This is a genomic window from Rhizobium leguminosarum bv. viciae USDA 2370 (genome assembly GCF_002008365.1).
GTDB classification, from domain to species: domain Bacteria; phylum Pseudomonadota; class Alphaproteobacteria; order Rhizobiales; family Rhizobiaceae; genus Rhizobium; species Rhizobium leguminosarum.
In genome coordinates this window covers 230687-346029 of the sequence record NZ_MRDL01000046.1, presented here as the reverse complement: position 1 = coordinate 346029, position 115343 = coordinate 230687, and the positions used below count along the sequence as shown (strand labels likewise).

Below are 115343 nucleotides of genomic sequence, written 5' to 3'. Positions count from 1 at the left end.
CGACGGCGGTTGATGCGAGCGCCCGACACGCGCTCCCGGTTCGCCGGGCGCAACGATCGGCGCAAACAGCGCCATCAGCCACAGAGCCACAATGATGATGAGGCCGGCCAGCGCTTTCTTTTGCCTGAGGATGGGCCGCAGCGTAAAGCTCATCATACGGCCTCCCGCAATCTGGGATCGACGAGCCCGTAGATGATGTCGACGAGGAAGTTGGCACCCAGCGTCGCGAGCGTCATCAGCAGCAACTGTCCCTGGATGACAGGATAATCGCGGGCGATGCTCGCAGTATAAAGTGTCAGTCCCAACCCCGGATAGTTGAAGACGATCTCGGTGACGATCGAGCCGCCGAAGACGGCGCCGAGCATCAGCGCCAGGTTGGTCAAAACGGGAAGCATGGCATTGCGTGCGCCGTAGCCGAACATGACGGTGAGGTGGCTGAGCCCCTTGGCGCGCGCCATGGTTACATAGTCCTCGCCGAGTACCGAGATCATCGACGAGCGCATCGTCGTCTGGAATTCGCCGATCAGGAACGGCGAAAGCGTCAGGACCGGCAGGATCGCATGGGCGAACACGCTGCCAATGAAGGTGAAATCGAAGGCGGGATCGAGGTTGGGATCATAGGCATATCCCACCGGAAACCAGCGCAGTGAGACCGCGAAGACGAAAAGTGTCGTCAGTGCCACGATGACAGGCGGCACCGAAATCATGATCACGGAGAGCGGCGAGACGATCGTGTCGAAGCGTCCGCCGCGACGCCAGGCCGAGATCGCGCCGAGCACGACACCGACGCAGAGCGAAAAGATGATCGCGGTGGTGACAAGGAAGACTGTCCAGAGCGTCGAACGGCCAAGAACCTGGACGACGGTCTGGGGGTAATATTTGACCGAGACGCCGAGATCGAGGGTCGCCAACCCCTTCACGTAATCGACGAACTGCCAGAGCATCGGCTGGTCGACCGCGCCGAAGCGCGCCTTGATCGCCTCGACGGCGGCAGGTGTTGCCCGCGGGCCGAGCTGGGCGACCATGGCATCGACAGGACTCCCCGGCATGAGCCGGGGAAGAATGAAGTTCATGACGATGGCGAACGCCAGGGCGACCGCATAGACGCCGAGGCGCCGGCTCGAAACGCGCATTTCCGCTCCCTCGCGAGGCTTATTGGACCGGCTTGAGGCGCAGCAGATGCATCAGGCGCATGCGGTTGTTGTCATGGTCCTCCGGATTCATGACGGGATCCTTGTCGGTGACCCAGCCGGTGAAGCGCTTGCTGGAGAACTGATACCAGGTCGGCCCGTTGAATACCGGCACGACAGGGAAGTCGTCGGCAATCAGCAGCTGGATGTCGTTGAAGATCTTCTTGTGATCGTCCTCCGACGTCGCCTTCAGATACTGATCGAAAAGCGCGTCCAGCTTCGGGTTCGAATAGCGCGAGGGCGCGCCGGTGATGCGCCCGCCGTAAGCGGTCGACAGGCTCTGGTAATAGCCGCGGAATGGCGTTGCCCCGTCGGCGCGGGAGTTCATGACGACCTCGAAGCTGCCATCGATGATCTGCTTGCGCCATTGTTCATATTCCGGCGTGGCAACGGACGCGTTGATGCCGGCTGCACGCAGGCCTTCGACCGCAATCTGGACCGCATCGATCCAGTCCGTCCAGCCGTTCGGAACGATGATCGGGAAGGCAATCGGCTTACCGCTCGGCGTGGTGCGGAAGCCGTCGGCACCCTTCTTGTAGCCGGCATCGTCGAGGATCTTGTTGGCCTCCTCGGTATCGAAGCCCATGAAGGCGTCCTTGTCGCCTTCGGCGCCCTTGTTGCGCCAGGTCTCAAAACGCGGCGGCAGGCCGGTCGCATGCACGTTGACGACAGGATAGCCGAAGCCGGCAATATCGACCATCGACGCGCGGTCCATGGCGAGGCTGAAGGCATGGCGGAAGTTCAGATCCTTGTAGGCCTCGAGGTTGCCTTCATTGCCGCTCTTGAAGTTCATCTGGAAGGCGACGGTTTCGGCCGGCGGCTGCCAATAGCCGTTATGGTCGGGATCGAGCGGGACGAAGGTCTTGTCGATCTGCGGAATGAAGGATCCGATCCAGTCCATGTTGCCTTCCGGCAGGATGGCAAGCATCTGGTCGTTGCCTGAGATCTGCGGCAGCCTGAGGCAATCGACATGCAGCGAGGCGGCATCCCAGTAGTTCGGGTTGCGGCACTGCTCGTAGACCTGCGGCGTGAAACGGCGCAGCTCCGTCATCGGGCCGGAACCGACCGGCTTCTCGTTCTTGAAGGCGACCGGATCGGAAACGTCCTTCCAGATATGCTCGGGAACGACGGCGAGATCGGCAAGCGTTTCCGGGAAATCGGAGTTCACCGCCTTGAGATCGATCCTGACCTCGGTCGCCGACGGCGCCTCGACGGAGGCAATGGTTTCGCCGACGCCGACAGTGTCGAGCGCGGGGTTCTTCAGCATGAGATCGATCGTGTACTTCACGTCAGCCGACGTCAGCGGCTGGCCGTCGGACCACTTCAGACCAGGCCGCAGCGTATAGGTGACTGATTTCATATCCTCGGAGAACTTATAGTCGGTCGCCAGGCGAAACACCGGCTTGCCGCCATCCTCGGCATTGAAGATGACCAGGGGCTCGTAGATGAAATCCATCGTGCTCTGCCGGCGGCCGGCAAGGTCGAACGGATTGAAGTTCTGAACCCAGCTGCTCTGCTCCTCGATATGCATCGTCAGCACTGACTCTGCGGATGCACCCCCCGCCCCAAAAACGACGAGCGCCGTCAGAGCGGTTGCCGCCGCAAAGCCAGCGCGCACGGAATTGTTGCGGATTGCACTCTTGCTCAATCTCATTCAATCGTTCCCCTTGTTGCTTATTTTTGAAGTCAATCAAATTGATTTAATATTGATAGTCAGTTTCCTGCCGACACGTCAATTGCCGATTTCAAACTTTTTGCAACGGCCTCCGAGCCGCTTACCTGCGTTGTTTTGTAAGGATAATTCCGGCGTTAATAATTAATGTACCTTTAAGTACCATAATTGTTTCAACGATGGCGAATCGACCGGCTCGAACATTGGTCGATAAGCATGAGGCTGCTCGCCACGGCCGGGATGTTCCCCGGGATGCAACACATTCAACTTCTAAGAGCGGGTCGAATTTCCCATGACGAGCATCAATACGAACAATTCAGCGATGTCTGCCCTTCAGACGCTGCGCAACATCAACTCCAGTCTCGAAACGACACAGAACAGTGTTTCTACCGGCTATCGGGTCGACACCGCATCCGACAATGCCGCCTACTGGTCGATCGCAACCACGATGCGGTCCGACAACAAGGCGCTCTCCGCCGTGTCCGACGCGCTGGGCCTTGGCGCAGCAAAGGTCGATACTGCCTATACGGCCATGGACAATGCGATCGACGTTGTCGACGAGATCAAATCCAAGCTTGTCGCAGCGACCGAGGACGGTGTCGACAAGTCCAAGGTCCAGGAAGAAATCAGCCAGCTTCAGGAACAACTGCTGAGCATTGCCCAGTCGGCGTCGTTCTCGGGTGAAAACTGGGTCGCGGGCGCGGATGGCACGAAAAGTGTCGTATCGTCCTTCGTTCGCGACGGCTCCGGCGCCGTTTCCGTTAAAATGACGGAATACGCTCTGGATACCAGCTCCACGGGCAATGTGTTGTTCGGCATGAGCAGCGGGACGATCGATACCGCGTCCGGCATCCTCGGAACGGCTGATGCAAACGGCGATTCCGTCTATTCGCTTGATATCACCGACTTCACCACCGGTCAGATCCAGTCGGCGCTGTCGACCATCGAATCCGCACTGTCGGCAATGACCTCTGCCGGTGCGCAACTAGGTTCGATCTCGACGCGCATCGATCTGCAGGAAGACTTCGTCAGTGCGCTTTCCGATTCGATCGACTCGGGTGTGGGCCGGCTGGTCGACGCCGACATGGAGGAGGAGTCGAGCAAACTCTCTACCTTGCAAACACAACAGCAGCTTGCGATCCAGTCGCTATCGATCGCGAATTCGTCGTCGCAGAATATCCTGTCGCTCTTCCGCAGCTAAGCGCCGGACATATAGGGCGCTCGGAGCAAATCCGTTGGTGACACGATCGAGCCTGGCCCACCCGGTCAGGCTCGATCGCGTTCAACTCACTCGTGCAAATTTGTGTCGGCGGGTCCCTATCCCTCCTGTCCTCATCCGAACTATGGTGTCGCGATCGGCGAAATCGCGGTTCACTTCCGAGCCATGCTGTCCGTCGTCTCGATCGCAACCACGATCGGCCTTAGTCTTCGCACCCCAGGGCGGAGAACGCAGCGCGCGGGATCATCGCATGTCGGAACGACTTGAATCTGCCCGTCCTGATGAAACGCCCGCCATCGTCTGGCTCGGCTTCCTGGCGATGTGCGTCGGCATGTTCATGGCGATCCTCGACGTCCAGGTGGTGGCGACATCTCTGCCGACCATCCAGTCAGCGCTGGGCATCGATCCGGATCAGATGAGCTGGATACAGACGGCCTATCTCATCGCCGAGGTGGTGGCGATCCCGCTCACCGGCTTCTTGACCCGGCTGTTGACGATGCGATGGCTGTTCGTCATTGCCATCAGCCTGTTCGTCGCAGCCTCCGCCGGCTGTGCGGCGAGCGGCAGCTTCGGCGAGTTGGTGGCCTGGCGGGTGCTTCAGGGTTTTTCCGGCGGAACGCTGATCCCATCGGTATTTTCAGCCGTGTTCATCCTGTTCCCGAACGAGCGGCAGGCGCTTGCGACGACGATCGCCGGCGTGCTTGCGGTGCTTGCTCCAACCGTCGGACCGATCGTCGGCGGATGGCTGACGCAGACCTATTCCTGGCACTGGCTGTTCCTGATCAACATCATCCCCGGTATCGTCTCGGCAATCCTGGCCGCACGGTCCCTGCCGCGGCAGGCGACCGATCCGTCCGAACTGAGGCATCTCGATGGTCTGTCGCTCCTGCTGATGGCGACCGCGCTGACGACTTTGGAACTCAGCCTGAAGGAGGCGCCGACGAGCGGCTGGATCTCGGCCTATGTGCTCAGCCTGCTCACCGTCTGCCTTGCTTCGGGAGGCGTCTTCGTCTGGCGAACGCTGCGCCGAGGCAGGCCGATCGTCGATCTCGGCAATTTCGGCGATCGGAACTTTCTCGTCGGATCGGTTCTGAGCTTCGTGCTCGGCATCGGCCTCTTTGGCTCGGTCTATCTCATGCCGGTCTTCCTCGCTTTCATCAGGGGGCATGACGCGCTTGAGATCGGCATGACGATGCTGGTCACCGGCATCGCGCAGTTGGTGACGGCGCCGATCGCGGTCGCGCTGGAGAAGCGCATGGATGCGCGGCTGCTGTCGGCGGCCGGTTTCGCGCTCTTTGCGATCGGCGTCGGGATGAGCGCGTTTCAGGATCCTCGCACGGATTATGACGCGATGTTCTGGCCGCAGGTCGTGCGCGGCGTCGCCATCATGTTCTGCCTGCTGCCGCCGACGCGGCTGGCGCTCGGCACACTTCCGCCAGATCGCATTCCCGATGCCAGTGGACTTTTCAACCTGATGCGCAATCTCGGCGGGGCGATCGGCATCGCGCTGATCGACACCATCATCTACACGCGCTCGGAACCGCTGGGACAGGCCCTGTGGACCCGTCTTCAAGCCGGCGACATCGAGGCTGGGACATTCGTCGGCGCGCCTCCGCAGACCATATCGGCACATAGCGGCAGCTTCGATGCAGATACCATGGCGCTGCTCGATCCGCTGGTCCAGACCGCGGCTAGCGTCCAGGCGATCAACGAAGCCTGGATGATCGTCGCTATCCTGACCGGCTGCGCCCTGCTCTCAGTGCCCTTCGCCAGGCGACCGGCCTCAACGTGAAAACCATGGTGAGAAGTTGCCGATCTTCCGATCTCCGGTAAGATTTCTCTCAATCATTTTGCGTCATCTTCCAGTTCCCTTCTGAAGCCAATCGACGAGATCTCAATGGCCACGGACCTTACGCGCAGTTTTCAAATGCCCCGACGCGAAGAGCTTGGCCTCTTCACGATCAGCAACGGATCCGGCCTGTCGATAGCGGCCCTGCCGAACGGCACGCTGTTTGCCATCGAATATGCCGACGACAAGGGATCGGTGCAGATCAACCAGATCCAGGGCTCGCCGCTCACCGGCGGCATCGGACGGCTGTATCTGCGCATCGGCGGTGCGGCACCTGATGTCGTCGAGATTGTCGGGCCTCGCGCTAATGGCAGCTTCGGGCACGATACGACGAGCTTCTCCTGGAGCGGCAAGAGAGGCGATATCGGCTACACCGTCCGCCTCGAGCTTCATCCCTCCGAAACGGCCTGGTTCTGGCGTGTCTCCATCCGCCATCTGAAGGATGGAGCGCTGCCGGTGGATCTGGTACTGATCCAGGACGTCGGTCTCGGCGACCGCGGCTTCCTGATGAACAGCGAAGCCTATGCATCGCAATATGTCGATCACCATATCACCGATCATGAGACATTCGGCCCGGTCGTGATGAACCGGCAAAATCTCAAGCAGTCGGGTGCCCGCAACCCCTGGCTCGTGCAAGGCTGCCGCGATGGGGCGGCTGCCTATGCCACGGATGCCATTCAGCTGGTGCAGGCGAAGGACCGCCTCGACGATCGGCTGGTCGGCCCTTTCGGCACCAGCCTGCCGAGCAAACGGCGGCAGCAAGAGACGGCGTGTCCCGCCATCCAGTCGAAATCGCTCTCCGTGCCGGCAAGCGGTGTGACCGCGACCTTCTTTGCCGTCTTCGCCGCCGATCATCCCGAAGCGTCGAGCGATGCCGACCTTTCACGACTTGACGCGCTTGCGGCGACCAACAGTGCGGCTGCCGATATCGAGGAGGTCACGCCGGTCTGCAGTCTGCTTCAGGATGCTGCCTTGCTGAAGGCCGAGGCGCTGGACAAAAAGGCGATCAGCCAGCTCTATCCGGAGCGGAGCCTGGAAGAGCGCGTCGACGGAAAGCTTCTTTCGTTTTTCGTGTCGGACGGCGTTTTGAACCGTCATGTGGTCCTGCGCGACAAGGAGCTCATGGTGGCGCGCCGTCACGGCGCGATCGTCAGAAGCGGTGAGAATATGCTGCTCGACGATGCGACGCTTGCCGCGACCTGCTGGATGCAGGGCATTTTTGCGGCGCAGCTGACGATCGGCAATACGTCTTTTCACAAGCTCTTTTCCGTCTCCCGTGACCCCTACAATCTGACGCGCGCCGGCGGGCTGCGCATCATGGCGGATGTCGGCGCCGGCTGGCAGCTTCTGGCGGTGCCGTCGGCTTTCGAAATGGGACTCAGCGATTGCCGTTGGATCTATCGCCTCTCCGAACGCACGATCATCGTATCGGCAGTCGCCTCCGGCGAGGATGCGGCGATGCAGTGGACCGTCTCTGTCGAGGGCGAGCCATGCCGCTTCCTGGTGTTTGGTCATGTCGTGCTCGGCGAGCGCGAATATGACGCGGGCGGGCAGATCGCATTCGACACCTTAGCCAAGCGCATTCTTTTCCGGCCGGACCCGGCCTGGCTCTGGGGCGAGCGTTATCCCGATGCCAGCTATTGGCTGGTGAGTTCGACGCCCGATGCCATCGAGGAGATCGGTGGCGACGAATTGCTCTATAGCGACGGGATGGCGCGCAACGGCGCCTTCGTCGCACTGCGATCGCGACCGACGCAGACGCTTTCCTTTGCCGTCGTCGGCTCGATGACCGATGCGGCGGAGGCCGAGCGCCTGGCGCAACGATATGAGGCCGGCGTCACCGGTGATGCCATGCTTGCGCCGGCATCAAAATTCTGGCGGAACGCCGTGCGCGGCGTGACGATCGCCAGCACCTCGCCCGACCTTGCCGCGCAGACGGCCCTGCTTCCCTGGCTCGCGCATGATGCCATTGTGCATCTGAGCGTGCCGCACGGCCTCGAGCAATATACCGGTGCTGCCTGGGGTACGCGCGACGCCTGCCAGGGGCCGATCGAATTCCTGCTCGCCTACGAGCATGACCGCGAAGCCAAAGAGGTGCTGAAGACCGTCTTCAGCGAACAATACCTGGAAAAAGGTGACTGGCCGCAGTGGTTCATGCTGGAGCCCTATGCCAATATCCGGGCAGGCGATAGTCACGGCGACATCGTCGTCTGGCCGCTGAAGGCGCTCTGCGACTATATCGAAGCGACCGGCGATCTCGCCATCCTCGACGAGAAAGTCTCCTGGCGTGATGAAAAGACCATGGCCCGGGCACCGGAGCCCGACACCATCGCAATCCATGTCGAGAAGCTGCTCGATACCGTTGGCGAAGCTTTCATCCCGGGAACGCATCTGATCCGCTATGGCGAGGGAGACTGGAACGATTCCCTGCAGCCGGCCGATCCGCATCTGCGCGACTGGATGGTCAGTAGCTGGACCGTTGCTTTGCTCTACGAGCAGATCGTCCGTTATTCCGCGATCCTGCGCCGCCTCGGCCATGGCGACAAGGCCAAGGGCTTGAGGAAGATCGCAACGGCGATGCGCCGGGATTTCAACCGCCATCTCGTGCGTGACGGTATCGTTGCCGGCTACGGTATCTTCGATCCCAGCCATGATGGTGTCGAATTGCTGCTGCACCCGAGCGACCGGCGCACCGGCCTGCATTACTCGCTGATCTCGATGACGCAGGCGATGCTCGGCGGCCTCTTTACGCCGGTTCAGCGACGCGATCATATGAAGCTGATCGAAGAGCATCTGCTCTTTCCCGACGGCGTGCGGCTGATGGAAAAGCCCGCGACCTATGCCGGCGGCCCCGAGACACTGTTTCGCCGCGCCGAATCCTCCTCTTTCTTCGGGCGCGAGATCGGGCTGATGTATGTACATGCGCATCTGCGCTACTGCGAGACGCTGGCGCTGGAGGCGGACGTGGACGAACTCTGGAAGGCGATCGCTGTCGTCAATCCGATTTCAGTCACATCAGCGCTGCCGCATGCTTCGCTGCGCCAGCGCAATACCTATTTCAGCAGCAGCGACGCGGCTTTCCATGATCGTTATCAGGCGGCGGCCGAGTGGGAGCGGGTCAAGGCGGGAGAGATCGCCGTCGACGGTGGATGGCGCATCTATTCAAGCGGCCCCGGGCTCTACACCAGAAGCGTCGTCGAAAATATCCTCGGCTTCAAACGGCGCTTCGGCCGACGCAAACGCAAACCGCTTCTTCCCGCGATCCACGCCTCGGTCGATCTGCAAACCGACCACGCCGCCTGGCTTCGGCTGATGAGACCGAAGCCTGAGGTGTGAAAAGGATTATGCCGTAGCGTCGCGCAACTCCTCGAAGCGCGCGGCGCTCTTCGACAGGTGGCTTCGGATGGCGCGGCGCGCGGCGGGCTCGTCGCGGTCGCGGATTGCCGCGAATATGGCATGGTGTTCCCTGCGCATGCGCGCCGCATGGCGCTTGCGCTCGGCTGATGTCATCTTGTCCAAGCGCGCCCACTGCCGCGGCACCATGATGTTGCCGAACGTGTCGAAGAGGCGGCCGTAATAGGAGTTCTGTGTCGCGACCAGAATGGACCTGTGGAAGGCGTAATCCTCCTGCGCGCCGTATCCGCCCTCTTCGAGCGCCTTGTCGAGGGCATCGAGACGATCCTGCATGCGGTCGATATCCTCCTGCGTGCGCCGCAGCGCGGCAAGGCCGGCGGCTTCGTATTCGATCCCCATGCGCAGCTCCAGCACGCGCAGAACCTCGTCGATCGACTGCAGGTCGTTCGGAATGATCGAGAAGGATCTCGGTGTCGGATCGTTCGAGACGAAAGCCCCAAGGCCTTGCCGTGTGGTGATCAACCCCTTTGCACGCAGGGCGGCAAGCGCTTCGCGAACGATCGTCCGGCTGACGCCGGTCGCCGTCATGATCGCCTGTTCGGTCGGCAGGCGCTGGCCGGGCTTCAGGTCGCCGGACTCGATTTGCGCCGTCAACATATCGGCAAGGTTGCTGCGCAGGTTCGGCGCCTGCTGAATGGTATTGAAGACCGCGTTGTCCTTATCTGCCATCCTGTTTCGAAATCCTGGTGTCGAGGCGGCTGCGCCGACCCCGTTTCCTGTTCGCATTCCGCATCTACGCCGATACGGTGGGCAGCAGCCCTAGCGCATAACCCCGAAAACCGGAATCAATTTTCGGGGTTATGCGGAGAGTCGAAGCGATAGAGCATCCTTAGCCCGCCTGAAAAGAGGCACGGCGTGAGACCGATCAGCGCGCCAGCCAACCGCCATCGACGGGCAGCACCGTTCCATGCACGTAGTCGGACGCCGACGATGCCAGGAATACGGCCGCACCGCCGAGTTCGGACGGCGTTCCCCAGCGCCCGGCCGGGATGCGGGCAAGGATGGCGGCATTGCGGTCGGCATCCTCGCGCAGCGCCGTGGTGTTGTTGGTCACGAAATAGCCCGGGGCAATGGCGTTGACGTTGACGCCCTTGCCGGCCCATTCGCAGGCCAGCAGCTTGGTCAGGCCGGCGAGGCCACTTTTCGAGGCGGTATAGGACGGGATCCGGATGCCGCCCTGGAAGGAGAGCAGCGAGGCGATGTTGATGATCTTACCCCTGCCCTTGTCGACCATGTGGCGGCCGGCGGCCTGCGACAGGAAGAAGGCAGTCTTCAGGTTGACGTCGATCACCGCGTCCCAGTCTTCCTCGGTGAAGTCGAGCGCATCGGCGCGGCGGATGATGCCGGCATTGTTGACGAGGATGTCGAGGCCGCCGAAGGTCTGGATGGTCTCAGTGACGATCCCCTTCACCGGTTCGATGCTGGCAAGATCGGCCTTGACGACATGAAAGCGGCTTCCCGCTTCCTTCACCAGCGCCTCGGTTTCGTCCATTGAGGAGCGTCCGACGGCGACGATCGACGCACCGGCCGCTGCCAGTGCGGCCGCGATGGCCTGGCCGAGCCCTGTATTGGCGCCGGTGACGACGGCAACCCGGCCGGAAAGGTCGAAGGGATTTGCCACGACGCTCACCTCAGATCCGCAATGGCGATATGGTCCATGTCGGTAAAGCTCTTATTGTCGCCGGCCATCGCCCAGATGAAGCTGTAATTCTTGGTGCCGGCGCCCGAATGGATCGACCAGGGCGGCGAGATGACCGCTTGTTCGTTGGCGACAAGCATATGCCGGGTCTGCTGCGGCTCGCCCATGAAGTGGAACACACGCTGTTCCGCTTCGAGATCGAAATAGAGATAGGCTTCCATGCGGCGGTCATGCGTATGGGCCGGCATGGTGTTCCAGACGCTGCCCGGTTCGATCATGGTGAAGCCCAGGGTGAGTTGGCAGGATTGGCAGACTTCCGGGTGGATGAACTGGTAGATCGACCGCTTGTTGGCTGTGGCGGCTTCGCCCGGCGTCAGGTGACGGGCCTTTTCGCGGGTGAGCAACACGGTTGGATGGGCTTGATGCGCTGGCGTCGAGACCAGATAGAACTTTGCCGGATTGGCAGCATCCGCGCTCTCGAAGCTGACGTCCTTGGCACCCTTGCCGACATACAGGCAATCATATTTGGCAAGATCGTAATTCGTGCCGTCGACGATGATGCGGCCGGCACCACCGATGTTCAGGGCGCCGAGTTCACGTTCGGCAAGGAAGGTTTCCTGTCCGATCGCCGTCGGCGCCGTCAGCGTCAGCCCGGAGCCGAGCGGCGTCGCGCCGCCGATGACCATTCGGTCGTAATGCGAATATGTGAGCCGGATCTCGCCGCTCGCGAAAACGGTTTCCACCAGAAAGTGACGCCGCAGCGTCTCCGTGTCGAAATCACGCACGGCCTCCGGATGGGAGGCGTGCCTCACGTCGATCTGCATGTCAATTTTCCTTCCGCTTCATTGTCGCCAGGGGTCGTCGCTATTGCGGAAGCCGGTCTTGTCCGGCCTGTTCCGCTGCGGCGGTATCCATCCGGTTACATAGTTGTACGACAAGTTTGGTGTCAACAGGTTTGTCGGCGCTCGCTTGAGGAGACGCAAGGCCCGCAAGAGCACGAAAGAAAATCTGGGAATAGACAGGAGAATTTGCGGAGATGATGACGCCATCATCAAGCGATGATCGCAAGCGGCCGCTTCGGCACGGGCCGGTATTTTCTTGGGCCAAAACGAAAAAGCCTGCCGCGGGAGGAGGTGCGGCAGGCTTTCGAAAAAAACCGAACGACAGCTGGGAGGAGGAGTGCTGTCATTCCACAGACGACCCTGGGAGGAGGATGGGGCGCCTGTATATCGAAGGGACGCGGGAGGAGGTGCATCGCTTCGATAGAAATAATCATACTTATTTCTTGCTCAGTTGATAGGCATTTCTTTGCAATGCAGCTATGCGCTATGCGAAAAGCGGGCGGCTTGATCACCCTGCTCCATCCGCCGGACGCACAAAAGCAAAGCGCCCGCTCGGGAGGAAGCAGGCGCTGGCATAGTCTCGAAGATGCTTGGTCTAATTTGCCGTTAGCGGGCGATGGCCGCGCGGGCGACGTTGCGGATTTCGCTGCGGCCGATGCCGAGGTCGTCCAGTTCGCGTGCGGACATACGACCCAGTTCAGCGACCGTCTGACGGTACTTGCGCCAGTTATTGAAAGAGCGTGCTACGTTCATGATGATCCCCTTTCGTGGGCTTTCGAAGCTCAGCTGCCAGTCCTTGGCGCTTCGTTCGCTTCGATGAGTTGTATATAATATGAGACCTCTGACTATTACAGCGCCAATGCATCACTGCACCTATGCAGCAATTGCATGGATCGTCATATCTGGTAGCGATTTCCCGATCAGGATCCGAACCGCTTCGCGGTCAGAGTTTGAAACGATCGAAGGCCGTCAGCCGCACGATCGGCGGCTCCGCTTCTTTCCACCGGTAAATTTCCGAACGCAGATAGGAAAGCTCGTCGCCGAGATCCTCTTCGCCGACTTCTATCCACCAGGACTTCAGACGGCCGTCGCTGCCGTCAGACCAGCGATAACCCCTCGCTTTCAGGTGGTCCTTCATCTCGAACGGGCTGTGTTCGGCAAAGATGCGGATGCGCGAGCGCTGGCTGGCGCGGTAGAGCTCGGTGAACGGGCTTTCACCGTCGCGCTGCTCTCGATCGAGGATTTCCAGGAGCGCGTGGCAGTCGTCCACGGCGCGATGGCCTTCATGGAAATACCCGGCCTGGCCGACGAGATAGCCGAGTTTCGTGCCCTCGAAGCCGCGGGCGCTCCAGTCGATCTCCGAAACCGAGCATGCCCAGGCCTTGCCGGCGAAAATCGTCGAGAAGGCCTCGCAGAACGGCCGGTCGAACCCGGCATTGCGGGCAATAATTAGATCCGCCGGTTCGATCAGCGCTCTCAGAGATTGGATATCGATGAGCTGTCCTTCGACCATCGCATCGGTGATACCCGTCAGCCGGGTGACCTCGGGCGGGATCGGTCGGGACGGCTGTTGCAGGCCGCCATAAATGCTGATGATATCGCCGATTGCCCCGTCATCGTTGAACGTGAAGGCGACGGCGCCGATTTCGATGATCTCGTCGCTGCGGTGGTTGAGACCTGTGGTCTCCGTATCGAGAATGACGCCGAGCTGTGAAAACCCGGGCCGCCTGACTGACGCAACCGGCCGTGCGGCCAGCTTTCTCAAGATGCGATAGTTGCCGCTCTCTTCCAGCGTCCGCGCCATGTCTTCATCAGAGTAGGCGGTCGGTTGGGAAGGTTGCCGGCGCACTGGACCGCGCACCTTGGCAATCGCGGGCGATGCCTTGGCAAACATGTCGAGTTGCGAATCTCTGTGCACGCTCATCGACTCTATATGTCACGGAGACGCGATTTAATCCATCGCACGACAGCGCCGCGCGTCTTTTCGCGAGCCACAAAGGACGCGGTAGCCCTTAGTATTATGCAGTCGCCAGGCGCGGCGGCGTATGAACGCCTGCCGTTTTGTCCGGCGGGAAGCTCAGCCGGCAGACCGCCCCGGGATTGCGGTTGTCGATCGTCACCTCGCCGCCGTGCATGCGCAGGATGTCACGAACGAGATTGAGGCCGAGTCCGGCGCCGCGTCCGTCGTGATGGCGCTTGAAGAAGGGCTCGAATATCCGATCCCGCATATCGGCGGGAATGCCCGGTCCCTCGTCGCTGACCTCGATCCAGTTGCAGCCGGCGGTCAGCGCGATGATGCCTTTCCTGCCGCCGTGGTTGATCGCGTTCTGCAGGATGTTCATCAGGGCGCGTTGCAGGGCCAGAGGATCGCCGTCGATCTGGCCGGCGCCGTCGACATCGAACTGCACCGTATAGCCGGCGGCAAAGGCCAGCGGCGCCATTTCGATGATGACCTTCCTCGCCAGTTGGCCGAGATCGACCTTGGTGAATTGGACCTTGCCCTGCTTCAGTCGCTGAAGATCGAGCATCTGCTCGGTGAGAACGGCGAGCCTTGCGGCATCTTCCAACAGGTCGGTCTTGATCGAACTGTGCGGCAGGGATCCAATTCTCGTATTCAGAATGGCGATCGGCGTGCGCAGCTCATGGGCGGCGTCGGTCAGAAACCGTTCCTGCCGCTCGTAACCCTCGTCGAGACGGCCGAGCGCACGGTTGACGGCGCGCACCAGCGGCGCGATCTCTTCGGGAATATCGTTGGCCGAAAGCCGGCCGCCGCGCTGGTCGATATCGATCGTATCGGCCTCGAGCGCGGCCTGGTCGATCCCAACCAGCGACCTTCGCACGACGAGTGGCGTTGCGATCAGCGCACCCAACGCCATCACGGCGACGACGGGGATGACAAGCTTCGCAAGGATCAGCGAAACGCCGTACAGCATGAAGGTGAGCGAGTTGGGGCCGTCGGTGCCCGTCAGAAACTGCACCTGTCCACCGTCCGTCGCAATCCACTTCATTCGGACAGCCGGACGGTCGCGGTCGCCGAGATTCGAGCCGAACCTCGCCTGGCCGACATGATCGAGCGTATTGCCGATGGTGGCATATTCTTCCGGAATCCGGCCCTCGGTCAAAACATGTCCCTGCATGTCGCGAATGGTGTACCAGAGATCGGGCGCATCTTTCCGCAGCTGTCGCAGATCCTGCGTTTCCCTCAGGCTCAACTCTCCGGTGGGCTGGCGGAAGACGGCCTGGCGCAGGATCTCGATCGTGCCCTCCGTCGACCTGTAGTCGAATATTTTCCCGACCGAAATCAGCACGATCATCACCAGGATGAGCACGACCGACTGTACGGCAAGAAGCCGCCAGAACAGTCGCTTGTGCAGCGAATAGGAGCATCGTTTGCTCATGATGCTTCACGCAGGAGATAACCCACGCCCCGGATAACGTTGATGACCACGCCCGCTTGCGACGCTGCCAGCTTGCGCCGCAGCCGCGATATATGGGAATCGAGCGCGTTCGACTGGATTTCGTCGTCGAATCCGAAGACCGCCTCCATCAAGGCCGGCCGCGGCACCATGCGACCGGCCCGGCGCACCAGGCATTCGAGCACCAGCGCCTCCCGGCGTGGCATTTCCAGACGCTGGCCGCAGACGATGATGTCGCAATAGGTCGGATCGAACGAAAGCCGGCCGATCGAGATAAGCGCCGGGCGCAAGGTTTCTGAGCGGCGCATGACGGCACGCAGCCGCGCCAGAAGTTCGTCGAAGACGAAGGGTTTGGCGAGGTAATCGTCGGCGCCGGTCTCAAGGCCGGTGATCTTGTCTGGAACCTCTCCCTTGGCGGTGATGACGATGATTGGCAGCGTCAGCCCCCTATTTCGGATCTTCGGAATGAGTTCAAGGCCGTCGCCGTCGGGCAGTTGCCGATCCAGGAGGACGGCGTCGTAGGCGCCGTCGCCGATCACCAGCTCGGCGTCGCATAGGGTCGAAACATGATCCATCACCATGTCGTGCCTGGTGAGCGCGCCCCGCAGCGCCACGGCCATTTGAGGTTCGTCCTCGATCAATAATATGCGCATCTCACATTCCTATCGGGGGCCGTCGATCCACAGGAGGTGACCATATCACCTCAGCGAGGCCCGCAGCAGCGGTTGCGCATCGAATTCAAGATCGCCGCCTCGTAGCAAAGGATCCTATCCATCATCATGCACGGTGCTGCTCGATCAGGGCCATTGGCTGGTACCTGCGGCTGATGCGATAGACCGCAGCCGGCGGGATATTGCGCAGGGTCCAACCGATCCTCTTCGAGACGAGACCGAGGGAGTCGAGGATTTCGATGGGCACCGGGCATTTTGGGCCGTAGGTGAATTGATAGAAGGCACCATGCGGCCTGAGGTTGGAAAAGCAGCCCGCGAGCAGCGCCCGCACATCGTCCGGCCGCATGGCAAGAAGCGGAAGCCCGCTGACGACGCCGCCGAAGAAACTTCTGGAAAGCGCCGTCTTCCACATCTCTCGCACGTCCAGCTGCAGCACCCTGGCATCGGGAAAACGGTCTTGAAGCATCGTGGCGATATCCCGTTCGTATTCGATTAGAGTCAGATCGCGCTCTGCAATGCCGCGTTCCAAAAGGGCCGAGCTGAAAACGCCGGTGCCCGGGCCGAGTTCGAGAACCGGCCCGGTTAGCGCAGAAATTTCCTTGGTCATCAGGCCCGCAAGGCGGGGGCCCGATGGCGTGATCGAGGTGATGCGCAGCGGCGCGCGCAGCCAGGCAAGAAGAAAGCGTCGTCGATCGAAACGTGGCATTGGACCTTCACAGTGGCTGATTGATCCCACCCATGAACCGGCTCAACATTGCAACAGTCTGTCATGTCGCATTCACTGTGACGCAGACGCTGATTTTTATGCCTGAGACGCCACCTTCCGCTGTGCTGTTCTGAGCCCATTCCGATCGATCCAGCTTTTGATTTCGGCGGCAATCGCCTCGGGCTGGTCCTCGGGGGCAATGTGGCGCGCTGGCCCGCAGCCCCTGATTTCCAGGCCGGCGATGGTGTCGCGGCACCACGAAATCATCTCGCTACCGATCAACAGCGTTTCGGCAGGCCCGTCGAAGGTCAGCAGCAGCTTGGGAGTTTGAGGACTGGCGGAAAGCCAGCGGTCATAACTCTCGATCCTGGCGACGACATCGGCCGGCTCGCCGTTGATCGGCATGGCGCGCGGCCATTCCAGCAGCGGGCGCCGGCTGTCGCGGTCCGGATAGGGGGCGCGGTAGACGTCCCAATCGGCATCGCTGAGCCCTTTCAGCGTGGTCGCGCGCAAGGCCTGTTCGATGAAGAAATTTTCGTCGAGGACCTTGGCCTCGCCGGTTCCCGTACCCCGCAACAGTTCATAACGCGCTTTTCCGCCGCCTGGCAGATCCTCCCAGCTCATCGGCCGCAGGATGGTTTCCATGAAGGCGATGCCGCGCACCCGTTCGGCGTGGCGTGAAGCCCAGTCGAATGCCAGCGCGCCGCCCCAGTCGTGGCCGACGAGCACGACGTCGTCGAGGTCAAGCGCATCGAACCAGGCGTCGAGATAGGCGATGTGATCGCCATAGCGATAGCCGATATCGGGTTTGCCGGATCGTCCCATGCCGATGAGATCGGGCGCCAGGCAGCGGCCGGGCCCGATAACGGGCATGATGTTCCGCCAGAGATGCGATGAGGTGGGATTGCCGTGCAGGAAGACGATCGGGTCGCCCTCCCCCAGTTCCTCGTAGGAGATGAACGAGGTGAGAATATCGATGGTCGGCATATGGAGCTCCGCGCTTTCGTGCTATATAGGCAGGCGACTGTCCATTTATCATATAGACAGTTACCTGTCTATATTGTTGCGCGGGGTTTCATGTCGTCTTCTTCCCTTGGCCTGTTGTTGCGTCTGGTCCATCAGCATTGGACGCAGGCCGTCGAAGCGGCACTCGATGAGGCAGGCTACGGCGATATCCGCCCACCGCATGCCAACGTTTTCACTTTCGCGCGGCCCGAGGGCATCCAGGTCAGCGAGCTGACCAAGCTCGCCCGTGTGCGTAAGCAGACGATGACGCAGGCTGTCGAAGAACTCGAGCGCCTGGGTTATGTCGAGCGCCGGCCAGATCCGAACGATCGGCGCGGCCGGCTGGTGTTTCTGACGGAAAAAGGCCAGGGGGTCAGGCCGATAGCGATGGCGGCGGGCCGGAGCGTCGATGAAAGCTGGGCTGCCTTGACCAGCCAGCAGCAGATGGACGATTTGCGGACAGCACTCCGGCGGCTGCTGGAGCAGCTGCAATAGCGAAGCGGGGCTGGCTTGAGACGACGACCCTTTCCACTTAACCGTCGCACGACCGAAGGAAAATTCATGCCGGGTGACAACAGCAAGGGCGCCGAAGAGGATGTCGTCATCATCGGCGCCGGTGCCGCCGGCATCGCCGCCGCCCGTCGCCTGCAGGCAATCCGCCCGGATCTTTCCATCCTCCTGCTTGAAGCCGGCGATCGTCTCGGCGGGCGCGCCTGGACGGTCGGACTGCCTGACGCCGATGTCGCGCTCGATCTCGGCTGCGGCTGGCTGCATGGCGCGCGGACCAATGCCTGGACTGCGATCGCCGGCGAGGTCGGACTGACGGTCGACCGTACGCCGGCACCCTGGAACGATGGCGGACGGCGGCTTCAGCGGGATGGCGCGGAGGCGCATGCCGCAAGGAATGCGATCGGCGCCTATTTCGAGCGCCTCGAGAGCCATGAGGGGAATGACGCAGCCATGGCCGAAATGCTCGAGCCCGGCAACCCCTGGAATGGCCAGATCCGGGCGATCGGCACCTATATCACCGGTGCCGAACTGGAGCGGTCGTCGGTCGTCGATTACAACAGATACGATCCCGGCCCCGGCCCTGACTGGCGGGTACGCGAGGGCTATGGAACGCTGGTCTCGCTTTACGGCAAGCCGGTTCGGGCAAAGCTCGGCACCGCGGTGACGCGCATCGACCATCGTCATGCCGGCCGCATCGGCATCGAGACGAGCCAGGGTGTGCTGAGTGCCCGCGCGGTGGTGGTGACCGTTTCAACGAATGTGCTTGCCGCCGGCAAGATCGCCTTCGACCCGCCTTTGCCGGAGAAGATCGAGGCCGCAGCCCGTTTGCCCCTAGGGCTCGCCGACAAGCTCTTCCTGAGGCTCGCAAATCAGCAGGCGCTGCCGGCGGATACGCATATGCTCGGCTCCACCGGTCGCGGCGCAACCGGCACCTATCAGCTCCGGCCGTTCGGCGCGCCCGTCGTCGAGGCCTATTTCGCCGGTGACCTCGCGCATGATCTGGAGGGGCAAGGCAGAGAGGCCGCCTTCTCCTTCGCCGGAGATGAACTGGCGGCACATTTTGGCGCGGATATCCGCAAGGAGCTGTCGGTGGCGGCAATGTCGGCCTGGGCCGCAGCGCCCCATATCGGCGGCTCCTATTCCTATGCCGAACCCGGCGCCTCCGATCTGCGCGGCCGTCTCGCCGCGCCGCATGACGAGCGGATCTTCTTTGCCGGCGAGGCCTGTTCGAAGTCGCGTTATTCGACGGCGCACGGCGCCTACGAGACCGGCGTCGCCGCAGCCGATCTGATCGCCGGCTCGTTTTCGCAAAATCCGTGATCCTCGCCGGCCGCGACGGCAGGAATATTTTTTTCTCACTTGTCGCGCGGGCGGGATTGGTTATGCTCCCCCCGGCCCCTGTGCTCCCAGCCTGGGGCGCTATACGTCATCCGGCGGCAAGCGGCCGCCTCAAGCACAATATTGTCATTGATTGCAGGAGCCCCGGCTTCTACCCCGACCGTTTGCGTGTCGGCTGCGGGTATCCGCATGAGGAGGAAGAAATGGACTATCGCAAGCTCGGTCCCAGCGGGACCGTCGTCACCGCCTATTGCCTCGGCACCATGACCTTCGGCGCGGAGGCCGACGAGGCCGCCTCGCACAAGCTGCTCGACGATTATTTCGCCTGGGGCGGCAATTTCATCGATACCGCCGATGTCTACAGCGCCGGCAAATCGGAAGAGATCATCGGAGGCTGGCTGAAGGCGCGCCCGACCGAGGCCCGCCAGGCGATCGTCGCCACCAAGGGGCGCTTTCCGATGGGCAACGGACCCAACGATATCGGCTTGTCGCGCCGGCATCTCGGCCAGGCGCTCGACGATTCGCTCCGCCGCCTCGGCCTCGAGCAGATCGACCTCTACCAGATGCATGCCTGGGATGCGCTGACGCCGATCGAAGAGACGCTCCGCTTCCTCGACGATGCGGTTTCCTCCGGCAAGATCGGCTATTACGGCTTTTCCAATTATGTCGGCTGGCACATCGCCAAGGCCTCGGAGATCGCCAAGGCGCGGGGTTATACCCGCCCGGTGACGCTGCAGCCGCAATATAACCTGCTGGTGCGCGACATCGAGCTCGAGATCGTCGCAGCCTGCCAGGATGCCGGCATGGGCCTGTTGCCATGGTCGCCGCTCGGCGGCGGCTGGCTGACCGGCAAATACAAGCGCGACGAGATGCCGACGGGCGCCACCCGCCTCGGTGAAAACCCCAATCGCGGCGGTGAATCCTATGCGCCGCGCAATGCGCTGGAGCGAACCTGGGCGATCATCGGCGTCGTCGAGGAAATCGCCAAGGCGCATGGCGGCAGCATGGCGCAGGTAGCGCTCGCCTGGACGGCGGCGCAGCCGGCGATCACCTCAGTCATCCTCGGCGCCCGCACGCCGGAACAGCTCGCCGACAATCTCGGCGCCATGAAACTCAAGCTCTCCGACGACGACATGGCGAGGCTCAATGAGGTGAGCGCGCCTCAGCCACTCGACTACCCCTACGGCAAGGGCGGCATCAACCAGCGCCACCGCAAGATCGAAGGCGGCCGCTGAACCTTCCTTCAGCTCTGATTGAACGAACCCTGTCCGCTTCTCGCCGAAGCGGACAGGATGTCCCAGGTTCAGGATGATCGACCGGCGCCGGCTCGCGTCACGACTGACTGCTGCCTCGGTTTCCTGCAAAAGCGGCCGTCAACCCGAGGCCGATCAGCAAGGCCCCGCTGACATAGCGTTCGGCTGTGAGATAGCGGCGATTGCGCCTCAACCAGTCGCCCGCAGTGCCGGCCGCGAATGCGTAGCTGCCGTCAGTTATGATGCCGAGACAGGTGTAGATCAGACCCAGGAACGCGATCTGCATCGCTGCGTGACCCCGGTCCACCTCGACGAACTGGGGCAGGAAGGCAAGAAAGAAGAGCGCGGTCTTGGGATTGAAGAGATTGACGACGAACCCGTCGCGGAGAAGGCGCGCGTGCCCGAACGCCTTCAAGCCGGTCTCGGTGCCGGGAATCTCGCTTCGGCCGAAAATCTTCTTGAGCCCAAGCCAAATCAGATAGGCAGCGCCTGCATACTTGACCGCGCTGAACGCCAGAGCCGATGAAGCCAGGACTGCCGATAAGCCCAACGCCGCGACGATGACATGTACCAGCGTCGCGGCATGGATGCCGAGAATCGAAACAAAGCCGGCGAGGCGGCCCTGCTCGACCGAGCGGGCAAAGATGTAGAGAACCGCCGGCCCGGGAATCAGAAGCAGGGCCAAGGAAGCGCCGATAAACAACCAGATATTGCCGAGGGTTGGCATGATAATCGCCCCGCTCCTGTTTTCCCGATCGCCTTGCGGGCGCATCGCCGGAGCCAGCCGTCGTCACCGCAAGAGTAGACAGTATTCACATAAGCAAACCCTGCTGTCTTGAACGCTATAAACCTTTCGCATAATCGGCGGGCGTCACGCCCGTCGTCTGTTTGAACAGGCGGGAGAGATGGCTCTGATCGGCGAAGCCGACCATCTCGGCTACTTCGGCCGGCGGCGTGCCCAACCGAAGCAACTGCCGCGCCCGGCTCAGTCGCAATTGCCTCTGATAGGCATGCGGCGGCAGCCCGACAGACGAGCGGAAGGATCGGACGAGATACACGGGATTGAGCCTGACCAGCCGGGCAAGATCGGCAAGGGCGATACGCCTGTCGTAGTTGGCGTCCAGAAATTCGCGAATGGTCGTGACGTGCCGCGGCTCGCTGCCTGCTTCGATCCTTGCGTGCGGCTGCTGCCCGGAGTAAGTGGCCAGCGCCGCGAGCCCGCTCGTCAGCAGCGTCTCGGCTTCAAAAGCGTCATCGTCAGTTTCGAGATATCGATGCGCATTGCCAAGGCTTTGGAAAAGCTCGAGGTCTCCAAGGCATAACAACCGCTCGAACAGCGCTAGGCGCGTCGCCCCCGGGTCGAGCACCGCGTACTGCAAAAACGCAGGCGAAACGAACAGGCAGCGGTAGTTCAACGCCTGTTCTTCGGCCGGCAGGCACATGTGAACGACGCCGGGCGCAAGGACATTGATGTTGCCTGGTTTCAGGGCCACCTGAGGCTGACCATATTGGAACGCCATTGTGCCGCGTTCGTGGAGATGGATTGCGTAAGCGTCGTGGAAGTGCTTCGGAAAGTGATGCTGCGTTCCCGACGCGCGCAGCAATTCAACTCCGGCTAACGCGTCGTTGCGCCAGATTCGAATGCGTCCCGCATCCTGCTTCATCCGCACCATTCGATAGTCTTCCTACAGACCGTTCCCGCCTTCAAGCAATTTCCATGACAATCTTGCCTGCCGCTGGAGTCGTGGACCGAAAAATTTCCGCACCCAGTTCATGGAGGAGGAGCAGGTTAAGCTCACCGTGATGATCAACATCATCAATGGCTGGAATCGCATCGCTGTCGGCTTCGGCCTCTATGTCGACGCGGCCGCCATCAAGGCCGCCAGGGCTTCGGCCGCCTGACGCCACGACCGTCCATGAAAAAGCCGCCATGTTTCCATGGCGGCTTTTCGGCCTTTGTGCTTGGGAGGCGATTCTAGGCCGGAAGCTGGAAGATCACGTTGGCGATCAGGACGATCGCCAGGCCGCCGGCGAGTGCGAGGTAAGGCAGGATGCCGGCTTTCTTGACGCCGAGATCCTGGCCGACGAGGCCGAGATCCTCCATCGCGCCGGCTGGGAATTTGCCGCCGTCGCGCACATAGTGGCGATAGGCGAAGACCGGCAGGATCAGGGCGGCGAAGATGAAGCCGACCCAGAGCGCATTGGAATAACCCCAGACCTTGGCACCGGCGCCGAGAAACAGCGCGTTGACGAAGGCCAGCACGGTGTTGAGGCCGATCAGCCAGGTCGGCGCCTTCCAGGGGCGTTCGATATGACCGGAATCCATCCGGTGGATCCAGCCGGAATTGAGGTTCAGGAAGTTGAAGATGATGTAGCCGACATTGGAGACGGCGAGCACGAAGAAATAGCCACCGACATCCGAGGCGATCGCCAGCAGGAAGAGATTGAAGGCGAAATCGGTCCACATCGCCCGCGTCGGGGCGCCGTGTTCGTTGACGTGGTCGAGATATTTCGGCAGCCAGCCGTCCTTCGAGCCCTGGTAGAGCGTGCGCGAGGAGCCGGCCATCGCCGTCATGATGGCAAGGAAGAGTGCCATGATCATCAATACGACGAGCAACTGGGTGACGACGCGGCCGGCGCCGATGAGGCCGCCGAGCGCTTCGGCAACACCCGTGCCATCGACGATGCCGGGGGCCAGCATGCCTGCATGGCCGAGAACGCCCTGGAAGGCGAACGGCACCAGGAAGAAGAACAGGCAGCAGGCAAGGCCGGAATAGAAGATCGCCTTGAAGGTGTCGGTCTTCGGGTTCTTGAGTTCGCGGGTGTAGCAGACCGCCGTCTCGAAGCCGTAGGTCGACCAGGCGGCGATATAGAGGCCGCCGAGGAAGAGCGTCCAGCCGCCGTTGCTCCAGGTGCCGTCGACAGCGGCATAGGCGGCCGTCGGCGGCACGAGACCGGTGACGTTGGTGGCAAGGATCTGGCCGCTGACGATCGGATAGAGGCCGATGATGAGCAGCGGCACCAACACGATGATTGCCAGCCACTTCTGCACGCTTGCCGTTTCCGAAATGCCGCGATGCTGAATCGCGAAGATGATCAGCATCAGGATGCCGCCGATGAAGAAGGTGGCGTTGATATTGGCGGTGGCAAGGAAGGGAATGCTGAAGCTGAAGAGCGACCAGCTGCGGATCGCTGGCGTCAGGGCAGCGACGCCGTCGGTGCCGAGCAATGCCTTGACGGCGTCATCCGGGGTGGTACCTGCATGGGCTGCAATATATTCGGCGACGCGGGGGCTATCGGCCGTGACGGAAGCGGCATGCGCGGAGATCCAATCGAGGACCATCTGCGAATCCGCCGCTGGAATCGGGTAGAATGCGTTGAGGATGTAACCGGCGGCGATGGCGCAGCCGAGCGACAGCACCGGCGACCAGGCAAACCAGTTGCACCAGACCGACAGTGGCGCGATGAATTTCGAATAGCGCAGCCAGGCGGTGGCGCCATAGACCGAAGCGCCGCCGGACTTATTGGCGAACATGCCGGCGATCTCGGCATAGGTGAAGGATTGCAGGAAACCCATCACCATCGAGATGATCCAGACGACGAAGGCGAGCTTGCCCGTCGTGCCCGCAATGCCGCCGATGGAGAAAAGAACGAGCGGCGGCACGCCCGCAGCCACCCAGAATGCGCCCTTCCAGTCGAGCGCGCGTACAAGCTTACCTTCGGTGCCGGATGCAATCCCGGCCTCCACAATGTCTGTCATCGGTGAAATTCCCCATTCTATTTGTTCCGGACGTATCTTTGTACGTCTCCCTGAACGTGTCTCCCTGACAGTCTCAAGCCCGCCCGGATGATTTTGGCGATCCGCGTTCCCGACGGATTCCCCGAGTCTCAACTCTTTATGCATAGTGAAGATTTTTTCTTTTTAGTCAACTCGACTTTACTTTCGTGGCGCATTTTGTAACCTGTATGGGTGGGTGCCCGAGGGCATGCTGGATCCCCAAGAGGGCGCAATGCGAGAACTTCATCCTGCTATGATTGGCCCGCGACCGGCGGCTCCGAGCCTCGTGCACTATCCCGGCATTCCCACCCTGCCGGAGGGAACCGAGCGCTACAGGGCAAAGGGCGGCGGATCGGTCGTTATGCGCGTCGAGCCGGGCGACCGCGTCAGCGTTATCGACAGCGAGGGCGGACAGGTCTGCGAGATCTCTTTCCTCGATGAAAAAGGGCGCTTCCTGGCGGCCGGCCTCGGAACGGCATTCAGCAATTCGGCCGAAGGTTTGAAGGCCATACTTCAGGCAGAGGATGAGAGTGCTGCCCGCACGCGTGCAGCACTTCAGCGTCGCGGCGCCGATCTGGCCGTGGCCGGCGCGCTCAGCATCTTCGGGGCCGGATCGACGCCTGGCAGCCGGGCGGAATTCACGATCTCCATGAAGGGCCTGCTGATCGTTGCGGCACCCGCTAGCGCCATGTCGCCGGAGGCGCAGGATACGGCGACGCCGATCGAGATCAGGATCAAGCGCAGCCTGCTGATCCGCGATTATGCCTCTGCCCTGCCGGAACCGGCCGCCGATCCCGTCGAGGATATCCGCATCCGGGCGGCGACCGCCGCGGCCTACTTCGTGCGGGCCGGCGAATTCATCCAGATCATCGATGTCTATGGACGCCAGTGCACCGATTTCCAGGCTTTTGCCGCCCGCAAGGTCGACAAGGGTCTCGAGCTCGCGCTCGATTCCACCGTCACCCGCACGCTGCTCGGCCGCAGCTATCCGATGCCGGGCCTGCCCTCCAAGGCCTTCGACCGCGACTTCGAGCCGCTGGTCGAGATCGTGCAGGATACGGTCGGGCGTCACGACGCTTTCGCGACCGCCTGCAATTCGCGCTATTACGACGACATGGGTTATCCCGGCCACGTCAACTGCACGGATAATTTCAACGCGGTGCTGGCGCCCTACGGCATTGCCGGCCGCAAGGGCTGGGAAGCGCTGAACTATTTCTACAACACCAACATCGACCACAACAACCAGCTCTATCTTGACGAGCCCTGGTCGCGCCCCGGCGATTACGTGCTGATGAGGGCACTGACCGACCTCGTCTGCGTCTCCTCGTCCTGCCCTGACGATATCGACGCGGCGAACGGCTGGGATCCGACGGATATCCACGTCCGCACCTTTTCCGGAAAAGAGAAATTCTCACGAGCGGTAGCTTATCGCATGACCCCAGATGCCGACGCCGAACTGACGCGCGAAACCGCCTTCCATCCCCGCCTCTCCACGCTGACGCGGGACTATACCGAATATCGCGGCTACTGGCTGCCGAACCGCTTTTCCAGCGAAGGGCCGGTCGAGGAATATTGGGCCTGCCGCGAGCGCGCCGCCGTCATCGACCTCTCGCCCTTGCGGAAATTCGAGGTGACGGGGCCGGATGCCGAGGAGCTGCTGCAATATTGCCTGACGCGCGACGTGCGCAAGCTGTCGACCGGCCAGGTCGTCTATTCCGCCATGTGCTACGAAAACGGCGGCATGATCGATGACGGCACGCTGTTCCGGCTCGGCGACAAGAACTTCCGCTGGATCGGCGGCGATGATTTCAGCGGCATCTGGCTGCGTCAGCAGGCCGAGAAGAAGGGCTTCAAGGCCTGGGTCCGCTCATCGACCGATCAGATGCACAATATCGCCCTGCAGGGTCCGAAAAGCCGCGATATCCTGAAGGAGATCATCTGGACGGCGCCGCGCCAACCGACGATCGGCGAGCTCGAATGGTTCCGCTTCACCGTCGGCCGCATCGGCGGCTTCGAGGGTGTTCCAATCGTCGTCTCGCGCACGGGTTACACCGGCGAGCTCGGCTACGAGATCTTCTGTCATCCGAAGGATGCGCTGACAGTGTTCGACGCCGTCTGGGAGGCCGGGCAGCCGCACGGGTTGAAGCCGATGGGGCTGGAGGCGCTCGACATGGTCCGCATAGAGGCGGGCCTGATCTTCGCCCATCACGAATTCACCGACCAGACGGACCCATTCGAGGCCGGGATCGGCTTCACGGTGCCGCTGAAATCCAAGCAGGACGATTTCATCGGCCGCGAGGCGCTGATCCGGCGCAAGGAGCATCCGCGCCATCTGCTCGTCGGCCTCGACATCAAGTCCAACGAGGCCGTCGGCCATGGCGATTGCATCCATATCGGCCGGGCGCAGGTCGGCGTTATCACCAGCGCCACGCGCTCGCCGATCCTCGGCAAGACGATCGCGCTCGCCCGCATCGACGTGATGCATGCAAGCCCCGGCACCGAGGTCGAGATCGGCAAGCTCGACGGCCACCAGAAGCGCCTGCCGGCGACGATCGTGCCGCTTTCGCATTACGACCCGCAGAAGACGCGACCGCGCTCGTAACGCCTGCTTTGGGGTCGAGGACGGTGATCGGTTTCTCGTACTGTTGATGAAGCCGCACGTTTTAACGGCGGCACGCAATGCGATAGAGATGCAACCTTATATTGAGTGCATGGCCCTGAAAAACTAAAAGTTGACAAATTTGGGTTGAATGACTATATCTTGGTAGTCGATATTGCTTGTTTGACTTTTGTTATCGCACGCTGGCAACGTGCCCTGGACGAACTTCCCTCTTCAAAATCGAGACCATCATCCGTCGTGCTTCCGCACGTGCGGTCGTTCAATTGCTATGAAAGGGTTTGTTATGACCACTGGCACAGTTAAATGGTTCAATTCCACCAAGGGCTTCGGCTTCATTCAGCCTGATGACGGCGGCGCTGACGCCTTCGTCCATATCTCTGCCGTCGAACGCGCTGGAATGCGTGAAATCGTCGAAGGCCAGAAGATCGGCTACGAGCTTGAGCGCGATAACAAGTCGGGCAAAATGTCCGCTTGCAATCTCCAAGCTGCCTGAACTGACATCAGCTTTCCTTTGACCGCGGATGTACCGGCACTGTCGAAAGCATGATACTATTGAGGTCAGGCACGTTGCCTGGCCTTTTTGCTGAGTCGGCCAGCGGGCTGCTGCGTAATTCCTTAAACGCGGAATCGATTTCAGGAATTATGCAGTAATTCAAAGTGTTACAGCGTCCTTTGCGCGTCTGAAAAACGCGCGGCGCTCTAATAAAATCCGGGATGAATATGACAGAGACACACAGCAAATCACGCAAGCAGGCGGAGATTGCCTTCGGAAACGTGCAATCGCAGTTCTTGGAGCGAAGCCGCGCGGTCGAAGAGATCGACTCGACAGTGCGGGCCCGCGAGGAAAAAACCTTGCGGTTACGCGAGGCCCGTGAGGCCAAGGAATTGCAGGATCGCTTGGCAGCGACGACTGCCCCTGCCGCGAAGCGGAAAAAGAAAATCTGACCCTGCTGCATAATTCCTTAAATCGGATTCGATTTCAGGATAAAACATGCGGCAGTTCAAAATATTGCAGCGTCCTTTGCGCGTCTGAAGACGCGCGGCGCCTTAGAACAGGATGATTTTAGGCCGGGATCGCCCTAAACTCTGAATCCTGTTCTTATTAAAGAGTTAGAGCATGATGTCGTCCGAAAACCGCGCACACTTTTCGCCCATCATGCTCTAGGGTCGAAGTCAAACAGTCAGGAAACAGATTTGAAAAACGCCAGAAACAACGAGCTTTCCGATCGCCGCAGCGCAGCTGCCGAAGCCAAGGCCGCTCTCCTCAACGCGTATCGCACCGCCAAAGATACGGCCGAACCCACAAGGCTGGCAAAGCAAGCGGAGCGTCAAGCCATTGCCGCGGCCAGGGAAGAACGGCGTGCTGCGCGAGAACGGCTGAAGCTTGAGGAACTGGAGCGGGCTAAAGCCGCGGAAGCCGAGCGTCAGGCCGCCGCCGAAGCCGCAGCACGCGCCGATGCCGACGCGCGCGAAGCGGCTGACAAAGACAGGATCGCTCGCGTGATTGCGGACGAAGCCGCCCGAAAGGCCGAACGCGACCTGCGTTACGCCAATCGCAAAGCCAGAAAGTCCTGACCGTCAGCGCTGCCTGTTGTCGCAACAGGCAGCGCGCTGTCGTTCACGCGGCCTGCACGGCTGCATTCAGCGGGATTTCGACGTCGATCTCAAGGGTCGAGACGTACTCGTTGCGATCGATCGTCACCTGCACCTTGTCGTGGTCGAGCTGCACGTGCTTTGCGATCACCGCAAGGATTTCCTCGCGCAGCAGGGAGACCAGGTCCGACCCCGCCGAGGAACGTTCATGGGCGAGAAGGACCTGCAGCCGTTCGCGGGCGGCCGGTGCGGTTCTCTGCTTGTTGAAAAGACGGAAAATATTCATGCCGCCCTCCGTCCGAAGATCTTGCCGAAAATATTCCTCTTTTCCTCTGGGATCGCGATCGGCACCGTCTCGCCGGCGAGCCGGCGAGCGGCGTCGAAATAGGCCATCGCAGCCGCGCTGCGACTGTCTGCCAGCGTGACCGGTGCACCGATGTTGGATGCCCGCAGAACATCCATGCTTTCGGGTATGATGCCGAGGAGCGGGATGGACAGGATCTCCAGGACGTCGTCGACCTTGAGCATGTCGCCGCGTTCGGCGCGATTGGCGTCGTAGCGGGTGAGCAGCAGGTGCTTTTCCATCCGCTCGCCGCGCTCGGCCTTGGCGGTCTTGGCATCCAGTAGGCCGATGATGCGATCCGAATCGCGCACCGACGAGACCTCGGGATTGGTGACGACCACGGCAACATCGGCGTGGCGCATGGCAAGCGTTGCACCGCGCTCGATCCCGGCGGGGCTGTCGCAGATGATCCAGTCGAAATAGCGCTTCAGGTCGTTGATGACGCGCTCGACGCCCTCGGCCGTCAGATTGTCCTTGTCGCGCGTCTGCGAGGCCGGCAAGAGGAACAGCGTCTCCAGCCGCTTGTCGCGGATCAGTGCCTGGGTAAGCTTGGCGTCGCCCTGGATGACATTGATCAGGTCGTAGACGACCCTGCGTTCGGCGCCCATCACGAGGTCGAGATTGCGTAAGCCCACGTCGAAATCGACGACGACGACTTTTTCATTGCGTTGCGCCAGCGCCGCTCCTAATGCGGCGGTCGAGGTCGTCTTGCCAACCCCGCCCTTGCCTGACGTGACGACGATCACTTTCCCCATCATTGTCTCTCCTTTGCCGTGGCCCCAGTAATTCAAAGTGTTAAAGCGTCCTCTTGCGGCTCTCGAAGAGACGCGCGGCGCTGCCGTCAGATCAGTTTCTCTGCCATGATCGCGTCGTCCTCGAGCCAGAGCTGAACAGCCTGTCCGCGAAGATTGGGGGCCATGTCTTCCGCCATTTTGTAGATGCCGTCGATTGCAACCAGCTCGGCCTCGAGCTTGCGGCAAAAGATCCGCGCCGATGCGTTTCCGATGGACCCTGCCATGGCTCGGCCACGCAAGGTGCCATAGATATGGACGGAGCCGCCGGCGATGACCTCGGCACCCGAGGCGACCGAACCGATGACGGTGACGTCGCCTTCCGGAAAGATCACCGATTGCCCCGAGCGCACAGGCTCCCGGATGACGATCGATTGCATGGCCGGGCGGGTCTCTGCTACCGCCGGTTTGCCGGGCGGATCGACAGGCTCCTTTGCCTGAACCTCAATATCGGAAACCGACCGACCGCCCTTGAGCGCCGGCGGCATGCCGGATCCGAGGATGGAAGGCCGCGCGCCCTCGATGCCCATGATGCTGACATTGCGCTTGGCAAGTTCAGCAATCAGGTCCTTCAGCTGCGGCCGGTCGATTTGCAGGTCCGTCAGGTCGAGCACGACAGGCCGTCCGAGGAAGAAGCCGGCCGAACGTGCGGCCAGATCGTCCAGGCGGGTCAACCAATCATCGATCGGAAGATCCGGGGACAGCATGACCGCGAGGAAAGAGCGGCCCTTGATGCGGATAGAGCGAGCGTCTGTTAGCACTTTGGTCATCTATGTGAAGAAATCGTTGACCATGTCTACCGCTGCTATGGTTAACAAAAAGTTAACGCGGCCTTAACATTACCGACAATCACAGCAGATTCTTCACACACTGAATTACCGCAAGTCATTGGAAAAGCGTTGCAATCGCTGGAAGCGCCGAACGGTTAATAATACGGCTTCGAAGGTGAGCCGCAAATCTGCCGCTGCTTGGGTAACGCTCAGCCTTCCGCCTTGCGTTGTGCGTTGGAAATGGCGCGTGCGGCCTCTTCCGAGGAGTTGGCAAGCGTGCGCATCTCGGCGGCAAGCACGGCAAAGCCCGATCCAGCCGTGCCGGCGCGAGCAGCCTCGATGCCGGCATTGACGGCGAGCAGCTTCAGGTAACGCAGTGATTGCAGGATCTCATTGGTCTTCGAGGCGGTGACGCGCATATCGGCGGTCTGGTCATCGATTCGCTGATAGAGTGATTCGATATTGATGATGCTGCCTTCGAGATAGAGAAGTTCACCCTTCTCGTCCCAGATGCCGCCGCCCGTCTCGGTGACCCAGATGAGATGGCCCATGGCGTGACGGATGCGGTATTCCATCGTCCAGTCGGTGCGCCTCTCCAGCGCCCGTCCGACGATCTCGTCCATCAGAGGCACGTCTTCCTCGTACATGATCGAGGTGAAGGTCCGCGTGCGGTTGCCGATGATTTCCTCGGCGGGATAACCGAAGATGCGCTCGATGCCGTTGGTCATCTCCAGCATCGTATAGTTTTCATCGGCACGGCAGCGATAGAGAAAACCACTCATGCGCCCGAGAATGCTCGTTTGAAAATCCATGAAGGCCACATCCGAAGAGAAGAGTTGCAGATGGATTTATGTCGTCTCATTTAAAAAGGCGCACGTCACAATGCCGGAAGAGAGCACGAACACCCTCCACCGGCAATGCAGTCCGCCTCATCAGTTGCGCAGATATTCCTCCATGGAATCGTCGAGCGCCTCGACCCAGGGCGTGTGGTGCGTCGGCGACATGTTGCCGGTCATCAGCGACCGGTAGGCATGGTCGCGGAAGCCCATGATGTTGTGGGCCTTGTGATGTTCCCACTCCATGAAGGTCTGGTTGGTGCCCTCGATGTCGAAGTTGGGATAGTCGGTTTCGGCAAGCAGTTCCTTCACGTAATCGCCCTGGTACCAGATCATCTGCTCGGCATCCTCGAGCGTTTCCTCGCGGGCGCGCCACATGTCGAAATTGGCTTTCAGCTCCTCTTCGGATGGCAGGGTGATGCGACCCATCATCACGTCGCGCGCCCACCAGGCCTGCACGTCGAACATGTTGAAGGTGTAGAACTGGTCCTGCATGCCGATATAGAAAAGCTGCGGGTTCTTGTCGAAGATCACCCCCTTGTAGAGGCTGTCGGCCCAGAGGCGGTTGGCGGTCTTCAGCCGGAGGTCGTCGGGCAGGAAGGGGAAGTGGTGCTGGTATCCGGTGCAGAGGATCACCGCATCGACCTCCTTGGTCGAGCCGTCGAGGAAATGCGCCGTGCGGTTTTCGAGCTTGGTCAACAGCGGCCGCTCCTCGAAATTCTCCGGCCATTTGAAGCCCATCGGCTTCGAGCGATAGCTGGTCGTCACCGATTTCGCGCCATATTTCCAGCATTGCGAGCCGATGTCTTCGGCCGAATAGCTGCGGCCGACGATCAGGATATCCTTGCCCTTGAACTCCAGCGCGTCGCGGAAATCATGGGCATGCAGCACGCGGCCGTTGAAGGTCTTCACGCCCTCGAAATAGGGCACGTTCGGCGTCGAGAAATGACCTGATGCCACGACGACATAGTCGAATTCCTCGTCATACATCCGGTCCTCGATGCGGTTATGCGCCGTCACCGTGAATTTCTTCGTCTGATCGTTGAAGCGAACCATGCGCACCGGCGTGCTGAAACGTACCCAATGGCGGACGTTCGCCTTCTCGACGCGGCCCTTGATGTAATCCCAGAGCACGGCGCGCGGCGGATAGGAAGCGATCGGCTTGCCGAAATGCTCCTCGAAGGAATAATCGGCGAATTCGAGGCATTCCTTCGGGCCGTTCGACCAGAGGTAACGATACATGCTGCCATGGACCGGCTCGCCATATTCGTCGAGCCCGGTGCGCCAGGTATAATTCCAGAGCCCGCCCCAGTCCGACTGCTTTTCGAAGCAGACGATCTCCGGGATCTCGGCGCCCTTCTGGGCAGCCGATTGAAAGGCGCGCAGCTGCGCCAGCCCGGAAGGACCGGCACCGATGACGGCTACTCTTGTCATGAAGCATTCCCCTCTTGATTATGTCGTTTTATCTGGTGCATCGCCGCCTCAGTCCGGATAGATGCCGGGGCTGGTCGGCGCCCCGTCGTCATATTTGGAAAGCCAGTCGATCGTCGTCCCGCGGAAGCGGGTGAGGCCCTTGTAGTCAATGAGCTCGGCCGGCAGCGTCTTCAGCACGCGCGGGAAGCGGCGCGCCCATTTCGGCACGGTGACGAGCTCTTCCATGTTCATCAGGTAGCAGCGGATGACGAAGAGGATGGCGTTCGAGCGCGGCAGGCGCCAGAGGCTCTGCAATTCGACGCGCAGATGCACCTTTTCGCCGACATTCTCCGGCGTCACCGTCGTGCGGTCCGGACCCCATTTGTGATAGTTCTCCGGGCTGGTGTCGAGCCGCGGATTGATCGTCATCGTCCAGTTGAAGCGTCGTGTCGGCTTGCCCTGCTGCAGGTTCAGCAGGAATTTCAGCGCCCGGTCGAAGACGCCGATCTGGTGGGCGAGCGGCACCGGTCCGTGCCATTCCATGAAATTCATGCCGATATCGAAATCGAGCGACCAGTCGGCCTGCGTCGTCACCATGCCGGCATCCATCCAGAGATTGCTGTCGCGCTGGTCGACGATGCAGAAATCGCCCTGGGCCTGGCGGGTGATATATTCGAAGGGCTCATAGGGCAGCGTCGAGGCATCGCCGAAGGTGAAGCTATCGTCGATGCCGAGCGGGCGGTTGATCCAGCGCCACTGGTCGCCGTTGCGGATCAGCGTGAAGTGTTCGGGGTACCCTGCCGCCTGCTCTTCCATCAAAAGTTCGAGCGTGTCCCACTGCGCGCTCATCATGTGCGGCAGCGCCTGGTAGCGTAGCGGATCTTCCTTCAGCACCAGCGCCCGGTCGTGCATCTCGGCGACATAATGCTCGTCGACGTCGATCAGACTTTCGTAGACGGTTCCCGCCCGGCCGTGCACATGCGGCTCCATGTTGACCGAATACATGTATTCGTCGCGGTCGAAGGGAAACGGGAAACGCCGGATGTTCTCGGGGCTGTTCCGATAGCTGAAATCGTTCCGGAAGGTTTCCTGCTTGAAGACGATTGCCATGTCCGGTCTCCTTGTTCCGCTTCCGATGCCGCTAGAGATCAAGATGCAGCGTGTTTCCCTCGAAGCGGGAAACACAGATCATCACCTTGCGACCGGATGCTTTTTCTTCGCTCGTCAAATAGACGTCATGGTGCAGCAGCTTGCCGTTGCAGGTAACGACCCCGGTCTCGCATTGACCGCAGGCGCCGCCGCGACAGAGGAAGGGCGCGTCGACGCCCGCCGCCTCGATTGCCTCCAGCATGCTTTCGTGATGGCCGACCTTCACGGTCTTGCCGGACCGCAGGAGCTCGATCGCGAAGGGCTTGCCGGGCAGCGACGACAGGAACCGTTCCGAATGCAAGTTCTGTTCCGGCCAGCCGGCGTTGAGGCCGGTTTTCAGCACGCCATCGATCATCCCCGACGGGCCGCAGACATAAAGATGCGTGCCGAGCGGCTGGCTGTCGAGCAGGCGTGTCAACGGGATAGCGCCGCCTTCGGCGTCGCAATAGATCTTGATGCGATGTCTGCCGTAGCGCTCGACGAGTTGCTGCCAATAGGCGCCGCGGTCGCGCGTGCGGATGGCATAATGCAGCTCGAAATTGGCGCCCTCGCGGGAAAACTGCTCCATCATCGCGATGAAGGGGGTAATGCCGATGCCGCCGGCGATCAGAAGGTGCTTGCGTCCGCGCCAGTCCGGCTGGAACAGGTTGACGGGATAGCTGACCTTCAGCTCATCGCCTTCGCTGAGCTTCTCATGCATGAAGGTGGAGCCGCCGCGTGAATCCTCGACATGTAGCACGCTGATCTCATAGGCTGCGCAATCATGCGGCGGCGACATCAGCGAATAGGCGTTGCGGCGCATATGGCCGCCATCGTTCATCGAGACGATGATATGCGCGCCGCCGGAGAAATAGGGCATCGGCTTGCCGTCAAGGCGCTCGAAACGGAAGCGCTTGACGCGCTCGGCGATCGGCGTAATCCGCGTCACGCGGACAGGAATTTCAGTGCCACCGCTCAAAGGAACAAATCCTCCGGATCAGGCGCGCTGCCCGGTTCTTCGGCGTCGATATTGACGCCCTGGAAGGCAGCGAGCCGGCGCGAATAATGGTCGCGTACCAGAAGCGGCAGCCCGCAATGGCTGCAGGCAAAGGGGCTGGTGGTGACGTCGTCGGTAATGCCCTTGCAATGGACGCATTGCACACGCCGGGCCAGCGAGCCGCGATGCTCGGTGATGACGGAGGCATGGTCCATGCCGTAATCGAGCGCCACCAGCATTGCCTGGCCGATGAAGCCTTCCGTGCCCGATAGATAGAGCCGCGTGCCCATATGTGCGGTGGCCAGCGAACCCTTCAGTCGGAAGAGCAGCGTTGCGATGGTCGGCGCCGTGAAGAACATGTCGGCGCCGAGGCGGCGCAGCGCCTCGTCCAGGCCGGACCCTTGAGAGCCGCGGGCGACATAGAGGATTTCACTGCGGGCAAGCGCCGTTTCGTCAAGCGCTGGCTGCTGATCGAGGAGAGCCTTGGCGCCCTCCCCTTCGAGCGCGAAAATGTGCCGCCGGGCGCGCGGCTGGATGGTCAGGCCCGTGTAGACTGGTCGGCTCTTGATGCCTGCAACGAGCATTCGCGTGCTCCTTAACCTACGGCGGTCCTCTTCTTCTTCTCCGGATCGTCGAAAGGAAGCGTGTGGGCGGTGGCGCCTGCCATCACGGTCTTGCCGCGGACTTCAAGTTTCGTCCCATGCACCGCCTTGTCAACGTCCAGACGAGCAATCGCCATGGATTTCTGCGTCAGCGACGAATAGCTCGGGCAGGTAATGACGCCGACCTTTTTTCCGTCGGCAAAGACTTCGTCGCCGAGATCGGCCGGTCCGTCGGCATCGATCAGCATGCCAAAGATCTTGAAGCGTTCTTTGCCCTTCAGGCGAGCATGTTCCTCGGCGCCACGGAAGCCCGTTTTGCCGGGGCTGACGGTAAAGTCGAGGCCGAGTTCCCAGAGACTGTCGCCGGGCGGCTGATCGGCGAAGGGATACATCTGCGAATTGTCATAGGGATAGAAGAGCAGGTAGCTTTCGACGCGCAGCATGTCGAGAACGGAGAAACAGCAGGGGATGATGCCCATTTCCTTGCCTTCCTCGACGATCCGGTCCCAGACCATGACAGCGTCCTGGCCGCGCACGAAGATCTCGTAGCCGCGTTCGCCGGTATAGCCGGTGCGCGAGATCATCACCGGTGCGCCGAACAGCGTCGTCTGCATGTGGTGGAAATATTTGAGGTCGCGGATGCCGGGCACATATTTGGCGAGATAGTCGACCGCGATCGGACCCTGCAGCGACAGGTCGTGCAGGTCATCGTCGAAGAGCACGGCGCAATTGCGGCCCGCCGCCTGCTTGACGACCTCCTCGTGGCCGGAGCCGGAGCCATGCACCAGCATCCAGGAATTCGGGCCGGTGCGATAGACGATGCAGTCGTCGGTGAAGTGGCCGCGGTCGTTCAGCATGGTCGCATAGACCGACCGACCGGGGTAGATCTTCGTCAGGTCGCGGGTGGTGATGGAGTCGAGCACGGCGATGGCGTGCGGGCCGACCAGGTGCACCTTCTTCAGGCCCGAGACATCCATGATGCCGGCCTTGGTGCGGACTGCGACATGCTCTTCCGACATGTCCTTGTCGTAGGTCCAGGCGGTGCCCATGCCGCTCCAGTCCTCGAGCTTCGATCCCAGAGCGCGATGCCGATCCGCCAAGACGGAGAAACGCCATGATAAAGCCATTGTCCGTTCCCTTTTGTTTCCTCTACGGAATATTTATTTCCTGACTATATAAGTCTTTCGCGCCGTGGCAAGCCCGCCTGGCATGCATTTCCCAAACTTTGATGGCACCTGCCGCAACCTTAACGCTCTAAATGACGGATGCGGCGAGGCTACTACTGTCGATGCACGTCTCAACCCATGCGTTCGGAGGCGTAGCTGCCGGGGCTTGCCGGAAAGACCACGGTGCGATTGCCGTTGATGAAGGTGCGGTGATGGATGTGGGCGTGGATGGCACGCGCCAGCACCTGGCTTTCGACGTCGCGGCCGATCGAGACATAGTCGTCGGGCGACTGCGCATGGGTGATGCGCGCCGTGTCCTGCTCGATGATCGGGCCTTCGTCGAGATCGGCGGTGACGTAATGCGCCGTCGCTCCGATCAGCTTCACGCCGCGGCCGTAGGCCTGCTTGTAAGGGTTGGCGCCTTTGAAGCTCGGCAGAAAGGAATGGTGGATGTTGATGATCCGGCCGGACATCTTCTGGCACATCTCGTCCGACAGGATCTGCATGTAGCGGGCGAGCACGATCAACTCCGTGCCGGTCTGCTCGGCCACCTCCATGATACGGGCCTCGGCCTGCACCTTGTTGGCCTTGGTGACGGGAATATGGTGGAAGGGAATGTCATGGTTGACCACGACCTTCTGGTAATCGAAATGGTTGGAGACGACGCCGACGATATCGATCGGCAGTGCGCCGATCTTCCAGCGGTAAAGCAGGTCGTTGAGGCAATGGCCGAAGCGCGACACCATTAAGAGCACCTTCATGCGCTTCTCGCTGTCGTGAAAATCATAATCCATTTCGAAGGGCGCTGCGACGGCAGCAAAGCCGGCGTCGATATCAGCACCCGAAAGCCCCTCTTCCGAAATGAAGCTGACGCGCATGAAGAACTTTCCGGTATCGAGATCGTCGAACTGCGAGCTGTCGATGATGTTGCAGCCCTTGTCGGCCAGATAGCTCGAAATCGCCGCGACGATGCCACGTGTCGATTTGCAGGATACGGTGAGTACGAAGTTCTTCATGCTGTCACTTTCTTCGCCATATCAAGTGCAAGGTCCGATCACGCCGAAGCCTGTTCGCCCCGGCGCGCGTCAGCGTGTCAATAGAGCGCCGCGCGTCTTTTCAGACGCGCCAAGGACGCTCTATCACTTTGAATCAGCGCATAATCCTTTCCGAAAATCGATTCCGGTTTTCGGGAGGTATGCGCCAGAGGCGTCCAGCCACTCAGATGTCGAGCGTGCTGTCGCGTTCCCACTGGGTGAAATGCGAGCAATAGGCATTCCATTCCTGATGCTTGAGCTTGAGATAGGCGGCGGAAAACTCAGCCCCGATCGCCTCCTTCAAGCCTTCGTCGGCATCATAGGCACGTAGCGCGTCGAGCAGGTTGAGCGGCAGGCGCGGCGCGTCCTTCACCAGATGCCCCTCGGCATACATGTCGATATCGTAGTGCCGGCCGGGATCGGCCTGGCTGCGGATGCCGTCGAGGCCGGCGGCGATGATGATCGCCTGCAGCAGGTACGGGTTGACCGCACCGTCCGGCAGGCGCAATTCGAAACGTCCCGGCCCCGGCACACGCACCATGTGAGTGCGGTTGTTGCCCGTCCAGGTCACGGTGTTCGGCGACCAGGTCGCGCCCGATGTCGTGCGCGGCGCGTTGATGCGCTTGTAGGAATTGACCGTCGGATTGGTGATCGCAGCAAGCGCGGAGGCGTGTTTCATGATGCCGCCGAGAAAGGTTTTCCCCTGAGCGGAAAGCCCAAAGGCCATTTCCTTGTCCGCGAAGGCGTTTACCTTGCCATCGATGTCCCAGACCGAGATGTGGGCATGGCACCCGTTTCCGGTCAGGCCTTTGAAGGGTTTCGGCATGAAGGTGGCGCGAAGGCCGTGCTTTTCGGCGACCGACTTGACCATGAACTTGAAGAAAGAGTGCTTGTCTGCCGTCTGAAGAGCGTCGTCATATTCCCAGTTCATCTCGAACTGGCCATTCGCGTCCTCGTGGTCGTTCTGATAGGGCTTCCAGCCGAGCTCGAGCATGTAGTCGCAAATCTCGGCAATGACATCATACCGACGCATCACGGCCTGCTGGTCGTAGCAAGGCTTCTCGGCTGTATCGAACTGGTCTGAAATCACCGAGCCGTCAGAAGAGATGAGAAAGAACTCGGGCTCCACGCCGGTTTTCACCCGGAGCCCTTCTTTCGCAGCTTCAGCGACCAGTCTTTTCAGCAGCACACGCGGCGCCTGTTCGACAGGCTTATCGTCCATGACGCAGTCGGCGGCAACCCATGCGACGTCTTTCTTCCAGGGTAGTTGGATGACCGAGGAAGCATCGGGAACCGCGAACAGGTCGGGATGGGCAGGCGTCAAATCGAGCCAAGTTGCGAAGCCCGCGAAGCCGGCGCCATCTTTCTGCATATCGGCGATGGCTTCTGCGGGGACCAGCTTGGCGCGTTGGCCGCCGAACAGGTCGGTATAGCTGATCATGAAATATTTGATGCCTTTGTCTCTGGCAAAAGCAGCAAGGTCCAGTGTCATTCTCGTTCCCCTTTGGATTTCTTGGAGACACTTTGGTTATGGATGCGAGACGGCCGGGACGTCTGCCCGGCCGGTAGAAATCAGTAGCCTCCCTTGCCGGGATACCAGTTTGTGCCGGCGAGCGGGATCTGGGCCATGGCGGCGGCCTCCATCGTTAGGGCGCAAAGATCTTCCGGTTCCAGGTTGTGCAGGTGGTTCTTGCCGCAGGCGCGCGCAATGGTCTGGGCTTCCAGCGTCATAACCTTCAGATAGTTGGCGAGACGGCGGCCGGCGGCGATTGGATCAAGCCGCTTCATCAGTTCCGGGTCCTGCGTCGTGATGCCGGCCGGGTCTTTGCCTTCGTGCCAGTCGTCATAGGCGCCGGCCGTCGTGCCGAGCTTTTGGTATTCTTCTTCCCAATGCGGATCGTTGTCGCCGATCGCAACGAGCGCCGCCGTGCCGATAGCAACGGCATCGGCACCCAGCGCCAGTGCCTTGGCCACGTCGGCGCCCGAACGGATGCCGCCCGAGATGATCAGTTGCACCTTGCGATGCATGCCGAGATCCTGCAGCGCCTGGACCGCGGGGCGGATGCAGGCGAGCGTCGGCATGCCGACATTCTCGATGAAGACATCCTGCGTCGCGGCGGTTCCACCCTGCATGCCATCGAGCACCACCACGTCGGCACCGGCCTTCACGGCCAGCGCTGTGTCGTAATAGGGACGCGCGCCGCCGACCTTCACATAGATCGGCTTTTCCCAGTCGGTGATCTCGCGCAGTTCCAGGATCTTGATTTCGAGGTCGTCCGGGCCAGTCCAATCCGGATGGCGGCAGGCCGAGCGCTGGTCGATGCCCTTCGGCAGGTTGCGCATGTTGGCGACGCGATCGGAGATCTTCTGGCCGAGCAGCATGCCGCCGCCGCCGGGCTTTGCGCCTTGACCGACAACCACTTCGATCGCATCGGCGCGACGCAGGTCCTTGGGATTCATGCCGTATCGCGACGGCAGATACTGGTAGACCAACGTCTGTGAATGGCCGCGCTCTTCATCGGTCATCCCGCCGTCGCCTGTCGTGGTGGAGGTTCCGGCAATCGTCGCGCCGCGTCCGAGCGCTTCCTTGGCATTGCCGGACAGGGCGCCGAAGCTCATGCCGGCAATGGTGATCGGCGTCTTCAGGTGAATGGGCTTTTTGGCAAAGCGCGCGCCGAGGACGACCGACGTGTCGCACTTCTCACGGTAACCTTCGAGCGGATAGCGCGAGATCGATGCGCCGAGAAACAGCAGGTCATCGAAATGCGGAACCTTCCGTTTGGTGCCGGCGCCACGGATGTCGTAAATGCCGGTCGCCGCAGCTCGGCGGATTTCCGCCAGCGTGTAATCGTCGAAGGTCGCGGACTTGCGCGGCGGGGTATAGGGGTTGTGATAGCTCATGATGGTCCCTCGCCTTAATATGCGTCAGCGTTGTCGATATTGAAATTGTAAAGCTTGCGGGCGGAGCCGTAACGCTTGAATTCCTCGGGCCTCACTTCGGTCACGCCCGCCTTTTCGAGAAGTTCGGCCAGCTTGGTCAGATGCTCGGGACGCAGCTCCTTTTCGATGCAATCGGCACCCAGGCTCTTAACCGAACCGCGCACGAAGAGCTTCGCCTCGTAGAGCGAATCCCCAAGCGCATCGCCGGCATCGCCGAGCACCACGAGGTGGCCGGACTGGCCCATGAAGGCGGACATGTGGCCGATATTGCCATGAACGACAATGTCGATGCCCTTCATCGAGATGCCGCAGCGCGATGCCGCATTGCCCTTGATGACAAGGAGGCCGCCGCGGCCGGTTGCGCCGGCATACTGGCTGGCATCGCCCTCGATGACGACTGTTCCAGACATCATGTTTTCCGCAACACCCGGACCTGCCGAACCGTGAACGGTGACGGTCCCGCCGTCGTTCATGCCGGCGCAATAATAGCCGACGGACCCCTTCACGTCGACCGTGACCGGCGCATCGATGCCGACGGCAACCGAATGGCTGCCGCGCGGATTGACGACTTCGAAGGAAAGATCGTTCGATCCGTTCTGGATGTTGTGCAGGGCGCTGTTGAGTTCGCGTAACGGCGTAGTGGCAAGATCAATGACAGGCATGTTTCAATAACCCTTGGAGAATGCGCATGAGGTGCCGGTCAAGCGACCTTCTGGTGATCCCAGAAATAGACGGTTGCAGGCTCCGGCTCCCAGACCCGGGCATTCTCGATGCCGGGCAGATTGACGAGCGCCCGGTATTCCGAACCGAATGCGACATACTGGTCCGTTTCGGCCATGACAGCGGGCTTGCAGGCAATTGCGTCGCGCACGACGCCGAAGCCGGATTTCGTGCCGACGACGAAGGTGAAGAAGCCATCGAGGTCATCCACCGCGCCTTCGAGCGCCTGGCCGAGATTCTTGCCCTTGGCCATCTCTGCCGTCAGATAGGCGGCGGCGACCTCGGTGTCGTTTTCCGTTTCGAAGGTCATGCCTTCGCGCTTCAGCTCGCGGCGCAGATTGTTGTGGTTCGAGAGCGAGCCATTATGCACCAGGCATTGGTCGGAGCCGGTGGAAAAAGGATGAGCGCCGAGCGTCGTGACGGCCGATTCGGTCGCCATGCGGGTATGGCCGATGCCGTGGGTGCCGGCCATTGAATTGACCGCGAAGCGGGAGACGACATCCTTTGGCAGGCCGGTTTCCTTATAGATCTCGATGGCGTCGCCGCTGCTCATGATGCGAACGTTCGGACGCAGTTCCGCAACGGCTGCCTTGCCGGCGTCGAGCAGGTCCTTCGCAAGCGTGATGACGGCATGCGTACTCTTCACCTGGATGGCGACCGGTGCGCCAACCGCCTGGCCGAGTTCGGCCTCAAGCCCGGCGAAATCCTTCTTCGGATTGGCCGACTGGATGGTGATCTTGGCATTGTTGCCGCTGGCGTCGCCATAGATCGCGATACCGGCGCTGTCCGGCCCCCGATCCGTCATCGTCACCAGCATGGACGACAGGAGCGCGCCGAGCTCCGGTTCGAGACTTTTATCCTTGAGGAAGAGACCCACAATTCCGCACATGACCAGACCTCCATTCGTGTTGAGAAAGGACTAGCAGGTCTGTTTTGGGATTTCAACTCGGAAGAAATATTTTTTCTTTTAAGGCAAGTCAGCCTTTCGAGCTCCGCTGAGGATAGGTGATGATCGAAAGGTACTTGCTAGGCAGTTTCACCAGCTGCTCCGGCCCATGCGGTGCATCGGCATCGAAGAACAGGCTGTCGCCCGGCTCCATCTGGAAAAGCTGGTCGCCATGGCGGTAAACGACCACGCCTTCCAGCATGTAGAGAAATTCCATACCCTCGTGCTGAAAGGTCGGGAAGGTGTCGGAATCGGCCGTCAGTGTGATGAGATAGGGCTCGACAATGACGCCGCTGGTATTGTTGTCGATATGGCCGAGCAGATTATATTGATGGCCGGCGCGCGTGCCGCGCCGTTCGAGCTCGATGCCCTGCCCCGCCTTGACGAAGACGGCATTGCGCGGTTCCTCATAGCGGCGAAAAAAGGCAGTCAGCGGTACGCCGAGCGCCCGCGACAGTGATTGCAGCGTCGTCAACGACGGCGAGATGTTGCCGTTCTCGATCTTCGACAGCATGCCGAGCGAAATGCCGGTGGCGGCGGCCAGATCGGTGACCGTGATGCCGAGTTTCTTGCGGTAGGCGCGCACCTCATGGCCGATCGCCATTTCGAGGTTGTTTTCCTTCGGCTCGCGAACGGCGTGCGGGTCCTGGGAAAAGGGAGCGCGTCCGCTAGGCGCCTGTTCCGGTTGCTCTGCCGCTTTACGGTTGGATTTCATGGGTTTTCCACTGCCGCCTTTTCTTTTGTCCAAGACAACCCTATCGTCATAGTGAAAATTTCTCAACCGTGAAGAAAACCTATTCCCGCCGCGCTTCGCGCGGAGCGATGCCGTAGAGGGCACGGAACATCCGGGAAAAATGGCTCAGACTGGAAAAACCGGTAGCCACCGCGATTTCCGAGACGGAAAGCGGGCTCTGTTTCAGCAGACGATGGGCATGCTGTAGCCTGATCCTGCGGTATTGATCGAGGAAGGTGGTATTGAGCTGGGCAGCAAAGAGCCGGTCGAGATGGCGGGTGGTGACGCCGGCGATGCGCGCCATGGCGGCACGCTCGAGCGGCATCTCGATCGTCTCCTCCATCCGCTCGAGAACGCTGAGCAGGCCGGGATGATAAACGCCATAACGCTCCGCCAGCGAGGCGCGCTGGGGTGCGGCGGGTTCGTTGACCTCTGTATGAAGATACCAGTCGCTGACGCGGCGGGCGAAATCCGGCCCCATGCGCTCGGCGATCAGCACATGCATCATGTCGAGCGGTGCGATGCCGCCGCCGCAGGTAATCCGGTTGCCGTCGATCATGAAGCGCGCCTGGCGCGGCGTGAGGTCCGGGAAGGCTTCAAGAAGGGCTGCGGCATGCTCCCAGTGGATGGTGAAATCGCGGCCGCCAAGCAGACCGGCAGCGGCCATCAGATAGGGGCCGCCCGAGATGCCGCCGATCCTCACACCTTCGCGCGACAGCTGCCGCAAGCAGGCAAGTACGCCGGGATACCGCCAGTCGCGGGGCAACCCGCCGGCGCAGACGAAGGCCGTTCCGAGCCCCGCGCCCCTGACGGGCAGAGGTTCGGCGGGGACGCTGACGCCCGAGGAGGAAAGCGCCGGGGCGCCATCGGGCGAGAAGATCTGCAGCCGATAGATCTCACGTCCGGCCAAGAGATTTGCCGCCCTGAGCGGTTCGGTCGCCGAGGCATAGGACATCAGCGCAAATCCCGGGATAAGGATGAAGCCGATCGTCTGGGTATTTCTGCTATCAAGTGAGGACATGTCTCTTTCTTAGCGATTTATGTCCCTAACGTGCAAGTCTACCCGCTTCTTTCTGGCATCATGCAGCCGTTCATTTCGGATTGACCCATGCGCTATTCCGCTCTTTCGATTTTCCTGAACGGCCTTCGCGGTAACAAAAGCTGGGCGCCCGCCTGGCGCGACCCGGCGCCAAGGCCGCATTACGACGTCATCATCGTCGGTGGCGGCGGCCATGGTCTTGCCACCGCCTATTATCTTGCCAAGGAATTCGGCGTCACCAATGTCGCCGTCCTCGAAAAGGGCTATCTCGGCTCGGGCAATATCGGCAGGAACACGACGATCATCCGTTCGAACTATCTGCTGCCGGGCAACAATCCCTTCTACGAGCTGTCGATGAAACTCTGGGAGGGGCTGGAGCAGGACTTCAACTTCAACGCCATGGTCTCGCAGCGCGGCGTGCTCAACCTCTTCCATTCCGACGCCCAGCGCGACGCCTATACGCGCCGCGGCAACGCCATGCGGCTGCACGGCGTCGACGCCGAGCTTCTCGACAGGCAGGCGGTGCGCCAGAAATTACCCTTCCTCGATTTCGACAATGCCCGTTTCCCCATTATGGGCGGCCTGTTCCACCCGCGCGGCGGCACGGTGCGCCACGATGCGGTCGCCTGGGGTTATGCGCGCGGCGCCGATCAGCGTGGCGTCGACATCATCACCCAGTGCGAGGTGACCGGCATCCGCAGCGAAAACGGCCAGGTGACCGGCGTCGAGACCAGCAAGGGCTTCATCGGCTGCGGCAAGCTGGCGCTTGCGGCAGCCGGCAACTCCACCGTCGTCGCCGACATGGCCGGCCTGCAGCTGCCGATCGAAAGCCATGTGCTGCAGGCCTTCGTTTCCGAAGGGCTGAAGCCGTTCATCGACACGGTCGTTACCTTCGGCGCCGGGCATTTTTACGTGTCCCAGTCGGACAAGGGCGGCCTCGTTTTCGGCGGCGATATCGACGGCTACAATTCCTATGCCCAGCGCGGCAATCTCGCTTCGGTCGAACATGTCGCCGAAGCCGGGCTGGCGATGATCCCTTCCTTGTCGCGCGTGCGGTATCTGCGCTCCTGGGGTGGCGTCATGGATATGAGCATGGACGGCTCGCCGATCATCGACCGCACCCATATCGACAATCTCTATCTCAACACCGGCTGGTGTTATGGCGGCTTCAAGGCCACGCCCGCCTCCGGCTTCTGCTACGCCCATCTGATTGCCCGCAATGCGCCGCATCAGACCGCCCGCGCCTTCCGGCTCGACCGCTTCGCGCGCGGCTACCCGATCGACGAAAAGGGCGTCGGCGCCCAGCCCAATCTGCACTGAGGACTTTCGACGATGGCAAGCCTGATTTCCTGTCCCCATTGCGGCGCCCGACCCAAGGAGGAATTTTCGATCCGCGGCGATGCCGGCCTTATCAGGCCGGCGCCGGATGCCGGTGCGGAGGCCTGGTTCGATTATGTCTATCTGCGTGACAATCCGAGAGGCCGGCACAGCGAATACTGGCACCACTCCTCCGGATGCCGCCGCTGGCTGATCGTCGAACGCGATACCGTCACCCATGCGGTCCACGGCGTCAGGGATGCCGCCCTTTCGAAGCTCGGCGGAGAACCGGCATGACGAGCTTCCGTCTTTCCTCCGGCGGCCGCATCGAGCGCGCCACAACACTCGGCTTCACCTTCGACGGCAGACCGCTCGAAGGCCATCCGGGCGACACGCTCGCCTCGGCGCTGCTTGCCAACGGCGTCCAGCTCGTCGGCCGCAGCTTCAAATATCACCGCCCGCGCGGCATCCTGACGGCGGGGGCCGCCGAACCGAACGCGCTGGTGACGACAGGCAGCGGCGGGCGCACCGAACCGAATACGCGCGCGACGATGATCGAGCTTTACCAGGGGCTGACGGCAAAGAGCCAGAACCGCTGGCCCTCGCTCGGCTTCGATGTCGGCGCCGTCAACGGGCTGCTCTCGCCCTTCCTCAGCGCCGGCTTCTACTACAAGACCTTCATGTGGCCGGCGGCCCTCTGGGAAAAGCTCTACGAGCCGGTGATCCGCAAGGCGGCAGGCCTCGGCAGGGCCTCCTACGAGGCCGATCCCGATACCTACGAGAAATGCTGGGCGCATTGCGACCTGCTGGTGATCGGCGCCGGCCCTGCTGGTCTTGCCGCAGCGCTGACCGCGGGCCGCGCCGGTGCGCGCGTCATCCTCGCCGATGAGGGAGCCGAACTCGGCGGCAGCCTGCTTTCCGACAGCGGTTCTGTCGACGGCAAGCCGGCGGACGCGCTTCTCGGCGAGCTGCTTGCCGAGCTGGAGGGACTTCTGAATGTGCGCCGCCTGCCGCGCATGACGGTGTTCGGCTGGTACGACGACAATGTCTTCGGCGCGGTTGAACGGGTGCAGAAGCATGTGGCGATGCCCGATCCGGATCGTCCGGTCGAAAGATTGTGGCGCATCGTCGCCCACCAGGCGATCCTTGCGACGGGCGCCGAGGAGCGGCCGCTCGTCTTCGGCGGCAACGATATTCCCGGTGTGATGATGGCAGGCGCCATGCGCAGCTATCTCAACCGGCAGGCGGTCGCGCCCGGCAGAAGCACTGTTATCTTCACCACCAACGATGCCGGATATCGCACCGCTGCGGATCTTGAAGCAGCCGGTCTCAAGGTCGCGGCGATCGTCGACAGCCGAGGCGATGCGGCCGAGAGCTGGCAGGGTCGCGCCGAAGTGCTGAAGGGCGCCAGGGTCATCGATGCGATTGGCGGCAAGCACCTGCGCGGCGTCAGCGTTGAGGCAGCAGGCGGCACCCGTCGGATTGAAGCGGATGCGCTTGCCATGTCGGGCGGCTGGAGCCCGATCATTCATCTTGCCTGCCATCGCGGTGCAAAACCGCAATGGTCGAACGAGGCCTCGGCGTTTCTGGCGCCTGTCCAGCAGGAAGGTCTGACCGTTGCCGGCTCGGCCGCCGGCATGGTGCAAACCGCGACCTGCCTCGGGGATGGCGCCGCAAAGGCAGCTGCCGCGTTGAAGGCGATCGGTCTGGCATCGGCGGAGCCGGCCTTTGCTCCGGCGTCCGAGACGGCTGCACAGGCAAAGCCGCTCTGGTCGATCAAGGGCTCGAAGGGCAAGGCTTTCGTCGATTATCAGAACGACGTGCATCTCAAGGATTTGGGTCTCGCCGTCCGCGAAGGCTACGGCCATGTCGAGCTCGCCAAGCGTTACACCACAAGCGGCATGGCGACCGACCAGGGCAAGCTTTCCAACATCAACGCCATCGGCATTCTCGCCGAGGCGCGCGGCGTGTCTCCCGCCGAGGCGGGAACGACGACCTTCCGGCCCTTCTATACGCCGGTTTCCTTCGGCGCCTTGACCGGGGCGTCGCGCGGCAAACATTTCCAGCCGGCGCGCAAATCGCCGCTGCATGGCTGGGCTGAGAAGAACGGTGCGGTCTTCATCGAAACCGGCCTGTGGTACCGTTCCTCCTGGTTCCCGCGCCCCGGCGAGACGACATGGCGCGAAAGCGTCGACCGCGAGGTGCTGAATATCCGTAAGAATGCCGGCCTTTGCGACGTCTCGACCCTCGGCAAGATCGAAATCTTCGGTAGGGATGCCGCGACCTTCCTCGATCGCATCTATTGCAACGGTTTCGCCAAGCTCGCCGTTGGCAAGGCGCGTTACGGCATCATGCTGCGTGAGGACGGCTTCATCTACGATGACGGCACCACCAGCCGGTTCAGTGACGACCATTTCTTCATGACCACGACGACGGCACTTGCCGCTGGTGTGCTGACCCATCTCGAATTCTGTGCCCAGACGCTCTGGCCGGAACTCGACGTCTGCTTCGCCTCCTCGACGGATCAATGGGCGCAGATGGCCGTCGCCGGGCCGAAGTCGCGCGCCATCCTCTCCGAGATCGTCGACGGGGACATATCGGATGCGGCCTTTCCCTTCATGGGCGCTCGCAAGGTCTCGCTCTTCGGCGGCGGGCTCGAGGGCCGGCTCTTCCGGATCTCCTTCTCCGGCGAACTCGCCTACGAGCTGGCCGTACCGGCCGGCTATGGCGAAGGCGTTGCCGACGCGATCATGGCGGCGGGCGAGAAACATGGCATCTGCGCCTATGGCGCCGAAGCGCTCGGCGTCATGCGCATCGAAAAGGGTCATGTCACTCATGCCGAAATCAACGGCACGGTAACACCAGGCGATCTCGGCTTCGGCCGTATGGTATCCGCCACCAAGCCGGATTTCATCGGCAGGGCAATGCTGGCCCGCGAAGGCCTGCAGGATCCCGAGCGGCCGCGCCTCGTCGGTGTCAAGCCGATTAATCCGGCGACCGGCTTCCGCACCGGCTCGCATATTCTTGCCGACGGCGTTGCGGCGACGCTCGAAAACGACCAGGGCTACGTGACATCAAGCGCCTTTTCGCCGGGGCTCGGCCATACGATCGGCCTGGCGCTCGTCAGGCGCGGGCCGGAACGCATCGGTGAAAAGGTGACGGTCTGGAACGGCCTGCGCAATGAATTCACCGATGCGGTGCTCTGCCATCCCGTCTTCATCGATCCTGAAAACGAGAAGCTCCATGCGTGATCTTCCGCAACATAAACCGGTTCTGGCCGGAACGGTCTATAACGGCATCTCGGAGGCAGGCATCCGGCTGGCAGCCCTGCCGGAGGGCCATCTCCTGCATGTGCTGGGCGCCATCGAGCCATCCGCGCTCGCCGCGGAATTGGTGAAGGCGGGTTTTGCTGAGAGTTCGATCCGCAAGGCGGGCTTCCGGCAATGGTTCGTCGCCGGCGACGAACCGCTTGTCCCGGCCAGCCTCGATACTCTCGCCGCAGCGCTTGCGGGAAAGGCCTACGTCATGGACCAGAGCCACGGGCGCGTGCGTATCGGCGTTTCCGGCCGCTCTTCGCGGGCGCTTCTTTCAAAGGGAACTGCCGTCGATCTCGATCCTTCCGTCTTTCCGGAAGGCCATTCTGTAATGACGATGGTCGGTCATCTCTCGGTGCAGATCGTCCGCACCGGCGATGACAGCTTCGAGCTTACGGCGCTGCGCAGCTTTGCCGAAAGCCTCTGGGACGATCTTACCCATATGGCGGCGAGCGCTGAAAAGGATAGCGTCTGATAGAGCCGGGTTTCGATCGTTTTTAAGCTGTATGCAGCGCGGCAGCACCGACCCATTCGGGGCGCTCCGCCCCTTGCAGCTCTTCGACCGCATCGGCGGCAAAGCTTGGCACGACACCGGTCCACAGCAGTGCGCCATCGGGATTGGAATGTCCGTCGCCCTCGAGCTTGTAGATGCTTTCGACGATATACTGGCCGTCATTGTTCAAACCCTTGATCTCGGAAATCTCGATCACCCGGCGCCGGCCGGTGCGCTTGAAACGGGCGATCTGCACGACGACGTCGACCGCCGAGGCGATCTGGGCGCGCAGCGGCCGAAGCGGCATGTCGATGTCCGACATCAGCGCCAGCGTTTCCAGCCGGTGCAGGGAATCATAGGGCGTGTTCGCATGCACCGTCGAAAGGCTGCCGCTGTGGCCGGATGTCATCGCCTGGATCATATCGAGCGCCTCGCCGCCGCGGCACTCGCCGACGATGATCCGGTCGGGCCGCATGCGCAGCGACGAGCGGAACAGGTCTCGGATGGTGGCGCCGCCGCGACCGAAACGGTCGGGCTTGGTCACTTCGAGATAGACCACGTGTTCCTTGCGGATCTGCAGTTCGGACGTGTCCTCGATGACGATGACGCGCTCGTGGTCGGCAAAGGCTTCCGACAGCGCGTTCAGCATCGTCGTCTTGCCGGTGCCGGTGCCGCCGGAGATGATGACGTTTTTCTGTAGCCCGACGGCCGCCTGCAGCAATGACAGCGATTCCTCGGTCAGGCTGCCCTGGGTGACGAGGTCGCGGATGCTGCGATGTTCTTTCAGGAAACGGCGAATGGAGATGCAAAGCCCAGTACGGGCGGCCGGCGGCTGAATCATCTGTACGCGCGAACCATCCGGCAGACGGGCCTCGATGCTCGGCTCCTCGGGCGTCAGCCGCTTGCCTGAGAACTGCGCGATGCTGCGTGCGGCCGATTCCAGGTCCTCACGACTGGCAAAGCGCGTATCGGCGCGTTCGAGCTTGCCTCGCCTTTCGACGAAGATGTCAGATGTCCCGTTGATCAGGATTTCGGAAACGCTCGGATCATCGAGGAGAAAACGGATCGGCCCGAGCAGCTTGTCCAGCGCCCGGGTCAGGACCTGGAAGGTTGCCTGTTCGGCAGCGTCGTCGGAAACGGCTTTCATCAGAGCGGCATCCCGACCAGGACCGTACTCATCCCGAATAGTGTCGCCATCATTTGAACCGCGGTTGGAAAGAACATCATCAGTGGAATGAGGACCAATCCAAGTATTAAGATGCTGCTCATCGTTTCCATCGTTTTCTCTCCGGATCGACTGGCGGGCGATACCCACCATTTGACGAAAGCTTAATCCAGATCGCCAAACAACGCCATGGCTAGGCCCCGCGAAGGCAGTCATTATGGGCACAACACGCCGTTTCTTCTATCGCCTTGAAAGAATTGACCAATTATGGAGCAGTAGACGATGCCCTGCGCGGTTGACGAAAACTTAGCCCGCGCAGCTAAAATCGCAACTTGTTCAAGCGGTTAGTTAAAAAAATGTGACGTCAACTGCGATTGTGCCGGTGATGCCTCCAAGACAATTGGAACCCTTCGTTTCGTTTGCTTGACGGAGGGCTGGCCTTGGGCGCACTCTTGGGTCTTAATGGTGTTGCTCAACAAGCGTTGGCCGTCGGGGAAGATAAGCTGAAGCAGAAAATGTCATTGGAACGAGCAACGTGCTGGTTCGGATCGATAGCGTATGCTTGCTTAATCTTCGCCAAGGTCTTCGATCCGAAACAAACCTAGGAACGAGGAATACGCAGATGTTTGGAAAACTCAAGACTCTCGCAATTGCACTTCACAAGGACGAACGCGGCGACATGGCCCAGATCGTCCTGGCCGTTGCCCTGATCGTCATTCCGCTGATGCTGCTTCTGCTCGCATTCGGCAAACAGATCGGCGAATGGTTCAACGAAAAGAACACGGCGCTCTCGGATGCCGAGAGAATTCCTGAGCCGGGTCAATAAGCGGATCAGTGTCATGGATATGACCTATGATCTGACCCTGATGCCTGCAGCGGCGGCTCTTGCCGTCGCCTGCACCATGACCGCGGCGGTGCTCGACCATCGTCACGGTCATATCCCGAACGCCGTCACCTATCCCTGCTTGCTTGGCGGGTTGGCGCTGGCGGCGATCGGAAGCGGTCCGGCAGGGATCGGCCTGGCTTTTGCCGGTCTCCTTGCAGCCGGTTTGATCTTCTTCATCGCCTTCGCAGCCGGAAGCTGCGGCGGCGGCGACGTCAAGCTGATGGCGGCGCTCGGCGCCATTCTCGGTCTCTGGCCCGCCATCGACGTCACCCTTGCATCGCTCATGGTCGGTGGCGTGATCGCTGTTTTCTCCATGGCGCGGCGTGTTCAGTGGAGCGTGCTAGCCCGAACGGTCGGATTGTTCGCCCTGCTTCTGCCCGCCGGTTTTCGCGATGCCGCTTCAGTGCTGAAGCCGCGCGAAACCCATCATACCGTCCGCTTCGGCGTTGCCGCTGCTCTCGGACTTCTCTGGTGCCTTTTCATGCCTGATTTCACCCCTCTTTCACTCGTGAGGTAACGGCAATGCGCGCGGAACTCGAACGCCCCATCTTCGACGGTGCCTTCTGGAGTTCGATCCTGCACTCACGGACCTTCTGGATCCCTGAGGATCACGGCGCGCTCCTCGGTACCTTTGCGATCGCCATGATGCTGCTTGCCTCGATGCTGCTGCTGCCGCGGCTTTCCGCCCGCCGGCGCCGGATATCGGAGCTTCACGGCGATATCTCCGGCAGCACGACGATGATGGATTTCGTGCTTGTCACGCCGGTCTTCGTCTTCTTCATGTTCGTGGTCTTCCAGTTCACGATCCTGGCAAAGAACCACCTCTTCACTCACTATGCCGCCTATGCGGCGGCCCGCAGCGCCCGCGTCTATTTCTGCCCGGCCCTGCCGATCACCATCCGGAGCTTAATCGACGCCAAGACCTGCGATGACGACGCTGCACCCGGCAAGGCCGATCTTGCCGCCCGCCTGGCGCTGATCCCGGCCGCACCCTACGACCAGCTGAAATGCGTCGGCGCCTGCCAGCCGCCGGAAGAGGCGCTGAAAAGCCTTGCCGACGCCTCGGGCCTTTCGAAGAACTGGCGCGCGATGCGCAACCAGGCCCGCTACATGTTCGATCCGCAGAACGTCACCGTGACCGTCGATCGCGCGCCGATGGCGCTCTATGCCGCGATCAACCGCTCGCCGCACGTGCCGGTCACCGCCAAGGTGGAAGCGCGCTTCCTGCTGCTCGAATATGCCGGCTGGGTCTTTGCCCGCGGCCAGAGGAAGGACGGACGCTACTACACGATTTCGACGGCGGAGGTGAACCTGCTATGACACCGACCTTCATCAAACGTCTGCACCGCGACGAACGTGGCTTCCTTTCGCCGATCATCCTCTACATGACGATCGCGCTCGCACTGATGATCGTCTGGATCCTGAATACGGGACAGATGATCTATGACAAGCAGCGCACGCAGGACACGGCGGATGCCGCCGCGCTCGTCCATGCGGACTGGGAAGCCCGCTATCTCAACATCATGGCGATGAACAACGTCGCTTCCTCGCAGGCCACCGTCGTCATGGCGACCTCGGTCGCCTTCCAGCTGACGACGGCGGAACTGGCCCTGCGTTCGACCGCCATTCTGGCGAAGCTCGCACAATATTCATTTACAGAGGGCTTCGGGCCGGCGTCGCTTCTGCCGCCGCTTCCGCCGATGCCTTATTGCCCCGGCTGGCAAAAGGTCCCGATCGTCGGCGGCATCATCTACGGCGCTTGCCTGGCATTCCAAGGGTTCCGGGCGACGGAAGCCACCAAAGCGATCGCATATACGGTGGCGGCGCAAATCAAATATGACCCCTTGGGCCTCATCAACAAGTCCAGCGACATCATCGATGCGATGAACGATCTCAACGACTACCTCGTCGAGAGCTTCCCACAGCGCGTCGGCAACGAAGCCCTGCACTTGGTGCGCCTGAACAAGTCGGACCACGTCGTGTTCCATCCGCCGTGCGAATCCTGCGACGGTGCAGGAGAAGGTGCCGGCGGCAACCTGCCGGTGGATCGCGACGGCATCAATCCCGTCTCGGCCTACGCTGAAATGTGCCGCGCCATGAGCAATGGCACGGAGGGACAGGACCCGTTCCTCATGCGCGGTGAGTTTGCCAACCGCGGCTTCCCCAACGGCAAGGGTCCGCTGACGGCAGGCGGAGTCGATGGCAGCCATATCCGCGACTGGGTCAACCACGAAAGCGGCGTCGACGATGCGCTGGTGGAGTTCTACATCTTCTATGAAGCCTTCGGCCCGGCCTACCTGAGCAAGATCCCGTTCAAGGCGATTGTCGAACAATATGCCGGCGATCTCGGCTTTTGGGAAGAATTGGCGCTCGATGTCAGCTTCTGGCTCGCAGACAAGGTCTTCGGCGTCGGCTTCGGCATCACCAACCCCTTCCAGCTGCCGATCGACGTGCCGCCGCGGTATTCTGATGCGCAGACGTCCGACGAGAACGATTTCACCCGCAAGTTCGACATGATCTGGAACCAGGTCTGCGGCCCGGCGGGCGGCGCGATCTCCGTGACGGGTGCCAATCTGCCTCTCGTCTCCTTCCCGAAGCCCTACTGGCTGAAGGGACGCATCCCTTTCAACTTCACGCCCTTTGGCGGCGAGCAACTGGACGACTATCAGACCCTGGCGGTCGTTTCACGCGCGCCTCGCGCCCGGCTGCAGATCCGCATCTTCAAGGACAAGACGCCATCCGCCTATGCGCTGGCGCAGAGCTGGGTCCACAATTACACGGCCTTCGATCTCTACACCCAGGACTGGCTCGCATCGCTTGCCCCCGCCACACTGGCCGATGATATCGGCCAGGTTTCGAACACCATCAAACAGAGCCCGGCCGCCGACAGTTTTACCGGCTTGACCCGCGTCTTCGACCAGGGAGGAGCCAATGCCTGGGCTGCCGTCAACACCCACTGAGCCTATGGGCGGTCCTCCGGGCCGCGGGCTGCTGATGCGGCTGCACCGCGACAGGCGCGGTCTTGCCTCGATCGAATTCGTGCTTGCCGCGCCGGTCATCTTGCTGATCGTGATTTTCGTCATCCACGCGAACAAGATTTCCACCAAGAAGGTCGGAACCATGGTTGCGATGCGCAACGCCGCCTTCGCCGAGGCGAATGGACTGGACTGCACGTCGGATTTCTCGAACGTCTTTCCGATCCCGACCCTGCCGGCACTGCCCGGGGGCGACGCCATGAGCTGTTCGCGCACACCGTCGCATGAAGGCGACGGCGACCCGCAGCGCACCTTTGTCTGGGACGACGTGCAGAACACCCTCAAGAGCGACGGCCGCGACTTCGGCGATATGGTCGGCGACCTCGCCAATGAAAAGCCGCAGCTCGTCACCGCGACGGCCGACCGCGTCTACAAGTTCAGGGATTCCGACGATCTCGACACGATCAGGAGCATCCGCTGGAAGGATGCGTTTACGGTAGACGACGCAACACTCTTTGCCTCCCACAACAACGATACGACGCGCCGCGGCTACGATCCGACCCTGCGTCGGGAAATCCGCGATGTAGCCAGCGATTCCGGCGATCTGTTCGACGGCGTCTTTCCGGGAGCGAAATAGGATGAGACAGGGCGCGCGCATCTCTTTCCGTTTCGCCAGCCATCTCATCGGTTTGGCGCTCGTCATCGGGCTCGCCGCCGCCGTCGCCACACCGGGCCGCGCCGAGATCTACAAGGATTTGAGGGTAACGCTGAATTCGATGCTGGCCGGTATCGTCGGCGCGCCGGAACGCGCGCCGCGCGATCTTGTCATCAACGGCCAGCCGCTGGAATTCACGCCCTACCAGAGCGATCGCAGCATTTCCGATATCACCGACGAATGGCTGCGGGTGCTGGCCGTCAATACCCGGCCTGCCCTGCCCAGGAGCAACGACAGAGAGGAGCTGACCGCCGTCATTGCCGCCAACATGCTGATCGTCCCGAAGACGAGCCGGATCCGCGACGATCTTGCGGTGGTGGTTCGGTTCTTCGACGGCGACGGCGAGGCAGCCCTCGATTATATGAGGCGGCAGGATCCCAAGAATCCTTCGGCAAACGGGCCGATCCCTGGTGTCTCGATCATGATCCGTCGTCCCGCCGATGCGCCGATGACCGAAGTGCTGATGAGCCGCTTCGACGATGTTGCCTCGACGCTGCCGGCCTTCGCGGCTCCAGCCGATGTCAGCAAGCTGCCGATGTCGCTGCGTCCGCCGGCCGGTGTCGAAGTGCTGAGCGATATCGGCGATCGCGACAAGGGCCACACGTCGCGCACGGTCGTGTCGAAAGGCACACTCACCGCCTCGCGCTGGTCGGATCAGCGCGCCGATCTTCTGGTCCGCGACGGTTTCACCATCGAGACGCCGCCAGCCCAGCGCGGCGGGGTCACCGCGCTTTATGGCCGGCGCGGCAGCGTCGAGGCCAATGTTCTCTACACCAGCAGCAAGACCGACGGCCGGACCGTCGAGGTCATTCAAATCAGGCAACCCTTCGTCGAAGGAATAACACCATGAACTGGAAGCTCATCGCGGCCGTCATCGTCGGGCTCATCACGGGCGTTCTGCTCTACTTCTGGACCGAGAGCGTCAAGAACGAGCAGGTGGCCTATGCCTTCATGCGGCTCCAGCCCGACAGGAAGGTCACGCGAGGGCAGGCGATCACGCCCGACATGCTCGCCGAACCGGTGATGCTGCCGGAAAGCTTCGGGGCGCTCGCCAAGCTCGCGGTGCCTGCGGCCAGCGCCTATCAGGAATGGCTGAAGGACAGGACGGCTGCGAGCGATATTCCGGCCGGCTCGGTGCTGCTCTTCCAGTATTTCGACGATACCGACGGTGGACGCCTGACGACGATGATCGCGCCGGGTAAACGGGCGCTCACCCTTCCCGTCAACGCGGCCGCGGCCGTCGGGCATTTCGTCGAGCCGGGCAGCTATGTCGATATCATCGGCACGGTCGACGAACCGGTCGAGCCCGTGGCGCCGGCCGCTGCGACCCAGCCGGGGGTCCCTGGCCAGCCCGCTGCCGTGCCAGGTCAGCCTGCCGTTCCGGGCCAGGCGCCGGCCGCGACCGGACAGCCGCAGGCTCCAGCGCAGCCACAGTCGCCGGTCGAGCAGATGCTGAAGAATTATCTCACCCAGTATCCAGGGGCCGACGAGAACGATGTCAACGCCTACCGCAAACAAGCGCAAGATTATAAACTCGGCATCAGCTCGCGCACCCGCGTCGTCACCCGCACCTTCCTGCAGAATGTCAAAGTGCTGGCCGTCGGCGCGGCGACGACGGCCGAGGGTGCAGTCACCAAGGCCAACAGCACGTACAACAATGTGACCGTCGAAGTGACGCCGTCGGAAGCTGAAATGCTGATCTTTGCCATGGGCCAGTCGAACGGCAGCCTCAATCTGGTGCTGCGCAATCCGGCCGACAATACCGTCGAGGACCTGCCGAGCATCAACTGGACGCGCATGTGAGCGTCGCGGGGGAATGAGCCATGCTGTTGAAGATTTCCTATGAGGACGGCAGCGGTCGGGAGGTGATCCCGCTCTCGGCGAACGAGACCTATTTCGTCGGCGAAAGCAGCACGCTGACGCTGCCCGCCGGGGCGGGCGTCGTGCGGCTGCGCGGCAGCCACGTCTCTTCGCCGCAATTCGTGCTGCGAAAGTCGGGCCAGGGCTGGTCGGTGCAGCATCATGGGCGAAACCCGACGCGCGTCGACGATCAGCCGCTTCGAGCCGGCACGCCGGTTGCGGTTTCGGCCGGCATGTCGATCTGGGTGCCGAACGTTACGATCGAACTCGTCGAGCCGGCCGCGGCCCCCGTCGCGGTCACGCAGTTTCCGGACCAGGAACGTGTGCTGGCACTGCAGATGGAGATCCATGAGCGACTGCTAAAAGACACGCAATATGACCGGCTGGTAAAATCCTCCGATTTCGGCCGCGAGGAGACGCGCAGCCGCATCCGCGAGCGTCTCGACATGTTCATCAAGGAGGCGCTCGACAGCGCGCCGCAGGATCTCGTCATCCTCGTCATCAAGAACGCCGTCTATCGGTGGCTGGCAAAACGCATCGCCCGCACCGGCCGGCGGGATGCCTCGTCGAATGCCGCGAGCCTCTCGCGCGAGGAGCAGGACAATCGCCGCCTGTTCGATGTCGGCAAGGCGCTGATCTCAGCCCTGCAACTCAAGCTCAACTTCGAATCCACCCGCTCGGACTTCGCCCAGCTCGATACCCGGTTCAGCGCTGCCTTCCAGTCCAGGCAGGCGCTTTTCAACGCCGGCGACCGCTATGAGATCGCCCATATGCACCTGCGCTCCAATATCGAGGAGCTGATGTATCGCTGGGGGACGATCTCCGAGCTGATGGATCTCGACGTCATCTCGGAAATCATGGTGACGCGTTATGACGAGATCTATGTCGAAAAATTCGGCCTGCTGGAGCGGTACCCTTTCGCCTTCGCCAATGAGCGGCAACTGATGAAGGTGATCGAGCGCATCGCCGTCGATTCCAACCGCTCGATCAATGAGAGCGAGGCGATGGCCGACTTTCGCATGCCGGATGGTTCACGTGTCAACGCCGTCATTCCGCCACTGGCGGTCAAGGGCGCCTGCCTCACCATCCGCAAATTCGGCGGCAAGTCGCGGCTCGATATCAGCAAGCTGGTGACCGCCGGCGCGCTCAGCGAGCCGATGCGCGCATTCCTCGAGGCCGCGGTCCGCTCGCGCAAGAACATCGTCGTCTCGGGCGGCACCGGCTCCGGCAAGACGACGCTGTTGAACAGCCTGTCGCAGTTCATCCCGGTCGGCGAGCGTGTCGTTGCCGTCGAGGACACGTCGGAACTGCAGCTCGACGGCATCCATGTCGTCTATCTGCAATCGCGGCCGAAGACGGCGGAGTCCGAGACCAGCGTCACCATCCGCGACCTCGTACGCAACGCGCTGCGCATGCGGCCTGATCGCATCATTGTCGGCGAGTGCCGTGGTGCGGAGGCGATCGACATGCTGCAGGCGATGAACACCGGCCATGCCGGCTCGATGACGACGGCGCATGCCAACACGCCGCAGGACATGATGACCCGCCTGGAGGTGATGGTGCTGCAGGGCCAGAGCTCGCTGCCTGTGATGGCGATCCGCCAGCAGATCGTTGCCGCCGTCGAGCTCGTCGTGCAGCTCAACCGCCTGGCGAACGGCCGGCGTGCCGTCACCGAAATATCAGAGGTGATCGGGATCGATCCGGATACCGGCCTCATCATCGTCGAGCCGATCTTCAATCTCGTCGGCCGCGCCGGCGGCCAGGCCGTGCATGCCTTCACCGGCTACCTGCCGAGCTTCGTCGCCGAGCTCGTCGAGTTCGGCGAGGACGGCGAGATCGAAAAACTGGATATGTTCGTCTAGAGCGGTTCAGGTTTTTGCGGAAGCGCAGAACCGCTCTAAGCTTTTGTTTTTACGCAATTCCCGGCAAAAGCACTTCACACTTTTCCTGGAATTGCTCTGAGGGGGAAGCCATGGATATCAGCATTCTGCAGATTTTTACGGTCGCCCTCGGCGCGGTGACGGCGGGACTGCTCGTCTGGGGCGCGCCGGTGCAATGGCCGGCGCCGCTGCTGCGCGCCACCGAACGTGACATCGCGCTCGCCAGCGAGGCGGCGCAGGTCTTCGGGCGCGATGCCGTTCCGCCTTATACGATGATCCTCGCCTACGGCATCACGGCGATCGTCGTCTTCGTGGTGGTCTCGCTGATCTTCGGTCCTATCCCAGGCATCATCGTCGCCATCCCGGTCGCCATCTTCCTGCCCAAGGGCGTGATCCGTTATTTTCTGCAGCGCCGCTGGCTGCAGATCGAATCGCAGCTTCCTTATGCCGTCGACCAGATCGTCTCGGCTGTGCGCACCGGCAAGCCGCTCGCCATAGCCGTCAATGCGGTGGCCGATACCGGCCAGATGCCGGCCTCGCGCGAGTTCGAGCGCATTGCCCGCGAACAGAAGCTCGGCATCGGTCTGGTCGAGGCGCTCGACCGCCACGGCCGCAATGTGCCGAGCCTGCACTTCAAGATGGTCGATGCGGCCCTCGGTCTCTTTGCCCGCCAGGGCGGCGATATTTCCGAACCGCTGACGGAAATGTCGAAATCCTTCAAGGAAATCTGGAAGCTCGATCAGAAGATCACGACCTCGTCGTCGCAGGCGCGCATGAATTTCCGCGTCGTCAACGGCGGCGCGCTGTTCATGATCCTGATGATCTTCTTCGGCCAGCCGGAACTGATCGACAAGGTGTTCGGCAACGCCATCGGCATCGTCATCGCGATCGTCGGCGCCGTTCTCTATGCCACAGGTTTCTTCTGGATGCGCTCGATGATGAAGGTGTCGGTATGATGTCCGAGATACCCCTCGCCCCGATCGCCGTCGTCTTTGCCGGGATCACCGCTGCACTGTTCGTCTGGTGGATCGGCGATCTGCTCGGCAGCATCCAGGTGGTGCGCCGATCTGCGGGCGGCGATGGTCCGCCGCCGAATATCGTCGACAGCATCGGCATGCGCACGCCTGTTGAATTCGTGCTGACGCATTTCGAGCCGCTGCTGGCCGATTACGGGGCGCAGCTGGAGCAGAAGCTGATCTATGGCGGCCGGCCGTTCGGCGGCGTGACGGGGCGGGAATATATCGCGCTTCTCGTGGTTCTGAGCCTCTTCGGCTTCGTCGTGCTCGGCGTGCTGTTCGGCATTGCCAGCGGCAGCGTGATCGGCGGGCTCGTTGCCGGCCTGATCCTCGGCCTGATCCCCGCCATCTATTTCTGGGTTGTCGCCGACGACAAGGCGCAGGACCGCAAGGAACGCATCTCGCGCGAATTTCCCTATTTTCTCGATCTCGTCGTCATGACGCAGCAGGCGCAGGCGACCCTGCCGGAAAGCCTGAGGCTTTATGCCGAGGCGGCACCCGGTACCGTTATGAGCGAGGAGATCGACCAGACGCTGAAAGACGTGGCGCTCGGCACCGGCATGATCGAGGCGTTGCAGCGGCTGGAACGCCGTATGACCGCCGAGGAGGTCATCCGCGTCATCCGCGCCGTGATCCAGGGCGAAGTCGAGGGCAGCAACCGCGTCGAGCTGCTGCGCGAACACGCGCGCGACCTGCGCTTCCGCCGCTGGGAAAAGGCCGACAGGGCCAGTGAAAAGCTGAAGGCCAAGATCGTCATGCCGGCGATGATGATCGTCGTGTCGATCCTGCTTCTGGTGCTGGCCCCGGCAATTGTCGAGATGATGTCGAGTGGGATGTTCTGATCATGGTCTTTTCCTTCTTTCGCGGAAACAAGCCAAGCCTTCTGCAGACCGGTCCCGGCGGCCAGAGCCGCAGCCATGTGCTCGACCGGCCGGAAATGTCGATCGGCCGGGCTTCGAATGCCGATATCGTCGTCGACGATCCGTTCCTGGCGCCGATCCATGCGCGCATCGAGCGGCAGAGCGACGGCGGCTTCATCATTCGCCGCATGGGGCTGAACCCGATCATGCTGCGCGGCGAAGCATTGTTGCAGACGGCGTCGCTGAAGGCCGGCGACAGCTTCCGTCTCGGCAAGGATGTAGAATTCCAGTTCGTCGTCAAAGCCGCCGCCAAGGAGGCGCCGAAGAAGGAGGCTTCCAAGGCAAGTGACGACAAGCCGAAAAAGTCGCTCCTCAAGCAGCCGGCCTTCCTGGCCGGCATGGGGGTCGCCTATCTCGCCATCGTCGGTATCATCGGCTACGTGATCCTGTCCGACAGCGGCAGCGCGGAAAGTGGCCCGACGGCAGAGCGCATCAATGCGGAAGCCGGCCGCATTCCGACATGCATCAAGAATGCCCGACGCATGCGCCAGGTTTCCGAGCAAAGCTTTAACGGCGCTGTCGGCGGCCGCGTCGGCAGGGATGGCGACGCAACCTATGCCGCCCTTTCGCTTGCAGCCGAACCGTCTGACGACGCGGCGCTGGCAAAAGCCGCCGAGCCGATCGTCGAGGCCTACAAGCGTACGGCACTCGCAGCCCTGGCCTCGGAAAATCGCGGCAACAATACGCTGGCGCAGAGCCTCTACCAGCAGACCTACGATCTCGTCCCCGACATCAACTGCTCGGCCGCGCGTTTCGCGCTGCAGCGCCGCGCCGCCACGAAGCCGCCCGCCCGCCGCTGATCGACGACACAAGTTCGTCGAAGCGGTTTGCTGCAAGACGAGCGGTTGACCGACTATTCCCAGCGCACCCCATGCATTTAAGTAGGTACACCTGGGAAAGCCGACGCAAAAGTTATCGAGCTCGACGGGTCCGCGTAGCCATCGTTTTGTCGACGAGACGAGCGGTCACATAAGCGAAACATGCGACCGCGCTGAGAAACACTGAGAATGCGAGAGGGCTATTCAATCCAATCGACGCCGCAACCGGCTTGAAAACGCCGATCGCACCTCGATGTAGGATGTAGATTGGGTAGGAGATATACCCAATCCACGTCGCCAACGCCTCTGCTTTTGCAGGCATCTCCAAAAAGAGGCCAAGCATTACGATGAGCGGCGCCAAGGCCATCGCGAACATCAAGTCGTAGTAAGGCCGCAGCACGACAGGAACCGGCGCCGCAATGCAAATCATCAGAAGAAGGCATGGCACAATGGCGGCCCAGCCCTTCCTCCAAGCGGGCATTCCGCCGAATAGACGGCTTATCACGACCCCTGCGGTAAATGAAAACATCACCCTTGGCAGGCCACCTACCGCTGAGGGCCACTCCCAGCCAATATTCAACATACCGTATTTAAAACCGACAAAAACCAAAAATGCAGCCGAGACCAATGCAACTCCGCAGAGGGCGCGGATAGAGAGCCGAAAAAGCCACAGGGCGAAGACTATATTCACCAACAGTTCCCAGAACATCGACCATGCTGGACCGTTGATTGGAAACATTCCTTGCATCGGGTTCGCTTGAAGGAAGTACATTGGGCTGGGCAGAAAGAACGTGTTCGCAGTCGTTGACACCAGCAGGTCGATGACACTTTGATTTCTCAGCCCCCAGCTTGTTAACAGAATGATCTGGATGAGGCCGACCAAAATTCCGATCAAATAGAGCGGATAAAGGCGCTTGATGCGGGCCGCCATAAACGACTGGAACAGCAGACCGCGCGAGAGTCGCTTTCCATAAATTTCGGCGATAATAAATCCGCTGAGAACGAAGAAAAAGTCGACGGCTAGATAGGCTGATGGCGCATAGCTCTCCCGGAAATGTGTAGCGACAACACAAATAGCGGCAAATCCGCGCATTGCATCGAGCGTATAGTAACGGTTGCGGTCGGCAACCGAGACTCCTACATCGTCCATCGCCTGTGGCGAATAACCGCGGTCGAGGCTAGTCATCTTATGGATTATCCTATTACGCGTTGTGTCTGAGGGGCGTTCGGATGCGGTGGATGAGAACGTCACCGAAGCGACGTTCTCATAATTTCAGATGACTGCTTGAGCGCCAGATCCTTCAAATCGCAACACAGGTCTACGCGGGTAGGGCCAGGAAATCATGCAGGGTTGGCAACCGCATCCCTGTTACTTTTGCGCTGCCGTGCCTGCTTTATGCTACCGATCAAGACATTTAAACGAGCTCTGCATAGAACGAATATCAGGCCGCAGTAAGCCATGCCGCCTACAAGGGTTTCCGCGGTCAAGCGTGGATACGGGGACCAACGAATTAGCAATTCGTGGAGGAGGAAAACGACTGCAACCATTCCTGCACAGGCTATCGTAGGTCGCAGGAATTGCGCCAAATATGCCGGGACACTCAACTCTATATGCTGCGAAACCTTCCAACTGGTGATCGGCCAAAACAACAGAACTTCGATCATTATGGCTAAAACAATTGTCGTGACGCCATAAGGATAAAGAATTGCGATCGTCAGGAGTGTGAGGAGGTTTCGTGCCAGCTGGTAGTAAAACCACCAATCCATCTCTCCCTGGCTCTTGATCAAGGATGCCTGCACGTAGCCGATCCCAGCCATCAATCCGATGACGCAGTAGAACCGGACCGGCCAAACGGCCGCGATCCAATGTGCACCGAAAATTGTCGTGATCGCATCACCGGCAACGGCGGCAAGGCCAATGAATACGGGGTACGAAACCAGAGCGCAGCCAAAGGTTGCCATTAGAAATGCTTCTCGAACTTTCTTCGGATCAGCCCGCAATGAAGAAAGCAAGACGTGCGTGACAGATGTTAAGCCCCCGGCGATGACGTTGTTGATCATATCAAACAGGCGCTTCGAAAAGTTATAGATCCCGAGCGCTGACGGGCTCAAGAGCACCCCAATGAGCAAGTTGTCCAAGCTCATCGTCTGTAAAAACCGAGTGCCAGATGCAAAGAACCCATAGTGAAGCAGCTCATTGAGGCTTGCTCTCTTCAGGTGAAGCCCGGGCAGCCACCCAGCGCCCCAGAAAGCGGCGCCGCATGATGCCGCTGTGGCCGCGATCTGTGCAATCGCAAGCCCCCACAAGCCGAAACCCGCGAGAACCAAAACAAGGCAAATGCAGGCAGAAGTGATCGTCGCAATCACAGTGCGGACGGCTACCAGATGAAACGACATCTTCCGATTGACAATTGCATTCGGAACGACGGCCGTGAAGTCGAAGAAAACCTTCAATCCCATGATGTAAATCAGGGGTGTGATTTGCTCATGCCCGACATAGACCGCGATTGGCGAAGCGGCGACGCACAAAGCACCATAGATCAAAAATGAAAAAGCGAGCGAAAGCAGGAATATTGTATCCAGATGGCTGCGCCTGATTTCGGCTTTTTGTATGATCGCTTCGCCAAATGCCGTCGGTCCAAAGCTGCCCGCAAATGACACGATGCTGAAGGCCAGCGCGACAAGGCCGAAATCCTGAGGCTGGAGAACGCGAGACGTCACCACAAAGACAGCGAAGGTCAGGACTGTCGGAATAAGCGTGCTCAGCGCCGACCAGAAAGCACCCGTAACGGCTGCGGCGGATCGGTTCTCACTGACATGGCTGAATAGAATATCGTCGTCTCGTAAAACCGACAAAGTGAGCTCCTACCGGGAATCAGACTATGGAGGGTTGAGGCATTAGATCGGGGGCGGGAATAGCGGGACTTGGATTCATGGGTTTACTCGACTTGTACCAAGTTCCTCCCATCTCATACGGCAGGCGAGACATTGCTGCTAAGAGCTCACTGGCATTTGTCGCTTTCTCCACCAGAGGGCTATCGCCAGTCTGGCTACCGATGACGTCGTGCAGATTGCTTCCGTCCCTCGCAACCGCGATATGCGGCTTATTCAGCAAAAGACAGAGAATATGACCGTGTAGATGGTTGGTGATGATCCGTTGCGCGCCGGACAGGATCTTCACGCCGTAATCGACATATCGAGCCGCGACATCCTGACGATGTTGGGCGATCATCGCTGTGCGGCTAAAGCCATGCCGCAACGCCGACTTGACGACGCTCGACTTGCGCATGCGCGACAGACTGTTCGGACCATTGATCCAATTGGTAAGAGGTCCGTCTACGATCGCTCGCGCTTTCGCTATATCGACCTCGCCCTCTCCGAGAGGCTGCATGACATATAATACCCGGAGAGGATCGGCTTCGAACGGTTTCAGCGGTCCCATGCCGAATGCCGTGTCCGGGCCGGCCTCGACATCACAATCGAAGTTGGCTTTCGCTAACTCGAAACTCTGACCATCGCGCGTCATGCAAAAAAAATTGCGATGCCTCCCGATCGTACGTTTCGCATATTCCTTGAGGGACTCGTTTGCGAAATGAATCGTTTGCGGCATCTGGATGATCGTTCGATCCGGATATCTCCACATCAAACGGTAGCGAACATCATCCCTGCCCGTCTGCGCGTCTCCAAAGTCGGTCCATCCGCAAATGAATATTGGAGCGTCGCCTGGTGTTGTCTTTATCTCATCTATACTTTGCGCGGCGTTGCTCGTCAGCACCGGGAGGCGCCCCGTTACTTCACGCAATACCATCGACAACCCAAGCCAACTCGCATGATGGCCAGGATCTTTATTTGATGGGAAGTTTATTAAAACGTAAGGCTGTCCCCGGCTTACAAATTTCCTTACAATTTCAATCAACTTTTCTTTTTGTCGTCGTATTACAACTTCGCCGAGGTGATGCATATACTCAACTTGTATTTTCAAAACTCAAACAGCAATTACAACCGCAATTTTGAAGAGTCGATTGGAGGATGAATTACTTTTAGGTCATAGTTAAGTGGGCAAATTGTCTCACTTCTTGGCCACCTGCGATCACGAGGTTCGAGCGTGGTCGACGCCTTTTAAGCCTTGGCGACAGGTCCACTTTTGGAGCGTTTGTTGTCTGCTTGAGGCCAAAGTCGACCTTCCCGATTGAGACTCCGACGTGGCGGATTGCTCAGTAATTTGAGACCCGAATTGCGCCTGTGACAGCGGAGTTCGTTCGCCATGGACGCTTGCAATCTTGGCTACGATCAAAGTGGTGACCGGAAGTAAGACGCGGCAACCGGTTGCCGAATTCAGTCCCGTGCAAGCTACTTAAGGTTTCTCTCTTCCATTGTTAAACGCCTGACGCGGTGAATGATGAGCAAGCTGGATGGAGTAATGTCGCTCCTGGCGGCTCGGAAACGCCATGCCAAAAATAAGTGAAGGTCACTATGCGCGTCGGCATCGTTGCTTTAATTCTCCCAGTGATTTTGTCGGTCGTATCGCAGTCCGCCGCACAAGAAGATCGTAGGTCTTTCGGCTTGCTCGACCGTCTCCCAGACGAAGACCCTTCATGTGATTTCGTCAACCGTTCTTATGAGCGCACCTTTGGAGGCAATTTCGCGTACCGGCTTTACGGCGTTCAGCCGACGGGCGCTTTTGACCTGCTCGAAATTCGAGTCTTCATTGGTGATTTCGCTTATGATCGACAGGGGCTCGGTAGATGGCATTTGCGACACCGTGGGCTACGCAAGACTGTAGATGGTATCGGAGCAGTTTTCCGGCATTGCTCGAACGCTTCCGACAGCCTCTATGGCGCTGTGCCGGTGAAGGTTTTTCAGGTGGACTGGGCAAGAAATGGCTATAACGCCAAATCAGAAGTCGTGATTTCTACAGCAACTTCAAAAATCATCAAAACCACCCGCCAGTTCGTTGGAGCCACCCCAACCGGCTTCCCCGTGATGACGGAAATCTTCGAGACGAAGCGAGATCGGATCAAAGCTCCCTCTGACGCAGTCGATCTTCGCAACGAGTAGGTTTTGCGCGTTCCATGGCTACTGATCCCAGATGAATGGTTGGTCCAGTTGAAGGCTCGTTCGGGGGAAGTCGCTGAGAAAGCGTGCCGAGAGAAGGCCTCTTATATGGCGCGCGCGTTGCACAGGGCTGTTCTATGGCTGCCCGAGGGGTTTGGCCTTCTCCGCCTCGCATTCCGGCAGTCGCACAGGTTTGGCGAGGTTCGCCAGCGCCTCGGGCTTGGCGCATGCCGGGAAGCCAGCGAGCGGCATTGTCTCTATGAATCGATTGCGCTCGATTGTGCTTAGGCCGGGTTCACTGATCATGCTCTCGACACTCACCTCGGGGTGCTGCTTGAGAGTTTCCATAGCTGAAGCATGCGCCTCATCGGTTCGACCCAGTGCCGCAAGCGAGCTGCTGCGCACCACCCAAGTCCACCTTTGGTAGTTGTCAGGCGTCATGCGCTCCAGCATCGTCACCGCGTCCTCATACCGCCCCGCCATAAAATAGGCAGGTGCGAAGAAGTTGGACGCCCACATCGGATAGTTCGGGTCGAGCCGCATGACCTTGTCGACCATTTGAGCACCGCGTTCTGGTTCACCGAAGCGTGCTGCATAGCCGCTGTAAAAGGTCAGGATTTCGGACGAACCCGGAGCCAGGCGAAGGGCCGTCTCGAATTCGGACTTGCCGCGGCCCATATCGCCCTTATTGGCAAGGCTCATACCAAACACCGCATGGGCTTCAGCGTCGCTCGGATCAAGCCGCACCGCGCGTTCGGCCACATCGGCGGCCACCTTGCGGTTGCTCTCGGGATCGACGCCAAACACGCCCATCAGATCATGAGCATGGTAAAGTTCGACCCAGGCCCGGGCCAGCCCCGGGTCGAGCTCGACGGCGCGGTTGAGCAAGGTGATGGCCTCCTCGTCATCAGCCTTGGTGAGCTTTTCAATCTTCTCGGACCCGAGCAGATAGTAATCATAGGCATTCAGGTTTTCAGGCCGTTTGCGTTTGGCTGCCGCCCGCCCGGCCTCTTGAATCAGTCCCACTCCGCCGCCGAGGCGGTTGGCGACCTGCTCTGCGATTTCTGTCTGAACGGCGAACACATCCTCAGCGGGCCGGTCCCAATTCTCCGACCAAAGATGGTGGCCGGTTTTTGCGTCGATCAACTGTGCTGTGATCCGTACCCGGCCACTCTGCCGCTGGATCGAGCCTTCCAGAACAAAGCCGACATGGAGCGCGCTTGCGACCTGGCGGGCATCCACGGGCTTGCCTTTATAAACGTCCGTCGAATTCCGCGCCACCACCTCGAATTCGGGAAACCGCGCGAGGTCGGTGATGACGTCCTCGGTCAGGCCATCGGCCAGACGCCCGCTAGCCTCGTCGCCGCCATAATTGTCGAAGGGCAGCACCGCCACCGACGGCTTGCCGCTCAAAGGTTCGGGCTGCGAGAACCACCAGACCCCGCCGCCCGCCAGAGCCAGCGCCACGATCGCCGCTGCAGCCGCCTTGGCCCAGCGCGGTATCATTTTGAGAAGGGGCCGACGCGCCCGTTTGCCGTCGAGCCTCAGCCGATACATCCGTACCGGGCGGCTGATGTTCTTGACCTGCTGCTCGCCGGCGAAATCGAGCGGCCAGTCGAGTTTGCCCTGGAGATGATCGTATGCCGTGCCCGACACCACCACGCCGCCCGGCTCGGCCAAATGCTCCAGCCGCGCGGCGACATTCACCCCATCCCCATAGACATCGCCATCCACCAAGGCCACATCGCCCAGATTGATCCCGACGCGAAATACGATGCGCTCAGGCTCCGGTAGGTCGGCGTTGCGCGCCGCCACGACATTCTGAAACTCCGCGGCGCAGGCAACCGCATCAACCACGCTATCGAAGGAGACGAGCGCGCCGTCGCCCATCAGCTTGATAATTGTGCCATGGCGCTGGGAGATGGCGGGATTGATCAGTTCGGCGCGGATGGCCTTCAGTCGCTTGATGGTGCCGGCCTCATCGGCCTCCATCGCCTTCGAGTAGCCGACCATATCCGCCGCAAGGATCGCGAGCAGCTTTCGGTCGAGCGCGGGGGTGCCCATCATCGTTGCCTTGCATGAACATGCAATAGTAGCGGCAGTCTACACCCATCGAAGCGCTGCAACTAGCACACCGCCAAAACGGCAGGTCTGCTTGTGGTGCTATCCGGCCCAGAGCCGAAGCAGACCTCACGCGTCCCGAAGGGACGCTCCTCAGCACGTTGAGAATATCTGGCATCCGCACGCCGACACTGCCATAAATGAGCTTCATCGAGGGGAGGCATCATGATGCAGAAGAATGCGCCGGACTTCAGCCTTGAGGGCAAGGTGACTTTGGTGACGGGAGCGAGCCGTGGCATCGGTCGAGCTTGCGCGCTTGCCTGTGCCAGAGCAGGCTCCGATATTGTCTTAGGGGTCCGCGATGTCGCAGCGTCGGCGGGTCTGGTTGCCGAACTCGAGGGGGCGGGACGAAAAGTCCTCCCTGTTGAACTGGACATTCCCAACAAGGCCCATATCGCACAAGCCGTCGACGCGGCGCTTACGACGTTCGGTCGGATCGACGTCCTCGTCAACAACGTCGGCGTGGCTCCGGGCAATCTCGCGGAACTCGTTGAGGAGAAGGACCTTGACGAGACACTCGATGTCAACATCAAGGGCACTTTTCTGATGACGCAGGCAGTTGGGCGTCACATGATCAAGCGCAATGGGGGCCGGATCATCAACATCAGCTCACAGGCCGGTACCGTGGCACTGCGCGGCGAGGCAATCTATTGCATGAGCAAGGCGGCAATTAATCACCTCACGCGCTGCCTTGCAGCCGAATGGGCACCCTATAATGTCACCGTAAATACCGTATCGCCGACATTCATTCACACCGATGGTACAGCACCATTTCTATCCGATGCCGACAATCACAAAGCGACGCTTGGTCACATTCCACTCGGCCGGATCGGTGAAACCGATGATGTGGTGGGTGCCGTGGTCTTCCTAGCATCGCCGGCTGCGAGCCTCATCACCGGCGCGAACCTGCTGGTGGACGGTGGATGGTCCGTCGCCTGAGGCCTAGGCTGGCTGCGCAGGAGCGCAAGACACGGTCTCGAAGGCAAGGGTCGCCGGGTTGGCAACATTGACCGCACGTCCGTCATGGCGCGAAGTTCGTCGGGACGGACCTGTTGCGCAACCTCTCGATGCGCTAATCTTGACCGATGAAACTCAGCCAGACCATACGGTTCTGCGCCTCCGCCGACGGCACCCGGATAGCCGTCGCATCGTGCGGGACGGGACAAGTGATCCTGCGGGCGGCTCACTGGCTTAGTCATGTCGACTATGATGTCGAGAGCCCGGTCTGGCGGCCATGGCTGCAGGCGCTCTCGGCCGGCAACCGGTTTGTGCGCTACGATCCGCGCGGCTGCGGCCTATCGGACCGGCATGTCGCCGATCTTTCGGTTGAAGCGTGGCACGCGGACCTGGATGCCGTGGCAGCCTCCATCGAGGAACCGCGTTTCGTCCTCCTCGGTCTTTCGCAAGGCGGCGCCCTCAGTATCGCATTCGCCCTGAGACATCCCGAGCGGGTGTCACATCTGGTGCTCCTGAATGCCTATAGTCAGGGTGCGCGGGCACGCGCGCAGACCGAGCCCGAGCGCTTGGAGGCCGAGACGCTCGTCAACCTCATCCGCATCGGTTGGGGCCGCGACAATCCGGCGTTCTGTCGGTTTTTTACCAACCTTTTCATTCCGGACGGGACACCCGAACAGCATCGCTGGTGGGGCGATCTGGAGCGTGTGACGGCAGCACCCGACGTTGCCGCGCAACTGCTCTGGCAGATGCAGGGGCTCGATGTGCTTGATCTGGCGACGACACTTCGCGTCCCGACTTTGGTTGCGCATAGCCGCGGCGATATGCGCGTGCCGTTCGACCAAGGCTGCAAGCTTGCTGCCGCGATTCCCGGAGCACGCTTCATACCGCTCGAGAGCAAGAACCATGTGCTCTTGCCAGACGAACCGGCCTGGGCCGTCTTCCATGCCGAACTTGCAACCTTCCTCGGGCAGGATCGACCGGTGCGACCGCGCGCAGTTCGCGACGCCGGTCTGACACCCGCCGAGGCGGCGCTTCTCGACCTCGTCGCGGAGGGGCTCGACAATCGCGCGATTGCAGCCCGCCTTGGCAAGAGCGTGAAGACCGTGCGCAACCAGCTGTCGGTGATTTTCAGCAAGCTCGGCGTGCATAACCGTTCGCAGGCGATCGTCATGGCGCTTTCCAGGTAGCGAGCTGCATCGCCGACATCTTTGGGACAAACGCCCCTTTGCCGGGCCTGAATCCGCAGCTGCGCGGGACAGCTGTCTCATGCCGTCAGGCGCGAGGCGTCTCATCCTTGAACCGCGATCGGCAACAGGCCGCCCGTCAATCAGGAGGAATCCGACATGACCCAACTCAACGAAACAACGCTCAATGAGCTCGTGGGCCGCATCCTTGGCGACCTTGGCGGTGCAGTCAGCGTGCCGCTGGTGCGGATCGGAGACGCGCTCGACCTCTACAAGACCCTCAGGGATATCGGACCCGCGACTGCCGACGATCTCGCCGAGGCCGCGGGATGCGCGCCGCGTTATGTGCGCGAGTGGCTGGCAGCGCAGGCGGCTTCGGGCTATGTGCATTACGAGAATGGCCGGTTCTCGCTCACGCCCGAGCAGGCCTACGTGTTTGCTGAACCCGACAGCCCGGTCAACCTGATCGGTGCGTTCGATACGGCTGCCGCGATGGTCGAAAACCAGCCGAAGGTGCAGTCTGCCTTCAAGACCGGTCGAGGCGTGGCTTGGGGGGATCAGGCCGGCTGCATGTTCTGCGCCGTGGCGAGGCTGTTCCGGCCCGGCTATGTGAACGCCCTCGTGCAGGACTGGCTGCCTGCGCTCGATGGCGTCGTCGACAGATTAAAGGCGGGCGCGACTGTGGCCGACGTGGGGTGCGGACATGGGCTGTCGACGATCCTCATGGCGCAGGCTTTCCCCAATTCCCGGTTCATCGGCTACGACTTCCATGCGGATTCGATTGCGGCCGCGACTGCCCACGCCCGGGCAGATGGCCTGGCGAACGTGCATTTCAAGGTGGGCCGGGCGCAGGACTTCGACGGAAGCGACTTCGATCTGATCACCTGCTTCGACTGCCTGCACGACATGGGCGACCCCAAGACCGCGGCGGCGCACATCAGAAAGGCGCTGAAGCAGGGTGGCACGTGGATGGTGGTCGAGCCCACGGCCGGGGATACACTCGAAGACAACATCAACCCGGTCGGGCGGCTCTACTACTCGGCCTCGACGATGATCTGCGTTCCCACCTCCCTGGCGCAGGAGACAGGACTCGCGCTCGGCGCCCAGGCGGGAGAGAAGCGATTGACGGAGGTGATCCGGTCAGGCGGGTTCACACATGTCCGGCGCGCAGCCCAGACCCCGCTCAACATGGTGCTCGAAGCAACCTGATGAGAAGTCGTGGCGCGTCCGTGTCCGGCCAGATGGGGGGCGCTCCTCATCTGGGACCGCTCTTGGCGAGCCTGACGCTGGCGGGCTTCATCTAGAGCCTTTCCGGGTTAGATTGCAGCATTCTGTTGGCTCAAACGGAGTCGGATGGTCGACCGGCCGGCGCGCGTCGTAGCCCAGTTCTACGGCCAAGCCGGCCGGTCGATCAGGCGGCCCGTTTCAGCCAACCCGAAGGGCCGGGCATCTTTCCGCCAGGATCAAAGGCGATCGGCTCGGACGTACCTTGGGGTATGCCCGTCGCCAATCGCCTTTGCCCTGACGAAAACCTGCTCCGGCAGAATGCTTCAATCTAACCCGGAAAGGCTCTAGAGAGGTACTTGCTCAGGAATGCTCGAACGCTGCTAAAGGACTGTGCGGCCGCCGTCGCATTATATTCTTCCCGATGTCCGAATGCCGTCTTTGCCACCGCAACGTACGGGGAATCGAAATCATGGTATGCGCCCGGATAGACGTTGAGTTCGATTGGCGGACCTTTGCCACTCAGGTGAGAAACCCTCTGCCGACACCTTTCGGCGGGGCTCCAATCGTCCAATTCGCCATTTAGGATCAAAGTTGGCACCGTCGCATCGCCCTCATGGGGAGCGCAAACCGGATAGTAGGCGACTGCAGCCTTGAACTTTCGATCCATGAACTGCTCGTTGCCTTCGGATTTCGTGGCTTCCAGTGTTGCGATTCCACCAGCCGAGAAGCCCATCAGCCCTACCCGTCGGGCATCAACGAAGGTGAATGTCGATAGGAAATCGAGAGCCCCGTAGGCATCGAAGACCCGATCGGGAAGATAGCGCTCGCAGGTGTTGTCGATGTTGCGGGTCGTGAAGCTGTCAACCACAAGCACGACATATCCCCATGAGGTCAACCGTTGCGGCCAGTAGGTCTTGGTGTTCGGCCGAATACCTCCGCAACCGTGCATGACAACGACGGCCGGAAATGGACCATCTCCCTCTGGTCGGCTCAGATATCCCAGCAAGTGCGTGGTTTGGGCCTGCGGGAGAGTGACACCTTGTTCCCTGGCCTTGCGTTCCAGGAATGGACTTGGCTTTACGACTGCGCTGTCAAATCGCACCAACTCGTCAGCGTGAGCCGCAGGATTGAGCTGCACGATGGCGATGAGCAAAAGTCCGAAAGCAAGCTTTGTGATTTGCATCGAATTGTTCCGCGGGGAGACAGGCAATTGATCAAACGCTATCCACAACCGATCATCATCTAGACGCGGAAACTTCGACGTCCATAGGCTAAAAAGGGGCGTGGCAAATAGCCGCCCCTCATGAGTATCTGACGGCTTTTTATGCCGATGCCGGATTTATTTTAGCGGCTGGTGTGCGTGATGCGCTGTTTCTGCCAAGGCTAAACCGCACAGCGATATCGGCCTCGACGGAGCGTTGTCAGCCAAACCGGTCTACCAGGAAATCTATCACCGTCCGCAACATCGCTGTCGGCCGCCGGTTCGGCGCATAGACGAGGTGCATCGGTACAGGCTTGTAGGACCATTCCGGCAGCACCTGCTCAAGCCGTCCTTCGGCGATATCGGCGGCGAGCAGCAGCTCCGGCTGAAGCGTAATTCCCGCGCCGCTGAGCGCCGCCATGCGCAGCGCCGCTCCCTGGTTGGTGGAGAATTTTCCGGAAATCAATACATCGCGCATTTCGCCGCCCGGTCCGACCAGGTGCCAGCGATCCTGCATGCGCCAATAGGAGTGGCCGAGGCAGAGATGGTTCGCCAGAGCCTCCGGCGAGGCCGGCCGACCATGGCGGGCAAGATAGTCCGGCGAGGCAGCGAGAATCCGCCGGTAGGGCGTGAGCGGGCGGGCGACGAGGCTGCTGTCCGAGAGCGGGCCGATGTGGATACCGAGCTCGAACCCCTCCCCGACGAGGTCATGGACATTGTTGTCGAGCGATAGCTCGATGCTGACGTCGGGATAGGCGTTCTGGTAATCGACCAGCGCCGGCACCAGGACTTGCGTCCCGAAGCTGACCGGCGCAACCAACCGAAGGCGACCGCGCGGCGCCGATTGCAGCTCGCTCGCCGAAGCCTCGGCCAGCGCTACTTCGGAAAGGGCGCGCTTGCAGCGCTCGTAATAGAGCTGACCAACCTCTGTCAGCTGGTGGCGTCGCGTGGTGCGGTGGATCAGCTTCGCCCCGAGCCGGGTCTCAATCGTCTTGATGTGCTTGGCAACCATGGCAGGCGACACTTGCGCGATCTCCGCGGCGGCCGCGAAACTGCCATTGTCGATGACCCTGACGAACATCGCCATGCCGGCCAGCTTGTCCATTGCCTACCTGTCGGTTTCGAATGACGATACCAGCAGCTTATTTATCAACCAAGGAATTTACAACATGGTCGTGATGCCCGCGCCAAGACGACGGACATCACCAACCTGACCAAGGAGACACCATGCCCATTCTTCACCTGCAGATGCATCCCGGCCGCACCGACGATCAGAAGCGCGCCTTCGCGCGCGAAGCGACCAAGGCCGCCGTCGAAACCCTGGCGTGCCCGCCGGAATCGCTGGAAATCCTGATAACGGAGATCGCCAAGGATTCCTGGGCGGTCGGTGGCAAGCTGAAATCCGAGGCCTGAGAGACGACCCGCAGCGTCGGACGCTCGAGCTGCGGGACGCCGCCGCCACAGTATCGGACAGGGAGCCGGCAGGCGGCTCCCGTGCTGAATGTGAAGGGCGGCCGGTTGACCTAAGCGAACTTTTTCGTCGTCGAAGGATAAGGCTGCTTTGCGCCTCATGTCAGTCGTAGAGCCCAGCCAAGCGGCGGCTTGAAAGCGCACAACGCATTGGACTGGCGAGGCGGCATGTTTGCGTAAAAGCGGATTTTATTTTGGCCCTGTGTCCAGCGGTTCACTCGTTCGCGAGCACCGTCTTTCCAGATGCAAATTGGCGATCATAGAAAATCCGAACCGACAGAACGACGCCGGCGATCAGGACAACAACCCCGGCGACTGCGATCGGAGTTGGCCAGCGCGCATGCACGACAAGTCCGCCGATCACGCCGAAGGCAGTCTCTGAGACGATCAATTGCGCGGCCAAGGCAACCGGCAGGCTGCGTGAGGCTATATTCCAGGCCCAGACGCCGCCCACGGTGGCCAGCAGCGCGAGAGTTGTGCCCCAGACATAGAGGTTGCCGGCAGCGCTCCAGCCGAATCCCAATGTAGGAAGCCGGAAGAGGCCCATCGCGGCACCGATGGGAAAGAAGGCCAGCATCAAGACGCCGCCGCCAACCAGTATCAGCGCCGACCACACGCCGGAGGGCATGTCCGGCCGTGCGGCGAGTGCTGCCTGATTGGAAAGCGCGAACCAGACCCAAAGGCCCACGGCAGCAAGCGCCAGCGGCACGCCAATCCACAATGATTGCACAGTGTCCAGTCCTTCGGCCGTCAATGCCGTGCCATTGACGAGGCCAAGGCCGACCAGCACCAGTGCCAGAGGCACCATGAGGGATCGCCATGGCAATGATGCCTGACGCTGATTGCCAATGACCATCAATACGATTGGTACGAGCCCGAGAAAGGCCGGAGCGATGACTGGGCCGGCAAAGAGGGCCGCTCCCGTCACTGTCAGGAAGTAGCCGACATAGCCGACGAAGGCGAGGCAGATGGCATGCAGGCAGTTTCGAAGCGTGAGGTGGCGCATGACACCCTTCTCGGAAAACAGAATGTAAAGCCCGACGAGTGCCGAGACGACGTGACGGATGAGGGCAAAGTCAAAGGTGGAATAGTCACCGATGATGAAGGGCACGACGAAGTTGAGCGAAAAGGCAAAGGCCGCAAAGAGCGCGGCCGACACGCCAACATAGAAAAGTCTGTCCATAATGTTCACCCTTTTGAAGTTGCGTCACCGAGCCCTGGTCTCCGCGACACCGAGTGTGCCGTTTGGCAATCAAGCGAAATGCTTGATCGAATGGGGAAAATTTACCGGCCACGCGCTCTGGCCGGTAGCCGGCGAAAATGAGAACCAGCCTCTCGATACGCATCACCCGGATCGTGAAACGGTGCTGTATCGCGGGGGCCGCGATGCGTGTGCAACGCTTCGAAGCGGTCATCGCTGCATCATCGGGATTGGATTCACGCAGACGGCCGGGCCGCCTGTTCAGCGGAGCCGATTTCCCATATCCTCGACATCGAGGCTTTCAATCGGCGGGATGTTGGATCGGCGTGATGCAATGCGGGTTCTGCGTGCGGTAGTTGACGCCGGCAGCTGAACGCGCCGCCGCCGAGCGTCAGCCGCAAGGTCGCCGACCCGCCGGAACTGCTCAGACCGGGCGAACTTCGGCAAGCCGCTTGACTGCATACTCGTCCCGCCAGCAGACGGCGGCTTCCCATGCAGCTGATGCTTGCGCGGCGATGTCATGCGTGCCGTCGTCGAGGTCGGCAGCGTTGCCGGGCAGCACCAGGTCAAGGTCGGGGACGTCGACATGTGCCTCGTCCCAATCGATCAACGCGACCCGATCCGCGGTCATGCGGACGTTGCCGGGGTTGCTGAGGTTGCCATGGACAACGCATGTCTGGCGTCCGACTAGCCGCGCCCAGGCTGCTCGACATCGAACAACGCCCTCCGGCGGCATCGCGGCAAGGTTGATCCTCGTTCCGGTTTCGGCATGCAGGAGGTCGCTCGACGATCGCCAGCCTGGGCGCTGCGGCCAGCCCTGCGTCAACCGATGCAGTTTGCGGAGCGTTTCGGCCACGCGACGCCAGTCGGACTCCGTCTCGGGCGGTCCGCCCTCCATGTACTTCATGACCACCAGACTGTTCGCGAACAGCCGGCCGTCAGTCGTGGGGATCGGCACTGGAACGTTCATCCCTTCACGGTCGAGATGTTGGAGCAGCTCGGTTTCCCAGGCGAGGTCAGCGTCGGTCCTGGAGCCGAAACGAGCGACCGCGATCTGCCCGTGGATGCGAACGCTCCACACGTCGTTGGCGACTCCACCGGCAAGTGGTTCGATGCGGACCGCACCTTCACCCCATTGCTCCAGTGCTTCCCATCCCATTGACAATATCCCTGGCGGTCGTGATCAAATCGACGGAGAAATAGAAAAAGTTTGCGACGTCACGATGTCCGCTGCTGGCGCAAACGTGACGTCGAAAAAGCGGGTAGCCCCTTGATATAAGGCCTATGTTCGCATCATCGGGGGAAGGTCCGATCGTCGCTCTCGAACTCCCTGCGGGACGAGCGATAGAGTAGCGATACCCGCCTCATCGGCCGCACGCAGAAGCGCATCCCGGAATTGTTCCGGGGCAATCTTCCCGCTCAATGCGTCGACGCAGGCTTTGACGGCAGCCACATATTCCTCGCCGTCATCGCAAGGCCAGTCGTTGATCAGGAGACGCGCCGCGTCGCCGAGCGTCCATACGATCTTGCGAGATGCCGGGCCTCGCAAAGCAAATCCAACCGGCGTGAATGCTGATGATGTGTTCCAGCACATTGTCCTCGACCCCTCAAGGCACGGATACTGCAGTCCCCAGCTCAATATACGCGCGTATTCTGAAATTTGGAATTGAAAAGTGTAGAGGTATGCGGCTTGAGCGCGAGCTGTCGAATGAAGAAGAAAGGGCACTCTGGAACCTTATGTGGGAGCGCCCTGCGCTCCGTCGACAAGGGTTGCACTGATGGATGCATTCCGGGTTCGCAACCGATTACCCGCCCCATTATCAGCGGCGCACCGCTTTCTTTTTTCGATCTCCACGCCTCGGAATCCCTCACCGCAATTCCGCGGTGACGCTGAAGATGCCGCCGGCGGGGCGAAGCGACCCTCCACATCACCCTGATGATCGAACGGTGGGTTATTTTGTGATTTTAACGACTTTGGTGACAAAATTAAAAACAGCCTTTCTGTAAGCTCGCCGCTTTGGAGCTGTGCGCTTGATCACCACACGTCACTTCACCTATGCGGCAATTCTGCTCGGCCTCTTTGCAGGCTTGGCCGGGGCTTATTCGCTAAGCAATCTGTCGCTCGAAGGGATGGATCGGAGCCGCTTCACCTATGAGTTTAGGAAGTGCTACTATCCAAACTGTGACCGTATGATCGTGCATGACAGATGGCTCGACGAAGCTCTAGCAAAAGCACAGCGACGCGGTCATTGATGATCGGGCGAGGACAATCCGCTTTGCGTTTTCATGGCGCAGTCACGGCAAGGCAGTATACAGTCAAGCGGATCCCCACTGTCGAAAGCCATACATGCAGCGCCTGCCCCGTGCTCCCAAAGCCGTCCTGTTCGACATGGACGGTTTGATGTTCGATACCGAAGCTCTGTATCGCGATGCCACGATCACGGCTGCACGGAATGCAGGCTTCGAATTGCCTCTGCCGGCCTATCTTGAAACCATTGGTTTGCCGGCTTCCAGTGTCCGCGAACTTTTGTTGGCCCGGTTCGGCAAGAATGCCCCTCTGGAGGATCTCTGGAGGCAGGCCTCGGAACTCTTCACGCAGATGGTGCAAACGGATTTACGAACGAAAGCAGGCTTGCCGGAAATTCTATCCTTCCTCGAAGAGGCGCGGATCCCTTCGGCCATCGTAACCTCATCGGATCGGACGGCCGTCGAGGGCCATCTTTCCGCAACCGGCCTGCAAGACCGGTTCCAAACCATTGTTGCCTATGGCGATTACGGGGTGGGAAAACCGCATCCCGCTCCATACCTGCTGGCCGCCGAGCGGCTCAACTTGCCCATTTCAGAATGCGTTGCCCTGGAAGACTCCAGAAATGGGGTTCTCTCCGCATCAGGCGCCGGAGCGATGACCATCATGGTGCCGGATCTGGTTCAGCCGGCTCCAGATCTTCTTGGTCGCTGCGCTTGCGTCTTGGCGGATCTTCACGCCGTTCGGGACTTGATCGCAATCTCGAGTGGGCACGAGTAGGTGGCATCGAGGCGGGCGAGACGGAGCAGGAAATCGTCGATTTTCTGCCGGTGGCTTGAGAGCCAAGCCAAGGCATTTTAATCGAGAGCTACACCGCCTTGACGTGAATCGAACCGCAGAGCCGCCGTGGAGCAGTGAGGGAACAAAACTGCAGGCCCTACAGATGCACTCTGCACTTCATGCAGTTGACAGGCCGGGACGGTTCTTTCATCTGGAGCGCCAGATCAGGAGCCTCTCACATGACCCTTACCGTACGCCCCGCGACGCCTTTAGACGCGGCAACGATCCTGCGATTCGTCCGCGAATTGGCCGACTATGAAAAGGCAATCCACGAGGTCGAGGCGACCGAGGAGAGCACGCGTGCGGCGATCTTCGGCGACGGTTCGGTCACGCATGCGCTGATCTGCGAACGCGAAGGCCAAGCGATCGGCATGGCGGTCTATTTCTTCAGCTATTCGACTTGGCAGGCGAAGAACGGCCTTTATCTGGAAGATCTCTACGTAACACCGGACGCGCGCGGCTCGGGGGCCGGCAAGGCGCTGCTGCGGCGCCTAGCACAGATCGCGCTGGAGAAGAGCTGCGGCCGCTTTGAATGGAGTGTGCTCGACTGGAACGAACCTTCGATCCGCGTCTATGAGGCGATCGGCGCGGAGCCGCAGAAGGAATGGATCCGCTATCGGATGGCGGGAGAGAAGCTGGCGGCGTTTGCCCGCGGCTAGAACTCTCTCTTTTTCCTGGCGACGGCCTCGATTTTCGGAGCCTTTTTCAGCTCCGGCCGCGTCAGCAGTGCGTCCCGCCTCTTCCAATATATCCGCAATCAGGCATTGGACCGCTCAGGAATGCCGTCCGGCGATATTCGGCCTGTTCGAGACGGCCCCGGCTCTGGTCGTACTTGGCCTTCACCGCATTGAGATTGGCTAGTAATCGGCACACAGCTCCCGCTTTCAGATCTCCACCCTTCTGATCCCTCACCGCAATTCGGCAGTAACCCGGAATATCCCGCCGGCCGAAGCGTCGGAGCAGACGACGAAGGTCGAGCCCTCCTGCGCCATGAAGGCGACATTGCCGCCGGCTTCGCAGGGGGTGGCGCTCCATTGCAGGATGATATCGCCATTGTCGGGCAGCTTTTCCGTGGTGATCTTTGTTGCACTTGCCATCCATTCCGTCGCCGACGGCAGGTGGACCGGGGCGTTCAGCTGTTTCGACAGCCAGGCCGTATAGTTCTGCGCCACGGCAAGCGGCACGTCGTCGGCCGGCTGCTGGGGATTGTCGGCATAGGCCTGGGCTGCGGCGGGATCGGAGTTGGCGGTATAATATTCGGCCATCTCGGCGCGGGTGACGGCCTTCGTCTGCATGCAGAAGGACTTGTCGATCTTCACGGCGCCATTGGCAACGCCAAGCATGCCGCCGAGTTCCTTCATCGACGAGGTCATCAGCCGGACATTCTCCAGCGAATAACTTCCCGCCGGCACGGTCTCGAAGGCAAGGGTCTGCGAAACGGGGCAGAAGCCGCGCGCCGATAGCGCCTCGAGATCGGCCAGGATCGGCTGGTAGGCAACGACGGCAAGCTTATAGGCTTCCGCGGTGTAGCGGCCGTCGGCCTCGCCGATCTTCGGGGCGAGGGCTGCAAGCGTCGGTTCGGCAGCACCTGCACGTGTCGCGATCGAGGCGCTGAGATCGGTGACTTTCTGCTTCAGCGCCGTCGCCTCGTCCTTTGCCGCCATGACGTCGGCGATGACGGCGTCGAACAGTTTGGCGGCGTCGCCATAGCCTGTGGTCGCGGCCGGCATCTGCCATTGCTCGGCCTTGGTCTTGGCGTCCGCCATCAGCCCGCTCGCCTTTTTGACGTCGGGGCTATCGCCGGCGCCGATGCGATTGACGGTTTCGCGTTTTGCCGCCGCGTCCTTTTCGGCGGCGGCCAGCGCGGTGAGTGCCTTGGCGAGATCGTCAAACGTCGTTTTCGATGCGTCGTAGGCGTTGACCGCAGCATGCATCTGCTTTGCGGTGGCGGCGTCGGCGGCGGTCTTCATCTTGGCGTCCGCCTCGGCAAAGCCTGGCGCCTTGTCGCCGCCTGCGGCCGAAGCGGCAGCTTTCGCCTTTTCGGCATTCTCCTTGGAGATGCCGATCAGCGCATTGCCGAGATTGATGGCTGCCGTCTGGAAGCCCGGAAGCGCCTTTTCGTAATCTTCGTCCTTGAGCAGGGCATCGGCCGAGGTCAGCGCCGCAGCACCCGTGTCATAGGAAAGCTTTGCCTGGTCACCGGAAGGGCGCTCCGGCGCCTTGGCGGCAATCGCCTTCTGCTTGCGGCTTTCGGCCTCCTTCTTCCAGACGCCGACATCGGCGACGAGTTTCGGATCCGGGCGAAGAAGTTTTGGAATGGTGACGACGCCGACGCCGATGCAGATCAGCAGCAGCGCCCCGATCATGGACAGCTTGGCAAGCGTCCATTTTTTCGGTTTCGGCGCCTCCTGCTGCTGTTGCATGCCGCCGCGCGGATCCCACGACATCGGCTGGATGCCCGTCGTCACCCGGGCGAATTCGCCCAGCGCATCGGCGCCCATGCGCGGACGCTGAGCAGGGTCGCGGCTCAGCATCCTTTCCACAAGGCTTGCAAGACCCTCGGGAAAACCGGGGATCAGCACGTCCAAGCGGGGAAAGACGTTGGAAGGGTCGAGGTGGATGTTCTTCCAGCTCTGCTCGCGCTGGTGCTCGTCCTCCCAGACCATGACGCTGTCGAAGACGCTGGCATAGGTCTGCCGCGGCAGGAAGAGCTTGTAGGCAATCATGCCCATTGCGTAGATGTCGAGTGCCGATGAGGCGGAGAAGGTGCCGCTGGCATAAATCTCCGGCGCGCCGAATTCCGGCACATAGGGCGGGATGATGTGCTCGCCGATCTTCGAGATCAGGTGCAGGTTACCGATCCGGACCGAGAGGCCGGAATAATCTTCGGAGACATAGATGCACTGGTCGGTCAGGGCATTGTGGGCGTAACCGGCGCCGTGCAGCGTCGCCAGCCCTTCGAGGATGTGGCGGCCGATCTCGACGGCGCGCTCGTAAGCCACCATCTCCGTTTCGTCGAGATACTGGTGCAGCGTTTTCGACGGACGCTTCTCGACGATATAGAAATTGTCGTCTTCCGGGGACGGCGGAATGAGGTCCTCGATTTCGACGAAACGCCGGGCCGTCAGCGATTTGGCCTCGTTGATGGAGGTCCAGACCCGCTCGAAACGGGCCTTGTCGAGTTTCAGCGCCACATCTGGTGTGACGATGAAGACCGCATGGTCCATCCGCTTGTCCTGGGCGGGATAGACGATGAACTCGTTTTCATAGATCGGCTCGCCGATCGTGTAGCGGGCGATCAGATCACTTCTCATGCACTTGTCCCCCTGCATTCATTGCATTCATGAAACCGAATTCTATTCGCCTGCCAGCAATGGATCGCCGATAAGGCCTGCGGCGAGCAGCAGGCCGGTCTTGGTATCGCGAAGCGCGAAGGCGAAACGGGCATCGGCCACAACGCGAATAAGCTTCGGATCGATGCTACGTTCCGTGATAACAGCCGTGGCTGCCGCTGCCTCCGTGCCGTTTTCGTCAACCTTGATCATCGTCTTCTGCAGGACGCGCGACAAGCGGATGTTTTCCTTGGTGAAACCCGGGAAACCGGCATCCTTGGCCTTCTCGGGCGCCACGCCCATCGCATTGAGTACCGGCATCAAATCACGCCCGTCGTTCAGGGAAAAGCGGGGCAGGAAGATTTCGCCCTTGGCAGCTTCGAATTTCTCGCCCTGAAGCCAGGAGGCAAGCGTCTTCAGGTCTGCGCCGCTCACACCCTTGCCGGAGCGCGCCGCCACCACGACCATGCTGTAGCCCTCGCCGGCATAGGCAAGATCGACAGCTGAGAATTTCTCATCGGAGCGGAACCTCTGCCCGTCGCCGGCAAGATGCATCATCGGCACCGAAATCGTCGAGCCATCCGGCCGCTGAAAGGGGCTTGCCGGGCTCTCCTTCTCGAAGGAAGTCTTCCAGCGCGCCTTGAACGAGAGTGCGCCGAGGCTGACGAAGCCGCCGCCGGGGGGTGCATCCAGGATTACAGGAATGGCGCCCCGCGTGGCTTGCTTGACCCAGCCGTTGATGTGCTCGACCGATTTCGGTCCGTCGAGGTCCTCGATCGAAGGCTTGATGTGGTGGGTGGCGAGCATGGGGAGCGCATCGGGAACGAGCACCAGCTTGTCGTCGAAGACGATCGCGACCGCGGTCGCCAAAGGCGCATCGGCCGCTGCCGGCCTTTCCGGAGACATCGCGTCGAGCACCGTCTCCGGTCCCCTCACCGCGCCACCGAAACCGAGGCCTTTGGCGATCGATGCCTTGCCCTCTTCGGAGGCGCCGAGGCCTGCGAGACCGAGCGCGGCGGCAAGGCTTGCCGGCGACACCATGATATTGGCAGCACCCTCTTTTGCCAGGGTGCGGTCGATGAGTTCGGCGGCAAGCGCCGCCTGCGCTGTCAGCATCGCCTGGCTGTCGCCGGTCTCGCCGGCATGGCCGGCTGGGGCAAGCGCCATCAGGGAGGCGGCAAGACCCGCCAGCAGAGTGGATTTCGGCATGGTTCGCTCCTGTTCAGCGGATGCGATAGAATTTGGAATCGAACGACCATTTGCCTTGGGCGCCGCTCTCGTCGTCGCCGACGATCCTGAGGCTTCGGGCGAGATCGTAGACATAGTTGAAGGCGGCGCGCTGGCCGACGAGCGGTGTCGGCACATCCGGCAGGTCGAGCACTTCGATCGGCTTGTCGCTGAGGATGGCGACGACCATGCCGACGCCGGCCGGTCCCTCCACCACATATTCGAAGCCGGTATAGGGATTGCGCGCATCGGGCACGACGACCGGCCGGGCCGGATCGAGCCGGTTGTCGCCGCTTTTGGCCGTTGGCTTCAGGCCCATCGAGCGCTTGTTCGGGTAAAGCTGCGTCAGCTTGCCGGAGGCGTCGATATCGACCAGGATCAGGTAACCGGACTTTTTGGTGGAGACACGCATCGCCACCTTGTCGCCGATGCTGACCGCGGTGCCGGGCAGCACGTCGACGGCAACACCCGCCTCATTGTCGCTCTTCAGCGTGTTCTCGACGGCGGCGACCGGCGTCTTCGCCTCCTCGCCGGTGATCACATCCCGGCCGAGCGCATCCGGCTGGCCATAAAATTGCGGCACCGGCGTGAAGCGGCAATCCTCGGCATGCGTCCGGCAATATTCGTCCGATTTGCGCCGGACATAATCGAGCAAAGCGGCATTGCTGACATTCGGCTTGTCGGCCGCGCGCGCCACGCCATCCTGCACGCCTTCGATGAAGTGGCGGGTGAAGACGCCGAGCGCCGGCTTGGCCTCGCGGTCGACGAGGGCCCACTGGCCTGCGTTGACGGCCGACCAGACCATGGCGTTTTCGCCGCCGAATGAGAATTTCGCTTCCTTGCCTGACTTGTTCGGCGGTTCGAGCGCTGCCAGCGCCGGGCCGAGGCAACGCACGGTGCCGGAGGGCGCCGCCACCGCGCTGCGACTGCCGGGGCCGACATGGCAGGCGTCGATCAGCAGCGTCACACGGCGGTCCTTGAGGCTGTTCAGCCGCGCGGCGATCTCGGTTTCGCGGATCTGGTTGGTGACCGTCACCTTGCCGCCCTCGCGCATCAGCTTGGCATCGACTGCCACAAGCGTCGGGCTGGTCGTTTCCTCGGCGCCCATTTCCTCCGAGCCTTGGCCGCTGAAATAGAGGAAGACGCGGCTTCCCGGCGTCGACTGACGCACCAGCCAGTCGTCGATTTCGGCAAGGATCGCTTCGCGGGTCGCCTTGCGGTTGGTGAGCGTATGGATCTGTTCCGGGCGGTAGGCGAGCGTCTTGGCGAGGAAGACCTGCATCGCCTTCACATCGGTGGCGGAGCCGGTCAGTTTCGCCTCGCGCATCTCGTAATCGTCGATGCCGATCAACAGCGCGCGGTCGCCGGGCGAGCTTTCGATCACCGGCGTCTGGACGACTGGCGGCTGGACGGCGGGTTCGTCGGCGGCAGGCTTGTCCGCCGGCGGAGTATCGCCGGCGGGCGTGTCGGCAGCAGGCGTTTCGGTCGTGCCGGCCGGCGCCGTATCGCCGGCGGGCGGGGTGGTGATGGCGAGATTGGCCTCTTCCTGTCCGGACTTCCTCTGCTTCGTCCCGCCACCGGTCGTGGTGGACGCGACCTGATCGCCGGCAGCGGGCCCTTCAACATTTGGCACGTCGCCGTCGGTCTTTGCGGCGATCCAGTCACGGAAGGCGGCAACACGGGTATAGACGCCGTAGTGCTCGGCCTCGGCACAGCCGGCGCCCCAGCTGACGATGCCGAGCTGGATCCAGCGCTTGTCGGGGCGCTGGGCGACGAGCGGTCCGCCGCTGTCGCCCTGGCAGGCATCCTTGCCGCCTTCGGCATAGCCGGCGCAGACATTGCGCTCGTCGATCGGGTTCATGCGCATCGAGCTGTCGCGGTAGGCGGCGCGGCAGTCCTCGCGTGGCACGATCGGCAGTTCGACTTCCTGCAGTTCGGTCGGCAGGTATTTATCGTCCCAGCCGTGATCGGCCTTGGTGTAACCCCAGCCGGTCACGACGGCGGGGTGGCCGGCGGCCTCCACCTCATCATCCGAGGTCGAGGCAAGGATCGCCGGCTTCGATTTGGCGGGCTCGCCCAACTTGATGAGGGCGATGTCGTTGGCAAAGACCTTGCGGTCGAAATCCTCGTGAATGATTACGTCTTCCACGGCAAGGCCCGGCTTGTCGGGCCCGTCGACCGCGATCACCTTGTCGATCTTCGACTTGCCCTCGACGATCAGCAGGTCGCGGGCGAAGAGATCCTGCTTGCCGGAGCGGCCGCTGGTGACGCAATGGGCGGCCGTCAGGATCCAGCGGGGCGCGATCAGCGAGCCGCCGCAATGGCCGCCGAAGCGGCCGCGCTGTTCGGGGTCGGGCGCCAGGATTTTCACCTGCCAGGGCCATTCGCCCTTCTTCGCCGCCTTGCCGCCGATGACCCGCCCGCCATCCTCGCCGGCGAAATCGGTGTCCTGCTGCGCCAGCGCAGGCGTGGCCAGAAGCAGCATGACGGACGCAATAGTGAGGACCCGGCTGATCGACGTGCTCATAGCTTGGCTCCGGCGGAGGTATAGAGGACCGTAAATCCGACGCGTGCGCCCTCGGGCAGGAATGCGCCGAGGCGCTTGGCGATGTTGCCGGCGGTGCGGCGCCTGTCGTTCTGCTTCAGGAACTCCACAAGTTCGGGCATCGGGCTTTCCGAGGTGACGGCGACGAGCAGGTCGGTGCCGAACGGGGCGACGACCGAAAGATCGAGATCGAAGGTCTGAGACATCTCGGCATCGACCTCCTTCTCGTTGGGATAGAGGTACTGCACGGTTCCATCGCCGGTGACGTCGAAGAGCACGAGCTTGCGGCCTGATAGATCCGAAACAGTGACGCCGACGCGCTCACCTTCGCGATGGACAGTGTCTGAAGGCGTCACGCGCGTGGTTTGCGGGTTTGTCTCGGACAGTCGCTTCAGGGTGTCGAGCGCGGCCATCCGGTCGACGACGAAAGGCATGTCGCCGGCGCCGACGGCGGAGGCGACGACGTCGCCGCCGGCAATCGCCTCGCGCTTTTCCGGATCGAAGACGAGTTCGGCATCGGCACCCTCCGTCAGCTTGAACGGGATGACGGCAGGGGCGATCCCCTGCAGCACCGGCTCCGAGCCGAGGGCGGCAACGCTGATCGGCGCGGGCTCGGCAGGCAGCGGCGCGTTTGATTTCTCCGCCGCCGCCTGGGCCCCCGCCCCTTCGTAATTATAGACAACGGCGCGATCGAGATCGGTTCCGGGCGGGCTTTCGGTAAAGATATTCTGCCGCTGGTCGGTGAACTGGTAGACCGCCTGGCGCACATATTCGAACAGTTCGCGGCGGCTGACGGCGCCGTCGCCGTTGCGGTCGGCCGCCCCCTCAAAGGCGCGGGCGGTGGCATAACTCAGCGCGCCGCGTTTCTGCGGAATGCCGGGAATCGATATCTCGGGCGACTTGGTGTTCTCGTCGACGGCGGCAAGGAAGGTCAGCCGCTTGAAATCAAAGCCGGTGGACAGCGCATCCGCCGTCGTCGAGATCGGCGCGAGGTCGTCCTCTTCGATCGTATAGGAAGGCGCCTGACGCCAAGTGATCTCGGCGCCGCGCGGATCGACGTCGCGGGTCATGCCGCCGGCATGGCAGGTATCGGCGATGAAGACGACATCGGCGCCCTTGGTCTCAAGATTGCGGATCAGCGCCTTGAACTCGTCGCCGAAGATGCGCTCGCGCGATCCGGGCAGCCGGGTGTCGAAGCCGGCGAGCACATAGACCTCGTCGCGGCCGCTCGGTTTCGAGCCCTTGACGCGTTCCGGCTCGCTCGACCCGTGACCGGCAATGCCGAGCACGACGAGGTCGCCAGGCCCTGCCCGTTCCGTGACGGCCTCGATCGCGTGGAAGATGCCCTCGCGATCGGCAGCGCCATTCTTCAAGAGCGTCATGTCCTCGACGCCGACCGACCGCAGCGAAAGCGAAAGATCCTCGGCATCGGCGACGGCGCCATGCAGCGGCGGGACGTTACGGTAGAGGTCGATGCCGATCAACACGGCTCTGACCGCGCCGCGCTCCGGCGCTTCTATCACCCTTGCCAGACTATCGGTGGCCGCCAGGGTGAGGAGGGCAAATGCGGCGGCCATGGAAACGGATGCGGACATGGCCAGACTCCCCTCGCCCCCAGCTATTCGCGGCGCCATTCGACGCGCCGGTTCAGCGCATCGACATCGTCTTCGGTGAGGTTTGCGGTTGCCGTCACATCCACCGGCTCGGATGCGCCGCGGCCTTCGGCGTCGATTGTCGCGTCGATGCCGTGGCTCTTCAGGAAATCGGCGACGGCCTTGGCCCGGCGTTCGGACAGCTTCTGATTATAGTCGTCACCGCCGCGCCGATCGGTATGGCCGATGAGGATGACGCGGCCGGGCTTCTGCTCCTTCAGCGCTTCCAGCAATTCTTCAGCGGCCTCGGTGCCGATCGAGGTGAAGCTCGACTTGTCGAAATCGAAGGTGATCGGAACCGGAATGGAGACCGGCACGATGCCGCGCACATTCTCGGAATAGATGCCGCCGAGCACGCCGCTGCGGTGATCCTTCTCGGCCGGCACGAAGCTGCCTTCGGGATTGTCGCTCGTCGGGTTGGCGGCAAGGATACGGGCCTGGGCGGCGCGCTGGATGAGATCGGAGATCGTCTCGGCCGGCGGCGCCTTCGGCGTGCGGGTCTCGTTCTTGATGATCTCGATCGCCTGCTGGTAATCGGCGGCGGCATCGGCGAAGCGGCGGGCGGAGAAATAGATCTCGCCGAGCGTGGCGGAGGCCTGCCAGAGCACCTGCGGACTGTCGGCGGCGATCAGCAGCGGCTCGTAATCGGCGACCGGCTGGTTGGCGGCCATCATCTCCTGAGCAGCGGAGAGCCTGAGGGCTGCGACGCGGCGCTGGGCATTCACCTGGAACTGGCCGCAATCGGCGCTGACGGCGATCGTATCGGCTTCAGCCGCCGCAGCGGTGATATCCTTGGCGGCAACGGCCGTGTTCAGCTTGTCGAGAAGGGCGGTGCAAACAGGCGTATCGGCATTTGCCACCTCGATCTCCTCGCCTGCTTGGCCAGGTTCGGCCGAGCGGCCGAGATTTAGCTGCGGCATCTTGATGCTGAAACCGCCGGGAAGCTTGAATTGCGGCATCTTGATCTGCGGCATCGGCAGTTTGGGCATCTTCGTTTGGGAAGTCTGGGCCGGCTGCTTGTACTGCGTCGGCTGCTTATATTGGGTCGGCCGGGTGGATGAGGTGGTGTCGGCCGGGCCGATCAATTCCAATTCGTCGGCGGCAAGTTCCTGGCCGGGCGCCAGATTGGTGACGATCTTGTATTTCTTCGGCGGCTGTGTCGTGGCCTGCTCGACGGGTTTCGGCGTCACCTTTTTCGGGGTAACGGGCTTCGGTTTTTCCACCACCGTTTCCGGCTTCTTGGCGACTTCCTGTTTCGTCACCGGCTTCGGCTTCGGCGCAACGGGCGGCTTGGCGGCCTGTTCGACCGGTGCGGGTTTTGCCGCGGGGGCGGCTGCGACGGGCGGGGCGGCCGGCAAGCTGTCGACGGTCGTCAGCATCAGCGTCTTGCTGCTGATCTTGGTGCCGAGGCTGCGGGCTTCTTCGAGACTGCGGGAAACGGCCTCCATGCCGCCGTCGATCGAGCGGAACATGCCACCGCCGCTGCTGCCGAGATCGGCGAAGATGGTCAGCGGCTTGGAGGAATAGAAGACCTTGATCTGCTCCTGGCCGACCGGGCCTGACACCTGCAGCCGGGCGCCGCTTGCCGGATCCGGCACCTGCACGCGCTTGCCGGCGCCGACCAGGGCGTCGGTCTGGTACTTGTTCGGGAAAAGCTTCACGACCGCGCCGTTCGGCGAAACGTTCAGCACCGTGACATAGCTGTTTTCGGTCGACTGGATGAAGAGGCCGACAACTTCGCCAATGGCGTATTTGGCCTCGGCGCGATCGAAGGTGATGCTGACGGGCCCGGTCTGCGCCGGCGCCTCGCTCAGTGTGCGTTCGTTCTGCGCCTCGACGGCGGGAACCATCGAAAAAAGCGAAAGAAAGGTGGCTGCTGCTAGGATGGCTTTGCGGTTCGGCATTGGAAAACCTCCTCTTCGAACAATCTCACACTGTGTTGAAGATGAGAATAGCACTGACCGGCGAAATTGGGATGGCTTCGCCTGTCTTGCTTGAGGGAGGGTTACAAATTATTTGGAGCCTGGAAGATTTTGCGAGGCAAAGACGTGAGCAAGACTCACGCCCGGCAATAACCGGCGGCTTTTATAGTCCCGTTCGACTGCAGACAGGCGGTTAGTTCTTCGGTTTCTGCCCGGCTGATTTCAAAATCGAGATCAGGTCGCTCATTCCCTCGGGCGAGGAATTGTAGAGCCAGAGAATATCCGGATTGTCGACGGTGAATTCCTTGCCGGGGCCGGAGCCCATGTCGCGGCCGGGCGAGGTCGCGTCGGGCAGCTTGTCTTCGCCGGGTGCAAGCCCCTTGGCGCGTTCGTGTTCGGCGATGATCGCAGTCGCCGCAGCAAAGGCCTTCTCGTCGTGTTGGCGCAGCGCCGCCAGCGAGGGGTTTCGCGCCGCTAGCGCGTCCTCAGCCGGGCCGGAATAGGCAAGCCGGGGGATCTGCAGCGCCAGCAGAAGGCCGATCGACAAGGGTATGAGCCAGGATTTCGTCATCGTCGTCAAATCCGTTTTCAACCTGATGCGTGCCGCAAGAGGGCAAGCAGCACAACAATAGGGAGAGGCCGGAAGGAAGGCAACGGCGCTCCGCGCCAATCGATTGGGAGGGTTGAAATCGACTGGCCACGAACGCATCGCCCCGAAAATCGGGTCGCGCGGCGCTGTGGTCAGAGGATCTTCAATTGCTGCAGGCTAAGGCGCAGGTCGCGCAGCATCTCCCCGAAGATCTCCTCGATCATTCCTGTCGACCAGACGACCATGGTGCCATAGGGCGAGCGTTTACGCTGCATGAAGCCCGCCGTCTCGAAATCGATCAATGTCTTGCGGCAGGTCTCGCTCGACATCACCGCGACAAGGAAACGGGCGAGGTTGGACTGGTCGATCGCGCCTGATTTTTCTGCCCAGTTCTGGATCAGCCGTGGCTTGGTGTCGGCGGTGAACATCGAGGCGAGCGCCCGATCCTGCGAAAGCCCCAGACGCTGCAGCTTGGCCGGATCGCGGGTGAGCGAAACCACGTAATCATTGTGCAGATCGGCGAAGCGCTCGATATCTTCCGCGGTGCTGATGCCGAAGACCTTCATTGAATAGAGGAACTCGGCCATCAGATAGGTCGGCTCCGAGCGCAGCTGCGCCAGATGCTTGTCGTCCTTGCTGGCAGACGCCGCGCAGACGCGATCGGAGAAACCTATCCGCGCGGCGCGAACCTGCTCCAGCAGGCTTATATCGAGCGCCAGTTCGTCACCGTTCCATTCCAGCATAAGCATTTCCTGCCAGCAAATCTTCGAGACGATGATCTTGTACTATTCCAGGCGCAGATCTCCAAATCGTTTGGAAAGCAACGGCTTGCTGAGGGGGCATATCTAGCCTACCATTTTAGAGACTTGGTCACAGAGCATGATGCCGGGGGTCGAGGCAATGCGTAGTTCAGGGTCGCATTTTTTGTTTGCCGCGGCACTTGCGGTCGCCTCGCCGGTTTTTGCCAAAGACACTGTGATGATCGAGCTTCGCGGCGGCGACGGCGCGCGTTCGGTCGGCATCATTTCTTCCAACGAGGAAGTGGAGGCATCCGGGCCGGCGGCGATCACCGTCGGCGACGACGGCACCATCTACATCCTCGACCAGAATAACGGCCGCGTGCTCGCCATCGACGCCGAACGCTCGCAGGCCGATCCCGAAATCCTGCCGCTGCCTGATAATGCCGCGCCGGAAGATCTCGCCGTCGTCCACAACGAACTCTACCTCTGGTCGGACGGCGTCGTGCCGCTCGAGCGCTCCACCGATGCCGACGGCCGGTCGCAGATGCTGCGCGCCGTCGACGGTGGCGATGCCGACGACTACACCCGCTCGGTCTTCGCCTCGATGGGCTCGGTATCGCCCGGTCCGCTGAACAGCATCATCGACGAGATCGGCCGCAGCACCAGCCGGCCCGAGGCCCGCCCGCCGGTCATTCAATACGTGCCGAGCCGCGGGCTCGGCGATATCGTCGCCGAGGTCTCGGCTGCCGCAAACGACAAGGCTGAGATCCTGTTGCGGCGCAGCAGCTCGGAGGAGAATTTCCTCTCACTGCAGCTGACCTCGGAAGGGCGGATCGGCACCGTCGAGCTTCTCGACATCGACACGACAGGCAGGCCCTATGCGCTGGTCGAGCTGGTGCCGGCCGACCGGCCCGAGCGCACCGGCATGCTGGTGGTGCGCTTCACGCCGAACGGGGCGATGGACAAGGTCTACGACCTGCCGATCGATCCCGGCACGGTATTCTCCAGGCGTTTCGTGGCGATCGGCCCGCGCGGCGATGTGCTCTATCTCAGTTCGCAAGAAAGCCGGGCGCAGGTGCTGCGGCTTGACGGCCGTGAGCCCGGCCGCAAGCTTGCCGTCGCCCGTCCGGCCAAGCAGCCGAATGCCGGCAATCCCGGCAAGACGCCGAAGGTGGCGCTCGTGCCGAAGTCGCGCAACGACGTCATCGAGCGGGCAATCGGCTTCGAGACGCTGAACTGGCTAGTGACATCAACCGCCTATGGCAAGGATCCGGGCCCAGGCTGCATCAACATGAACCGGCTGCGCCGCCCGATCTACCTGATCGGCAAGCGCGGTCAAACGGTCAAGGGTGTTCCCTACTGCTGGGGCTGCAAGACGCCGCTCGAGAATTTCGTCGGCGGCGTCGAAAAGGGCCAGACTGCCGGCAATGTCTGCACCAAGAGCGCGCCGCAATCCAATATCCTTGGCGTCGACTGCTCCGGCTTCGTCAGCGACGCCTGGGGTCTGAAGATGCATGTCTCGACGCGCGCCATCCCCGGGATCACCAAGCGCCTGTCTGACCCCTGGTCGATGCGGCCGGGCGACGCGCTGAACAAGCCGGGCTCGCATGTGCTGTTGTTCATGCGCTTCACCGACGACCGTAAGGTGGAAGTGATGGAAGCCTCGCCAAATGCCTGCAAGGGCCGTGTCTGCCGCAATACCTATTCGCTCGGCAGCCTGTTGATGCGCGGCTACCAGCCGGTGCGCTTCAAGGGGCTGGATGGTTGAATGAAAGGCAGCGTCAGGCTGCCGGCTTTGACATCAACCGTCGCTTTGCCATCGCCCAAAGCCCGTGGCTGGTGACGCTCTCGGCATAGTCCCGATAGGCGGGATCGCGGCTCAGCATGCGCTCTTCGGCGCGGGCGCGCATGACATAGATCAGACTGACGATCGCCAGCATGCTGGCTCGGGCAAGTCCTTCCGCAAGGCCGCTGGCAATGAAGCTGGGAGCCGCAAACAGCCACCAGGCGATGTTCTTCGAGACATAGGCTGGATGCTTGATGAAGCGATAGGGGCCCGATGTGATGATGCCGCGATGGGTGAGATTGGAAAATCGCGGTCCGAAAGCGACGGTCGCCCAAACATAGATGACGGTGCAGAACAGCGTCGCGCCGCTCCAGAGAATGAAGATCGCCGAACCCTCCTCGATCACCGTCTCCCAGCCCGGCCCCTCGCCATAAGGCACGAAGGCATGCGAGATCGCAGGGAAGAACGGTTCATAACAGATGAGGCAGACGAGCCAGCCGAGCGCCGTCGTCTCCGTCGCCCTGATATGCCAGCCGAAGAGTTTGAAGGTGGCGATATAGCCGCCGGCAGCAAGCACGACGTCGAGAAGAAAGGCAAGCCGCAACAGGCCTTCGAACCAGGCGGCCGAGAGCGGCGGAAACGCCCATGCCGGCTTATCGGCAAGATCGGAAAAGGCCGCCATGCCGCCTGAGAACATCAGCACGAGAAAGAAGCACTTGATCGCGAGCAGGCGCAATGCGAACAGCACGTCCTCTTCGCGAAAATCCTGCATCAACACCGCGCGCCCGACCTGATTGAGATAATCGTCGGGCTCTCCGGCGACCAGATCAGTGGCTACGATGTAGAGGATGGTGGCAACAGCAAGTGCGATAGAAATGACGATGGTCGTGTGGCCGGCCTCGATGAACCATCGGACCGCTGACGACTGCGTGAAAAACGGAAAGACCGAACAGACAATGACGACCACGCCAAGAAGCGCAGCGAGGCCGACAAGCTTCGTTCCGATGCGCCGCCAGAAAGCGGCGGGAGCCTCGTCCCGCCTCTCTCGCGATGCCCAGGCCCGACGAGCAGCCAGTGTGCCGTCGACGACGATCCACACCAGGAGAAGGCAGAACAGGGCAAGCGCCATCGCCTTGCCGGGCTCAAGCTGCAGATAGGCCGAGAGTGCAATGCCGAGGAGAACTCCGACAAGCGTCGCAGCCTGACTGACGAGAGGGCTCCCGGTAACGGTATCCCTGTCCTGCGGTATCGGCACGCTTTCGGCTTCCTCGATTACATTGCCGCCTGAACGAAAGGTTGCCGAACGGAGACCTGAGAGCGTATCCGCGCCGCCTGCGCTGCAAGCGCCATGGTTGCTTCATCTGTCAGCCGAGGCGCATCCTCCGGCAGCGAGATCATTGCAATGTCGAGCCTGTCATAGTCGACCATATAGTAACCCGATCCGGTGGCGATGACGGCCTCAGGCCTGATCGCCAGCAGATCCTGGGCCATCGTGCCGACGAACAGCGGGCCGCCCCAGATGTAGCGGAAGGCATAGACCGGTACGCCCAGAGCCGAGGTGCCGAGCCGACGGATATCGGTCTTTAGGCGGCGATCGGACCATGAGCCGCCGGTAGAGCTCGATGAACTGCTCGAACTGGAGGAACTGCTCGAACTGGATGAGCTGCTAGAGCCGCTCGAACCAGAAGAACCGCTGGAGCCAGAAGAACCGCTGGAGCCGGAAGAGCCGCCCATGCCGCCAGAGCCGGAATTCCCACCCGAACTGTTCTCAGAGCGGGCGAAAGCCGGTTGATTGCTCGTTGCGGACACTCTTCTAACGGTGGAAGTTGGTTTGCTGGCAGGCGTGGCGTTCCTGGCCGGCTCTTCACTGGCGAACAGTGTCCTGGCGCCAGGATCAAAGATGCAACTCTGCAAGATTGCGCCTGTGCCCGCGATGAATGTCGAGCAAAGCAGAACACGGATGATGAGCTTTCTTGTCATGAAGGGCGCCCCCAGACCGCCGTTTTAGAAGAGATCGTACCTCGGATTTCGCTTTACCCATGTCGCCTTGGCGAGCTGAACGAGCCTGTCATCGAGCGACTTGGTCTTCGGAAGCGCCTTTTGCTCCTGAGCGGTCAACTCGGCAACGAAGGTTTTTTCCGCTTTTTTCTTTGCAGCACTGGGCAAGGTCTTGAGTTCCGCCTTTGCCTGGTTCTTCGGGTCGCCGCTGCCCGGCATGTTGATGGCGGTCGCCAGCGCAAAATAACGCGCCGCCGTTGCAAGGCTGTCAGCGCCCGCGCCGTCTTCCTTCGCCAGCATTGCGCGGTCGAGTGCCCCCCAATAGTCGCCGCGCTCGGCGCCCATCTCCAGCCACTTCACCGCTTCCGCCTTGTCCGCGACAACGCCGATGCCGTCGCGATACATGCGTCCGAGATTGGTCGGGGCATAGGGCTGGCCGCCCTCTGCCGCCCGCGTGAAAAGGTCGAGCGCCTTTGGAAGATCCTCAGGAGCGCCTTTTCCGAAACGGTAGACGAGCGCAAGATTGTTCAGCGAATAGATGTCGTTGCGCTGGACGCCGGCCTCGTAGAAGCGGATGCCGCGTTCCGGATCGGCCGGAACGTTGACGCCGTTCAGGAAGATGTATCCGAGCTCGTTCATCGCATAGGTATGGCCGAGATCGGCGGCCTGCAGCATCAGGCGCAACCCCAGCTGCTGATCGGCCTTTGTGCCACGGCCGTAATAGAGGGCCTTGCCGTAGCTGTGCAGGGCAAAAGGATCACCTTTGGCTGCACCACCCTTGGCGATCTCGCTTGCCTTGGCTGCGTCACGCGGAACGGAGGCGCCGAACTCGTAAAGGCTCGACAGTTCATAGATCGCCCGGACATGCCCGGCATCCATCGCCTTTGTGATCGTCGCAAAGGCCGTCTTGGTGTCGCGGTTGGCAAGCTGGGCGCGGCCGAGCTGATAAACGAAGCGCTCGACCTCAGGATAGGCCTTTATCGCGTCCGTGCAGGCGGGCAGCGCGATGTCCGGATCGATCTCGTTCGGCAGTTTGCCCGATGTCACGCCCTGCAGGTCAAGGGGGGCGGCGGCTGATGTGTCGCAGGCGTCGAGCGCCGGCTTGAAGGTGACGGTGGCGGGCGGCAGATCGTCGTTGGCGGCCTGTAGCGTCAGGGCGAAAGGCTGGTTTTCGGTGCCGATCTGCGGCTCGTAAGTGAGCAATGGAATATCCGCGGACTCCAGCACGTGACCGAGCCCGATCACCCGGTCTCCGGCGCGCAGCGTGCCCTTGTCGGGCAGGGCCGCGACCTTGAAGGTCATCTCTGTGGCCGATGCCGGTACTTCAGGCAGGCCGGCCTCGACGGGGCCGACGCCGATTGTCGTGTCCACATCGCGCGGCAGCGTCTTCAGATAGGCATCGGCATCGGCAAGCCGTATCTTCTTGTCCTGTTCGAGCTGGGCGAGCTTGGCGCCGGCATCCGCCGAGACGGTGATCGCCACCACGCCCTGCGTCGCCTGGCCATAGGGGTCGCTGACGGTATAGCCGATCAGGCCGACGGTTCCGGCGGCAACGCCCGATGAATCATAGGTCAGCGCCGTCAGGGCGGCGGCGGGCATCTTCGCGCCCTGGTCGATCGGCTTGCCGTCGAAGCTGAGCTTGCCGGTCTTCGGAAGCTGGTTGAGGGTGACGAGCAGCGCCGAGCCGGTCTCGTCATGCGGCGGGGCGATCGGCAATTTAGTCGCGGCCGCCCCCTCTGGCACGCTCACCTGCTGCATCGGCTCGACGCTCGGCGGCGGCGGCGCCGGGATGAAATAGAAGCTATCGGTCAGCGAGGAGTTTTCCCAGGGAACCTGCTTGCCGCCGGTCAAGGCGATCACGTCGCGGCGCACATCGGTCAAAACCTGGCGGATTTCCTTGTTGGGTTCGCTGGCGCGTTTGATGAAGGATTCGGAATAGGGGCTGAGCGCCCCGGTGCCATCGAGCGCCACCTGGCCGGGTTCAGTGGAAAAGGCGATCAGGCTGCCGAGATCGCTGTCGATACGTGCAAGTCCACGTGTGGCGCCGACCGGTTCCAGTTTTTCCGCCATCCAGAATTTCTGGGCATTGAAGGGATTGTTGCGGCAGGCGTCGAGGAAGATCAGCTGCACCCGCGAATTCTGCTTGAGATGGTTGAGGATGAGGTCGAGCGGCATGGTCTGCGTCTCGACGTCATAGGGCGTCTCCAGTGTCGCATCGACCGGCACGATGAAATTCTGGCCGCCCACCTGGATGCCGTGGCCCGAATAATAGATGAGGCCGGCCTCGGCATTGCTGGTCGAACGCAGGAAGCGGCGCACCGTATCTTCGAGCCCGATGCGGTCGACATTGACGCCGATCGTCACGTCGAAACCGGCAGCCCGCAGTGTACTGGCGACCTCTTCGACATCATTGGCGGGATTTGGAAGCGAGGGCAGCGTCTTGTAGACCGAGTTGCCGATGACGAGAGCGACGCGGCGTCCGCTCTCTTCAGTAATGGCGGCAGATGCGGTGCCGACCGACAGCAGCATTGCAGCGACGATCAGCAGATAAGCGCACAGTCTCTTGACGTGGTGAAACTTGGGCATGGCTCGATCGCAAACATTCTATTGTTTAAGTTCAATAAAATTTGCTGGCCTGCTGGTGCTGGGCCCCCTCCGCATTCACACTACGAAAATATTCCTCGGCGCTTTAAAAAGCAAGCTTCGCCGCCTCCAAGTCAATTGGAGCAGTCCCGTCAGATTGGAAGCCCATCGTCGACAAGAAAGACTGTAGAAATCAAGAATTCAACATGCAGCCGGCGAAGTTTCCTTAGCCTCGAAACGTATAGTTGCTGATCGAGGCCGATTTCATCTCGATCGAGAAGCCCGGCAGGGTGGGCGGCATGTAGGCGGCGTTCTCGATCAGGCAGGGGTCGAGGAAGTGTTCGTGCAGATGATCGACATATTCGATGACGCGGCCGTCCTTGGTGCCCGACACCGCGACATAATCGATCATCGACAGATGCTGCACATATTCGCAGAGGCCGACGCCGCCGGCATGTGGCCAGACCGGCAGGTCGAACTTGGCGGCGATCAGGAGTACGGCCAGAACCTCGTTCAGCCCACCCATGCGGCAGGAATCGATCTGTACGATGTCGATCGCGCCCTCGGCGATGAACTGCTTGAACATGATGCGGTTCTGGCACATCTCGCCGGTCGCGACCTTCACCGGGGCGATCGCCTGGCGGATCTTGCGGTGGCCGGCGACATCATCCGGGCTTGTCGGTTCCTCGATGAAGAAGGGCTTGGCGAAGGAGAGCGCCTTGACCCAGTCGATCGCCTGACCGACATCCCAGACCTGGTTGGCGTCGATCATCAGGTAACGATCGGGACCGATCACCTCGCGGGCAATCCTCAGACGGCGGATATCGTCTTCCAGGTCACGGCCGACCTTCATCTTGATATGGTTGAAGCCGGCATCGATCGCCTCCTGGCAGAGGCGGCGCAGCTTTTCGTCGCCGTAGCCGAGCCAGCCGGCCGAGGTCGTGTAGCAGGCGTAGCCCTCCTTTTCGAGGATGGCGATGCGTTCCGCCTTGCCCGCCTCGGCGCGCTTCAGGATCTCGACCGCCTCGGCACGCGTCAGCACATCGGTGAGGTAGCGGTAATCGACGATATCGGCGATCTCCTCCGCCGACATCTCGGCGACGAGCCGCCAGACAGGCTTGCCGGCCTGTTTGGCCAGCAGATCCCAGACGGCATTGACGACCGCACCGGTCGCCAGATGAATGGCGCCCTTTTCCGGGCCGATCCAGCGCAACTGGCTGTCGCTGGTCAGGTGCCGCCAGAAGGTGCCGGGATGGGCGAGAACCTCCGTGAGGTCGGCGCCGACGACGAGGTGGCGCATCGCTTCGATCGCCATGCAGCAAATGTCGTTACCGCGGCCGATGGTGAAGGTCAGGCCGTGGCCGGCAAGATCAGGCGCATCCGTATCGAGAATGACGTAGGCCGCCGAATAATCCGGATCGGGATTCATCGCATCGGATCCATCAAGGCTTTGCGACGTGGGGAAGCGGAGATCGAAGACACGAAGGTCGGTGATGCGGGTCATGGTTGTTCCTCCCGTTTATATGCGCCGATTATATAGAGCCGATTGCAGTGGCCGGGCCGGCCGGCAAGACTGCCGGGCCGGCCGCATCAGCTGAAATCAGATCGTCCAGCCGCCGTCGATGGCGATCGCCTGGCCCGACGTGTAGGTCGCGCCGGCGAGATAGACGGCGAGATCGGCGATCTCTTCCGGCGAGCCGAGCCGGCCCATCGGCTGGCGGGCGATGAAAGCGGCGCGCGCGGCGTCGTAATCGCCCTGCGCGCGCATGCGGTCCTGCAGCGACGGGCTTTCCACCGTGCCGGGGCAGATGGCGTTGCAGCGGATGCCCTGACCGACATAATCGGCGGCAACGGCTTTGGTGAGCCCGATCACGGCCGCCTTGGTGACGCCGTAGGCGAAGCGGTTCGGCACGCCCTTGATGCTGGAGGCGACGGAGGCCATGTTGATGATCGCTCCGTCCTTGCGCTCGATCATGCCGGGCAGCACGGCGCGGATGGTGCGGATCATCGCCTTGACGTTGAGGTCGAAGGCGAATTCGAGATCGGAATCCTTCATCTCGAGGATCGAGCCGGCATGGACGAAGCCGGCGCAGTTGAACAGCACGTCAACAGCCCCGATCTCGGCGACAAGGGCCTTGACCGCATCCTCTTCGAGCACGTTCAACTGATGGGTGAAAACGCCGGTTTCAGCGGCAAGCGTCGCCAGCGCCTCGGTGTTGATATCCGTCGCGTGAACCCTGGCGCCGATCGCGGCAAAGGCTGCCGCCGTCGCCCGGCCGATGCCCTGACCGGCGGCGGTGATGAGAACGGTCTTGCCGGAAAGTCTGTTTGTCATGTCGCGGGCCTTTTCTGGAATTGTCTACGCTGGACGATGGAGTACGGTTGATGTCTTGGCAAAGCTCGGCGTGATGCAGCGCGCCGGTCCGCTTCCGGAGGTGCGCGGCTTTCTGCGTTAAATGGAGGAGTTGGCGCTGTTGCACAGGCAGATCAGCGGCGGATTCAGCCGATTGGCTGCTTTTTCGGCGATCTCCGCCGGCGGCAGGGCCGATGACCATTCCCTTGCGCTGCACGGTCTTCCTCCCTGTCCCGGCTTGCTTATGATCCTGCCGCTCGGGCGCCTTCGATAGCTCAGTCGTTCGTTTGGATCGACTTTTTCAGTGGTGATTTGTCTGTTTATAGACAAACAGACGATTGGCCAAGGGTCAAGTGCGAAGTTTTCCTTTTCCGGCCGCAGTTCTGCGTATATGCAGAGTGATATTCACAGGAGGAAGGAATGGAGACCGACGAGTCCGACCGCTACCGCGCTCCTGCCCTCGACAAGGGCCTCGATATCCTGGAATTGCTCGCCGGCGTCGACAGCGGCCTCACCCAGGCCGAAATCGCCAAACGGCTCGACCGCAGCCCCAACGAATTCTACCGCATGCTCGACCGGCTGGTGCGCCGCGGTTACGTCACCCGGCTGGATGGCGACCGCTATTCGCTGACGCTGAAGCTCTTCGGTCTTGCGCAGTTGCACGCGCCGGTGCGCCGGCTCGCCTCCTATGCTACGCCGCTGATGCGCGATCTCGCCCAGCGCACGCGCCAGGCCAATCATCTTGCGGTCTTCGATCGTGGCGCGGCTGTTGTCATCGCCCAACAGGAGGCGCCGGACTATTGGGGATTCTCGATCCGCATCGGCGCCCATATCAGCCTCTTCGACACCGGTTCGGGGCATGTGCTCCTTGCCTTCCGCAGCGAGGAGGAGCGGGAGATGATGATCTCGGAACATGTGCGCAGCCGCTCAGACATCGAACTCGGCCCCGAATTCTACGATCGTCTCCACCAGATCCGCGAGCGCGGCTACGAGATGATGGCGAGCGCCCAGACATCAGGCGTCTACAATCTTTCCGCTCCCGTTCTTGGACCGGACCGCCGCTGCATCGCCGCCCTCACCTGCCCCTTTATCGCGCTCGTCAATGCGCCGTCCGCTCCCGATATCACGCAGGCGATCACGCTGGTGCAGAAGACCGCCGCCCAGCTTTCGCTGCTTGCCGGCGCCGATGTCGTCCACCCGGCCTGAGGCCTAAGAATTTCTATTTGAACAATCCATTCACCAGGAATAGGTTTGCCGCCAAACCACTCTGGGAGGAGAAGAGCGTGTTCATCGACACCCATCTGCACATCATCGATCGATCGGCCCTGCCCTATCCCTGGCTCTCAGGCGCGCCCGCTCTCGATCATGATTTCCTCTACGAAACCTATGCGACTGAGGCCCGGCGCTGCGGCATCACCACGGTGCTGCATATGGAGGTCGACGTCGATCCCGCCGCGACGCAGGCCGAGACCGATCACGTCGCCGGCATCGCCAAAAAGCAAGGCAGTCTGATTGCCGGCGCGATTGTCTCCTGCCGGCCCGAAGAGGAAGGCTTTGCCGCCTATCTCGAGCGGCAAAAGGCCGATCCCTTCGTCAAGGGATTCCGCCGCGTGCTGCATGTGGTGCCAGATGATGTCTCCGAAGGCGCCCTGTTTCGCGAAAACATCAGGCGCATGAGCGGCAGCGGCCTGACTTTCGACCTCTGCACATTGCCGCATCAGGCGAGCCGTGTAACCGCCCTCGTCGATCTTGCGCCTGATGTGCAGTTCGTTCTCGACCATTGCGGCGTGCCGGATATCCGTTCGGACGCCTTTCAGCCATGGAAGGCCGGCATATCAGAGATTGCTCGGCGGCCGAACGTGGTCTGCAAGGTCTCCGGCGTTGTCGCCTATGCCGATGCGAAGACATGGACGGCAGAAACGCTGCAGCCCTATTTCGAACATGTGATCGCAAGTTTCGGCTGGGACCGCGTCGTCTGGGGCAGCGATTGGCCAGTCTGCACGCTCGGTGGCGGCCTCTCTACCTGGGTTGCGGCGACCCATGCGATGCTCTCAGGTAGCAGCGAGGCAGAGCGCTCGAAGTTGCTTTTCGCCAATGCGCATCGCCTCTGGTCGCTCTGACGTCACAAAATAAAGCGACCGGTCTCCTGGGCGTGCCATTTCGGCATGTTTTTTGTACCATTCCGGGACAAAAAACGCCCGATTTTCGGGCTTAACGCTATCTACATGCAAGCAATTGCTAGCCTTATTTATCTCGGCTAAAAGTTGTTGACACGGATATGGGGAATGACCCCTGTCCGCTGCCTTCAGAAGGGAAAATGAGATGAAAGAAGAACCGCATTCCGTCGATGTTCACGTCGGAAAGACGATCCGTATCCAGCGTCTGTTGAGGAAAGTTTCTCAGACGGAACTGGGCGATCGTGTTGGCGTAACGTTCCAGCAGATCCAGAAGTACGAAAAGGGTTCCAACCGCGTTTCCGCCAGCATGCTGGTCGAAATCGCCGGCGCGCTTAAGGTCGATGTCAGGACGTTTTTTGACGATCTGTCGACCCCTGATACGGCCAACGACAACCCCGCTCCGAGCGAGGAATTCGTTATTTCGCGCGAAGGCGTCCTTCTCAATGCGGCGTTCTTTTCGATCAAGAACGAAGCGCTTCGCAAGAAGATCCTGAAGCTCGTCCAGGCGATTGCCAACACCGAACAGTTGGAAACCGAAGCGGCCGAATAGACCGGTTGTCCTTCACGCGCTCCAAACGGACCGCATGAGGATCAATAGCGGTTGATCGGATCAGTAGCAATCGATCGGGCTCAATGGCGATCGATCAGGATTAGATTCTCGCTGGCATCCTTCATTGCGATCTTGGCTTTGCTGCCGAGCAGCTTCTCGAGATTGACGTCAAGCTCCCTGTCGGGATCTATGCCGTCCCAATCGATGACGACCTGCAGCAGCGCCATGTTCGTCAGGTGCATCAGATTGCGCAGCTGAAGCTTTTCAGCCTCATCCTTGGCTGCCGACAGCAGCCGGAAGATCCTTGCGTATTCGCTGCCGGTACCCTCGTTGTATTGATCAAACATCGTTCCCGCCTCTTTGGTCGTGGAACCCTACGATTCCATCAGTGCTGCATCATTCCGCCGCGACCGTTATTCAAGCGTTACAGGAACCGCATTGCGCGTGACTTCGGCGTGCAAGAGCTCCCAATGTGAGGTCGCGGCAAAGCGCCAGTCACGGTTGACGGGGAGGAATTTGTCCCGGCTCAGCCATTCCAGCACCAGTCGCGCGTCGTTGCGCTTGCGCTCGACACGGCTGCCGCGGATGGCGGCGAGGATATGGTCGCGGCGCGGCTTGCGGAAATGGCACTCGTCGGCCACCTTCGCATAGGTGCGTTCGGAGAAATGCAGAAACCGGCCGGCCAGCAACAGCTTCTTGCGCTCGCCGGGCGAAATCTCGCCTTTGGCGTGAAGCGCATCGATCGTCGGCTCGAAATCGACCCAGGGAACGGAAAGCGGCAGCCAGCCGAGCTCCTGCGGCGCATGCACCAGCGCGACGGCCTCATCGTCGAGCAGCCGCCCGGACTCGTAATCTTCGAAGATCGAACCGAGCCCGACCATGCCGAAGGGGGCGCATTCGGCTGCCCGCAACGCCCCCATGCTGGCCCCGCCGGCAACGGCGACATCATGTTCGAGTGCGTAAAGTATTTCCTTGTGCCAGACCGAAGGCAGGTCGCCGAAATAGCCATCGACGAGGCCGATCGCCGTGGCGCCGGCCCGAACGGCCTTCAGGATGTCGCCGGCGGCGGCCGGCGGCCGGAAGTCGATGAAAGGAGACATGGCTCTTGCAGCGGCAAGATCACTGCCAAGGCTCGGGCCGACGAACAGCACCTTCATGATTCGGCTCCTTTTATGGTGTTGACCGCGCGCATGCCGAGCTGGATGTATTGGCCTGATATATCGACCTCCAGTCCCGGCACGATCACTCTGACGACCGAGATCGGCAGGGATCGATGCGGAAAGGGCACGACGATGATCTGCTCGATGCCGGTCACCGCCAGTCGGTCGGCAATATGGGCGATGGTTTCCTGGATCGTCGCCGGGCGGCGATGACGGTCGTGGAACGCGCGCATCCGACCGTCGCCCTCGCAAAGTTCGACCACCTGCTGCATCGCCGCGCTCCGGTCGAGCCGCTGATAGATGCGCGGCGAGAAATCGTCGCGGCTGCCGGCGATCGCGGTCAGCCGGCTCTGCGCCGCTTCGGTGATGGCGCGCAGCGCGGCGCGCACGGGATCGGGGTGGCAGCCGCAACCACCGCAGACATGCGACCAGCGCGCGTCGACACGGTCGGAAAGATTGCCTGGCATGATGACCGCCAGAAAAGCGGGAACGCCGATATCCGTCGTCATGTCGAGCAGCAGCAGTTTCATGCCGGCGCGTGTGATCCGGTCGGTCATGACGTCGATAACCGCATCGCCGAAGGAGGCAGGGTCGACGCGGCTCTCCTTCAGGCGCTCCGGCGATTTCAGCTGGGTCAAGGCCCAGGCGTCGCGCTCCACCAGCTCGCAAAGTCCATGCAGGACCGCTTCGGAGGGCGTGTTGCCGGAGGCAAGCCCATCGCTCGACTGCTCGAAACCCGGCGGCCTCTCGCCGCGATGATCGAGACCGACGAGCCACCAGGGCACGAAGACACTGCTGCCGGAAAGGATGTCGAGCCCCGTGCACCAGGGAATAGGCTTGCTGCCGATCTCATCGGGCGCGCAGCGTGCGACATTGTCGAGATCGATCATCGCGGCCCGCTCCGCCCGCATGCTGTCGATCGTCGCCTGCGTCAGGTCGGCGGGGGCAATTTCGGCGATCCGCGTCTCGACTGCTTCCATCGCCGCCGAGGTCATGGCGGCATCATTATCGATACCCTTGCCCTGAAACACCGACAGCGTGTGGCTGTTCGGCCTCGTTGCGAAGGCGACGGGGATGTTCAAGACATCGAGTGCAGTCAGCAGACCGACGCGCGTGATGCCGAATTCGCGCAGATGCGGCCTGACGGCTGCGAGGGTCTGAGCCGGCGTGACCGCGCGGTCATGATAATCGCTGACACCGGCCGATGATCGTTTAAGGTCACCGGCTAGCGTTTCAAGGTCGGTGAAAGCGGACATACCGATCTGTTCCTTAGCGGAACCTCAGCGCATGCGTCAGGCTCTCGAGCGCATTTGCGGAAACGTTGAGTTCGTCCTGCTTCAGGGCAGCCCTGGCGGCGGCAGAAAAGCGCAGAGACTGTGTCTGAGCTGCAGTGGTTTCAGCATTCGTCTTCATGTTCCATCTCCGATTGGTCAGGCAGCGCCTTGCTGCCGTTAACCATCAGAGGGAAACATTGCCTGCGTCATTTAAGCGTTACAGGCTTCGTTAAAAGGCCATGCAATCAGGGAAGACCGGCAAGATGCAGGCCCTTTATCAACGGTTCCGTATAGGCGGGATCGCGATCGGGGACGAAATGACGGATGTCCTCGCTGCGGAAATCCGGGAAGTTTTCCAATACCACCCTAGCGTAATTCCTGGCCTTGCTCGTATCGCCGGCCATGGCATGCGAGGCGGCGAGCAGACGGGCCGTTGCCTGCTTCGCCTTCACCGGTTCCAACGCCTCGATCGCCATTTCATATTCTTCGCGCATGAAGTGGATGCCGCCGAGGTTCCAGTAATAATAGTCCGGCGGCAGCGGATTGAGTTTGAAGGCCGCGCGGCTGAGCTCCAGCGCTCGATCGAAATCGCCATCATGAGAAAGCGCGTCAGCGAAATCGGCGAGGATGTCGGCGTCGTTGGGATTGAGATCCTGGGCCTGCTGGAAATATTCCAGGCTTTCGTCAAAGCGGCGGCGATAAAGCGCCACGAAGCCGAGCTCGCGGTAGGCCCGGCCGCTGTTCGGGTCGGACTGCTGCGCCTGCCGGGCAGCACCGTTCGCCTCGTCAAGCAGTTCCTTGTCCCGCATGCCGCGGATCAGCCATTCCATGCCGAGCGCGCGCGACATGCCAGCATGGGCGGCAGAGAAATGTTCGTAACGATTGAGCGAGGATTTGAACCATTTGCGCGCCTGGCGCAGATGCTGCAGATCGGTCTGGGCGATCAGCCGCTTGCCTTCCAGGTAGAGACGGTAGGCGGACGGCGGCGCCTCGCCGATCGGTATCGCCAGTTCGTGGCGCTTGATCGTGTCGGCGAGCGAGGAGACGATCCGCCGCGTCAGATGCGCGAAGGATTCGCTGATCTTCTGCATGACCAGCGGCAGTTCGATGGCCCAGATCACTTCCGAGGTCGTCGTCCGCGTCAGCCGGCAGGTCGCAAAGACATCCTCGTCGCGGCCCTGGATGGTGACATAGACCGCATAGTCAAAGCTGAGGTCGAGCGGACCGGGCACGGCACGCGACGGATCGATCGAACGGCTGAGGATCTCCAGGCTCGTATGCGCAGCGATCACCTTGAAGCCGCGCTGCTGGCTGAGGCCGATGGTGACGTCTTCGAGAAGCGCCCTGCCGACGCGCTCCATCAGCGGATCGGTGAAGATACTTTCCGGCGGCAGAATGATGATGCGCGGCTGGCCGACCGTATTGACGGAAAGGTTAAGCGCCGACTGAGGATGTCCCGACGTCGCCTGTGCTGCCGGCACCAGGTTGAGTTCGCGGGCAAGAGCAGTGGTGCTTTCTTCCGGCTCGGTGTCGAAATCGTCCTTCAGCTGGCTCTTGCACTTCAGATAGGCCTGACGCGCCGCTGCCGGATCGTTCATCCTGACATAGGTGCGCATCAAGGCGCGATAGGCCGTCTCGCTGGCAGGGTCGAGTTCCAGCAGGCGCCTGGCAAGCGTGACCTGCTCTTCATCAGATCTGTCTTCTGATGTCTCGACCAGCCGGGTGAGATGGGCGGAGCGCAGTTCGTCGACGCGCTGGCGCTCGAAGGTCAGCCAGTCCTCGGCGCCCTGTGTCGGCGATTTGACGCCTTCGAGCAATTCGCCGTTCAGCAGGCCGCCGTCTTCGGGTGCGAGTGGCCCTTTCTGTTTCAGGATATGAACATCGACCTCCCAGCCATCGGCAAGGCCGATATGGGTTCGGGTCGCGGCAAGCAGCTGTGGAAGGCCGGCGGGAACGCTCTGCTCGATGCGCGCCAGTAGCTGGCGCAGGCTGCCGGCCCGTTTTTCCGGCAGTTCCGATTGCCAGAGCTGTCGCCTGACGGTTTCGCGGTCGAGTTCGAAATTGGGTTCGGCGGCGAGCATGGCGAGGAGAAAATAAGACTTCTCCGGCAAGGGGAGTTCCGTCCCCGCCGCCAGCAATCGCGGTCTTCCGAGCAGGCACAGCCTGTTCGTCAGCATCTGCCGGATGTCCATCGCATCTCGGTTCTCACCCCTGAAAGCCAAGGCGCACAAGCGCACCGGCCAATCCAAAGCATGTTAGAGCCATAAGAGGCCGGCGCATAGCGGTTTTGCTTTAAAAAGAAGAATTTTCAGCGAATATTTGCATATTCTCGCGCCACACGGGGAGGAAATGCTTGCCTACACTTTCGTGAGGATGCGGTTTGCGTGTCGTGGCGGCAGGTTATTTCCACTGCCGATGGTCCTTATCACCCGCTATTCCCAACCAAATCGCGGCCGCGTTAAAGGCCGAGCGCCTTGATGTGCTCGATCGAACGCCGGGCGAAGCGGCGCCAGTCGGCCGGATTGTCATGCTCGGTGACGATATGCTGAGCCTTTGTCTCGCGGAAGAGTGGTACGAATTTTTCCCAGTCGATGATGCCGTCGCCGGTCGCAGCCCAACCGTCTTCCGTCGTGGTGCCCTTCGGGCGAATTCGACGGTGGCCACGGGCGCTATGCCTATTACGACACGGTGCCCGATCTCGGCGTCATGATCGAACTGCTGGAATTCGACAGCGACAAAGAAGTCCAGCCGAAGCAGGCCTGAGGGGTCACAGCACCTGTGCAATCCGTTTCGGGCTGACCTCCGTCGCGGCCGCGGCTTCGACGAAATCGAGCCCGATATCCAGCACCGGGGCGCTGTGTGTCAGCCAGCCGACGGAAATGAGGTCGACACCGGAAGCAGCGATTGCGGCGGCCGTTATCGGCGTGACGCGCCCGGATGCTTCGGTGATGGCTCGGCCGGCGACGATAGCGACGGCTTCGCGCAGCTGATCGGGCGTCATGTTGTCGAGCAGAACGGCGTCGACGCCGATGTCCATCGCTTCTTGCAGCTGATCGAGGGTGTCCACTTCGACCTCGATCTTCACCATATGGCCGACGCCTGCCCGCGCCCGGCGGATCGCTTCAGCGACCCCACCGGCGATGGCGACGTGATTGTCCTTGATCAGCACTGCGTCATAAAGCGCGAAACGGTGATTCATGCCGCCACCGGCTCGCACCGCATATTTCTCCAGCGCCCTGAGGCCCGGCGTCGTCTTGCGCGTGCAGGCGACGGAAGCCTTGGTACCCCTGATGGCGGCGGCGATCCCTGCCGTCACTGTGGCGATGCCAGAGAGGTGACCGAGGAAATTCAGCGCGGTGCGCTCGGCGCTCAGCAGGCCACGCGAGGGGCCTTCGATGGTGGCGATCACGTCGCCGGGCTTGACCGCGTCGCCATCCTGGAGATGGCGGCGCATGACGATCTCTGGATCGACGAGAGCGAAGGCGAGTTCGGCCGCATCGAGACCGGCAATCACGCCCGGCTGGCGGGCCGCGATCACCACCGTCGAGTGGTGATCGCGAGGGATAACCGATGCCGAGGTGATATCGCCGGCAAGACCGAGATCTTCGAGAAGGGCGGCCCGCACCAAGGGTTCGACGATCAGGCGCGGAAGGGGAACAAGGCTCATCTCAGGCACTCCTTGCAAGGGCATAGGGCGGCGTCGCGCGGGCGATCTCCAGCGCTTGGGAAAGGTGCATCTGGCGCCGGTTGGCATTGGCGAGCTTCAGCGGAAAGTCGGTGCGGGCATGGGCACCGCGCGATTCCATTCGCAGGCTGGCAAAGACGGCGATCAGCAGCGCGACGATAGCCGGATCGGCGGCAGTGCCGTTGCCTTCGGCCAGCGGCAGCAGGGAGGCGATCGCGCCATGAATGGCGCCGGCATTGCGCAGCACGCCGAGATGGCGCGAGACGATCGGCCGCACCAATGACGCATCGGTCGGCGCCGGGAGACTCCCGGCGGAGATAGTGCCGGCACCACTTGCCGGCATGCCCGAAATGTCGCGTGCAGCCCGCATGCCCATGACAGCCGCCTCCAGCAGCGAATTGCTGGCAAGCCGGTTTGCGCCGTGCAGGCCGGTCGAGGCCGCCTCTCCGGCGACCCAGAGACCGGGAAGCGAGCTGCGGCCATTTGCATCCGTGGCCACGCCGCCCATGTGATAGTGAACGGCCGGGCGCACAGGAATGAGGTCTCTCGCCGGATCGATGCCGGCCTCGCCGCAAAGGCTCGAGATGACAGGAAAGCGAGCGGCAAAGCGGCTGCCGAGAGCATCGCGGGCATCGAGAAAGACTCGTCCGCCGCGGGCGATTTCGGCGCTGATCGCCCGCGCCACCACGTCACGCGGTGCAAGCTCGGCCCCTGGAATGCGGGCCATGAACCGTTCGCCGCGTTCGTTGACGAGCAAGGCCCCCTCCCCGCGCACCGCCTCGCTGATGAGCGCCAGCGGCCTGCGGCGTGAATCGAGTGCGGTTGGGTGGAACTGGACGAATTCCATATCGGCGAGCGCGGCACCGGCCCTTGCTGCGAGCGCGATCCCCTGGCCAAAATTGCCCATCGGATTGGTGGTCGCGTCGTAAAGCCCGCCAATGCCGCCGGTGGCGAGCACCACCCGTGAAGTCGGCAGAATGGCGGCGCCATTCGCGGTCGCGCAGAGCAGGCCGGCGACCTGCTCGCCATCCATCACAATCCGCCGCGCCTCGAAGCCTTCGAGCACTGATATAGCCGGCGTTTTCATCACCGCCTGGATCAGCGCGGCGATGATCGCCGCACCCGAGTCATCGCCTTCGGCATGGACGATGCGGCGGCGATTATGGGCCGCCTCCAGCCCGAGCGAGAGGTCTCCTGCGGTATTCCGGTCGAACCGCACGCCGGCTTGCTCCAGCGCGGCGATCGCCGCCGGCGCCTCGGCGATGATGCCGGCGGCGATCGCCGGATCGCAGAGCCCGTCACCGGCGGCAAGCGTATCGGCAAGATGCAGTGCCGCGCTATCGTCGGCGCCGACACTGGCGGCGATGCCGCCCTGCGCCCAGGCGCTCGATGTTTCCGCGCCAAGGGCCGCGCGAGTGACGATCACGGAAGGTTCAGGCGCGAGCGTCAGCGCGGTCATCAACCCCGCAAGCCCGCTGCCGACGATTACCGTGCGTCCAGCAAGATGCTCGAGAATCTCGGTCATATCGCCAGCATCCTTTCGACGGCGCGGCGCGCGGCGACAGCAATTGCCGGATCGACCGTCACCTCGTGGCGGTTTTCCTCGAGTGCCGCGCGGATATTGGCAAGGGTGATGCGCTTCATGTGCGGGCAGAGATTGCAGGGGCGAATGAATTCGACATCGGGATGGTGCACGGCGACATTGTCGCTCATCGAGCATTCGGTGAGCAGCACGACGCGCGCCGGTTTCTGCCTGCCGACATAATCCGACATGACAGCGGTGGAGCCAGCGAAATCAGCTTCGGCCACCACATCGGGCGGGCATTCGGGATGGGCGAGCACTGTTACGCCGGGATGGTTTTCGCGCAGCTGGCGCACGTCCTCGGCGGTGAAGAGTTCATGCACTTCGCAATGGCCGTGCCAGGCGATGATCTCGACATCAGTCTCTCGGGCGACGTTGCGCGCCAGATATTCGTCCGGGATCATCAGCACCTTCGGCACGCCGAGCGATTCCACCACCTGTTTGGCATTGCCCGAGGTGCAGCAGATATCGGAGGCAGCCTTCACTGCGGCCGAGGTATTGACATAGGTGACGATGGGCACGCCGGGATGGGCCTGGCGCAGCAGGGCGATATCCTCGGGCGTGATCGAATCCGCCAGCGAACAGCCGGCGGCGAGATCCGGAATCAGTACGGTTTTCTCGGGGTTCAGCAGCTTGGCGGTCTCGGCCATGAAATGCACGCCGGCAAGCACGATAACATCGGCATCGACCTCGATTGCCTTGCGGGCGAGCGCCAGGCTGTCGCCGACGATATCGGCCACACCGTGGAAGATCTCCGGTGTCTGATAGTTGTGCGCGAGAATGACGGCGTTGCGGCGGCGCTTGAGTTCGAGGATCGCGTCGACGTCATTTTCGAACGTCATCCATTCGGCTTTGGGAATGACGCGGCTGACGCGCTCGTAGAGCGAGGATGCGGAAACAGGATAATTCATGACCGGCTCCTAATTATGCTCCAATTGAGCATATCATAGGCAAAGAGATATTCTCACGGTGAGCATATGTCAATTGCGGGAGAGCGGTAATTTCGTTCCTGCCAGCGCCCGTTCTTCGAGCACGGTGTTGCGAAAGCGGAAAAGCTTGGCCGGCCGGCCGCCGGTTTCGCTTTCGGTGCCGCCGGTTTCCTCGACCAGTTCCTGCTGTTCGATGAGGCGGCGGAAGTTCTGCTTGTGCAGCGTCAGCCCCGCCAAGGCTTCGATGGTGCGCTGAAGCCTCAGCAGCGTGAAGCTCTCCGGCATCAGCTCGAAGACGACGGGGCGGTATTTGATCTTGGCGCGCAGTCGGGCGATTCCGGTTGCGAGAATACGGCGGTGATCGGCAAACATTGCCAGGCCGAGATTGGCCTCCGCGCCGCATCCGGCTTCCGAGACGAGCCCCGCCTCGTAAAGCAGTTCGTAGCGCTGCAGGGCCAGATCCTCGTTCCAGCCGCCGCCATCGAGGCCGAAGGTGAAATCCGCGCGGCGATGGCGATGGTCGCGCCTTGCCGGATCGGCATCGGCCCAGCTGCTCAGGCGCGCCATGATCTCGTCAAGCACGGCTGGCCGGCCCTGCCGGTGGTCTTCCCAGGGGAAATATTCGTACCAGCCGTGCCATCCCGGCCGGCCGGCGCCTGACTGCTCGTTGACGAGGCCGAGATAGCTGATCGAGATCGTCCGCCCGCCTGGGATGTCGTTGTTCCGGTCGCGGTCGGCGAAGGTATAGAGCTGTTCGAGATAGCCGACGGGGTGTTCCGTCTGCTCCTGCACCCATTCGCGCAGGCCCGATTGCAGGGTGCGATGGCCCATTTCGAAAGGCCCCGACGGCAGCGCATTGCCGGAACGGATCGTCATTACGCGCGGCTCGTCCCCCGTCACCGCGACGAGCACCGCAATCAATTCCGCATGCGCAAAGCCGATCGTCACAGGGGACCGAATACTCCGTTCCGAATGAATCGAACGGATAATTTCTGACACAGGCCGGGACGGAAGCCAATGGAGGGGAAGCGCCTTTGCGGCGCTTCCCACATGATCGACGCAATAGCGCGCGTTTGCCCTCAGCTATTGCCCGTCTCGCTTTTCAGCCGCTGCAGGAAGAATTCCAGTTCCGCATTGTCGATACCGACGAGATGACGCTCTTCCGGATAGGCGCCGGTCCTGACATCCTCGGCAAATTCGGTGAAGGCGGCGATGCGCTCGCGCTGCAGCCGGTCGTGTTCGTCGGCGAAGTTGCGATAGACCTTGGCATGGCGGGGATAGTGGTCGCGATTGGCGCCGAGCACGTCGTCGGCGAAGAGATATTGGGCGTCGCAGCCGCTGCCGGCGCCCATGGAGATCATCAGCATCGAGGTGTTGCTGCTGATGGCGGCGGCCACATCCCCTGGGACGACTTCGATTTCGGCGGCGAAGGCGCCGGCCTCTTCCAGCGCCTTGGTCTGCCGCCAGATCTCGGCGGCACTCGCCGCCGTCTTGCCGACGGCGCGGAAGCCGCCTGTCCAGGTCGCCTTCGAAGGGATCAGTCCGAGATGACCGCAGACTGGGATACCCTCGTCCCGCATGCGCCGGATCGTCTGCAGGCTTGCGGCGCAATAGACCGCGTCGCCGCCTGCCTTCAGCGCCGCAAAGGCCGCACGCAGATAGTCCTCGGCCGAGACATGGTCGCCATATTCGAGCCCCGGAATGGCAAAGGGAGTGGGGGCGATCTCGCGAAAGACCGGGCCGAGCAGCGAGGGCGGTACGGAGACGATGTCGATCCCGGCCTTTTCGGCGGCTTCCGCCTCCTCCAGCGAGGTGACGCGCAGCATGGTGAGCTGGCGCTTGCCTTTTTCCGAAAGCAGATCGGCGACGGTTGCGCGTCTATGTTTTTTCATCATCAATTCCTTTGAAAAAATCGGGTGAAAATATCGGGCAGCTCAGGCGGCCAGCAGGGATTTCAGCTTGATGTCGCTGGCTGCAAGTGCTGCCGGGTTCGGATGGGCGCGCGCTGCGATCAGCATTTCGGCGAGCCTGATGTCGCGCGCCACCGCATTGCCCGGCCCGATGCCGCTTGCAGCGATCAATCGTCCGTCGGCGTCGAGATGGAAGACAATGAAGGCGCCTGCGCCGAGCTCGCGGCGCTGATGCGTGGCGGCCCCTTCGGCAAGGCCTGATATCTGCAGCGTCATGTCGTATTGATCCGACCAGAACCACGGCACCGCCGAAACGGCCTCGTCGAGGCCGAGCATGTTGGCCGCGGCCAATGTGCCCTGCTCCTGGGCATTGCGCCAGGATTCGAGCCGCACCCGCCGGCCGCCATAGATCGACAGCGGAAAGGAGCAGCAATCGCCGGCTGCGAAGACATCAGGAGCAGAGGTCTGGAGATAGGTGTCGACGGCAATGCCGTTGTCGATTGCCAGCCCGGCCCTTTCGGCGATCTCGACATTCGGGCGTGCACCGATGCCGACGAGGACGAGATCGGCTTCGATCACCTCGCCGGTCGACAATCTGATCAGGGCTTTTCCGGTTTCCTCAGTCAGCGCTCCGATGGAGACGCCGCAGCGGATATCGACGCCTTCAGCGCGATGGCGCTCAGTGAGCAGATGAGCGATCTCCTCCGGCACGCCACGCTTCAGCACGCGTTCCAGCCCCTCGATGACGGTGACCTCGGCGCCAAGTAGCCGCGCCGTGGCCGCAAGTTCCAGTCCGATGAACCCGCCACCGATGATGGCGATATGCCGTCCCGGCTTCATCGCATCGCGCAGTGCTGCCGCATCGTGATGCGTCCGCAGCGAACGAATATGTCGGCTGCCTTCCCGTGCGCCGGGGAATGACCGCGCGGCGGCACCCGTCGCAAGCAGAAGCTTGTCGTAGGAAAGCACCGTCCCGTCCGAAAGCGTGACGGTCCTGAATGCGGGATCGAAATCCCTTGCCTCCACGCCGGTCAGCAGCCGGATGCCGTTTTCGACATATTTTTCCGCCGCGGCGATGAATTTCGGATCGCTTGCATCGGTGGAGCCGGCCTTCGAAAGCGGCGGCCGTTCATAGGGCGGAAGCGGCTCGGCGCCAACTAGCGTTATCTCGCCGGCAAAGCCCTTTTCCCGCAGGGCGAAGGCGGCGCGCGCACCGCATTCGCCCGCGCCCAGGATGACGTAATGAGCCATGCCGGCCTCCCTCAGAGCGAGATGAAGACGGCGCCGTCTTCGATCTTGACAGGATAGGTCTTGAGATTGACGCAGACCGGCGCACCCTTGGCTTCGCCCGTCTTGTAGTTGAAGCGGCCGTTATGCTTTGGACATTCGATGATCTCATCCATGACAAGCCCGTCGGCGAGATGGATATGTTCATGTGTGCAGAGCCCGTCGGTCGCGAAGAATTCGTCGTCCGGGCTGCGATAGACCGCGAAGGTGCGCCCGCCGTGATCGAAGCGGATGACATCCTCCTCGTCGATCTCGTCCTTGTTGCAGACCTGGATCCAATTTCCGCTCATCTTGTCCTCCCTTGATTGTCGTTATTGCGCGGCCGGGGCCAGTTCGTTGTGGAATTCCTCGCGATAGGGCCGCGCGGTGGCCGGCAGTTCGCGCTTCAGGAAATAATCCTCGTTGCGCAGCTGGCGCAGGAAGGCAGGGATCATCTCGCGATAGCCGGACAAGATCGACGGGTTCGGTGCCGGCAGGTCATGCTTGATCATCGCGTGCAACTGGGGCAGCGCGTGGTAGGGCACCATCGGAAACATGTGATGCTCGACGTGGTAGTTCATGTTCCAGTAGATGAAGCGGCTGATGGGGTTCATATAGACCGTGCGGCTGTTCAGCCGATGGTCGGTCACATTGTCGGCAAGGCCGCCATGCTGCAGCAGTCCGGTCAGCACATGGTGCCAGGCGCCGTAGAGGCGCGGCAGGCCGATCAGCATCAGCGGCAGGATCGAACCCATGGCGATCGCGGCCGCGATCGTTGCAAGATAGATCGCCAGCCAGATGCGGGCGATGCGGATGGCCTTTGGCTGCTCCATCTCGGGAATGAAGGTTTTTTCCGCCGCGCTGACGCCGCCGAAGGCATTGCGCAGCATGTCGACGATCGCATGCCAGGCGTCGAGGATGCCGAAGAAATTAAGCACCAGCCGGAAGAGATCGGGCGGCCGCATGACGGCGATCTCGGGATCGCGGCCGACGATCACCGTGTCGGTGTGATGGCGCGCATGGCTCCAGCGCCAGGTCACCGGATTGCGC

General features: G+C 61.6%; 103 protein-coding genes and 1 pseudogene (2 of these 104 running past the window's edge). 38 read left to right on the top strand and 66 right to left on the bottom strand.

Translation table 11 applies throughout. The features are described 5' to 3' along the window. The 3 genes in view from BS629_RS23585 to BS629_RS23575 are tightly spaced (at most 19 nt apart) and all read right to left on the bottom strand, a layout consistent with a single transcriptional unit that may run on beyond the window. Positions 1 to 153 carry the start of an ABC transporter permease gene (locus BS629_RS23585; protein ID WP_018246110.1) on the bottom strand. The gene continues 750 nt to the left of window position 1, outside the view, so 153 of the gene's 903 nt are visible here — the first part of the coding sequence; its start codon is at positions 151 to 153; its stop codon lies off the left edge, out of view. After that, positions 153 to 1133: an ABC transporter permease gene (locus BS629_RS23580; RefSeq protein ID WP_018246111.1), complete on the bottom strand. Its 981-nt coding sequence runs from the start codon at positions 1131 to 1133 to the stop codon at positions 153 to 155. The genes BS629_RS23585 and BS629_RS23580 overlap by 1 nt, the downstream gene beginning before the upstream one ends. A 19-nt stretch (positions 1134 to 1152) precedes the next feature. After that, the gene (locus tag BS629_RS23575) at positions 1153 to 2844 is read right to left on the bottom strand and encodes an ABC transporter substrate-binding protein (protein WP_018246112.1); all 1692 of its coding nucleotides are present in this window, start codon (positions 2842 to 2844) and stop codon (positions 1153 to 1155) included. Between the two features lie 310 nt (positions 2845 to 3154). Between BS629_RS23575 and BS629_RS23570 the strand changes: the two genes are divergently transcribed. The 3 genes from BS629_RS23570 to BS629_RS23560 all read left to right on the top strand — a co-directional run bounded on the left by BS629_RS23570 (position 3155) and on the right by BS629_RS23560 (position 9266). Beyond that, a complete protein-coding gene (locus tag BS629_RS23570; protein WP_077988518.1) occupies positions 3155 to 4063 on the top strand; it encodes a flagellin N-terminal helical domain-containing protein in 909 nt (302 codons plus the stop codon). A 268-nt stretch (positions 4064 to 4331) separates the two neighbouring features. Continuing rightward, positions 4332 to 5873, top strand: coding sequence for a DHA2 family efflux MFS transporter permease subunit (locus BS629_RS23565; protein ID WP_018246114.1), 1542 nt, complete (start codon positions 4332 to 4334; stop codon positions 5871 to 5873). A 105-nt stretch (positions 5874 to 5978) separates the two neighbouring features. After that, a complete protein-coding gene (locus BS629_RS23560) occupies positions 5979 to 9266 on the top strand; it encodes a GH36-type glycosyl hydrolase domain-containing protein (RefSeq protein WP_018246115.1) in 3288 nt (1095 codons plus the stop codon). Positions 9267 to 9272: 6 nt separating this feature from the next. Here the strand turns inward: BS629_RS23560 and BS629_RS23555 are convergent, their stop codons facing one another. The 9 genes from BS629_RS23555 to BS629_RS23515 all read right to left on the bottom strand — a co-directional run bounded on the left by BS629_RS23555 (position 9273) and on the right by BS629_RS23515 (position 17605). Continuing rightward, complete coding sequence (locus BS629_RS23555; protein ID WP_018246116.1) at positions 9273 to 10013, bottom strand: FadR/GntR family transcriptional regulator; 741 nt, start codon at positions 10011 to 10013, stop codon at positions 9273 to 9275. Positions 10014 to 10209: 196 nt separating this feature from the next. Beyond that, positions 10210 to 10974 carry a 2-dehydro-3-deoxy-D-gluconate 5-dehydrogenase KduD gene (gene kduD, locus BS629_RS23550; protein ID WP_018246117.1) on the bottom strand — a complete coding sequence of 255 codons (765 nt, stop codon included), beginning with the start codon at positions 10972 to 10974 and terminating at the stop codon, positions 10210 to 10212. Further along, complete coding sequence (gene kduI, locus BS629_RS23545) at positions 10971 to 11807, bottom strand: 5-dehydro-4-deoxy-D-glucuronate isomerase (RefSeq protein ID WP_018246118.1); 837 nt, start codon at positions 11805 to 11807, stop codon at positions 10971 to 10973. Before kduI ends, kduD begins: the two co-directional genes overlap by 4 nt. 624 nt (positions 11808 to 12431) lie before the next feature. Continuing rightward, on the bottom strand, positions 12432 to 12578 hold the full coding sequence (locus BS629_RS23540) for a DUF1127 domain-containing protein (protein ID WP_003548073.1): 147 nt from the start codon (positions 12576 to 12578) through the stop codon (positions 12432 to 12434). A gap of 190 nt (positions 12579 to 12768) precedes the next feature. Further along, entirely contained in the window at positions 12769 to 13749 is a 981-nt protein-coding gene (locus tag BS629_RS23535; protein ID WP_018246119.1) for a 3'-5' exonuclease, read from the bottom strand. A gap of 94 nt (positions 13750 to 13843) precedes the next feature. Then, positions 13844 to 15223 carry a sensor histidine kinase gene (locus BS629_RS23530; RefSeq protein WP_018246120.1) on the bottom strand — a complete coding sequence of 460 codons (1380 nt, stop codon included), beginning with the start codon at positions 15221 to 15223 and terminating at the stop codon, positions 13844 to 13846. Next, entirely contained in the window at positions 15220 to 15894 is a 675-nt protein-coding gene (locus BS629_RS23525) for a response regulator transcription factor (protein ID WP_018246121.1), read from the bottom strand. The genes BS629_RS23530 and BS629_RS23525 overlap by 4 nt, the downstream gene beginning before the upstream one ends. Before the next feature lie 124 nt (positions 15895 to 16018). Continuing rightward, a complete protein-coding gene (locus BS629_RS23520) occupies positions 16019 to 16618 on the bottom strand; it encodes a class I SAM-dependent methyltransferase (RefSeq protein WP_018246122.1) in 600 nt (199 codons plus the stop codon). Positions 16619 to 16714: 96 nt separating this feature from the next. Further along, positions 16715 to 17605, bottom strand: coding sequence for a haloalkane dehalogenase (locus tag BS629_RS23515; RefSeq protein ID WP_018246123.1), 891 nt, complete (start codon positions 17603 to 17605; stop codon positions 16715 to 16717). On the opposite strand from BS629_RS23515, the gene BS629_RS23510 reads away from it, so the two are divergent. From BS629_RS23510 to BS629_RS23500, 3 genes are all read left to right on the top strand, one after another. Continuing rightward, positions 17606 to 18118, top strand: a complete 513-nt coding sequence (locus tag BS629_RS23510; RefSeq protein ID WP_018246124.1) for a MarR family winged helix-turn-helix transcriptional regulator — start codon at positions 17606 to 17608, stop codon at positions 18116 to 18118. Positions 18119 to 18184: 66 nt separating this feature from the next. Continuing rightward, a complete protein-coding gene (locus BS629_RS23505) occupies positions 18185 to 19453 on the top strand; it encodes a flavin monoamine oxidase family protein (RefSeq protein ID WP_018246125.1) in 1269 nt (422 codons plus the stop codon). A gap of 221 nt (positions 19454 to 19674) precedes the next feature. Next, entirely contained in the window at positions 19675 to 20706 is a 1032-nt protein-coding gene (locus BS629_RS23500) for an aldo/keto reductase (RefSeq protein ID WP_018246126.1), read from the top strand. Positions 20707 to 20803: 97 nt separating this feature from the next. Here the strand turns inward: BS629_RS23500 and BS629_RS23495 are convergent, their stop codons facing one another. Further along, positions 20804 to 21451: a LysE family translocator gene (locus BS629_RS23495; protein ID WP_018246127.1), complete on the bottom strand. Its 648-nt coding sequence runs from the start codon at positions 21449 to 21451 to the stop codon at positions 20804 to 20806. A 115-nt stretch (positions 21452 to 21566) separates the two neighbouring features. Next, positions 21567 to 22397, bottom strand: a complete 831-nt coding sequence (locus BS629_RS23490; RefSeq protein ID WP_018246128.1) for a helix-turn-helix transcriptional regulator — start codon at positions 22395 to 22397, stop codon at positions 21567 to 21569. Positions 22398 to 22485: 88 nt separating this feature from the next. On the opposite strand from BS629_RS23490, the pseudogene BS629_RS39305 reads away from it, so the two are divergent. Beyond that, positions 22486 to 22626, top strand: a pseudogene (locus BS629_RS39305) (carboxymuconolactone decarboxylase family protein); the annotation flags it as partial. Between the two features lie 73 nt (positions 22627 to 22699). Here the strand turns inward: BS629_RS39305 and BS629_RS23485 are convergent. Then, positions 22700 to 24484 carry a trimethylamine N-oxide permease gene (locus BS629_RS23485; RefSeq protein ID WP_018246130.1) on the bottom strand — a complete coding sequence of 595 codons (1785 nt, stop codon included), beginning with the start codon at positions 24482 to 24484 and terminating at the stop codon, positions 22700 to 22702. A gap of 250 nt (positions 24485 to 24734) precedes the next feature. On the opposite strand from BS629_RS23485, the gene BS629_RS23480 reads away from it, so the two are divergent. From BS629_RS23480 to BS629_RS23465, 4 genes are all read left to right on the top strand, one after another. Further along, entirely contained in the window at positions 24735 to 27104 is a 2370-nt protein-coding gene (locus BS629_RS23480; RefSeq protein ID WP_018246131.1) for a trimethylamine N-oxide demethylase, read from the top strand. 301 nt (positions 27105 to 27405) lie between these two features. Beyond that, positions 27406 to 27615 carry a cold-shock protein gene (locus BS629_RS23475; protein WP_003548109.1) on the top strand — a complete coding sequence of 70 codons (210 nt, stop codon included), beginning with the start codon at positions 27406 to 27408 and terminating at the stop codon, positions 27613 to 27615. Between the two features lie 227 nt (positions 27616 to 27842). Next, on the top strand, positions 27843 to 28067 hold the full coding sequence (locus BS629_RS23470; protein ID WP_026188733.1) for a hypothetical protein: 225 nt from the start codon (positions 27843 to 27845) through the stop codon (positions 28065 to 28067). Between the two features lie 249 nt (positions 28068 to 28316). Next, positions 28317 to 28697: a DUF6481 family protein gene (locus tag BS629_RS23465; protein ID WP_018246133.1), complete on the top strand. Its 381-nt coding sequence runs from the start codon at positions 28317 to 28319 to the stop codon at positions 28695 to 28697. 43 nt (positions 28698 to 28740) lie between these two features. Here BS629_RS23465 and minE read toward each other — a convergent pair whose 3' ends face one another. From minE to BS629_RS23385, 16 genes are all read right to left on the bottom strand, one after another. Next, entirely contained in the window at positions 28741 to 29001 is a 261-nt protein-coding gene (gene minE, locus BS629_RS23460; protein WP_003574994.1) for a cell division topological specificity factor MinE, read from the bottom strand. Further along, the gene (minD, locus tag BS629_RS23455) at positions 28998 to 29813 is read right to left on the bottom strand and encodes a septum site-determining protein MinD (protein WP_018448670.1); all 816 of its coding nucleotides are present in this window, start codon (positions 29811 to 29813) and stop codon (positions 28998 to 29000) included. Before minD ends, minE begins: the two co-directional genes overlap by 4 nt. 86 nt (positions 29814 to 29899) lie before the next feature. Continuing rightward, positions 29900 to 30619 (bottom strand): septum site-determining protein MinC, encoded by a 720-nt coding sequence (minC, locus tag BS629_RS23450; RefSeq protein WP_018246134.1) that lies wholly within the window; start codon positions 30617 to 30619, stop codon positions 29900 to 29902. Positions 30620 to 30828: 209 nt separating this feature from the next. Beyond that, entirely contained in the window at positions 30829 to 31431 is a 603-nt protein-coding gene (locus BS629_RS40240) for a methyl-accepting chemotaxis protein (protein ID WP_018246135.1), read from the bottom strand. A gap of 120 nt (positions 31432 to 31551) precedes the next feature. Further along, positions 31552 to 32889: an NAD(P)-binding domain-containing protein gene (locus BS629_RS23440; RefSeq protein ID WP_018246136.1), complete on the bottom strand. Its 1338-nt coding sequence runs from the start codon at positions 32887 to 32889 to the stop codon at positions 31552 to 31554. Positions 32890 to 32937: 48 nt separating this feature from the next. Further along, positions 32938 to 33978: a heme-dependent oxidative N-demethylase family protein gene (locus BS629_RS23435; protein WP_018246137.1), complete on the bottom strand. Its 1041-nt coding sequence runs from the start codon at positions 33976 to 33978 to the stop codon at positions 32938 to 32940. 31 nt (positions 33979 to 34009) lie between these two features. Further along, positions 34010 to 34975, bottom strand: a complete 966-nt coding sequence (locus BS629_RS23430) for a PDR/VanB family oxidoreductase (protein ID WP_018246138.1) — start codon at positions 34973 to 34975, stop codon at positions 34010 to 34012. Continuing rightward, entirely contained in the window at positions 34972 to 35577 is a 606-nt protein-coding gene (locus BS629_RS23425) for a dimethylamine monooxygenase subunit DmmA family protein (protein ID WP_018246139.1), read from the bottom strand. The genes BS629_RS23430 and BS629_RS23425 overlap by 4 nt, the downstream gene beginning before the upstream one ends. Before the next feature lie 11 nt (positions 35578 to 35588). Beyond that, positions 35589 to 36722 carry an aminomethyl transferase family protein gene (locus BS629_RS23420; RefSeq protein ID WP_018246140.1) on the bottom strand — a complete coding sequence of 378 codons (1134 nt, stop codon included), beginning with the start codon at positions 36720 to 36722 and terminating at the stop codon, positions 35589 to 35591. Between the two features lie 170 nt (positions 36723 to 36892). After that, on the bottom strand, positions 36893 to 37777 hold the full coding sequence (gene purU, locus BS629_RS23415; RefSeq protein WP_018246141.1) for a formyltetrahydrofolate deformylase: 885 nt from the start codon (positions 37775 to 37777) through the stop codon (positions 36893 to 36895). 202 nt (positions 37778 to 37979) lie between these two features. Continuing rightward, a complete protein-coding gene (gene glnT / locus BS629_RS23410; RefSeq protein WP_018246142.1) occupies positions 37980 to 39287 on the bottom strand; it encodes a type III glutamate--ammonia ligase in 1308 nt (435 codons plus the stop codon). Between the two features lie 80 nt (positions 39288 to 39367). Further along, complete coding sequence (locus BS629_RS23405) at positions 39368 to 40696, bottom strand: FMN-binding glutamate synthase family protein (protein WP_003548137.1); 1329 nt, start codon at positions 40694 to 40696, stop codon at positions 39368 to 39370. 14 nt (positions 40697 to 40710) lie between these two features. After that, positions 40711 to 41397, bottom strand: coding sequence for a GltB/FmdC/FwdC-like GXGXG domain-containing protein (locus BS629_RS23400; protein ID WP_003548139.1), 687 nt, complete (start codon positions 41395 to 41397; stop codon positions 40711 to 40713). Between the two features lie 38 nt (positions 41398 to 41435). Beyond that, positions 41436 to 42344, bottom strand: a complete 909-nt coding sequence (locus tag BS629_RS23395; protein WP_018246143.1) for a class II glutamine amidotransferase — start codon at positions 42342 to 42344, stop codon at positions 41436 to 41438. Positions 42345 to 42432: 88 nt separating this feature from the next. After that, positions 42433 to 43116, bottom strand: a complete 684-nt coding sequence (locus BS629_RS23390) for a helix-turn-helix domain-containing protein (protein ID WP_018246144.1) — start codon at positions 43114 to 43116, stop codon at positions 42433 to 42435. A 79-nt stretch (positions 43117 to 43195) separates the two neighbouring features. After that, positions 43196 to 44155, bottom strand: a complete 960-nt coding sequence (locus BS629_RS23385) for a GlxA family transcriptional regulator (protein ID WP_018517791.1) — start codon at positions 44153 to 44155, stop codon at positions 43196 to 43198. Positions 44156 to 44242: 87 nt separating this feature from the next. Here BS629_RS23385 and BS629_RS23380 point away from each other — a divergent pair, with 87 nt between their 5' ends. The 4 genes from BS629_RS23380 to BS629_RS23365 are packed head-to-tail and all read left to right on the top strand — an operon-like array spanning position 44243 to position 49279. Next, positions 44243 to 45493, top strand: a complete 1251-nt coding sequence (locus BS629_RS23380) for a sarcosine oxidase subunit beta family protein (RefSeq protein ID WP_018246146.1) — start codon at positions 44243 to 44245, stop codon at positions 45491 to 45493. A 12-nt stretch (positions 45494 to 45505) separates the two neighbouring features. Continuing rightward, entirely contained in the window at positions 45506 to 45787 is a 282-nt protein-coding gene (locus BS629_RS23375) for a sarcosine oxidase subunit delta (protein WP_018246147.1), read from the top strand. Next, positions 45784 to 48741: a sarcosine oxidase subunit alpha family protein gene (locus BS629_RS23370; protein WP_018246148.1), complete on the top strand. Its 2958-nt coding sequence runs from the start codon at positions 45784 to 45786 to the stop codon at positions 48739 to 48741. The genes BS629_RS23375 and BS629_RS23370 overlap by 4 nt, the downstream gene beginning before the upstream one ends. Further along, positions 48734 to 49279, top strand: coding sequence for a sarcosine oxidase subunit gamma (locus BS629_RS23365; RefSeq protein ID WP_018246149.1), 546 nt, complete (start codon positions 48734 to 48736; stop codon positions 49277 to 49279). The genes BS629_RS23370 and BS629_RS23365 overlap by 8 nt, the downstream gene beginning before the upstream one ends. Before the next feature lie 22 nt (positions 49280 to 49301). Here BS629_RS23365 and BS629_RS23360 read toward each other — a convergent pair whose 3' ends face one another. Beyond that, positions 49302 to 50678, bottom strand: coding sequence for a TadA family conjugal transfer-associated ATPase (locus BS629_RS23360; RefSeq protein ID WP_026188734.1), 1377 nt, complete (start codon positions 50676 to 50678; stop codon positions 49302 to 49304). A 406-nt stretch (positions 50679 to 51084) separates the two neighbouring features. Here BS629_RS23360 and BS629_RS23350 point away from each other — a divergent pair, with 406 nt between their 5' ends. The 11 genes from BS629_RS23350 (at position 51085) to BS629_RS23300 (ending at position 61514) form a co-directional block, all read left to right on the top strand. Beyond that, positions 51085 to 51288: a hypothetical protein gene (locus BS629_RS23350; RefSeq protein WP_018246152.1), complete on the top strand. Its 204-nt coding sequence runs from the start codon at positions 51085 to 51087 to the stop codon at positions 51286 to 51288. A gap of 13 nt (positions 51289 to 51301) precedes the next feature. Further along, a complete protein-coding gene (locus BS629_RS23345; RefSeq protein WP_018246153.1) occupies positions 51302 to 51865 on the top strand; it encodes an A24 family peptidase in 564 nt (187 codons plus the stop codon). 5 nt (positions 51866 to 51870) lie between these two features. Further along, positions 51871 to 52668: a TadE/TadG family type IV pilus assembly protein gene (locus BS629_RS23340; protein WP_018246154.1), complete on the top strand. Its 798-nt coding sequence runs from the start codon at positions 51871 to 51873 to the stop codon at positions 52666 to 52668. Then, positions 52665 to 54308, top strand: a complete 1644-nt coding sequence (locus BS629_RS23335) for a TadE/TadG family type IV pilus assembly protein (RefSeq protein ID WP_018246155.1) — start codon at positions 52665 to 52667, stop codon at positions 54306 to 54308. The genes BS629_RS23340 and BS629_RS23335 overlap by 4 nt, the downstream gene beginning before the upstream one ends. Beyond that, positions 54280 to 54960: a TadE/TadG family type IV pilus assembly protein gene (locus BS629_RS23330; protein WP_018246156.1), complete on the top strand. Its 681-nt coding sequence runs from the start codon at positions 54280 to 54282 to the stop codon at positions 54958 to 54960. The genes BS629_RS23335 and BS629_RS23330 overlap by 29 nt, the downstream gene beginning before the upstream one ends. A gap of 1 nt (position 54961) precedes the next feature. Continuing rightward, on the top strand, positions 54962 to 55888 hold the full coding sequence (locus tag BS629_RS23325; RefSeq protein WP_018246157.1) for a hypothetical protein: 927 nt from the start codon (positions 54962 to 54964) through the stop codon (positions 55886 to 55888). Further along, entirely contained in the window at positions 55885 to 56841 is a 957-nt protein-coding gene (gene cpaB / locus BS629_RS23320) for a Flp pilus assembly protein CpaB (RefSeq protein ID WP_018246158.1), read from the top strand. Before BS629_RS23325 ends, cpaB begins: the two co-directional genes overlap by 4 nt. Before the next feature lie 20 nt (positions 56842 to 56861). After that, positions 56862 to 58760 (top strand): TadA family conjugal transfer-associated ATPase, encoded by a 1899-nt coding sequence (locus BS629_RS23315; RefSeq protein ID WP_018246159.1) that lies wholly within the window; start codon positions 56862 to 56864, stop codon positions 58758 to 58760. Positions 58761 to 58870: 110 nt separating this feature from the next. After that, entirely contained in the window at positions 58871 to 59734 is an 864-nt protein-coding gene (locus BS629_RS23310; protein ID WP_018246160.1) for a type II secretion system F family protein, read from the top strand. Next, positions 59731 to 60636 carry a type II secretion system F family protein gene (locus tag BS629_RS23305; protein WP_018246161.1) on the top strand — a complete coding sequence of 302 codons (906 nt, stop codon included), beginning with the start codon at positions 59731 to 59733 and terminating at the stop codon, positions 60634 to 60636. The genes BS629_RS23310 and BS629_RS23305 overlap by 4 nt, the downstream gene beginning before the upstream one ends. Positions 60637 to 60638: 2 nt before the next feature. Continuing rightward, positions 60639 to 61514 carry an FHA domain-containing protein gene (locus tag BS629_RS23300; protein ID WP_018246162.1) on the top strand — a complete coding sequence of 292 codons (876 nt, stop codon included), beginning with the start codon at positions 60639 to 60641 and terminating at the stop codon, positions 61512 to 61514. Between the two features lie 112 nt (positions 61515 to 61626). On the opposite strand, the gene BS629_RS23295 is transcribed toward BS629_RS23300, so the two are convergent. From BS629_RS23295 to BS629_RS23285, 3 genes are all read right to left on the bottom strand, one after another. Then, positions 61627 to 62718, bottom strand: a complete 1092-nt coding sequence (locus BS629_RS23295) for an acyltransferase family protein (RefSeq protein WP_018246163.1) — start codon at positions 62716 to 62718, stop codon at positions 61627 to 61629. Between the two features lie 155 nt (positions 62719 to 62873). Beyond that, entirely contained in the window at positions 62874 to 64388 is a 1515-nt protein-coding gene (locus tag BS629_RS23290; protein WP_018246164.1) for a lipopolysaccharide biosynthesis protein, read from the bottom strand. Positions 64389 to 64407: 19 nt separating this feature from the next. Continuing rightward, a complete protein-coding gene (locus BS629_RS23285; RefSeq protein WP_018246165.1) occupies positions 64408 to 65493 on the bottom strand; it encodes a polysaccharide pyruvyl transferase family protein in 1086 nt (361 codons plus the stop codon). Between the two features lie 512 nt (positions 65494 to 66005). Between BS629_RS23285 and BS629_RS23280 the strand changes: the two genes are divergently transcribed. Continuing rightward, positions 66006 to 66590, top strand: coding sequence for a hypothetical protein (locus BS629_RS23280; RefSeq protein ID WP_018246166.1), 585 nt, complete (start codon positions 66006 to 66008; stop codon positions 66588 to 66590). A 132-nt stretch (positions 66591 to 66722) separates the two neighbouring features. On the opposite strand, the gene BS629_RS23275 is transcribed toward BS629_RS23280, so the two are convergent. Next, positions 66723 to 68651, bottom strand: coding sequence for an adenylate/guanylate cyclase domain-containing protein (locus BS629_RS23275; RefSeq protein ID WP_018246167.1), 1929 nt, complete (start codon positions 68649 to 68651; stop codon positions 66723 to 66725). Positions 68652 to 68876: 225 nt separating this feature from the next. On the opposite strand from BS629_RS23275, the gene BS629_RS23270 reads away from it, so the two are divergent. From BS629_RS23270 to BS629_RS23260, 3 genes are all read left to right on the top strand, one after another. Further along, entirely contained in the window at positions 68877 to 69647 is a 771-nt protein-coding gene (locus BS629_RS23270; RefSeq protein ID WP_026188735.1) for an SDR family NAD(P)-dependent oxidoreductase, read from the top strand. A gap of 146 nt (positions 69648 to 69793) precedes the next feature. Beyond that, the gene (locus tag BS629_RS23265; protein ID WP_018246169.1) at positions 69794 to 70852 is read left to right on the top strand and encodes an alpha/beta fold hydrolase; all 1059 of its coding nucleotides are present in this window, start codon (positions 69794 to 69796) and stop codon (positions 70850 to 70852) included. A 156-nt stretch (positions 70853 to 71008) separates the two neighbouring features. Continuing rightward, a complete protein-coding gene (locus BS629_RS23260; protein WP_018246170.1) occupies positions 71009 to 72058 on the top strand; it encodes a class I SAM-dependent methyltransferase in 1050 nt (349 codons plus the stop codon). 346 nt (positions 72059 to 72404) lie between these two features. Here the strand turns inward: BS629_RS23260 and BS629_RS23250 are convergent, their stop codons facing one another. Beyond that, complete coding sequence (locus tag BS629_RS23250) at positions 72405 to 73259, bottom strand: dienelactone hydrolase family protein (RefSeq protein WP_018246171.1); 855 nt, start codon at positions 73257 to 73259, stop codon at positions 72405 to 72407. A gap of 238 nt (positions 73260 to 73497) precedes the next feature. Further along, the gene (locus BS629_RS23245) at positions 73498 to 74382 is read right to left on the bottom strand and encodes a LysR family transcriptional regulator (RefSeq protein ID WP_018246172.1); all 885 of its coding nucleotides are present in this window, start codon (positions 74380 to 74382) and stop codon (positions 73498 to 73500) included. A 122-nt stretch (positions 74383 to 74504) separates the two neighbouring features. Between BS629_RS23245 and BS629_RS23240 the strand changes: the two genes are divergently transcribed. Beyond that, a complete protein-coding gene (locus BS629_RS23240) occupies positions 74505 to 74690 on the top strand; it encodes a 4-oxalocrotonate tautomerase (RefSeq protein WP_003553363.1) in 186 nt (61 codons plus the stop codon). Positions 74691 to 74961: 271 nt separating this feature from the next. Here BS629_RS23240 and BS629_RS23235 read toward each other — a convergent pair whose 3' ends face one another. The 3 genes from BS629_RS23235 to BS629_RS23225 form a co-directional block, all read right to left on the bottom strand. Beyond that, positions 74962 to 75930 (bottom strand): DMT family transporter, encoded by a 969-nt coding sequence (locus tag BS629_RS23235; protein ID WP_018246173.1) that lies wholly within the window; start codon positions 75928 to 75930, stop codon positions 74962 to 74964. A 442-nt stretch (positions 75931 to 76372) separates the two neighbouring features. After that, positions 76373 to 77107, bottom strand: a complete 735-nt coding sequence (locus BS629_RS23230; RefSeq protein WP_018246174.1) for a phosphotransferase enzyme family protein — start codon at positions 77105 to 77107, stop codon at positions 76373 to 76375. A gap of 123 nt (positions 77108 to 77230) precedes the next feature. Continuing rightward, positions 77231 to 77542 carry a DUF982 domain-containing protein gene (locus BS629_RS23225; protein ID WP_018246175.1) on the bottom strand — a complete coding sequence of 104 codons (312 nt, stop codon included), beginning with the start codon at positions 77540 to 77542 and terminating at the stop codon, positions 77231 to 77233. A 437-nt stretch (positions 77543 to 77979) separates the two neighbouring features. Between BS629_RS23225 and BS629_RS38540 the strand changes: the two genes are divergently transcribed. The 3 genes from BS629_RS38540 (at position 77980) to BS629_RS23215 (ending at position 79692) form a co-directional block, all read left to right on the top strand. Then, on the top strand, positions 77980 to 78201 hold the full coding sequence (locus tag BS629_RS38540; protein WP_128408931.1) for a hypothetical protein: 222 nt from the start codon (positions 77980 to 77982) through the stop codon (positions 78199 to 78201). A 94-nt stretch (positions 78202 to 78295) separates the two neighbouring features. Then, positions 78296 to 78973 (top strand): HAD family hydrolase, encoded by a 678-nt coding sequence (locus tag BS629_RS23220; protein ID WP_077988517.1) that lies wholly within the window; start codon positions 78296 to 78298, stop codon positions 78971 to 78973. A 239-nt stretch (positions 78974 to 79212) separates the two neighbouring features. Further along, positions 79213 to 79692 (top strand): GNAT family N-acetyltransferase, encoded by a 480-nt coding sequence (locus tag BS629_RS23215; protein WP_018246177.1) that lies wholly within the window; start codon positions 79213 to 79215, stop codon positions 79690 to 79692. Between the two features lie 249 nt (positions 79693 to 79941). On the opposite strand, the gene BS629_RS23210 is transcribed toward BS629_RS23215, so the two are convergent. The 7 genes from BS629_RS23210 to BS629_RS23180 all read right to left on the bottom strand — a co-directional run bounded on the left by BS629_RS23210 (position 79942) and on the right by BS629_RS23180 (position 91043). Next, entirely contained in the window at positions 79942 to 82347 is a 2406-nt protein-coding gene (locus BS629_RS23210) for a protein kinase domain-containing protein (protein WP_018246178.1), read from the bottom strand. 42 nt (positions 82348 to 82389) lie between these two features. Next, positions 82390 to 83574, bottom strand: coding sequence for a serpin family protein (locus BS629_RS23205; protein ID WP_018246179.1), 1185 nt, complete (start codon positions 83572 to 83574; stop codon positions 82390 to 82392). Positions 83575 to 83587: 13 nt separating this feature from the next. Further along, a complete protein-coding gene (locus tag BS629_RS23200; RefSeq protein ID WP_018517793.1) occupies positions 83588 to 86119 on the bottom strand; it encodes a trypsin-like serine protease in 2532 nt (843 codons plus the stop codon). After that, positions 86116 to 87732 carry a caspase family protein gene (locus BS629_RS23195; protein ID WP_018246181.1) on the bottom strand — a complete coding sequence of 539 codons (1617 nt, stop codon included), beginning with the start codon at positions 87730 to 87732 and terminating at the stop codon, positions 86116 to 86118. Before BS629_RS23195 ends, BS629_RS23200 begins: the two co-directional genes overlap by 4 nt. 23 nt (positions 87733 to 87755) lie before the next feature. Next, positions 87756 to 89693: a DUF4384 domain-containing protein gene (locus BS629_RS23190; RefSeq protein ID WP_018246182.1), complete on the bottom strand. Its 1938-nt coding sequence runs from the start codon at positions 89691 to 89693 to the stop codon at positions 87756 to 87758. A 211-nt stretch (positions 89694 to 89904) separates the two neighbouring features. Beyond that, on the bottom strand, positions 89905 to 90282 hold the full coding sequence (locus BS629_RS23185) for a hypothetical protein (RefSeq protein WP_026188736.1): 378 nt from the start codon (positions 90280 to 90282) through the stop codon (positions 89905 to 89907). Positions 90283 to 90452: 170 nt separating this feature from the next. Then, on the bottom strand, positions 90453 to 91043 hold the full coding sequence (locus BS629_RS23180) for a hypothetical protein (protein WP_018246184.1): 591 nt from the start codon (positions 91041 to 91043) through the stop codon (positions 90453 to 90455). A 157-nt stretch (positions 91044 to 91200) separates the two neighbouring features. On the opposite strand from BS629_RS23180, the gene BS629_RS23175 reads away from it, so the two are divergent. Next, a complete protein-coding gene (locus BS629_RS23175) occupies positions 91201 to 92808 on the top strand; it encodes an NHL repeat-containing protein (RefSeq protein WP_026188737.1) in 1608 nt (535 codons plus the stop codon). A gap of 13 nt (positions 92809 to 92821) precedes the next feature. Here BS629_RS23175 and BS629_RS23170 read toward each other — a convergent pair whose 3' ends face one another. The 5 genes from BS629_RS23170 to BS629_RS23145 form a co-directional block, all read right to left on the bottom strand. After that, positions 92822 to 94081, bottom strand: a complete 1260-nt coding sequence (locus BS629_RS23170; RefSeq protein WP_018246186.1) for a methyltransferase family protein — start codon at positions 94079 to 94081, stop codon at positions 92822 to 92824. Between the two features lie 17 nt (positions 94082 to 94098). Beyond that, positions 94099 to 94560 carry a tail fiber domain-containing protein gene (locus BS629_RS23165; RefSeq protein ID WP_020572941.1) on the bottom strand — a complete coding sequence of 154 codons (462 nt, stop codon included), beginning with the start codon at positions 94558 to 94560 and terminating at the stop codon, positions 94099 to 94101. Between the two features lie 270 nt (positions 94561 to 94830). Next, the gene (locus BS629_RS23155) at positions 94831 to 97410 is read right to left on the bottom strand and encodes a caspase family protein (protein WP_018246190.1); all 2580 of its coding nucleotides are present in this window, start codon (positions 97408 to 97410) and stop codon (positions 94831 to 94833) included. Positions 97411 to 97633: 223 nt separating this feature from the next. Next, positions 97634 to 98911, bottom strand: coding sequence for an L-fuconate dehydratase (locus BS629_RS23150; protein ID WP_018246191.1), 1278 nt, complete (start codon positions 98909 to 98911; stop codon positions 97634 to 97636). A 96-nt stretch (positions 98912 to 99007) separates the two neighbouring features. Next, positions 99008 to 99742 carry an SDR family oxidoreductase gene (locus BS629_RS23145; RefSeq protein ID WP_018246192.1) on the bottom strand — a complete coding sequence of 245 codons (735 nt, stop codon included), beginning with the start codon at positions 99740 to 99742 and terminating at the stop codon, positions 99008 to 99010. Positions 99743 to 100180: 438 nt separating this feature from the next. Here BS629_RS23145 and BS629_RS23140 point away from each other — a divergent pair, with 438 nt between their 5' ends. The 3 genes from BS629_RS23140 to BS629_RS23130 all read left to right on the top strand — a co-directional run bounded on the left by BS629_RS23140 (position 100181) and on the right by BS629_RS23130 (position 102487). Continuing rightward, complete coding sequence (locus BS629_RS23140; protein WP_018246195.1) at positions 100181 to 100966, top strand: IclR family transcriptional regulator; 786 nt, start codon at positions 100181 to 100183, stop codon at positions 100964 to 100966. A gap of 77 nt (positions 100967 to 101043) precedes the next feature. After that, the gene (locus BS629_RS23135; protein WP_018246196.1) at positions 101044 to 101880 is read left to right on the top strand and encodes an amidohydrolase family protein; all 837 of its coding nucleotides are present in this window, start codon (positions 101044 to 101046) and stop codon (positions 101878 to 101880) included. 202 nt (positions 101881 to 102082) lie between these two features. After that, positions 102083 to 102487 carry a helix-turn-helix domain-containing protein gene (locus tag BS629_RS23130; protein WP_018246197.1) on the top strand — a complete coding sequence of 135 codons (405 nt, stop codon included), beginning with the start codon at positions 102083 to 102085 and terminating at the stop codon, positions 102485 to 102487. Between the two features lie 80 nt (positions 102488 to 102567). Here the strand turns inward: BS629_RS23130 and BS629_RS23125 are convergent, their stop codons facing one another. The 13 genes from BS629_RS23125 to BS629_RS23065 all read right to left on the bottom strand — a co-directional run. After that, a complete protein-coding gene (locus BS629_RS23125) occupies positions 102568 to 102834 on the bottom strand; it encodes a hypothetical protein (protein WP_011655326.1) in 267 nt (88 codons plus the stop codon). A gap of 66 nt (positions 102835 to 102900) precedes the next feature. Beyond that, positions 102901 to 103644, bottom strand: a complete 744-nt coding sequence (locus BS629_RS23120) for a TfuA-like protein (RefSeq protein ID WP_018246198.1) — start codon at positions 103642 to 103644, stop codon at positions 102901 to 102903. Then, positions 103641 to 104903, bottom strand: a complete 1263-nt coding sequence (locus BS629_RS23115; protein WP_018246199.1) for a YcaO-like family protein — start codon at positions 104901 to 104903, stop codon at positions 103641 to 103643. The genes BS629_RS23120 and BS629_RS23115 overlap by 4 nt, the downstream gene beginning before the upstream one ends. Before the next feature lie 13 nt (positions 104904 to 104916). After that, positions 104917 to 105060: a hypothetical protein gene (locus BS629_RS39300; RefSeq protein WP_003553391.1), complete on the bottom strand. Its 144-nt coding sequence runs from the start codon at positions 105058 to 105060 to the stop codon at positions 104917 to 104919. Positions 105061 to 105166: 106 nt separating this feature from the next. Then, a complete protein-coding gene (locus tag BS629_RS23110; RefSeq protein ID WP_077988516.1) occupies positions 105167 to 107113 on the bottom strand; it encodes an AfsR/SARP family transcriptional regulator in 1947 nt (648 codons plus the stop codon). A gap of 575 nt (positions 107114 to 107688) precedes the next feature. Then, on the bottom strand, positions 107689 to 108612 hold the full coding sequence (gene nadC, locus BS629_RS23100) for a carboxylating nicotinate-nucleotide diphosphorylase (RefSeq protein ID WP_018246202.1): 924 nt from the start codon (positions 108610 to 108612) through the stop codon (positions 107689 to 107691). After that, entirely contained in the window at positions 108590 to 110131 is a 1542-nt protein-coding gene (locus BS629_RS23095) for an L-aspartate oxidase (RefSeq protein WP_077988515.1), read from the bottom strand. The genes nadC and BS629_RS23095 overlap by 23 nt, the downstream gene beginning before the upstream one ends. Further along, positions 110128 to 111099 carry a quinolinate synthase NadA gene (gene nadA / locus BS629_RS23090; protein ID WP_018246204.1) on the bottom strand — a complete coding sequence of 324 codons (972 nt, stop codon included), beginning with the start codon at positions 111097 to 111099 and terminating at the stop codon, positions 110128 to 110130. Before nadA ends, BS629_RS23095 begins: the two co-directional genes overlap by 4 nt. 69 nt (positions 111100 to 111168) lie before the next feature. After that, positions 111169 to 112167: an NUDIX hydrolase gene (locus tag BS629_RS23085; RefSeq protein WP_018246205.1), complete on the bottom strand. Its 999-nt coding sequence runs from the start codon at positions 112165 to 112167 to the stop codon at positions 111169 to 111171. A 29-nt stretch (positions 112168 to 112196) separates the two neighbouring features. Further along, on the bottom strand, positions 112197 to 113012 hold the full coding sequence (locus tag BS629_RS23080; protein WP_018246206.1) for a 3-methyl-2-oxobutanoate hydroxymethyltransferase: 816 nt from the start codon (positions 113010 to 113012) through the stop codon (positions 112197 to 112199). A 39-nt stretch (positions 113013 to 113051) separates the two neighbouring features. Next, entirely contained in the window at positions 113052 to 114278 is a 1227-nt protein-coding gene (locus tag BS629_RS23075) for an NAD(P)/FAD-dependent oxidoreductase (protein WP_018246207.1), read from the bottom strand. 11 nt (positions 114279 to 114289) lie between these two features. Then, positions 114290 to 114604 (bottom strand): MocE family 2Fe-2S type ferredoxin, encoded by a 315-nt coding sequence (locus tag BS629_RS23070; protein WP_018246208.1) that lies wholly within the window; start codon positions 114602 to 114604, stop codon positions 114290 to 114292. A gap of 21 nt (positions 114605 to 114625) precedes the next feature. After that, positions 114626 to 115343: the 3' portion of a fatty acid desaturase family protein gene (locus BS629_RS23065; RefSeq protein WP_018246209.1), read on the bottom strand. It continues 371 nt past the right edge of the window; the window shows 718 of its 1089 coding nt (coding positions 372–1089); the start codon falls outside the window, past its right edge; the stop codon is at positions 114626 to 114628.

Coding starts and splice junctions, on each gene's coding strand:
- BS629_RS23580 (WP_018246111.1), bottom strand. CDS start 1,133: ATGCGCGTTTCGAGCCGGCGCCTCGGCGTCTATGCGGTCGCCCTGGCG.
- BS629_RS23575 (WP_018246112.1), bottom strand. CDS start 2,844: ATGAGATTGAGCAAGAGTGCAATCCGCAACAATTCCGTGCGCGCTGGC.
- BS629_RS23570 (WP_077988518.1), top strand. CDS start 3,155: ATGACGAGCATCAATACGAACAATTCAGCGATGTCTGCCCTTCAGACG.
- BS629_RS23565 (WP_018246114.1), top strand. CDS start 4,332: ATGTCGGAACGACTTGAATCTGCCCGTCCTGATGAAACGCCCGCCATC.
- BS629_RS23560 (WP_018246115.1), top strand. CDS start 5,979: ATGGCCACGGACCTTACGCGCAGTTTTCAAATGCCCCGACGCGAAGAG.
- BS629_RS23555 (WP_018246116.1), bottom strand. CDS start 10,013: ATGGCAGATAAGGACAACGCGGTCTTCAATACCATTCAGCAGGCGCCG.
- kduI (WP_018246118.1), bottom strand. CDS start 11,807: ATGCAGATCGACGTGAGGCACGCCTCCCATCCGGAGGCCGTGCGTGAT.
- BS629_RS23540 (WP_003548073.1), bottom strand. CDS start 12,578: ATGAACGTAGCACGCTCTTTCAATAACTGGCGCAAGTACCGTCAGACG.
- BS629_RS23535 (WP_018246119.1), bottom strand. CDS start 13,749: ATGAGCGTGCACAGAGATTCGCAACTCGACATGTTTGCCAAGGCATCG.
- BS629_RS23530 (WP_018246120.1), bottom strand. CDS start 15,223: ATGAGCAAACGATGCTCCTATTCGCTGCACAAGCGACTGTTCTGGCGG.
- BS629_RS23525 (WP_018246121.1), bottom strand. CDS start 15,894: ATGCGCATATTATTGATCGAGGACGAACCTCAAATGGCCGTGGCGCTG.
- BS629_RS23520 (WP_018246122.1), bottom strand. CDS start 16,618: ATGCCACGTTTCGATCGACGACGCTTTCTTCTTGCCTGGCTGCGCGCG.
- BS629_RS23515 (WP_018246123.1), bottom strand. CDS start 17,605: ATGCCGACCATCGATATTCTCACCTCGTTCATCTCCTACGAGGAACTG.
- BS629_RS23510 (WP_018246124.1), top strand. CDS start 17,606: ATGGAGCTCCGCGCTTTCGTGCTATATAGGCAGGCGACTGTCCATTTA.
- BS629_RS23505 (WP_018246125.1), top strand. CDS start 18,185: ATGCCGGGTGACAACAGCAAGGGCGCCGAAGAGGATGTCGTCATCATC.
- BS629_RS23500 (WP_018246126.1), top strand. CDS start 19,675: ATGGACTATCGCAAGCTCGGTCCCAGCGGGACCGTCGTCACCGCCTAT.
- BS629_RS23495 (WP_018246127.1), bottom strand. CDS start 21,451: ATGCCAACCCTCGGCAATATCTGGTTGTTTATCGGCGCTTCCTTGGCC.
- BS629_RS23490 (WP_018246128.1), bottom strand. CDS start 22,397: ATGGTGCGGATGAAGCAGGATGCGGGACGCATTCGAATCTGGCGCAAC.
- BS629_RS23485 (WP_018246130.1), bottom strand. CDS start 24,484: ATGACAGACATTGTGGAGGCCGGGATTGCATCCGGCACCGAAGGTAAG.
- BS629_RS23480 (WP_018246131.1), top strand. CDS start 24,735: ATGCGAGAACTTCATCCTGCTATGATTGGCCCGCGACCGGCGGCTCCG.
- BS629_RS23475 (WP_003548109.1), top strand. CDS start 27,406: ATGACCACTGGCACAGTTAAATGGTTCAATTCCACCAAGGGCTTCGGC.
- BS629_RS23470 (WP_026188733.1), top strand. CDS start 27,843: ATGACAGAGACACACAGCAAATCACGCAAGCAGGCGGAGATTGCCTTC.
- minE (WP_003574994.1), bottom strand. CDS start 29,001: ATGAATATTTTCCGTCTTTTCAACAAGCAGAGAACCGCACCGGCCGCC.
- minD (WP_018448670.1), bottom strand. CDS start 29,813: ATGGGGAAAGTGATCGTCGTCACGTCAGGCAAGGGCGGGGTTGGCAAG.
- minC (WP_018246134.1), bottom strand. CDS start 30,619: ATGACCAAAGTGCTAACAGACGCTCGCTCTATCCGCATCAAGGGCCGC.
- BS629_RS40240 (WP_018246135.1), bottom strand. CDS start 31,431: ATGGATTTTCAAACGAGCATTCTCGGGCGCATGAGTGGTTTTCTCTAT.
- BS629_RS23440 (WP_018246136.1), bottom strand. CDS start 32,889: ATGACAAGAGTAGCCGTCATCGGTGCCGGTCCTTCCGGGCTGGCGCAG.
- BS629_RS23435 (WP_018246137.1), bottom strand. CDS start 33,978: ATGGCAATCGTCTTCAAGCAGGAAACCTTCCGGAACGATTTCAGCTAT.
- BS629_RS23425 (WP_018246139.1), bottom strand. CDS start 35,577: ATGCTCGTTGCAGGCATCAAGAGCCGACCAGTCTACACGGGCCTGACC.
- BS629_RS23420 (WP_018246140.1), bottom strand. CDS start 36,722: ATGGCTTTATCATGGCGTTTCTCCGTCTTGGCGGATCGGCATCGCGCT.
- purU (WP_018246141.1), bottom strand. CDS start 37,777: ATGAAGAACTTCGTACTCACCGTATCCTGCAAATCGACACGTGGCATC.
- glnT (WP_018246142.1), bottom strand. CDS start 39,287: ATGACACTGGACCTTGCTGCTTTTGCCAGAGACAAAGGCATCAAATAT.
- BS629_RS23405 (WP_003548137.1), bottom strand. CDS start 40,696: ATGAGCTATCACAACCCCTATACCCCGCCGCGCAAGTCCGCGACCTTC.
- BS629_RS23400 (WP_003548139.1), bottom strand. CDS start 41,397: ATGCCTGTCATTGATCTTGCCACTACGCCGTTACGCGAACTCAACAGC.
- BS629_RS23395 (WP_018246143.1), bottom strand. CDS start 42,344: ATGTGCGGAATTGTGGGTCTCTTCCTCAAGGATAAAAGTCTCGAACCG.
- BS629_RS23390 (WP_018246144.1), bottom strand. CDS start 43,116: ATGAAATCCAACCGTAAAGCGGCAGAGCAACCGGAACAGGCGCCTAGC.
- BS629_RS23385 (WP_018517791.1), bottom strand. CDS start 44,155: ATGTCCTCACTTGATAGCAGAAATACCCAGACGATCGGCTTCATCCTT.
- BS629_RS23380 (WP_018246146.1), top strand. CDS start 44,243: ATGCGCTATTCCGCTCTTTCGATTTTCCTGAACGGCCTTCGCGGTAAC.
- BS629_RS23375 (WP_018246147.1), top strand. CDS start 45,506: ATGGCAAGCCTGATTTCCTGTCCCCATTGCGGCGCCCGACCCAAGGAG.
- BS629_RS23370 (WP_018246148.1), top strand. CDS start 45,784: ATGACGAGCTTCCGTCTTTCCTCCGGCGGCCGCATCGAGCGCGCCACA.
- BS629_RS23365 (WP_018246149.1), top strand. CDS start 48,734: ATGCGTGATCTTCCGCAACATAAACCGGTTCTGGCCGGAACGGTCTAT.
- BS629_RS23360 (WP_026188734.1), bottom strand. CDS start 50,678: ATGACTGCCTTCGCGGGGCCTAGCCATGGCGTTGTTTGGCGATCTGGA.
- BS629_RS23350 (WP_018246152.1), top strand. CDS start 51,085: ATGTTTGGAAAACTCAAGACTCTCGCAATTGCACTTCACAAGGACGAA.
- BS629_RS23345 (WP_018246153.1), top strand. CDS start 51,302: ATGGATATGACCTATGATCTGACCCTGATGCCTGCAGCGGCGGCTCTT.
- BS629_RS23340 (WP_018246154.1), top strand. CDS start 51,871: ATGCGCGCGGAACTCGAACGCCCCATCTTCGACGGTGCCTTCTGGAGT.
- BS629_RS23335 (WP_018246155.1), top strand. CDS start 52,665: ATGACACCGACCTTCATCAAACGTCTGCACCGCGACGAACGTGGCTTC.
- BS629_RS23330 (WP_018246156.1), top strand. CDS start 54,280: ATGCCTGGGCTGCCGTCAACACCCACTGAGCCTATGGGCGGTCCTCCG.
- BS629_RS23325 (WP_018246157.1), top strand. CDS start 54,962: ATGAGACAGGGCGCGCGCATCTCTTTCCGTTTCGCCAGCCATCTCATC.
- cpaB (WP_018246158.1), top strand. CDS start 55,885: ATGAACTGGAAGCTCATCGCGGCCGTCATCGTCGGGCTCATCACGGGC.
- BS629_RS23315 (WP_018246159.1), top strand. CDS start 56,862: ATGCTGTTGAAGATTTCCTATGAGGACGGCAGCGGTCGGGAGGTGATC.
- BS629_RS23310 (WP_018246160.1), top strand. CDS start 58,871: ATGGATATCAGCATTCTGCAGATTTTTACGGTCGCCCTCGGCGCGGTG.
- BS629_RS23305 (WP_018246161.1), top strand. CDS start 59,731: ATGATGTCCGAGATACCCCTCGCCCCGATCGCCGTCGTCTTTGCCGGG.
- BS629_RS23300 (WP_018246162.1), top strand. CDS start 60,639: ATGGTCTTTTCCTTCTTTCGCGGAAACAAGCCAAGCCTTCTGCAGACC.
- BS629_RS23295 (WP_018246163.1), bottom strand. CDS start 62,718: ATGACTAGCCTCGACCGCGGTTATTCGCCACAGGCGATGGACGATGTA.
- BS629_RS23285 (WP_018246165.1), bottom strand. CDS start 65,493: ATGCATCACCTCGGCGAAGTTGTAATACGACGACAAAAAGAAAAGTTG.
- BS629_RS23280 (WP_018246166.1), top strand. CDS start 66,006: ATGCGCGTCGGCATCGTTGCTTTAATTCTCCCAGTGATTTTGTCGGTC.
- BS629_RS23275 (WP_018246167.1), bottom strand. CDS start 68,651: ATGGGCACCCCCGCGCTCGACCGAAAGCTGCTCGCGATCCTTGCGGCG.
- BS629_RS23270 (WP_026188735.1), top strand. CDS start 68,877: ATGCAGAAGAATGCGCCGGACTTCAGCCTTGAGGGCAAGGTGACTTTG.
- BS629_RS23265 (WP_018246169.1), top strand. CDS start 69,794: ATGAAACTCAGCCAGACCATACGGTTCTGCGCCTCCGCCGACGGCACC.
- BS629_RS23260 (WP_018246170.1), top strand. CDS start 71,009: ATGACCCAACTCAACGAAACAACGCTCAATGAGCTCGTGGGCCGCATC.
- BS629_RS23250 (WP_018246171.1), bottom strand. CDS start 73,259: ATGCAAATCACAAAGCTTGCTTTCGGACTTTTGCTCATCGCCATCGTG.
- BS629_RS23245 (WP_018246172.1), bottom strand. CDS start 74,382: ATGGACAAGCTGGCCGGCATGGCGATGTTCGTCAGGGTCATCGACAAT.
- BS629_RS23240 (WP_003553363.1), top strand. CDS start 74,505: ATGCCCATTCTTCACCTGCAGATGCATCCCGGCCGCACCGACGATCAG.
- BS629_RS23235 (WP_018246173.1), bottom strand. CDS start 75,930: ATGGACAGACTTTTCTATGTTGGCGTGTCGGCCGCGCTCTTTGCGGCC.
- BS629_RS23230 (WP_018246174.1), bottom strand. CDS start 77,107: ATGGGATGGGAAGCACTGGAGCAATGGGGTGAAGGTGCGGTCCGCATC.
- BS629_RS23225 (WP_018246175.1), bottom strand. CDS start 77,542: ATGTGCTGGAACACATCATCAGCATTCACGCCGGTTGGATTTGCTTTG.
- BS629_RS23220 (WP_077988517.1), top strand. CDS start 78,296: ATGCAGCGCCTGCCCCGTGCTCCCAAAGCCGTCCTGTTCGACATGGAC.
- BS629_RS23215 (WP_018246177.1), top strand. CDS start 79,213: ATGACCCTTACCGTACGCCCCGCGACGCCTTTAGACGCGGCAACGATC.
- BS629_RS23210 (WP_018246178.1), bottom strand. CDS start 82,347: ATGAGAAGTGATCTGATCGCCCGCTACACGATCGGCGAGCCGATCTAT.
- BS629_RS23205 (WP_018246179.1), bottom strand. CDS start 83,574: ATGCCGAAATCCACTCTGCTGGCGGGTCTTGCCGCCTCCCTGATGGCG.
- BS629_RS23200 (WP_018517793.1), bottom strand. CDS start 86,119: ATGAGCACGTCGATCAGCCGGGTCCTCACTATTGCGTCCGTCATGCTG.
- BS629_RS23195 (WP_018246181.1), bottom strand. CDS start 87,732: ATGTCCGCATCCGTTTCCATGGCCGCCGCATTTGCCCTCCTCACCCTG.
- BS629_RS23190 (WP_018246182.1), bottom strand. CDS start 89,693: ATGCCGAACCGCAAAGCCATCCTAGCAGCAGCCACCTTTCTTTCGCTT.
- BS629_RS23185 (WP_026188736.1), bottom strand. CDS start 90,282: ATGACGAAATCCTGGCTCATACCCTTGTCGATCGGCCTTCTGCTGGCG.
- BS629_RS23180 (WP_018246184.1), bottom strand. CDS start 91,043: ATGCTGGAATGGAACGGTGACGAACTGGCGCTCGATATAAGCCTGCTG.
- BS629_RS23175 (WP_026188737.1), top strand. CDS start 91,201: ATGCGTAGTTCAGGGTCGCATTTTTTGTTTGCCGCGGCACTTGCGGTC.
- BS629_RS23165 (WP_020572941.1), bottom strand. CDS start 94,560: ATGGGCGGCTCTTCCGGCTCCAGCGGTTCTTCTGGCTCCAGCGGTTCT.
- BS629_RS23155 (WP_018246190.1), bottom strand. CDS start 97,410: ATGCCCAAGTTTCACCACGTCAAGAGACTGTGCGCTTATCTGCTGATC.
- BS629_RS23150 (WP_018246191.1), bottom strand. CDS start 98,911: ATGACCCGCATCACCGACCTTCGTGTCTTCGATCTCCGCTTCCCCACG.
- BS629_RS23145 (WP_018246192.1), bottom strand. CDS start 99,742: ATGACAAACAGACTTTCCGGCAAGACCGTTCTCATCACCGCCGCCGGT.
- BS629_RS23140 (WP_018246195.1), top strand. CDS start 100,181: ATGGAGACCGACGAGTCCGACCGCTACCGCGCTCCTGCCCTCGACAAG.
- BS629_RS23130 (WP_018246197.1), top strand. CDS start 102,083: ATGAAAGAAGAACCGCATTCCGTCGATGTTCACGTCGGAAAGACGATC.
- BS629_RS23125 (WP_011655326.1), bottom strand. CDS start 102,834: ATGTTTGATCAATACAACGAGGGTACCGGCAGCGAATACGCAAGGATC.
- BS629_RS23120 (WP_018246198.1), bottom strand. CDS start 103,644: ATGAAGGTGCTGTTCGTCGGCCCGAGCCTTGGCAGTGATCTTGCCGCT.
- BS629_RS23115 (WP_018246199.1), bottom strand. CDS start 104,903: ATGTCCGCTTTCACCGACCTTGAAACGCTAGCCGGTGACCTTAAACGA.
- BS629_RS39300 (WP_003553391.1), bottom strand. CDS start 105,060: ATGAAGACGAATGCTGAAACCACTGCAGCTCAGACACAGTCTCTGCGC.
- BS629_RS23110 (WP_077988516.1), bottom strand. CDS start 107,113: ATGGACATCCGGCAGATGCTGACGAACAGGCTGTGCCTGCTCGGAAGA.
- nadC (WP_018246202.1), bottom strand. CDS start 108,612: ATGCCCTTGCAAGGAGTGCCTGAGATGAGCCTTGTTCCCCTTCCGCGC.
- BS629_RS23095 (WP_077988515.1), bottom strand. CDS start 110,131: ATGACCGAGATTCTCGAGCATCTTGCTGGACGCACGGTAATCGTCGGC.
- nadA (WP_018246204.1), bottom strand. CDS start 111,099: ATGAATTATCCTGTTTCCGCATCCTCGCTCTACGAGCGCGTCAGCCGC.
- BS629_RS23080 (WP_018246206.1), bottom strand. CDS start 113,012: ATGATGAAAAAACATAGACGCGCAACCGTCGCCGATCTGCTTTCGGAA.
- BS629_RS23075 (WP_018246207.1), bottom strand. CDS start 114,278: ATGGCTCATTACGTCATCCTGGGCGCGGGCGAATGCGGTGCGCGCGCC.
- BS629_RS23070 (WP_018246208.1), bottom strand. CDS start 114,604: ATGAGCGGAAATTGGATCCAGGTCTGCAACAAGGACGAGATCGACGAG.